99 protein-coding genes, 3 tRNA genes and 1 other RNA gene (2 of these 103 cut by a window edge) are annotated in these 114,932 nt (G+C 70.9%); 30 read left to right on the forward strand and 73 right to left on the reverse strand.

Going from position 1 to position 114,932, the window contains the following annotated elements:
- On the forward strand, nucleotides 1-533 hold the 3' portion of the coding sequence (locus ASF23_RS02020) for a DUF4191 domain-containing protein (RefSeq protein WP_055948145.1). Its footprint begins 181 nt before the window's first position; only the last 533 of its 714 coding nucleotides appear in the window; the start codon falls outside the window, past its left edge; its stop codon occupies nucleotides 531-533.
- Nucleotides 534-729: 196 nt separating this feature from the next.
- Here ASF23_RS02020 and ASF23_RS02025 read toward each other — a convergent pair whose 3' ends face one another.
- Nucleotides 730-1,161: an RDD family protein gene (locus tag ASF23_RS02025; protein ID WP_055948148.1), complete on the reverse strand. Its 432-nt coding sequence runs from the start codon at nucleotides 1,159-1,161 to the stop codon at nucleotides 730-732.
- 137 nt (nucleotides 1,162-1,298) lie between these two features.
- On the opposite strand from ASF23_RS02025, the gene glnA reads away from it, so the two are divergent.
- Nucleotides 1,299-2,723: a type I glutamate--ammonia ligase gene (gene glnA / locus ASF23_RS02030; protein WP_055948151.1), complete on the forward strand. Its 1,425-nt coding sequence runs from the start codon at nucleotides 1,299-1,301 to the stop codon at nucleotides 2,721-2,723.
- A 238-nt stretch (nucleotides 2,724-2,961) separates the two neighbouring features.
- Here glnA and ASF23_RS02035 read toward each other — a convergent pair whose 3' ends face one another.
- The 5 genes from ASF23_RS02035 to ASF23_RS02055 all read right to left on the reverse strand — a co-directional run bounded on the left by ASF23_RS02035 (nucleotide 2,962) and on the right by ASF23_RS02055 (nucleotide 12,467).
- Complete coding sequence (locus ASF23_RS02035; protein ID WP_055948155.1) at nucleotides 2,962-4,380, reverse strand: UDP-glucose dehydrogenase family protein; 1,419 nt, start codon at nucleotides 4,378-4,380, stop codon at nucleotides 2,962-2,964.
- Entirely contained in the window at nucleotides 4,377-5,921 is a 1,545-nt protein-coding gene (locus ASF23_RS02040; RefSeq protein WP_055948158.1) for a glycoside hydrolase family 26 protein, read from the reverse strand. Before ASF23_RS02040 ends, ASF23_RS02035 begins: the two co-directional genes overlap by 4 nt.
- Nucleotides 5,914-7,512 carry a glycosyltransferase family 2 protein gene (locus ASF23_RS02045; protein ID WP_055948161.1) on the reverse strand — a complete coding sequence of 533 codons (1,599 nt, stop codon included), beginning with the start codon at nucleotides 7,510-7,512 and terminating at the stop codon, nucleotides 5,914-5,916. The genes ASF23_RS02040 and ASF23_RS02045 overlap by 8 nt, the downstream gene beginning before the upstream one ends.
- A 503-nt stretch (nucleotides 7,513-8,015) precedes the next feature.
- Nucleotides 8,016-11,045: a bifunctional [glutamine synthetase] adenylyltransferase/[glutamine synthetase]-adenylyl-L-tyrosine phosphorylase gene (locus ASF23_RS02050; RefSeq protein WP_055948164.1), complete on the reverse strand. Its 3,030-nt coding sequence runs from the start codon at nucleotides 11,043-11,045 to the stop codon at nucleotides 8,016-8,018.
- 84 nt (nucleotides 11,046-11,129) lie between these two features.
- Complete coding sequence (locus ASF23_RS02055) at nucleotides 11,130-12,467, reverse strand: glutamine synthetase family protein (protein ID WP_055948167.1); 1,338 nt, start codon at nucleotides 12,465-12,467, stop codon at nucleotides 11,130-11,132.
- A gap of 113 nt (nucleotides 12,468-12,580) precedes the next feature.
- On the opposite strand from ASF23_RS02055, the gene ASF23_RS02060 reads away from it, so the two are divergent.
- Nucleotides 12,581-14,335, forward strand: coding sequence for an NAD+ synthase (locus tag ASF23_RS02060; protein ID WP_055949100.1), 1,755 nt, complete (start codon nucleotides 12,581-12,583; stop codon nucleotides 14,333-14,335).
- Nucleotides 14,336-14,449: 114 nt separating this feature from the next.
- On the opposite strand, the gene ASF23_RS18085 is transcribed toward ASF23_RS02060, so the two are convergent.
- Nucleotides 14,450-14,626 (reverse strand): SPOR domain-containing protein, encoded by a 177-nt coding sequence (locus ASF23_RS18085; protein ID WP_156364043.1) that lies wholly within the window; start codon nucleotides 14,624-14,626, stop codon nucleotides 14,450-14,452.
- Between the two features lie 53 nt (nucleotides 14,627-14,679).
- Between ASF23_RS18085 and map the strand changes: the two genes are divergently transcribed.
- Nucleotides 14,680-15,543: a type I methionyl aminopeptidase gene (gene map, locus ASF23_RS02065; protein ID WP_055948170.1), complete on the forward strand. Its 864-nt coding sequence runs from the start codon at nucleotides 14,680-14,682 to the stop codon at nucleotides 15,541-15,543.
- A gap of 40 nt (nucleotides 15,544-15,583) precedes the next feature.
- Nucleotides 15,584-16,336, forward strand: a complete 753-nt coding sequence (gene ppgK / locus ASF23_RS02070; RefSeq protein WP_055948173.1) for a polyphosphate--glucose phosphotransferase — start codon at nucleotides 15,584-15,586, stop codon at nucleotides 16,334-16,336.
- Nucleotides 16,337-16,416: 80 nt separating this feature from the next.
- Here ppgK and rnpB read toward each other — a convergent pair.
- The 7 genes from rnpB to ASF23_RS02100 form a co-directional block, all read right to left on the reverse strand.
- Nucleotides 16,417-16,781, reverse strand: an RNA gene (gene rnpB / locus ASF23_RS03770) — RNase P RNA component class A.
- Nucleotides 16,782-16,949: 168 nt separating this feature from the next.
- Nucleotides 16,950-17,684 carry a zinc ribbon domain-containing protein gene (locus tag ASF23_RS02075; RefSeq protein ID WP_055948177.1) on the reverse strand — a complete coding sequence of 245 codons (735 nt, stop codon included), beginning with the start codon at nucleotides 17,682-17,684 and terminating at the stop codon, nucleotides 16,950-16,952.
- Nucleotides 17,681-18,562 (reverse strand): Nif3-like dinuclear metal center hexameric protein, encoded by an 882-nt coding sequence (locus ASF23_RS02080; RefSeq protein WP_235510739.1) that lies wholly within the window; start codon nucleotides 18,560-18,562, stop codon nucleotides 17,681-17,683. Before ASF23_RS02080 ends, ASF23_RS02075 begins: the two co-directional genes overlap by 4 nt.
- Before the next feature lie 37 nt (nucleotides 18,563-18,599).
- On the reverse strand, nucleotides 18,600-19,649 hold the full coding sequence (locus ASF23_RS02085) for a hypothetical protein (RefSeq protein WP_055948180.1): 1,050 nt from the start codon (nucleotides 19,647-19,649) through the stop codon (nucleotides 18,600-18,602).
- Nucleotides 19,650-19,720: 71 nt separating this feature from the next.
- Nucleotides 19,721-20,398 carry an RBBP9/YdeN family alpha/beta hydrolase gene (locus ASF23_RS02090; RefSeq protein ID WP_055948183.1) on the reverse strand — a complete coding sequence of 226 codons (678 nt, stop codon included), beginning with the start codon at nucleotides 20,396-20,398 and terminating at the stop codon, nucleotides 19,721-19,723.
- The gene (locus ASF23_RS02095) at nucleotides 20,395-21,348 is read right to left on the reverse strand and encodes a helix-turn-helix transcriptional regulator (protein WP_162236677.1); all 954 of its coding nucleotides are present in this window, start codon (nucleotides 21,346-21,348) and stop codon (nucleotides 20,395-20,397) included. Before ASF23_RS02095 ends, ASF23_RS02090 begins: the two co-directional genes overlap by 4 nt.
- A gap of 130 nt (nucleotides 21,349-21,478) precedes the next feature.
- On the reverse strand, nucleotides 21,479-22,852 hold the full coding sequence (locus ASF23_RS02100; protein WP_082473710.1) for a glycoside hydrolase family 125 protein: 1,374 nt from the start codon (nucleotides 22,850-22,852) through the stop codon (nucleotides 21,479-21,481).
- A gap of 67 nt (nucleotides 22,853-22,919) precedes the next feature.
- Between ASF23_RS02100 and ASF23_RS02105 the strand changes: the two genes are divergently transcribed.
- Entirely contained in the window at nucleotides 22,920-23,906 is a 987-nt protein-coding gene (locus tag ASF23_RS02105; protein WP_055948188.1) for an acetylxylan esterase, read from the forward strand.
- A 109-nt stretch (nucleotides 23,907-24,015) separates the two neighbouring features.
- Here ASF23_RS02105 and ASF23_RS02110 read toward each other — a convergent pair whose 3' ends face one another.
- Nucleotides 24,016-26,712: a phosphoenolpyruvate carboxylase gene (locus tag ASF23_RS02110; RefSeq protein WP_055948193.1), complete on the reverse strand. Its 2,697-nt coding sequence runs from the start codon at nucleotides 26,710-26,712 to the stop codon at nucleotides 24,016-24,018.
- Nucleotides 26,713-27,098: 386 nt separating this feature from the next.
- Here ASF23_RS02110 and ASF23_RS02115 point away from each other — a divergent pair, with 386 nt between their 5' ends.
- Both ASF23_RS02115 and ASF23_RS02120 read left to right on the forward strand, forming a co-directional pair.
- Nucleotides 27,099-28,175 carry a fatty acid desaturase family protein gene (locus tag ASF23_RS02115; RefSeq protein WP_055949105.1) on the forward strand — a complete coding sequence of 359 codons (1,077 nt, stop codon included), beginning with the start codon at nucleotides 27,099-27,101 and terminating at the stop codon, nucleotides 28,173-28,175.
- 178 nt (nucleotides 28,176-28,353) lie between these two features.
- Nucleotides 28,354-30,030: a BCCT family transporter gene (locus tag ASF23_RS02120; RefSeq protein WP_082473713.1), complete on the forward strand. Its 1,677-nt coding sequence runs from the start codon at nucleotides 28,354-28,356 to the stop codon at nucleotides 30,028-30,030.
- A gap of 183 nt (nucleotides 30,031-30,213) precedes the next feature.
- On the opposite strand, the gene ASF23_RS02125 is transcribed toward ASF23_RS02120, so the two are convergent.
- The 4 genes from ASF23_RS02125 to ASF23_RS02140 form a co-directional block, all read right to left on the reverse strand.
- The gene (locus ASF23_RS02125) at nucleotides 30,214-30,666 is read right to left on the reverse strand and encodes an SRPBCC family protein (RefSeq protein ID WP_055948195.1); all 453 of its coding nucleotides are present in this window, start codon (nucleotides 30,664-30,666) and stop codon (nucleotides 30,214-30,216) included.
- A 350-nt stretch (nucleotides 30,667-31,016) separates the two neighbouring features.
- Nucleotides 31,017-33,092: an iron ABC transporter permease gene (locus ASF23_RS02130; RefSeq protein ID WP_055948198.1), complete on the reverse strand. Its 2,076-nt coding sequence runs from the start codon at nucleotides 33,090-33,092 to the stop codon at nucleotides 31,017-31,019.
- 4 nt (nucleotides 33,093-33,096) lie between these two features.
- Nucleotides 33,097-34,077, reverse strand: a complete 981-nt coding sequence (locus ASF23_RS02135) for an ABC transporter substrate-binding protein (RefSeq protein WP_055948201.1) — start codon at nucleotides 34,075-34,077, stop codon at nucleotides 33,097-33,099.
- Nucleotides 34,078-34,125: 48 nt separating this feature from the next.
- Nucleotides 34,126-34,998 carry an ABC transporter ATP-binding protein gene (locus ASF23_RS02140; RefSeq protein WP_055948204.1) on the reverse strand — a complete coding sequence of 291 codons (873 nt, stop codon included), beginning with the start codon at nucleotides 34,996-34,998 and terminating at the stop codon, nucleotides 34,126-34,128.
- A gap of 147 nt (nucleotides 34,999-35,145) precedes the next feature.
- Here ASF23_RS02140 and ASF23_RS02145 point away from each other — a divergent pair, with 147 nt between their 5' ends.
- Nucleotides 35,146-35,721, forward strand: a complete 576-nt coding sequence (locus ASF23_RS02145) for a GIY-YIG nuclease family protein (RefSeq protein WP_055949108.1) — start codon at nucleotides 35,146-35,148, stop codon at nucleotides 35,719-35,721.
- 15 nt (nucleotides 35,722-35,736) lie between these two features.
- Here ASF23_RS02145 and ASF23_RS02150 read toward each other — a convergent pair whose 3' ends face one another.
- A complete protein-coding gene (locus tag ASF23_RS02150) occupies nucleotides 35,737-36,750 on the reverse strand; it encodes a zinc-ribbon domain-containing protein (protein ID WP_055948207.1) in 1,014 nt (337 codons plus the stop codon).
- 56 nt (nucleotides 36,751-36,806) lie between these two features.
- On the opposite strand from ASF23_RS02150, the gene ASF23_RS02155 reads away from it, so the two are divergent.
- Nucleotides 36,807-37,433: a DNA alkylation repair protein gene (locus ASF23_RS02155; RefSeq protein ID WP_162236678.1), complete on the forward strand. Its 627-nt coding sequence runs from the start codon at nucleotides 36,807-36,809 to the stop codon at nucleotides 37,431-37,433.
- A 21-nt stretch (nucleotides 37,434-37,454) separates the two neighbouring features.
- On the opposite strand, the gene ASF23_RS02160 is transcribed toward ASF23_RS02155, so the two are convergent.
- Both ASF23_RS02160 and ASF23_RS02165 read right to left on the reverse strand, forming a co-directional pair.
- Nucleotides 37,455-38,375, reverse strand: coding sequence for a hypothetical protein (locus tag ASF23_RS02160; RefSeq protein WP_055948214.1), 921 nt, complete (start codon nucleotides 38,373-38,375; stop codon nucleotides 37,455-37,457).
- Nucleotides 38,376-38,397: 22 nt separating this feature from the next.
- Nucleotides 38,398-39,117 carry a TetR/AcrR family transcriptional regulator gene (locus ASF23_RS02165; RefSeq protein ID WP_055948218.1) on the reverse strand — a complete coding sequence of 240 codons (720 nt, stop codon included), beginning with the start codon at nucleotides 39,115-39,117 and terminating at the stop codon, nucleotides 38,398-38,400.
- Nucleotides 39,118-39,240: 123 nt separating this feature from the next.
- On the opposite strand from ASF23_RS02165, the gene ASF23_RS02170 reads away from it, so the two are divergent.
- Nucleotides 39,241-40,740 (forward strand): MFS transporter, encoded by a 1,500-nt coding sequence (locus ASF23_RS02170; RefSeq protein ID WP_055948221.1) that lies wholly within the window; start codon nucleotides 39,241-39,243, stop codon nucleotides 40,738-40,740.
- A gap of 214 nt (nucleotides 40,741-40,954) precedes the next feature.
- Here ASF23_RS02170 and ASF23_RS02175 read toward each other — a convergent pair whose 3' ends face one another.
- From ASF23_RS02175 to ASF23_RS02225, 11 genes are all read right to left on the reverse strand, one after another.
- Nucleotides 40,955-41,269, reverse strand: coding sequence for a hypothetical protein (locus ASF23_RS02175; RefSeq protein ID WP_235510740.1), 315 nt, complete (start codon nucleotides 41,267-41,269; stop codon nucleotides 40,955-40,957).
- 153 nt (nucleotides 41,270-41,422) lie between these two features.
- Nucleotides 41,423-42,613: a hydroxymethylglutaryl-CoA synthase gene (locus ASF23_RS02180; RefSeq protein WP_055948224.1), complete on the reverse strand. Its 1,191-nt coding sequence runs from the start codon at nucleotides 42,611-42,613 to the stop codon at nucleotides 41,423-41,425.
- Nucleotides 42,610-43,740, reverse strand: coding sequence for a hydroxymethylglutaryl-CoA reductase (locus tag ASF23_RS02185; RefSeq protein ID WP_082473715.1), 1,131 nt, complete (start codon nucleotides 43,738-43,740; stop codon nucleotides 42,610-42,612). Before ASF23_RS02185 ends, ASF23_RS02180 begins: the two co-directional genes overlap by 4 nt.
- Nucleotides 43,737-44,966, reverse strand: coding sequence for a phosphomevalonate kinase (locus ASF23_RS02190; RefSeq protein WP_055948227.1), 1,230 nt, complete (start codon nucleotides 44,964-44,966; stop codon nucleotides 43,737-43,739). Before ASF23_RS02190 ends, ASF23_RS02185 begins: the two co-directional genes overlap by 4 nt.
- Nucleotides 44,963-45,955 carry a diphosphomevalonate decarboxylase gene (gene mvaD, locus ASF23_RS02195; protein ID WP_055948231.1) on the reverse strand — a complete coding sequence of 331 codons (993 nt, stop codon included), beginning with the start codon at nucleotides 45,953-45,955 and terminating at the stop codon, nucleotides 44,963-44,965. The genes ASF23_RS02190 and mvaD overlap by 4 nt, the downstream gene beginning before the upstream one ends.
- The gene (mvk, locus tag ASF23_RS02200) at nucleotides 45,952-46,917 is read right to left on the reverse strand and encodes a mevalonate kinase (protein WP_055948234.1); all 966 of its coding nucleotides are present in this window, start codon (nucleotides 46,915-46,917) and stop codon (nucleotides 45,952-45,954) included. Before mvk ends, mvaD begins: the two co-directional genes overlap by 4 nt.
- Nucleotides 46,918-46,959: 42 nt before the next feature.
- Nucleotides 46,960-47,496 (reverse strand): peptide-methionine (S)-S-oxide reductase MsrA, encoded by a 537-nt coding sequence (msrA, locus tag ASF23_RS02205; protein WP_055949119.1) that lies wholly within the window; start codon nucleotides 47,494-47,496, stop codon nucleotides 46,960-46,962.
- A 14-nt stretch (nucleotides 47,497-47,510) separates the two neighbouring features.
- On the reverse strand, nucleotides 47,511-48,197 hold the full coding sequence (locus ASF23_RS02210) for a class I SAM-dependent methyltransferase (RefSeq protein WP_055948236.1): 687 nt from the start codon (nucleotides 48,195-48,197) through the stop codon (nucleotides 47,511-47,513).
- A gap of 130 nt (nucleotides 48,198-48,327) precedes the next feature.
- Nucleotides 48,328-48,771 (reverse strand): SRPBCC family protein, encoded by a 444-nt coding sequence (locus tag ASF23_RS02215; RefSeq protein WP_055948239.1) that lies wholly within the window; start codon nucleotides 48,769-48,771, stop codon nucleotides 48,328-48,330.
- Nucleotides 48,772-48,780: 9 nt separating this feature from the next.
- Nucleotides 48,781-50,310: a phytoene desaturase family protein gene (locus ASF23_RS02220; protein ID WP_055948242.1), complete on the reverse strand. Its 1,530-nt coding sequence runs from the start codon at nucleotides 50,308-50,310 to the stop codon at nucleotides 48,781-48,783.
- Entirely contained in the window at nucleotides 50,307-51,308 is a 1,002-nt protein-coding gene (locus ASF23_RS02225) for an SDR family oxidoreductase (protein WP_055948245.1), read from the reverse strand. Before ASF23_RS02225 ends, ASF23_RS02220 begins: the two co-directional genes overlap by 4 nt.
- Before the next feature lie 114 nt (nucleotides 51,309-51,422).
- Between ASF23_RS02225 and ASF23_RS02230 the strand changes: the two genes are divergently transcribed.
- On the forward strand, nucleotides 51,423-53,132 hold the full coding sequence (locus tag ASF23_RS02230) for an ABC-F family ATP-binding cassette domain-containing protein (RefSeq protein ID WP_055948248.1): 1,710 nt from the start codon (nucleotides 51,423-51,425) through the stop codon (nucleotides 53,130-53,132).
- Between the two features lie 198 nt (nucleotides 53,133-53,330).
- Here ASF23_RS02230 and ASF23_RS02235 read toward each other — a convergent pair whose 3' ends face one another.
- The 10 genes from ASF23_RS02235 to ASF23_RS02280 all read right to left on the reverse strand — a co-directional run bounded on the left by ASF23_RS02235 (nucleotide 53,331) and on the right by ASF23_RS02280 (nucleotide 61,980).
- Entirely contained in the window at nucleotides 53,331-53,870 is a 540-nt protein-coding gene (locus ASF23_RS02235) for a hypothetical protein (RefSeq protein ID WP_055948251.1), read from the reverse strand.
- Nucleotides 53,871-53,877: 7 nt separating this feature from the next.
- Complete coding sequence (locus ASF23_RS02240; RefSeq protein ID WP_156364045.1) at nucleotides 53,878-54,693, reverse strand: hypothetical protein; 816 nt, start codon at nucleotides 54,691-54,693, stop codon at nucleotides 53,878-53,880.
- Complete coding sequence (locus ASF23_RS02245) at nucleotides 54,690-55,148, reverse strand: hypothetical protein (RefSeq protein WP_156364048.1); 459 nt, start codon at nucleotides 55,146-55,148, stop codon at nucleotides 54,690-54,692. The genes ASF23_RS02240 and ASF23_RS02245 overlap by 4 nt, the downstream gene beginning before the upstream one ends.
- Before the next feature lie 40 nt (nucleotides 55,149-55,188).
- Complete coding sequence (locus ASF23_RS02250) at nucleotides 55,189-56,397, reverse strand: hypothetical protein (RefSeq protein ID WP_156364050.1); 1,209 nt, start codon at nucleotides 56,395-56,397, stop codon at nucleotides 55,189-55,191.
- The gene (locus ASF23_RS02255; protein ID WP_055948263.1) at nucleotides 56,376-56,681 is read right to left on the reverse strand and encodes a DUF6507 family protein; all 306 of its coding nucleotides are present in this window, start codon (nucleotides 56,679-56,681) and stop codon (nucleotides 56,376-56,378) included. The genes ASF23_RS02250 and ASF23_RS02255 overlap by 22 nt, the downstream gene beginning before the upstream one ends.
- Nucleotides 56,682-56,865: 184 nt before the next feature.
- Complete coding sequence (locus tag ASF23_RS02260; RefSeq protein WP_156364052.1) at nucleotides 56,866-57,651, reverse strand: phosphotransferase; 786 nt, start codon at nucleotides 57,649-57,651, stop codon at nucleotides 56,866-56,868.
- Between the two features lie 57 nt (nucleotides 57,652-57,708).
- Nucleotides 57,709-58,563 (reverse strand): alpha/beta hydrolase, encoded by an 855-nt coding sequence (locus ASF23_RS02265; protein WP_082473716.1) that lies wholly within the window; start codon nucleotides 58,561-58,563, stop codon nucleotides 57,709-57,711.
- Between the two features lie 113 nt (nucleotides 58,564-58,676).
- Nucleotides 58,677-60,416, reverse strand: a complete 1,740-nt coding sequence (gene argS, locus ASF23_RS02270) for an arginine--tRNA ligase (protein WP_055948269.1) — start codon at nucleotides 60,414-60,416, stop codon at nucleotides 58,677-58,679.
- A 138-nt stretch (nucleotides 60,417-60,554) separates the two neighbouring features.
- Nucleotides 60,555-61,742, reverse strand: a complete 1,188-nt coding sequence (locus ASF23_RS02275; RefSeq protein ID WP_055948272.1) for a MalY/PatB family protein — start codon at nucleotides 61,740-61,742, stop codon at nucleotides 60,555-60,557.
- A 165-nt stretch (nucleotides 61,743-61,907) separates the two neighbouring features.
- Nucleotides 61,908-61,980: transfer RNA gene (locus tag ASF23_RS02280), tRNA-Val, on the reverse strand.
- A 207-nt stretch (nucleotides 61,981-62,187) separates the two neighbouring features.
- Here ASF23_RS02280 and ASF23_RS02285 point away from each other — a divergent pair.
- The 3 genes from ASF23_RS02285 (at nucleotide 62,188) to ASF23_RS02295 (ending at nucleotide 64,794) form a co-directional block, all read left to right on the forward strand.
- The gene (locus ASF23_RS02285; protein ID WP_055948275.1) at nucleotides 62,188-62,937 is read left to right on the forward strand and encodes a ThuA domain-containing protein; all 750 of its coding nucleotides are present in this window, start codon (nucleotides 62,188-62,190) and stop codon (nucleotides 62,935-62,937) included.
- Nucleotides 62,934-64,049, forward strand: a complete 1,116-nt coding sequence (locus ASF23_RS02290; RefSeq protein WP_055948279.1) for a Gfo/Idh/MocA family protein — start codon at nucleotides 62,934-62,936, stop codon at nucleotides 64,047-64,049. The genes ASF23_RS02285 and ASF23_RS02290 overlap by 4 nt, the downstream gene beginning before the upstream one ends.
- Before the next feature lie 73 nt (nucleotides 64,050-64,122).
- Nucleotides 64,123-64,794 carry a hypothetical protein gene (locus ASF23_RS02295; protein WP_055948282.1) on the forward strand — a complete coding sequence of 224 codons (672 nt, stop codon included), beginning with the start codon at nucleotides 64,123-64,125 and terminating at the stop codon, nucleotides 64,792-64,794.
- 661 nt (nucleotides 64,795-65,455) lie between these two features.
- On the opposite strand, the gene ASF23_RS02300 is transcribed toward ASF23_RS02295, so the two are convergent.
- The 5 genes from ASF23_RS02300 to ASF23_RS02320 all read right to left on the reverse strand — a co-directional run bounded on the left by ASF23_RS02300 (nucleotide 65,456) and on the right by ASF23_RS02320 (nucleotide 70,819).
- Nucleotides 65,456-66,583: a bifunctional 2-methylcitrate synthase/citrate synthase gene (locus tag ASF23_RS02300; protein WP_055948285.1), complete on the reverse strand. Its 1,128-nt coding sequence runs from the start codon at nucleotides 66,581-66,583 to the stop codon at nucleotides 65,456-65,458.
- Between the two features lie 116 nt (nucleotides 66,584-66,699).
- A complete protein-coding gene (gene prpB, locus ASF23_RS02305) occupies nucleotides 66,700-67,623 on the reverse strand; it encodes a methylisocitrate lyase (RefSeq protein ID WP_055948287.1) in 924 nt (307 codons plus the stop codon).
- A complete protein-coding gene (locus tag ASF23_RS02310) occupies nucleotides 67,623-69,155 on the reverse strand; it encodes an MmgE/PrpD family protein (RefSeq protein WP_055949124.1) in 1,533 nt (510 codons plus the stop codon). The genes prpB and ASF23_RS02310 overlap by 1 nt, the downstream gene beginning before the upstream one ends.
- 201 nt (nucleotides 69,156-69,356) lie before the next feature.
- Nucleotides 69,357-70,289: an alpha/beta fold hydrolase gene (locus ASF23_RS02315; protein ID WP_055948290.1), complete on the reverse strand. Its 933-nt coding sequence runs from the start codon at nucleotides 70,287-70,289 to the stop codon at nucleotides 69,357-69,359.
- 56 nt (nucleotides 70,290-70,345) lie between these two features.
- Nucleotides 70,346-70,819 carry a peroxiredoxin gene (locus ASF23_RS02320; protein WP_055948293.1) on the reverse strand — a complete coding sequence of 158 codons (474 nt, stop codon included), beginning with the start codon at nucleotides 70,817-70,819 and terminating at the stop codon, nucleotides 70,346-70,348.
- Nucleotides 70,820-71,211: 392 nt separating this feature from the next.
- Here ASF23_RS02320 and aceE point away from each other — a divergent pair, with 392 nt between their 5' ends.
- From aceE to ASF23_RS02350, 6 genes are all read left to right on the forward strand, one after another.
- The gene (gene aceE, locus ASF23_RS02325) at nucleotides 71,212-73,956 is read left to right on the forward strand and encodes a pyruvate dehydrogenase (acetyl-transferring), homodimeric type (protein ID WP_055948296.1); all 2,745 of its coding nucleotides are present in this window, start codon (nucleotides 71,212-71,214) and stop codon (nucleotides 73,954-73,956) included.
- Nucleotides 73,957-73,966: 10 nt separating this feature from the next.
- Complete coding sequence (locus ASF23_RS02330; RefSeq protein ID WP_055949127.1) at nucleotides 73,967-75,187, forward strand: PucR family transcriptional regulator; 1,221 nt, start codon at nucleotides 73,967-73,969, stop codon at nucleotides 75,185-75,187.
- 179 nt (nucleotides 75,188-75,366) lie between these two features.
- Complete coding sequence (locus tag ASF23_RS02335) at nucleotides 75,367-76,311, forward strand: ACP S-malonyltransferase (protein WP_055948299.1); 945 nt, start codon at nucleotides 75,367-75,369, stop codon at nucleotides 76,309-76,311.
- Nucleotides 76,308-77,369, forward strand: a complete 1,062-nt coding sequence (locus tag ASF23_RS02340) for a beta-ketoacyl-ACP synthase III (RefSeq protein ID WP_082473719.1) — start codon at nucleotides 76,308-76,310, stop codon at nucleotides 77,367-77,369. Before ASF23_RS02335 ends, ASF23_RS02340 begins: the two co-directional genes overlap by 4 nt.
- A gap of 90 nt (nucleotides 77,370-77,459) precedes the next feature.
- On the forward strand, nucleotides 77,460-77,708 hold the full coding sequence (locus ASF23_RS02345) for an acyl carrier protein (protein ID WP_055949133.1): 249 nt from the start codon (nucleotides 77,460-77,462) through the stop codon (nucleotides 77,706-77,708).
- A gap of 105 nt (nucleotides 77,709-77,813) precedes the next feature.
- On the forward strand, nucleotides 77,814-79,061 hold the full coding sequence (locus tag ASF23_RS02350) for a beta-ketoacyl-[acyl-carrier-protein] synthase family protein (RefSeq protein WP_055948302.1): 1,248 nt from the start codon (nucleotides 77,814-77,816) through the stop codon (nucleotides 79,059-79,061).
- 152 nt (nucleotides 79,062-79,213) lie between these two features.
- Here the strand turns inward: ASF23_RS02350 and ASF23_RS02355 are convergent, their stop codons facing one another.
- The 6 genes from ASF23_RS02355 to ASF23_RS02380 all read right to left on the reverse strand — a co-directional run bounded on the left by ASF23_RS02355 (nucleotide 79,214) and on the right by ASF23_RS02380 (nucleotide 84,268).
- Nucleotides 79,214-79,684: a DUF3145 domain-containing protein gene (locus ASF23_RS02355; protein WP_235510741.1), complete on the reverse strand. Its 471-nt coding sequence runs from the start codon at nucleotides 79,682-79,684 to the stop codon at nucleotides 79,214-79,216.
- 234 nt (nucleotides 79,685-79,918) lie between these two features.
- Nucleotides 79,919-80,731, reverse strand: coding sequence for a DUF1684 domain-containing protein (locus tag ASF23_RS02360; protein WP_055948307.1), 813 nt, complete (start codon nucleotides 80,729-80,731; stop codon nucleotides 79,919-79,921).
- Entirely contained in the window at nucleotides 80,728-81,852 is a 1,125-nt protein-coding gene (locus tag ASF23_RS02365) for an AI-2E family transporter (RefSeq protein ID WP_055948309.1), read from the reverse strand. The genes ASF23_RS02360 and ASF23_RS02365 overlap by 4 nt, the downstream gene beginning before the upstream one ends.
- A gap of 172 nt (nucleotides 81,853-82,024) precedes the next feature.
- Nucleotides 82,025-82,099, reverse strand: a tRNA-Ile gene (locus tag ASF23_RS02370).
- Nucleotides 82,090-83,289, reverse strand: a complete 1,200-nt coding sequence (locus tag ASF23_RS02375) for a glycosyltransferase (RefSeq protein ID WP_055949136.1) — start codon at nucleotides 83,287-83,289, stop codon at nucleotides 82,090-82,092. Before ASF23_RS02375 ends, ASF23_RS02370 begins: the two co-directional genes overlap by 10 nt.
- A 58-nt stretch (nucleotides 83,290-83,347) precedes the next feature.
- On the reverse strand, nucleotides 83,348-84,268 hold the full coding sequence (locus ASF23_RS02380) for a multidrug DMT transporter permease (RefSeq protein WP_200919282.1): 921 nt from the start codon (nucleotides 84,266-84,268) through the stop codon (nucleotides 83,348-83,350).
- 40 nt (nucleotides 84,269-84,308) lie between these two features.
- Here ASF23_RS02380 and def point away from each other — a divergent pair, with 40 nt between their 5' ends.
- Nucleotides 84,309-84,884 (forward strand): peptide deformylase, encoded by a 576-nt coding sequence (gene def / locus ASF23_RS02385; protein WP_055948311.1) that lies wholly within the window; start codon nucleotides 84,309-84,311, stop codon nucleotides 84,882-84,884.
- 80 nt (nucleotides 84,885-84,964) lie between these two features.
- Here def and ASF23_RS02390 read toward each other — a convergent pair.
- From ASF23_RS02390 to ASF23_RS02420, 7 genes are all read right to left on the reverse strand, one after another.
- A tRNA-Asn gene (locus tag ASF23_RS02390) sits at nucleotides 84,965-85,037 on the reverse strand.
- Between the two features lie 113 nt (nucleotides 85,038-85,150).
- Entirely contained in the window at nucleotides 85,151-86,176 is a 1,026-nt protein-coding gene (locus tag ASF23_RS02395) for a D-isomer specific 2-hydroxyacid dehydrogenase family protein (protein WP_235510742.1), read from the reverse strand.
- Nucleotides 86,173-87,105: an ATP-binding cassette domain-containing protein gene (locus ASF23_RS02400; protein WP_055948314.1), complete on the reverse strand. Its 933-nt coding sequence runs from the start codon at nucleotides 87,103-87,105 to the stop codon at nucleotides 86,173-86,175. Before ASF23_RS02400 ends, ASF23_RS02395 begins: the two co-directional genes overlap by 4 nt.
- Before the next feature lie 72 nt (nucleotides 87,106-87,177).
- Nucleotides 87,178-88,863, reverse strand: a complete 1,686-nt coding sequence (locus ASF23_RS02405; RefSeq protein WP_055949145.1) for an ABC transporter ATP-binding protein — start codon at nucleotides 88,861-88,863, stop codon at nucleotides 87,178-87,180.
- Nucleotides 88,864-88,898: 35 nt separating this feature from the next.
- Nucleotides 88,899-89,882: an ABC transporter permease gene (locus ASF23_RS02410; protein WP_055948317.1), complete on the reverse strand. Its 984-nt coding sequence runs from the start codon at nucleotides 89,880-89,882 to the stop codon at nucleotides 88,899-88,901.
- A gap of 1 nt (nucleotide 89,883) precedes the next feature.
- A complete protein-coding gene (locus tag ASF23_RS02415; RefSeq protein ID WP_442855006.1) occupies nucleotides 89,884-90,969 on the reverse strand; it encodes an ABC transporter permease in 1,086 nt (361 codons plus the stop codon).
- Between the two features lie 75 nt (nucleotides 90,970-91,044).
- Nucleotides 91,045-92,661 carry an ABC transporter substrate-binding protein gene (locus tag ASF23_RS02420; RefSeq protein ID WP_055948319.1) on the reverse strand — a complete coding sequence of 539 codons (1,617 nt, stop codon included), beginning with the start codon at nucleotides 92,659-92,661 and terminating at the stop codon, nucleotides 91,045-91,047.
- Between the two features lie 229 nt (nucleotides 92,662-92,890).
- Between ASF23_RS02420 and ASF23_RS02425 the strand changes: the two genes are divergently transcribed.
- Together ASF23_RS02425 and ASF23_RS02430 are read left to right on the forward strand one after the other, a co-directional pair.
- Nucleotides 92,891-93,376: a VOC family protein gene (locus ASF23_RS02425; RefSeq protein ID WP_156364054.1), complete on the forward strand. Its 486-nt coding sequence runs from the start codon at nucleotides 92,891-92,893 to the stop codon at nucleotides 93,374-93,376.
- A gap of 5 nt (nucleotides 93,377-93,381) precedes the next feature.
- A complete protein-coding gene (locus ASF23_RS02430; protein WP_055948321.1) occupies nucleotides 93,382-94,023 on the forward strand; it encodes a winged helix-turn-helix transcriptional regulator in 642 nt (213 codons plus the stop codon).
- Between the two features lie 190 nt (nucleotides 94,024-94,213).
- Here the strand turns inward: ASF23_RS02430 and dnaG are convergent, their stop codons facing one another.
- From dnaG to dusB, 3 genes are read right to left on the reverse strand one after another with little or no spacing between them, the layout of a single operon-like run.
- The gene (gene dnaG, locus ASF23_RS02435) at nucleotides 94,214-96,193 is read right to left on the reverse strand and encodes a DNA primase (protein WP_055948324.1); all 1,980 of its coding nucleotides are present in this window, start codon (nucleotides 96,191-96,193) and stop codon (nucleotides 94,214-94,216) included.
- 42 nt (nucleotides 96,194-96,235) lie between these two features.
- Nucleotides 96,236-97,537, reverse strand: coding sequence for a deoxyguanosinetriphosphate triphosphohydrolase (locus tag ASF23_RS02440; protein WP_055949151.1), 1,302 nt, complete (start codon nucleotides 97,535-97,537; stop codon nucleotides 96,236-96,238).
- Between the two features lie 11 nt (nucleotides 97,538-97,548).
- Nucleotides 97,549-98,703 carry a tRNA dihydrouridine synthase DusB gene (gene dusB / locus ASF23_RS02445; protein WP_055948326.1) on the reverse strand — a complete coding sequence of 385 codons (1,155 nt, stop codon included), beginning with the start codon at nucleotides 98,701-98,703 and terminating at the stop codon, nucleotides 97,549-97,551.
- A 42-nt stretch (nucleotides 98,704-98,745) separates the two neighbouring features.
- On the opposite strand from dusB, the gene ASF23_RS02450 reads away from it, so the two are divergent.
- Complete coding sequence (locus ASF23_RS02450) at nucleotides 98,746-99,255, forward strand: aminoacyl-tRNA deacylase (RefSeq protein WP_055948328.1); 510 nt, start codon at nucleotides 98,746-98,748, stop codon at nucleotides 99,253-99,255.
- Between the two features lie 110 nt (nucleotides 99,256-99,365).
- Here ASF23_RS02450 and ASF23_RS02455 read toward each other — a convergent pair whose 3' ends face one another.
- From ASF23_RS02455 to ASF23_RS02465, 3 genes are all read right to left on the reverse strand, one after another.
- Nucleotides 99,366-99,647, reverse strand: coding sequence for a hypothetical protein (locus ASF23_RS02455; protein WP_055948331.1), 282 nt, complete (start codon nucleotides 99,645-99,647; stop codon nucleotides 99,366-99,368).
- Nucleotides 99,644-100,375 (reverse strand): DsbA family oxidoreductase, encoded by a 732-nt coding sequence (locus ASF23_RS02460; protein ID WP_055948333.1) that lies wholly within the window; start codon nucleotides 100,373-100,375, stop codon nucleotides 99,644-99,646. Before ASF23_RS02460 ends, ASF23_RS02455 begins: the two co-directional genes overlap by 4 nt.
- Nucleotides 100,376-100,521: 146 nt before the next feature.
- A complete protein-coding gene (locus ASF23_RS02465) occupies nucleotides 100,522-101,907 on the reverse strand; it encodes a glycine--tRNA ligase (protein ID WP_055948336.1) in 1,386 nt (461 codons plus the stop codon).
- A gap of 216 nt (nucleotides 101,908-102,123) precedes the next feature.
- On the opposite strand from ASF23_RS02465, the gene ASF23_RS02470 reads away from it, so the two are divergent.
- From ASF23_RS02470 to ASF23_RS02480, 3 genes are all read left to right on the forward strand, one after another.
- Entirely contained in the window at nucleotides 102,124-102,501 is a 378-nt protein-coding gene (locus ASF23_RS02470; protein ID WP_055948338.1) for a lactococcin 972 family bacteriocin, read from the forward strand.
- Between the two features lie 62 nt (nucleotides 102,502-102,563).
- Nucleotides 102,564-104,624: a hypothetical protein gene (locus tag ASF23_RS02475; RefSeq protein ID WP_055948339.1), complete on the forward strand. Its 2,061-nt coding sequence runs from the start codon at nucleotides 102,564-102,566 to the stop codon at nucleotides 104,622-104,624.
- Nucleotides 104,625-104,647: 23 nt separating this feature from the next.
- Nucleotides 104,648-105,346 (forward strand): ATP-binding cassette domain-containing protein, encoded by a 699-nt coding sequence (locus ASF23_RS02480; RefSeq protein ID WP_055948341.1) that lies wholly within the window; start codon nucleotides 104,648-104,650, stop codon nucleotides 105,344-105,346.
- Between the two features lie 2 nt (nucleotides 105,347-105,348).
- Here ASF23_RS02480 and ASF23_RS02485 read toward each other — a convergent pair whose 3' ends face one another.
- Nucleotides 105,349-106,467, reverse strand: a complete 1,119-nt coding sequence (locus tag ASF23_RS02485) for an aminotransferase class V-fold PLP-dependent enzyme (protein ID WP_082473724.1) — start codon at nucleotides 106,465-106,467, stop codon at nucleotides 105,349-105,351.
- Nucleotides 106,468-106,537: 70 nt separating this feature from the next.
- Between ASF23_RS02485 and ASF23_RS02490 the strand changes: the two genes are divergently transcribed.
- Nucleotides 106,538-107,539 (forward strand): LysR family transcriptional regulator, encoded by a 1,002-nt coding sequence (locus tag ASF23_RS02490; protein WP_235510743.1) that lies wholly within the window; start codon nucleotides 106,538-106,540, stop codon nucleotides 107,537-107,539.
- Between the two features lie 72 nt (nucleotides 107,540-107,611).
- On the opposite strand, the gene ASF23_RS02495 is transcribed toward ASF23_RS02490, so the two are convergent.
- From ASF23_RS02495 to ASF23_RS02515, 5 genes are all read right to left on the reverse strand, one after another.
- Nucleotides 107,612-108,409, reverse strand: coding sequence for an isoprenyl transferase (locus tag ASF23_RS02495; RefSeq protein WP_055948347.1), 798 nt, complete (start codon nucleotides 108,407-108,409; stop codon nucleotides 107,612-107,614).
- A 10-nt stretch (nucleotides 108,410-108,419) separates the two neighbouring features.
- Nucleotides 108,420-109,271, reverse strand: a complete 852-nt coding sequence (recO, locus tag ASF23_RS02500; RefSeq protein ID WP_082473725.1) for a DNA repair protein RecO — start codon at nucleotides 109,269-109,271, stop codon at nucleotides 108,420-108,422.
- Nucleotides 109,272-109,390: 119 nt separating this feature from the next.
- Nucleotides 109,391-111,166 carry a 2-isopropylmalate synthase gene (gene leuA, locus ASF23_RS02505; RefSeq protein ID WP_055948349.1) on the reverse strand — a complete coding sequence of 592 codons (1,776 nt, stop codon included), beginning with the start codon at nucleotides 111,164-111,166 and terminating at the stop codon, nucleotides 109,391-109,393.
- 380 nt (nucleotides 111,167-111,546) lie between these two features.
- The gene (locus ASF23_RS02510; protein ID WP_055948350.1) at nucleotides 111,547-112,935 is read right to left on the reverse strand and encodes an ABC transporter permease; all 1,389 of its coding nucleotides are present in this window, start codon (nucleotides 112,933-112,935) and stop codon (nucleotides 111,547-111,549) included.
- On the reverse strand, nucleotides 112,932-113,669 hold the full coding sequence (locus ASF23_RS02515; RefSeq protein WP_055948353.1) for an ABC transporter ATP-binding protein: 738 nt from the start codon (nucleotides 113,667-113,669) through the stop codon (nucleotides 112,932-112,934). Before ASF23_RS02515 ends, ASF23_RS02510 begins: the two co-directional genes overlap by 4 nt.
- A gap of 128 nt (nucleotides 113,670-113,797) precedes the next feature.
- Between ASF23_RS02515 and ASF23_RS02520 the strand changes: the two genes are divergently transcribed.
- On the forward strand, nucleotides 113,798-114,932 hold the 5' portion of the coding sequence (locus ASF23_RS02520) for an epoxide hydrolase family protein (protein ID WP_055948356.1). 29 nt of this gene lie beyond the right edge of the window; 1,135 of the gene's 1,164 nt are visible here — the first part of the coding sequence; its start codon is at nucleotides 113,798-113,800; its stop codon lies off the right edge, out of view.

Consider the following 114,932-nt stretch of genomic DNA (forward strand, 5'->3'; position numbering starts at 1 on the left):
TCTTCGGTGTGGTGCTGTGGATCGTGGCGGGCGTCATGCTCGGTGTGCTCCTGTTCCTCATCGTGCTCGGCCGTCTCGCCGAGCGCGCCGCGTACTCGCAGATCGCGGGACAACCGGGAGCCGTCGGCGCTGTGCTGAAGAACTCCCTGCGTCGTACCTGGCGCTCGAGCGAGATGCCCGTCGCGGTCCACGGCAAGTCGCAGTCGGCGATCTACCGTGCGGTCGGGACGCCCGGTGTCGTGCTCATCACCGAGGGGCACGCGAGCAACCTCACGCGACTCCTCGAGGAGGAGAAGCGCAAGGTGCACCGGATCGTGCCGAACGTCGCGATCAACACCGTCGCCGTCGGTGACGAGAAGGCGCAGCTCACGCTCCACAAGCTCCCCCGCGCCATGAACAAGTTCAAGAAGACGCTCAACCGCAACGAGGTACTGGCCGTCTCCAACCGGCTCGACTCGCTGACCCAGAACCCGGCCGCGGCGATCCCGAAGGGCATGGACCCGATGCGTGCTCGTGCCGGACGTCCGCGCTGATCCACGTTCGTCAATGACGAATGCCCCCTGCCGATCGGCAGGGGGCATTCGTGTGTCGGGGTCGGTGTCGGGCCGGGATCGGGTCGGGATCGGTCCCATGAGACGTGCCGAACTGTCGGGTGGGAGACTCGACCCGACACTTCGGCACGTCTCAACCGCCCCGCGCGCCGCTCCGCGCCGCATCCCGCGCCGCGCGTCAGCGTCGGACGAGCACCGTCCCGGCCGCGCGATCGTGCAGCCCGCGCTGGTCCTGGTCGTAGATAACGGCCGGGATGACGACGCACAGCAGCACCGTCCGGACGATCGGCCGCACGACCCCGATGTACCCGCCGCGCACCGGCACGACGCGGAGCCCGACGCACACGTGCCCGAACGACCCGCTCAGCAGTGCCAGGAACACGATCTGCAGCACGGCGAAGACCGCAAGCGTCACGAACCCGCCGTTCCGCGTGCCGTACTGCCCGATGAGCACGCAGAGCACGGTGGCGATCGCCCAGTCGATGGCGATGGCACCGACCCGCCGGCCGACCCGACCGACGCTCCGAGGTCCGTTCGCGGGGAGCCCGAGGTCTTTGCCCGGCCACTCCGCAGAGGACGGTCCTGGCGGGGTTGCGGGGCGCGACGGCATGGTGCAAGGGTAGTTGACACGTGCCGTGTAACACGCCGGAAACACAGCAGTCACGTCCGGGAAACCGCGTGTCAATAGCCTCGTCAGAGGTAGCCTCCTGGTTCCCTCCCACCACGCACCAATAGGAGAACGACCACATGTTCAGTGATTCCAGCGAGGTGCTCGCGTTCATCAAGGACACCGATGTCAAGTTCCTCGACATCCGGTTCACGGACCTCCCCGGGGTCCAGCAGCACTTCAACATCCCGGCATCGACCGTCGACGAGGAGTTCTTCTCCGTCGGCCAGCTGTTCGACGGCTCCTCGATCCGCGGGTTCGCCTCCATCCACGAGTCCGACATGCAGCTCATCCCGGACGTGACCACGGCGTACGTCGACCCGTTCCGCGCCGAGCGCACGCTGATCATGATCTTCGACATCTACAACCCGCGGAACGGTGAGATCTACACGCGCGACCCGCGCCAGGTCGCGAAGAAGGCCGAGAAGTACCTCGCTTCCACCGGCATCGCGGACACCGCGTTCTTCGCGCCCGAGGCCGAGTTCTACATCTTCGACGACGTGCGCTACGAGGTGAAGCAGAACTCGAGCTTCTACGAGGTCGACTCCGAAGAGGGCGCATGGAACACCGGTCGCCACGAGGAGGGCGGGAACCTCGCCAACAAGACCGCGTACAAGGGTGGCTACTTCCCCGTCTCGCCGGTCGACAAGACCGCCGACCTCCGCGACGACATCTCGCTGAAGCTGATCGACTCCGGCCTCGAGCTGGAGCGCGCGCACCACGAGGTCGGCACCGGTGGTCAGCAGGAGATCAACTACCGCTTCGACACGATGGTCCACGCGGCGGACGACATCCTCAAGTTCAAGTACATCGTCAAGAACACCGCGGAGCAGTGGGGCAAGGTCGCGACCTTCATGCCGAAGCCGCTCTTCGGTGACAACGGCTCCGGCATGCACACCCACCAGTCGCTCTGGAACGGCAGCGAGCCGCTCTTCTACGACGAGAACGGCTACGGCGGACTGTCCGACCTCGCCCGCTGGTACATCGGTGGGCTGCTCAAGCACGCCCCGGCGATCCTCGCGTTCACGAACCCGTCGATCAACTCCTACCACCGGCTCATCCCGGGGTTTGAGGCGCCCGTGAACCTCGTGTACTCGGCCGGCAACCGCTCCGCTGCGATCCGCATCCCGATCACCGGCACGAACCCCAAGGCCAAGCGCATCGAGTTCCGTGTGCCGGACGCCGCCTCGAACCCGTACCTGGCCTTCGCCGCGCAGATGATGGCGGGCCTCGACGGGATCCAGAACCGCATCGAGCCGCACGAGCCCGTCGACAAGGACCTCTACGAGCTCCCCCCGGAGGAGGCGAAGAACATCCCGCAGGTCCCCGCGTCGCTGCAGGACGCCCTCGCCGCACTCGAGGCAGACCACGAGTTCCTGCTCAAGGGCAACGTCTTCACCGAGGACCTCGTCCGCACCTGGATCGACTACAAGTGGGAGAAGGAGATCCTGCCGTTCGCGCAGCGTCCCCACCCGTTCGAGTTCGAGCTGTACTTCGGCGTCTGAGTCACAGCACCACGACGAGGGCCCCGCATCCATCGGATGCGGGGCCCTCGCCCGTTGTGGGCGACCGTCGGTCGTGTGTCGGGCCGTACCGGACTGGAGGGACGGTGCCAGGCTGCACCGTCCCTCCAGTCCGGTGGGTGGGGACCCCGGAACGCTCGGTTGGCCGCTTCTCGCAGGGAGATGTGTCTGCGAGAAGCGGCCAACCTGGTGTTTTGCGGAGGGGGCGGAGGAGGGGGGGCTAGCGGCTCGTGACCATCAGGTCGTTCGTGCCGGCGGCGACGCTCAGTGGCGCACCCGTGACCGGCGTCACCCGGCCGAGCGAACGCACCGTCCACCCTGCCGCGACCCAGCGGTCGACCGGGATGCAGTTGCGCGCGTCGATGACGACCGGGCGGCCGACGATCGAGCCGAGCGCGACCGGATCCGCGGCGATGATCTCGTCCCACTCGGTGAGCACGAGGACCATGTCCGCGCCGTCGATCGCACCCTCCATGCTGTCCGCGTACGTCAGCGTCGGGAAGCTGCGCTTGGCGGTCTCCATCGCCTCCGGGTCCCACAGCGACACCTGGGCACCGCGGAGGTGCAGCGCTGCCGCCACGTTGAGCGCCGGCGAGTCGCGGACATCGTCGGTGAGCGGCTTGAAGGCGGCGCCGATGACCGCGATCCGGCGGTTCAGGACGGATCCCTGCGCGGCTTCGATCGCCATGTCGATGACCCGCTGCCGCTGGCCCATGTTGATCTCGTCCACCTGCTGCATGAGCCCGACGACGCGCTGCGCGCCGAGCTCGGTCGAGCGGTGCATGAGCGCGCGGATGTCCTTCGGCAGGCAGCCACCCCCGAACCCGAGGCCGGCGTTCAGGAACTTCCGACCGATGCGGGCGTCGTGGCCGAGTGCATCCGCCAGCGTGCTGACGTCGGCGCCGGCGATGTCGCACAGCTCGGAGATCGCGTTGATGAACGAGATCTTCGTCGCGAGGAACGCGTTCGCGCTCACCTTGACGAGCTCCGCCGTGGCGAGGTCCGTCGAGATCACCGGGGTGCCGGTCGACAGCGGTTCGGCGTAGACCTCGCGGATGATCGCATCCGCCGCGGGCGACGCACCGCCCCAGACCAGGCGGTCCGGGCGGAGCGTGTCCTCGACGGCCTTGCCCTCGCGGAGGAACTCCGGGTTCCAGATCAGCTCGACGTCGATGCCCTGCGGTGCGAATTCGGCGACGAGCGTCCGGAGACGGTTCGCCGTGCCGACCGGCACCGTCGACTTGCCGACGATGAGGCCCGGGTGCGTCAGGTTCTCGGCGACGTTCCGTGTGGCGGTCTCGACGTAGGTGAGGTTCGCCGCGTGCGACCCGGCTCGCTGCGGGGTGCCGACGCAGATGAAGTGCACGTCGCTCGCGGCCACGGCCTCGGCGATGTCGGAGGTGAACCGGAGCCGGCCGGTCTCGACGTGCTTCGTGATGAGCTCCGGGAGCCCCGGCTCGAAGAACGGGACCTTGCCGGCGGCCAGGGCGGCGAGCTTCGCGGGGTCGACGTCCACCCCGATCGTGTCGAATCCCATCTCGGCCATGGCGGCCGCGTGGGTGGCGCCGAGGTATCCGGTGCCGATGACGCTGATGCGGGGTGCCGGGCGTGTGTCCGCGGACTGCGTGTCGTTCGTCATTGCGTGACCTCCTGCAGGTCGAAGTCGGTGTCGGTGCGCTTGATGCCGGTGGAGAACGCCGCGAGGGAGTCCGGCCGGGAGTTGAGACGCCAGTCGTTCGTGCTCCGGACGCCGTCGACGTAGGTCGTCGCCGTCTCGCTGAAGTACGCGAACCCGATGACGTCGCGGTTCTCCGGCGCTGCGAGCGAGTCGAAGAGCGAGGTCATCCACTTCGCCTTCTGCCCCGTCCCGCCGGTCTCGGTCGCACCGATCTCGGCGAGGAAGATCGGCTTCGTCCCGGTGGTGTGCGGGAGCGCCCGGAGCTGGGCGAGCGTTGCGGCGAAGGTCGTCGCGAACGTCGGCGGCGTGGTGGACTTCCGGTAGTAGCCGCTCATGCCGACCCAGTCGACGTAGGCGTCACCCGGGTAGTTGTTGTCCATGTGCGCCTGCGTGAGCTTCGGCGAGCTGGCCTTCGGGGAGAGGTCGTCGATGCGCGTCGGCGACCAGTCCCAGATCACGTAGTCGTTCGCGCCCTCGTCCTGGAAGATCGTGTGCACGTACTTCCACATCGCGGCGTAGCTGCCCTTGGCGTTCGGGTAGCTCCCGTCCGGGGCCTGCGCGTCCTCGGACCAGTTGTACCAGGAGCCGTTCATCTCGTGGTCGAACCGGAGCACCATGGGCTGGCCGTTGGCGGCGATCGCGTCCGCGTAGCTCTTGATGTAGGCGCCGAACTTCGCGGGGTCCATGATGTCGGCGTTCGTGTAGCCCTCGATGTACGGCGCATCGTTCCCGGAGAGCGCCGGCGTGGTCTCCCACGTCATCACCGGGAGCCGACCGTTCGCCCAGGAGCGCTGCACGGCGCTCGCGTTGAACGCCTGGTCAAAGCCCTGGAAGTACCCGGTCATGTTGGTCGCGGTGCCGACCTGCTGGGAGACCTGGTCGTACTCGGCCCAGTTGAACGGTGACTGCGCCGTGTAGAGGCCGTACCAGCGCGACTGCTGCGCGAGGACCTCGGCCTTGGTCGGTGCCGCCGGGGTGACCGTGGTCGGCTCCTTCGACGGTCCCGAGGTCCCGGATGCGGCGGGCTTGGTGCTCACCGCATGTGCACCGCCCTGACCCGAGCCTCCGGAACCCGAGCCCCCGGAGCCCGCGGCTGATGCCTTGGCGCCGGTCGCCGACGCCGCTGCCGCCGTCGCCTGTCCGAGCGATGCCTGTGCGGACTGGAGCTGCTGCTGCAGCTTCGCGATCTGGTCGGCCCGCGAGGAGCCCGAGGCGTTGGCCGACTGCAGCTGCCCCTCGAGCTTCCAGATCTGCTTCTGCGCGGCGTCGAGCCGGTTCTGCAGGGCGTCGGCCGAGGCGGCCTTCCGCGCCGTCTTCTCGGCGGCGGTGTCCACCCCGAGCGCGTGGTGGACAGCGGTGCTGACCGGGTTGGACGGTGACGCCCACACCGTCCAGGTGATGAGGGAGAGGGCGATGACGATCGCGGCGGTGCCGAGAGCGGTGCGCTTGGCGTGCGTGCTCGACGGGGCCCACCACGAGCCGCTGTGGGTGGAATCAGACAATGGTGAGTGCCTCCAGGGCGAAGATCGCGATGCCGATGACGTACGGGATCATCGCGTAGGGGTTGAGACGCCTGGCCGGTGCGGCGGCCGCCTTGCGCGAGATGCGGGTCTCCCGGGTGGCCTCACGACGCGTCGCGAGGACGGTCGTGGTCGCGCTGCGCTCCAGCGCACCAGACGCAGGTGCTGCTGGCCCAGGCGCGGCGGAGCGGGGTTCGGCGAACGCGAACATGCGCTCGAACTCCTCGTCCACGGACTCGGCGCGCACCTCGTCGATGCGGTCGATCGGGCTGACGGGCACGCCGTCCATGCCGAGCGCCGGCGATGCCGGCTCCGTCTCCATCGGTCCGCCGGCGTACGCACCCGCACGGGTGCCCCAGCCGCTGGCGTGGGCGAGCCGGAAGAAGCCGAGGAGGCGGATCGGCATGAGGAAGAACGTCGAGACGATGATGAACATCGGCAGTCGGAAGAAGTCCGACGGCTTCTCGGAGAGGTGTCGCATCTGCCGGACCGCCATGCTGAGCACGCTCGAGACCACCATCAGGGCGGCGACGTACACGAACCCCGTCGAGAAGCCGTACTGGTGCAGGATCCCCTCGTAGAGGTTCTGACCCTGGCCGGTGAACGCCCGGTAGACCCAGCCCGCGATCACGCCGAAGAGCATGAACGGCAGGATGATGTCGGTGATGAAGAACGCGGCGAGGACCGGCGCGTGGCCGAGCATCCAGGGCAGCATCCGCAGCGTGTTGTACTGCGATCCACGGGCCCAGCGGAGCTGCTGCTTGAACAGCTTCTTCACTTCGAGCGGCGCGTCGGTGTACACCAGGGACGTGTACTGGTAGACGGTCCGGTAGCCCTCCTTGAGCGTCAGGTTCGTCAGCGTCCGGTCATCGGACACCTCGAGGAACACGCCCATGAACTTCTCCGTCATGAACTTGTGCATGACGCGCATGAGGATGCTGCGTCGGAACGCGATCGTCCGCCCGGGCAGGCAGCCGATCTGGCCGAGCACGCTCTGCGCGGGCATCGAGTAGAGGGCCCGGGAGTTCTCGAGCCAGTCCGCCCAGCGGGTCATCCAGCTGCGCTCCGGCTCGAGGATCCGCTGCCGGGTGGTCACACCGCCCACCGACTCGTCGGCGAACGGCTTGACGAGCTCCTCGAGGGCACCGGGCGTCCACACCGTGTCCGAGTCGACGAGGATCGTGATGTCACCGGTGGAGAGCTCGGTGCCGATCTTGACGGCGTTGCGCTTGCCGGGGATCGGCGTGTGGGTCCACGTCACGAGCGGCGCGAACTCCTCGCACACCTCGACGAGACCCGCGTTGGGCTTGCCGTTGATGACGACGATGATCTCGCCGGGGCCCTGCTCGACCATGCGGCCGATCACGTCGCGGAAGAGGTCGAGCGGTTCGTCGACGACCGGGACCACGACGCTCGTCGTGCCCGTGTAGGTGCCCGTGAAGGGGCGGTAGCGCGAGGAGATGACGACCTTGACGATCCAGAGCACCCAGATGATCGCCGAGTACACGGTGAACAGGTAGAACTCCGGATGACCGTCGACCATCGTGCGGATTTGGAGAATGAAAGTGAACATCGATCCCTGCTTCAACGTTCGAGGGGGAGATTCCACGCCATCGGGAAATCGGGGGTCGGTTCGGGTGGGTCCATTTCACCCAGACCCTGCGGATTCCCGCAACGGGACCCCCGTCCACGGGTGTTTCCGGCACATGACGGGGGACAACCGTGTCCGCAGTTCACCCCACCCCGCGTGTCCACCCCAGTGCTGACGGCAGTTGTGGGGACACGTCACCGATGCACGCCGCATCCGCACCTGGAGGCACGGTGCCGGACCGACTCGCACCATCGGTCATGAAATACCTGATCAGGGCAGCTTCAGAGGGAGGATGATCCGGGGCGACAACGGTCGATCCTCGGCGACGAACGGCGACCGCAGCACCGAGGACAGGCACGGGACGACGCAAATGCATCGGGGTACAGTCAAGCCCCTCGCGGGGGACAATTCTGGACACGTCGATTTAACCTACGAGGTGATGTCACCTTCATGCCCTGCAGCACATCCCGGGCGTGTCGCAGCGGTCATGACGTCGTCGTGGGCCCGTCCGGACGGCCGTAGAACTCCCGCTCGAACACCGCACGGGACCGGCGGGTCGTGCCGAGGTAGTCCTCCTCGAGCTCGGACGCGGAGCCCGGCGGGTACTCCAGGAGGCGTGCGACGCCCTCGAGCTGCGCACGATCGGCCGGCAGCACGTCGGTCGTCCGGCCCGACCAGAGCACGAGCGCGCTGCGGGCCCGCGACGCGAGCAGCCAGGCCGCCTCGAGCCGTTCGGCGTCCTCGGCACCGACCAGGCCGGCTGCCGAGGCCGCGCGGAGTGCCGCGAGGGTGGCGGTGGTCCGGAGGCCCGGGGTGTCGAGGGCGTGCTGCAGCTGGAGGAGCTGCACGAACCACTCCACGTCACTCAGTGATCCTCGGCCGAGCTTGAGGTGCCGGGCCGGGTCGGCGCCTCGGGGCAGCCGCTCCGACTCGACCCTGGCCTTGATCCGCTTGACCTCGCGGACCTCCTGCTCCGCGATCGACTCCGGGTAGCGCGTCAGGTCGGCGAGGTGCTCGAAGTTCCGGAGCAACTGCTCGTCCCCGACGGCACCCCGGGCGCGGAGCAGTGCCTGCGCCTCCCAGGTGAGGGACCAGCGTGCGTAGTAGGCCGCGTAGGACTCGAGCGTCCGGACGACCGCCCCGTTCTTGCCCTCCGGACGGAGGTCGATGTCGAGGTCGAACGGGAAGAGGGCGTCCTCGGTGAAGTGGTTGATGCGTGCGACGATGCGCGTGGCCGTCTGCGCCGCGACCTGGCGGTCCCAGCCGTCTGCGCGGTACACGTAGAGGATGTCCGCGTCCGAGCCGAAGCCGAGCTCACGCCCGCCGAAGCGTCCCATCGCCACGATCCCGAACTCGAGCGGAGCCGGCACCATCCCGTCGGCAGCTCCGACCGGAACGGTCCCCCGCCGCGCCAGCGCCAGGGCACCCGTGAGCATCGCCTCGGAGACGTCGGTCAGGGCGGTGCCGAGGTCCTCGACGCGGATCCGACCGATCACCGCCGTCATCCCGAGTCGGAGCGTCTCACGCCGGCGGGCGGCACGGAGGATCGCCGCGGCCTCGTCGTCGTTGGTGTGGCGGGCGACGGTCGCGTGCACCTCGTCGAGCAGTGTCGCCAACGGTCGCGGGCGGAGCAGCGAGTCCGGTTCGTCGAGCCACCGCGCGGCCTCGGGGAAGCGTTCGAGCAGCCCGGCGAGGAACGCCGACTCGGACAGCACGGTCGTGAGGCTGTGCGCTGCCCCCGAGGAGTCGCGGAGCATCCGGAGGAACCAGTTCGACTCCCCCAGCGCGTCGCTGAGGCGTCGGAAGGCGAGCAGCGCGCGGTCGGGTGCCGGGCCCTCGGCCATCCACCGGAGCAGCACCGGGAGGAGCGTCCGCTGGATCGTCGCCCGCCGCGACACGCCCTGGGTGAGGGACCGGATGTGCTCCAGCGCGCCGTCCGGGTCGAGGAACCCGACACCGGCGAGTCGGTCGCGCACCTGGTTGCTCGTCAGGACGATGCCGTCCTCGGTGCTCGACGCCACCGCGGAGAGCAGCGGCCGGTAGAAGATCCGCTCGTGCAGACCCCTGACCTCGAGCTTCACGGCGCGCCAGCGCTCCACGAGGGCGGATGCACCCGGTGCGAGGCCGCTCGACCGCGCGAGCACCCGGAGCTCGTCCTCGTCGGACGGCATGAGGTGGGTCCGCTGCAGCCGCCGGAGCTGGATGCGGTGTTCGAGGACCCGCAGGAGCGCGTAGTCGGGGCCGAACCGCGCGGCCTCCTGTCGCCCGACGTAGCCCGCGTCGGTGAGTGACGCCATGGCGTCGAGGGTCGAGCGCTGGTGGACGGTGTCGTCGGTCCGTCCGTGCACCAGCTGCAGGAGCTGCACCGTGAACTCGACGTCCCGCAGGCCACCCGGCCCGAGCTTCAGCTGGCGGTCGACCTCGCCGTCCGGGATGTTCTGGGTCACGCGCTCGCGCATGCGCTGGACCGCCTCGACGAATCCGGGGAGTCCGGCCGATCGCCACACGAACGGCTCGACGGCGGCGACGTACCGTTCCCCGAGGTCCATCGACCCGGCGATCGCCCGCGCCTTGAGGAGCGCCTGGAACTCCCACTGCTTGGCCCAGCGCGCGTAGTAGGCGACGTGCGAGTCGAGCGTCCGGACCAGTGCGCCGTCCTTGCCCTCGGGTCGGAGGTTCGCGTCGACCTCCCAGAGCGCGGGCTCCACGGCGAGGTCGGTGATGACGTGCGTCGCGGCGATCGCGAGCCGCGTCGCGATGAGCACCGCGCGATCGGTGCCGAGCGCGGGCGAGTCCGCCCCCTCGGCCACCACGGGCTCCGTGACGAAGATGACGTCGACGTCGCTGACGTAGTTGAGCTCACGCGCCCCGGCCTTGCCCATCGCGATGATCGCGAGCGGGGTCGCGGCGACCTCGGCCGCGGGGAACGGGACCTCGCGTCGGGCGATGTCCACCGCGACGTCGAGCGCCGCACCCGCGAGGTCGGCGAGCCCCGCGGCGACTGCCGGGAACGCCTCGGTCGCCGAGGCACTCAGCACGTCGAACAGAGCGATCTGGGCCAGATGGCGGCGGTACCGGACCCGGAGCCGCAGCCGTGCCTCCTCACCGACCGCGTCGTCGACGGCGGACGTGAGCGACGCGCGGTACCCGTCCTGGTCCCACGGTGCGGTGACCGGTTCGAGCAGGAGCGCCAGCTCCCCCGGACGGCGGTGCAGGAACTCGGCGAGCCCGATCGACGCGCCCACGAGCCGGACCAGACGCTCGGTGGCGGCGTCGTCCGCGAGGATCTCGCGCATCCGGGCGGGCGCGACCTCGAACAGCCGGTCGACCGCGCGGAGCGCTCCGTCCGGGTCCGCCGTCTGCCCCCACAGTTCGGGCCACTCGACCACCCGGAACGGGGAGCCGAGGTCGTCGCGGCCCTGCAGCGCGACGATGCGGTCGCGACTCTCCGACAGGTCCGCGAAGCCGAGTCGCGCGAGCACGCTCCGCGACGCCGTCGTCGTGGTGTCACTCATGGCAGTCCCATCCGGTCCCGATCAGGCCAGCGGACCGTCGACCGGTCGGCGGTCCGACGACGGGTCAGCGATCCGACGACGTCCTCAGAGCATCCCGAGGTTGGTCTCGAGTTCGAACGGCGTGACCTGGTCGCGGTAGGCCTTCCACTCCTGGCGCTTGTTGAGCAGCACGAAGTTGTAGACCTGCTCCCCGAGCGTCTCGGCGACCAGCTCGGAGTCCTCCATGAGGCTGAGCGCGTGGTCGAGGCTGGCGGGCAGCTGGCTGTACCCGAGGGCACGGCGTTCCGCGTCGGTGAGGCTCCAGACGTTGTCCTCGGCCTCGGCGGGGAGCTCGTACCCCTCTTCGATGCCCTTGAGTCCGGCGGCGAGCAGCAGCGAGAACGCCAGGTACGGGTTCGCCGCGGAGTCGATCGCCCGGTACTCGACGCGGCTCGACTGGCCCTTGTTCGGCTTGTAGAGCGGCACACGGATGAGCGCGGAGCGGTTGTTGTGCCCCCACGTGACGAACGACGGCGCCTCGTCCCCACCCCAGAGCCGCTTGTACGAGTTCACGAACTGGTTCGTGACGGCGGTGATCTCGGGGGCGTGCTTCAGGAGGCCCGCGATGAACTGCCGACCCATGGTGGAGAGCTGGTACTCGGCACCCGGCTCGTAGAACGCGTTCTGGTCACCCTCGAAGAGCGAGAGGTGCGTGTGCATGCCGGAGCCCGGCTGCCCCGAGATCGGCTTCGGCATGAAGGTCGCGTAGACGCCCTGCTCGATCGCGACCTCCTTCACCACGGTGCGGAACGTCATGATGTTGTCGGCCGTGGTGAGTGCGTCGGCGTACCGGAGGTCGATCTCGTTCTGACCGGGCCCGGCCTCGTGGTGGCTGAACTCGACCGAGATGCCGAGGTCCTCGAGCATCCGGACCGAACGGCGCCGGAAGTCGTGCGCACTGCCGCCAGGGACGTTGTCGAAGTACCCGGCGCTGTCCACAGGCTCGGGCTTGCCGCCGTTCAGCTTCGGGCTCTTGAGCAGGTAGAACTCGACCTCGGGGTGCGTGTAGAAGGTGAACCCGCGCTCCCCCGCGCGTGCGAGCGTCCGCTTCAGGACGTTGCGGGGGTCCGCGACGGCGGGCTGGCCGTCCGGCGTCGTGATGTCGCAGAACATCCGGGCGGTCGGGTCGATCTCGCCGCGCCACGGGAGGATCTGGAACGTGGAGGGGTCCGGGTGCGCCAGGACGTCGGCCTCGTAGGAGCGGGTCAGGCCCTCGATCGCGGATCCGTCGAACCCGATGCCCTCGGCGAACGCGCCCTCGACCTCGGCCGGCGCGATCGCGACGGACTTGAGCGTCCCGATGACGTCCGTGAACCAGAGTCGGATGAACTTGATGCCGCGCTCCTCGATGGTGCGGAGCACGAAGTCCGTCTGCTTGTCCATTGACGCCCTTTCCGACAGTGCGGAGTCCGCGGCCCCGCCAGGTGGGGGGCCCGCGACGGGTCCGCGCAGTGCGCGCGGAACGTGCCCGCGCAGTGCTCACTAGGCTAGTGCTCATGCCTCGACTCCGCTTGGCGCTCGCCCAGACCAACCCCGTCGTCGGGGCCTTCGCACGCAACGCGGAAGGCATCCTCGCCGCGACCCGGGAGGCCGCCGCTCAGGGCGCCGACCTCGTCGCCGCCGGTGAGATGGCCGTCTCCGGGTACCCGATCGAGGACCTCGCGTCCCGACCGTCGTTCCTCCGCGCCGCACGGGAGGCCGTCGAGACCCTCGCACGCCGCCTCGACGAGGAGGGGCTCGGCCACGTCCCCGTGGTCGTCGGCCACCCGGACGGGCCGTTCGAGCCGCGGGCCGTCGACGTCTCCACCGCACCGACCGCGATCGCGAAGAACTGCGCGAGCATCCTGCAGCACGGTCGCGTCGTGGCGACCACCGCCAAGTACCACCTGCCGAACTACTCCGTGTTCGACGAGTACCGGGTCTTCATCCCCGGCGACGACCTCCTCGTGGCACGCATCGCCGACGTCGACGTCGCGATCATCATCTGCGAGGACCTCTGGCGCGACGGCGGCCCCGTCGCCCGCGTGCTCGACGCCGACGCCGGGCTGCTGCTCGTCATCAACGCGTCCCCGTGGGTCGCCGACAAGGACGAGGTGCGCCTGCCCCTCGTCACCCGACGGGCCACCGAGTCCGACACCGTCGTCGCCTACGTCAACATCGTCGGCGGGCAGGACGACCTGGTGTTCGACGGGGACAGCGTCGTGGTCGACGAACAGGGCACGATCCTCGCCCGTGCACCGCAGTTCGAGGAGCACCTGCTCGTCGTCGACGTCGAGCCGGCGGCCGCCACCGATCCCGTGGTGACCGAGGACGTCCAGCGCGTCACGATCGACACCCCGGACCGCGACGACGGAGCGCCCGGCACGCGCACGTCGCGGCCCGCCGACATCGCCGCCGAGACCGACGACCTCAGACAGATCTGGAACGCGCTCGTCCTCGGCACCGGCGACTACGTCCGGAAGAACGGTTTCCGCTCGGTGATCCTCGGGCTCTCCGGCGGCATCGACTCCGCCGTCTGCGCCGCGATCGCCGTCGACGCGATCGGTGCCGCGAACGTGTACGGCGTCTCGATGCCGTCGCAGTGGTCGTCGGAGCACTCCCGCTCGGACGCCGACGACGTCGCCGAGCGTCTCGGCGTGCAGTACCGGACGGAGGCGATCGTCGACCTCGTGAAGCCGTACGAGGACCAGCTCCACCTCACCGGTCTCGCCGCCGAGAACATCCAGGCCCGTGCCCGTGCGCTGATCCTGATGGGGCTGTCGAACCTCGACGGGCACCTCGTGCTGACGACCGGCAACAAGACCGAGCTCGCGGTCGGGTACTCGACGATCTACGGCGACTCGGTGGGCGGGTTCGCACCCATCAAGGACGTCCCGAAGACGATGGTGTGGGACCTCGCGCGCTGGCGGAACGAGCACGCTGCGAGCCTCGGCGAGACCGAGCCGATCCCGGAGAACTCGATCTCGAAGCCGCCGTCGGCGGAGCTCCGCCCAGACCAGAAGGACGAGGACTCGCTGCCCCCGTACCCGGTGCTCGACGCGATCCTCGACCGCTACGTCACGAGGGCGCAGGGCGCGGCGGACATCGTCGCCGAGGGCTTCGACGCCGACACCGTCGCGGAGATCACGAAGCTCGTGGACCGCTCGGAGTGGAAGCGCCGCCAGGGCGCGATCGGCCCGAAGATCTCCGGCATGGCCTTCGGCCGCGATCGCCGCCTCCCGATCACCTATCGGCCGGAGGCCTACAAGTAGGCACAGCCGGGCCGGAGGCCTACCGGTAGGTCGCGAACGCGACCGGTGACGAACGGGAGGGACGGTGCAGGCCCGCACCGTCCCTCCAGTCCGTCACCCGGTCGCGTCAGCGACTCAGGACTCCTCGTCCCACTTCTCGTTGTTCTGCGCGATGCGGTCGAGCGCGTGCTCGGCCTCCTCGCGCGTGGCGAACGGGCCGATCCGGTCCCGCGACGGGGACTGCGGGCCCTGCTCGACCTGCCGGGTCTTGTCGTTGAACCACCACTGGGACTCGATGCGATCGTCAGTCATGCCCCAGAGAGTACGCGCGCGGCGGGACTCCGTGCCCTGGCTAGACTCGTCACATGCCCCGGGACGAACACGGACACCTGACCTCCGGCCGCCTCTCCCCGATGCGCCAGGTCCCCGCGGGCATCGAGCGACCCGAGTACGTCGGCCGGGTCGAGCCGCACGAACACGGTCTCGGCGACACCTACACGCCGGACGAGGTCGAGCGGATCCGGACGGCCGGTCGCATCGCCTCGCAGGCCATCGACGCCGTCGGCGCAGCGATCGTGCCGGGTGTCACCACCGACGAACTCGACCGGATCGGCCACGAGTTCATCATCGGTCACGGGGCCTACCCGTCGACACTCGGCTACCGCGGGTACCCGAAGTCGCTCTGCTCGAGCGTCAACGAGGTCATCTGCCACGGCATCCCGGACGACACGGTGCTCCAGGACGGTGACATCGTCAACATCGACGTCACGGCGTACCGGGACGGCATGCACGGCGACACGAACCGGACGTTCGTCGTCGGCTCGGCACCGCAGGACGTGCAGGACCTCGTGACCCGGACCGAGGAGGCGATGAACCGGGGCATCCGCGCCGTCGCCCCCGGACGGCAGGTGAACGTCATCGGCCGGGCGATCGAGTCGTACGCCAAGCGGTTCGGGTACGGCGTCGTCCGCGACTACACCGGACACGGCGTCGGGCGGGCCTTCCACTCCGGCCTGATCATCCCGCACTACGACGCGCCCCAGTACGACACCGTCATCGAGGCGGGCATGGTGTTCACGATCGAGCCGATGCTCACCCTCGGTGGCATCGCGGCGGACATCTGGGACGACGACTGGACCGTCTCCACGCGCGACAAGTCGCTGACCGCGCAGTTCGAGCAGACCATGCTCGTCACCGAACGCGGCGTCGAACTCCTCACCGTCTCCTGACCCTCCCTCCACCACGGACCACCCCGGAAGGCACATCACCATGGCAACTCTCGCTGTCGGCGTCGACATCGGCGGTACGGGCATCAAGGGGGCGATCGTCGACACCGCGTCCGGCGAGTTGACCACCGATCGGATCAAGAAGGCGACGCCCGAGGGCGGCAAGCCGCACGACATCGTCGCGGTCGTCGTCGAGATCATGGACGAGCTCGGGGTCGGCGCGGACGTGCCGGTCGGCGTCTGCTTCCCGGCGATCGTCCGCGACGGACGCACCATGTCCGCGGCGAACGTGTCGAAGAAGTGGATCGGCTTCGAGGCCGAGGCGCTCTTCGAGAAGGAGCTCGGCCGGCAGATCCACTTCGTCAACGACGCCGACGCCGCCGGGTTCGCCGAGCAGCAGTTCGGTGCGGCGAAGGGCGTCGACGGGCTCGTCATCATGACGACGCTCGGGACCGGCATCGGCACGGCGCTCATCAACGACGGCGTGCTCATCGTCAACGCGGAGCTCGGGCACATCGAGATCGACGGCGTCGACTACGAGACGAAGGCGTCGTACGCGGCCAAGGAACGCGACGACCTGTCGTGGAAGCACTGGGCGAAGCGTCTCCAGAAGTACTACTCGCACCTCGAGGCGTACCTGTCCCCCGAGCTGTTCGTCGTCGGCGGCGGCATCTCGAAGCACCACGAGGAGTTCCTGCCGCTCCTCGACCTGCAGGCGAAGATCATCCCGGCGACGCTCCGCAACAACGCGGGCATCATCGGGGCGGCGGCGCTCGCGACGGGTTCGCAGAAGTAGGGCACGACGGACGGGAGGGACGGTGTCAGCTGGTACCGTCCCTCCCGTCCGCCTGATGGCCGGGTACGGCGCCTGGTGGGCGAATGGGCCGGCCGTACGCCGGGTTCTGTCCCGCCCCTTGCGCGGCGGTGACGGCCATCTATCTCGGACCGACGTTGCCGTCGGCCTCCAGCGGTCTACCCGAGGACTCGGCGAGCAGCCTCGACGTCCTCTGTCTGACCTTGCTCCGGGCGAGGTTTACCGAGCGGATCCGGTCACCCGGATCCCTGGTGGTCTCTTACACCACCGTTTCACCCTTACCGCCGGGTCACCCCGACGGCGGTCTGTTCTCTGTGGCACTGTCTCGCGGATTGCTCCGGGTGGGTGTTGCCCACCGCCCTGCTCTGTGGAGCCCGGACGTTCCTCGGCACCTCCGGGGAGGTGACGCGACCGTCTCACCGACCCATTCGCTGCCGCAAGCCTACCGGGTCGTCCGTGGCCGTTCGGCGCAGGAAGGGCCGAGCGCGGGTGTTCTGAACACGCCCGTCCGCGGCGAACACCCGCATCCGGGTGTCCCCGGTGGATGGAGGTGTTCACAACCACAGGACGGCGGGCCCATTCGCCCTGGTCGGACCTACAGGCCGGACTCGTTCGTCCGCACCAGGATGGCCTCGCTGTCCGGGCAGAGCACGACGTCGTCCGGTGCCGACGCCCGGACGGACGCCAGGTCCGAGGCACCGAGCGCGACGCCGGACGCCAGCGACACCCCGCCCTGCAGCAGGCTCGCCCCGAAGCCGTACCGGGCCCGCTGCCGCTCGTACAGCGCCAGCAGGTCCTCGGGAACGCGGCCGGCGATGGCCGCGCGGTTCGCCTCGACGTTCTCGCGGTCCGTGGCGAGCGACGCGGTGCCGGAGTCACGCGCCTCGGCGAGGGTCGCGCGCTCCGCATCGAGCGTCGTGAGCCGCCCGCCGAGGTCACCGACGCGTGCCCGGAGCAGATCGAGCCGCTCCATGAGCTCGAGCTCGGTCGTCTCGAGGTCACCGAGGCGACGCTGGAGGCTCACCATCTCGCTCTCGAGGCCCGCGACGTCCTTCGTGGTCGTGGCGTGCTGCAGCAGGGTCGTGTCGCGTTCGAGACGCGCCTGGACGGTTGCGGAGTCGGACTCCAGCCGGGCCAGCTCGCGTTCGGCATCCTCGACCTCGCCCGTCGCGGCTCCGAGTTCGCTGCGCACCGCCGATGCGCGCTGACCGACCTCCGCGAGTTCCGCACCCTTCTGCAGCGAGGTGATCCGGTGCGCGATGCGGGTGATGTCGTTGTCGAGACGCTGGAGATCGAGCAGGAGGATCTGGTCCTCCGGGGCGGCCTTCATGAGGAGGCTCCTTCGGGGTGGGTCGGTTCGTGGTCGGTCGCAGCCGGGGCGTTCGGGTCGGACTGCGACGGCAGGACCGCGAAGTCCCACGGGTCGGTCCGGAGGTCGCTGACGGTCACGGTCACACCGGTGCGGCGGTGGAGCTCGGCCGCGGCGACGTCGAGCCAGAGCCACTCGGTGGCCCAGTGCGATGTGTCGATCAGCGCCGGGCCGCCGACGAGCACGGCCTGCTCGCGGAACTCCGACGCCGGGTGGTGGCGGAGGTCGCTCGTGATGTAGACGTCCGCGCCGAGGACCTCGGGGTTGCCGAGCAGCGAGTCTCCGGCGCCGGCGCAGAGCGCCACCGTGCGGACGGGCTGGTCGTACGTGCCGGAGACCCGGACGCCGGATGCGGTCGCCGGGAGGACGTCGACGAGCCGGCGAGCGAGCACGCCGAGCGGGACCGCCTCGGGGAGGGTGCCGATCCGGCCGATCCCGGTGTCCGGCCGCGAGCCGGGATCGAGCGCACGCAGGTCGGTGAGTCCGAGCGCATCGGCGAGCACCGCGGACGTGCCCGAGGCGACCACGTCGGCGTTCGTGTGCGCGGCGACCAGGGCGCACCCGCCGCGGACGAGGGTCGCGAGCACCGAGCCCTTGTAGGTGGACTCGGCGATCGTCGTCACCCCGCGGAGCAGCAGCGGGTGGTGTGCGAGGAGCAGGTCGGCCCCGAGCGCCACCGCCTCGCGCGCAGTGTCCGGGACGGCGTCGACGGCCAGGTGGACGTGGCCGACGGAGGCCGCCGGGTCACCGGAGACCAGCCCGATCGAATCCCACGACTCACGGCCGTCGGACGGCCAGAGCGTTTCGACGGCATCGAGGACGTCACGGAGCGTTGGCACGGGACCGAGTCTACCGGCGGACGACCGGCCGGACGCCTCAGCGACGGCCGAGTGCGCGCAGGATCCGCGTGACGAGACGGGACCACCACGACGGACCCGCCGCATCGTCGACGTCGGCCTCGGGAGCGCTGTCGGCGACGTCGGCGACGGCGACGTCGGTCGTCGCGGTGATCGGTGCGAGGGGGAACACCACCGGCACCTCGGCGGTGTGTCCGGAGTGTGTGCGGACCGCCTCCTCGAAGGCAGCGCGGTGGATGGCGCTCGGACCGGTCGCCGGGAGCACGAGCGGCGTCGGCTTCGGTGCGGGCAGGACGAGGACCGGGTCCGCGGTCCGCGCCACGGCCGCGGCGGTCGCCTCGGACTCGCCGTCGGCGACGCGGATGACGGACCCCGCGTCGGCGCTGCGGGTTGCGTCCGGTGCGAGCACCGTGTCGGACGGGAGGATCGTGGTCACGCGACGCGCGTCGGCGCGACGCCGCGCATCGGCACGACGGTCGAGTTCGGTCGCCTCGGCGAGGGCATCGGCGAGGATGTCCGCGAACGCGTCCGCCGCGAAGGCCCTGGCTGCAGCGACCTCGGGGTCGGAGTCGTCGTCGACGCGGGCCTCCCACGCGGCGAGTCGTGCGAGGTCCTCGTCGCGGCGGCGGAGCTCGGACTCGAAGAGCTCGATGCGCTCGACGGTCGACCGGCCGCTCGTCGCCTGGACCTGGACAGCGAGGTCGCCGAACCGCAGGGACAGACGCTCGGGCGGCTCCGGGAAGGACGGTGCGCAGACGGAGGCGTGACGACCGCGGTCACGACGGAACGACGAGTCGTCGGACGCGACGACGACGGTCGTGGCAGCCGGCTCGACGACGTCGGCGTCCGGGGCGACCGGCACCGAGTCCACGGTGTCCGGGGTGTCCACGGTGTCCGGGGTACCCGCGGCATCGGCGGTCTCCGGACGACGGATCGGTCCGGTGACCGGCGGCAGGACGAGGTCGGAGACGTACGGTGCACGCGTCGTCGGAACGTCGCGCAACCACTCCTCGAGCTCCCGGCCGAACGGGTCGACGAGGTTCGTGCGGGTGCCCGGCTGCGTTTCCATAGGCGCATGCTAGATATCGCGGACGTCGATCGCTGGGATGTCCGCGGAGTGTCGCGCGAGTCGCCGTCACATCAGTCGGGGTCGCCGCCCGGACGACCCCTCGTCAGCGACTCCACGAAGCGGCCGAGGAGCTTCCGTCCGTCGGGCCAGTCGCCGACACCGCTGGCCACGTTGACGTGGCCGAGCGTCCCGACGTCGACGAGTTCGGCACCGAGGGTCGCTGCGATGTGTGCCGCGCGCTCGGGGCTGCAGTACTGGTCGTCCTGGCTCGAGACCACCAGGGTCGGCGTGTCGACCGGTCCGTCGGGCATCGAGAAGCCCGTCGCCGCAGCGGGGAAGCCACGAGCGTCCGGGTCGGGACTCGCGACGAGGAACGCGCCGGCGACGACACCGTCGTGCGCCGCCGACCACGCGGTCGCCGCGAGGCAGCCGAGACTGTGCGCCACGAGCACCACACGTCGGTCGTCGCCGCGGCCCACCGTGCCGTCGAGTCCGCCCTGCGCCCGCACCGCGTCGTCGATCGCCCGGACCCAGTCAGCGCGGTCTGGCTGGTCCCACGACGCCGGCTCGATCCGGACGGCGGAGCCGGCGACAGCGGCGTTCCACGAGCGTTCCCAGCTCGACTGCCAGTGCGCGTCGCCCGAGTTCCAGATCCCGGGGACCACGACGTACCGCAGCCCCGTCGCCCCGGGTGCTCGCCCACCGCCGAGCAGCTCGTCGACGCCGGCAGAGGTCGGCTCGGGGGTCATCGCGCCAGGGTGTCGCGGGGGTACTCCCCGAAGCGCGCGAGGTAGGCCCCCGAGAACCGTCCGAGATGCGCGAAGCCCCACAGGCGTGCCGTCGCGGCGACCGTCGTGGTCGACGGATCGGCCCGAGCGAGGTCGTCACGGGCCCGGTCGAGTCGGATCCCGCGGAGGATCGTGTTCGGTGCCTCGCCGAGCTGCCGCTGGAATGCCTGCTGGAGTCCGCGGACGCTGAGGCCGACCGAGCGGGCGACGTCCGTCGTGGTGATGCCGAGCGCCGCGTTCGCGTGCATGAACTCGATCGCGGTGCCGACGCGCCCGCTGCCGCCCGGCCCGCGGTCGGCCGGCGCGAGGACGCGGTGGGGGAAGGTGTCGAGCAGGGTCCGCGCGGTGAACTGGGCGATCTCGCTGAGCAGCACCGGACTCGGCGGCTCCGGGACCATGACCGCCCGTGCGGCGAGGGCGACCGCCTCGCGCCACTTCCGGAGCGACTCCCCCGTCGGCGAGTGCGTGTGGTCGAAGTGCAGCGGCCCGACCTCGGTCCCCGCGCGTGCAGCAGCCTCCCGCTCGAGGAAACGGCGCTCGAAGTGCACGAGGTTCTGGTCGACGCCGTCGAGGACGAACGCGTACGGCCGGCCGGTCGGGAACATCGTCGGCGCGCCGCGCAGCAGGTGCACCTCGTCATGTCCGACGTCGATGACGCCGCCACCTCGCGTCACCCACTGCACGACGTAGTCGTCGGTCGGCTCCACCTCGCCGGAGATGTGCGCCGTGAACCGCGAACCGCGGAGCTGCATGCCCGCGCCACCGACCATGGTGTGGCGGTAGGCGAAGGCGCCCGTCTGCCTCGTCAGGAAGTCACTGCCGGCGTAGGCCTCGGCGAACATCGCGCTCGCGACGCCCAGGTCAGTGCCGGACGTCTCGAAACGCTCGCGGGGATCGTGCTCGGGGACCATCGCGAGGATCATGGCACGGGCTGGCCGACCGGACGTCCCACCAACTGGACCCGGTGCGGAAACCGGACACCGAGACTCCAGTCCGCATCAGCCTCCAGTCCGGATCAGCGCGACGGCGGGGCGGCGACCGTCACCGGCGGTCCCAGAGGAAGCGTGTGCCGAGCCCGACCACGTCGAGCGCGAGCTCGGCGTACATCGAGTTCGCCCACGAGAACCACGGGCGGGTGTACTCCGTCGGGTCGTCCTTGTGGAACGACTCGTGCATCGCACCCGTCCCGGCGTCGGTGTCGACGAGGGTCCGGAGCCGGGCGAGCCGTTCGTCCGGGTCGTCGCTGGTGAGTCCCTCGACCGCGATCGCGATCGGCCAGATGTGGTCGACCGGGGTGTGCGGCGAGCCGATGCCGTCCGCCGCGGAGCCGGAGTACCACGTCGGGTTCGCCGCGGACAGCACGAACGCCCGGGTCGCCAGGTACCGCGGGTCGTCGGCGGGGATGTCGGCCGTGATCGGGAGCGACAGCAGGCTCGGCATGTTCGCGTCGTCGGTCGCGAGGACCCCGCCGAGCCCGTCGACCTCGTAGGCGAGCACCCGCGCGATGCCCGCACCGCGTGGACCGTCCGGATCGCGCTCGACGTCCACGAGCCCGTGCGCCTCGACCCCGGCGCGCAGCTCGGCCGCGAGCGACTCGGCGTCGACTGCGAGGGCCGGGTCACCCAGGACCTCGCGCGCGATCGTCGCGACGCCGTCGAGCACCGATGCCGCAGTCAGGTTCGCCGGGACGTTGTAGCCGTACACGCAGGCGTCGTCACTCGGGCGGAACCCGCTCCACGTCATGCCGGTGATCCCGACTGCCGTACCGGCACCGTCCTCGGCCAGCGTGTCGGTCGGCGGGACGTCCTTCCGCACGAACCGGTACTCCGACCGGCCGGCGTGGTCCTGCTCGAGGCGCCAGTGCGCGATCACCGTCCGGCACGTCTCCGCGTACGCGTCGCCGAGGTGGTCGGTGCGGCCGGTCGCGCGCCAGAACCGCTGCGCGAGCTGCAGCGGGAACGCGAGCGAGTCGACCTCGTACTTCTCCTCCCACACCCAGGGGTCGGTGCAGAGGTCCGCCTGGTCGTGAGCCGCCCCGGATGCCGTCGCGTTGAAGGCGTTCGCGTACGGGTCGCTCCGGATCTGGTCGTACTGTCGGCGGAGCACCGCCACGACGAGCTCCTGGAGGTCGACGTCGTCCGCGAGGAGTGCGAGGTACGGGGCGAGCTGCACCGTGGAGTCCCTGAGCCACATCGCGGGGATGTCCCCGGTGAGCACGAACGCCGAGCCGTCGGGGAGCCGCTTGATCGTCGTGCGGAGCGTGTCGTCGAGGCAGCGGACGAGGGTCGCGCCGAGGCGAGGATCCCCGAGGGCGTCGAGGCGACGGACCGCCTCCACCACCACGGGGTTGTCGGCGACCGACACCGGGAACCCGGTGGCAGTGGGGGCGTCGGTGGTGGGAGCGTCGCTGCTCATGAATAACTCCATCGTTTGGATCAGACCAACGATAGCGTGGACGACACCGACCGAGGAAGGCACGCCGTTGTTCACCGATCTCCCCGAACCCCAGCTCCGGCAGCACCGCAGCACCGTCGTCGAACCGGACGACTTCGACGACTTCTGGCGCACGACACTCGACGAGGCACGAGCGCACCCCATCGGCGTCGTGTCGACCCCGGTCGAGACCGGGCTCACGACCGTCGACGTGTTCGACGTCGAGTTCGCCGGGTACGCCGGACAGCCGGTCCGCGCCTGGCTCACCGTCCCGGCCGGGCAGCGCGCTCCCCTGCCCGCCGTGGTGGAGTACCTCGGCTACGGCGGTGGCCGCGGGCTCGCGACGGAGCACACCCTCTGGGCGTCGGCCGGGTACGCGCACCTGCTCATGGACACCCGCGGTCAGGGCAGCGGCTGGAGCGTCGGCGACACGGCCGACCCCGACGGGTCCGGCCCGGCAGGGTCCGGGGTCATGACGCGGGGCATCGGGTCACCCGAGACCTACTACCACCGCCGACTCATGACCGACGCCGTCCGCGCGGTCGAGGCCGCCCGGGCACTCGACGTCGTCGACGCCGAGCGGATCGCGGTGCTCGGCGTCAGCCAGGGCGGCGGGCTCGCCCTCGCGGTCGCCGGGCTCGTCGACGGACTGGCCGGCGTGTTCCCACGGGTGCCGTTCCTCTGCGACTTCCCGCGGGCGATCGTCATGACGGACAGCGACCCGTACCGGGAGATCGGTCGGTACCTCGCGGTGCACCGGTCGAGCACCGAGCAGGTCCTCGGCACGCTCGCGTACTTCGACGGTGTGCTGCACGCCCGGCGCGCCACGGCTCCGGCCTGGTTCTCGACCGCGCTGATGGACGCGACGTGTCCGCCGTCGACCGTCTTCGCGGCGTTCAACGACTACGGATCGCTCGCGCGCGGTGACGCCCCGGCCAAGGAGATCACCGTGTACCCGTTCAACGGGCACGAGGGCGGCGGCCCGCACGAGGACGCCGCTACGCTGCCGCGCCTGCGGGCGCTGCTCCGACCGTAGCCGGACCGGCGCCGCCGTCGCGACGGACGGCGGGCCGGGAAGGTGACGGACTGGAGGCGCGACCCGCGTTGCGAACGCGGGTCGCGCCTCCAGTCCGCTCACCCGGGCGTCAGCCCGTGTTCTGCAGGCCGGCCGCGATCCCGTTCACGGTGAGGAGCAGCAGCCGGTGGTCGGCGTCGTCCGGGTCCCGCCGGGCCTCGGGGTCGCCCCCGCGGATCGCCCGGAGCGCGCGGAGCTGCAGGTGTGACAGCGCATCGACGTACGGGCTCCGCAGGCGCACCGCCCGGCTGAGGACCGGCCGGTCCTCGAGCACGTCGCTCGACCCGCTCGTCGCGAGCACCCACTGCCGGGTCAGCGCCATCTCGTCGAGCACCTTCGCCGCCAGGTCGTCGCGGTCGGCGAGGGCGAGGTACTCCCGTGCGATCGCCTCGTCGGTGCGCGCGAGCGACATCTCGACGTTCTTGATCATCGAGCGGAACAGCGGCCAGTTCGCATGCGCGTCCCGGAGCAGTTCGAGGTCACCGACCGCCGCGAGCGCCGACCCGAGGCCGTACCACCCCGCGAGGTTGATGCGCGCCTGCGTCCACGAGAACACCCACGGGATCGCCCGCAGGTCCTCGAGCGACTCGACCGACAGCCCACGGCGCGCGGGCCGTGAGCCGAGCGGCAGCAGCCCGATCTCCTCCATCGGGGTCACGGTGGCGAACCACGGCGCGAACCCCTCGGCCCGCACCAGGTCGAAGAACGCCGCCCGCGAGACGTCGTCCATCCGGGTGGCGAGGTCGGCGAACCGTCGTGCCGCCTCGGCGGTGCGCTGCTCGTTCGACGGGCTCGACGCGAAGAGCGCCGCGGCCGCCATCTGCTCGATGTGCCTGGCCGCGATGGTCTTGTCGCCGTACTGCGCGAAGATCACCTCGCCCTGCTCGGTGATCTTGTACCGGCCGTCGACGGATCCGGGCGGCTGTGCCAGCACGGCCTCGTTCGCGGGACCCCCGCCACGGCCGAGCGACCCACCACGACCGTGGAACAGCGTCAGGACGATGTCGTTGTCGTCGGCCCAGGCCGCGATCCGCGCCTGCGCGTCGAACAATGCGAACGTCGCCGACACCGGGCCGACGTCCTTCGACGAGTCCGAGTACCCGAGCATGACCTCGAGCTTCCGGCCGGTCTCGGCGAGGCGGGACAGGACGGCCTCGGTGCCGATCGCCTCGGCGAGGATCCCCGGTGCCGCGTGCAGGTCGGCGAAGGTCTCGAAGAGCGGGATGACGTCGAGCACCGGTGCCGGGCGGCCGTCACGGGCGGCGGCGTGCTCCGCGAGCTCGTACACGTTCGCCAGGTCCTCGGCGGACTGCGTGAACGAGATGATGTACCGCCGGGCAGCGTTCACCCCGTACCGCGCCTGCAGGTCCGTGATCGTCCGGAAGACGTCGAGCACCTCGATCGTCATCGGGCTCGGCTCGGCCCCTGCCCGCAGTTCCTCGAGCGCGGCGCGATGCACCTGCGAGTGCTGGCGGACCTCGAGCTCGGCGAGGTGGAACCCGAAGGTCTCGACCTGCCACACGAGCCCCTGCAGTTCACCGTTCGCGCTGCGGTGCGCGCCGGCGGCCCGGAGCGAGTCCTGGATGGTGCGGAGGTCGGCGAGCAGTTCGGACGGCTCGCCGTACGCGAGCGGCGCGTCGGCACGCCGGGTGGCGTCGATGCGCGCGGCCACGAAGAGCAACACCCGGCGGTGGATCTCCTGCGGCGACCGGATGCCGATCCGGTCCGCGACGTCGGCGTCGAGCGCGTGCTGCGCGTCCGCGAGGGCGGTGACCCCGGCGTCCGCGGGCGTGTCGCCCTCGCCGAGGGTCAGCATCGCGCCGATCCGGGTCGCGGCGCGGTGGAGCCCGAGCAGCACGTGCTCGGCCGCGATGTCCGCTGCCTGCCGGGTGATGTCCGCCGTGACGTGCGGGTTGCCGTCGCGGTCGCCGCCGATCCACGTGCCGAGGCGCAGGAACGCCGGTGCGTGCACGGGTCGACGTCCGGCGTCCGCGCCCTGCAACCGGTCGTCGAGCAGGCGGTACACGGCCGGCACGATCTCGAAGATGGTCTGGTCGAACACGCTCATCGCGGTGCGCACCTCGTCGAGCGGTGTCGGACGGGTGGTGCGGAGGGGCGACGTCCGCCAGAGGGTCTCGATCTCCTCGAGGAGCTGTCGCTCGACCTCGACGGCGGACACGTCGTTGCCCGGCGCGTCCCGGACGTCCATCAGGTCGGTGATCCGGCGGATGGTGGTCGCGACGGCTCGGCGTCTGGCCTCCGTCGGGTGGGCCGTGAGCACCGGGTGGAACCGCAGCTCCGCGAGCCGCTTCGCCGCCTCCTCGGATCCGACCTCGTCCACGAGCTGCGCGAGCGTGGCCGAGAAGGAGTCCGCCGGCGCGCCCGTCCGGTCGTTCCGTCGCCGGAGCACCCGCACGCGGTGGTGCTCCTCGGCGAGGTTCGAGAGGTGGAAGTAACAGGTGAACGCACGCGCGACGTCCTCGGCGCGGACCTGGTCGAGCCCGGCGACGAACGTCTGGGCACGGTCCACCGCGCTGTCGTCCCGCCCCTCGTAGGCGTCGATCACCGCGGCGCGGAGGGTCTCGACGTCGTCGAAGAGCGCGTCGCCACCCGACTCGCGGAGCACCCGACCGAGCAGGCTGCCGAGGAACCGGACGTCACTGCGGAGGTCGGCGTCGACCGCTCCGCTGACGTCGTTCCGGGCACTCGGGAACCGGGTGCTGTCGCGGGGCGTGCCGTCACGGGTGGCACCGTCGATCGCGGTCATGTCGTCCTCTCGGGCGGGGTCGGCGTTCCGGACGAGCTTACGGAATCCCGGGCACGTGTGACGCGCACCCGGCGCACCCGGCACGGACCGACCTCGTGCAGCGTCCACCCCCGTCGCGTGGCACCTGCGTGTTGTGCCGGTCGCCCGCGGGTCGCGGGCGGGTTCCCAGCCTGCGCACCTACCTTTGCCCAACCGCACCCGCGGGAAACCCGAGGCCCGACCGGTTGGTCGTTCCCCCGATGGAAGCAGACCGCATGACGACGAACCCGATCACCCCACGAGCGCTCCCCGGAGTCCGAGCCGTCCGGGCCGCCGTGACGAACGGGACCGCCGCCAGCACGGCAACCGCACCGGCCACCACCCGCGGCCCCGCGTCGAAGGGGGTCATGCGCACCCGTCCGCGGACCGATGCGCCGACCGGCACCTCGACGTACTCGGCGATCCTCGCCCAGGTCAAGGACGGCGGTCTGCTCAAGCGCCGGACCGGCTTCTACTGGAGCGTGTTCGCCGTGCTCGTCGCGACCCTCGCCGCGGCGTTCGTCGTCTTCGCCCTGCTCGGCGACACGTGGTACCAGCTCATCATCGCCGGTGTCCTCGGCATCGTGTTCACCCAGTTCGCGTTCCTCTCGCACGAGGCCGCGCACCGCCAGATCTTCGCGTCACGCAAGTGGAACGACCACACCGGTCGCTACCTCGGCACGTTCGTCGCGGGGCTCAGCTACTCGTGGTGGATGAACAAGCACACGCGGCACCACGGCAACCCGAACACCATCGGCAAGGACCCGGACATCGAGCGCGACACGGTGTCCTTCATCGAGGAGGACGCCGCGAAGCAGACCGGCTTCGCCAAGTGGCTGACCGCCCGGCAGGGCTACGCGTTCTTCCCGCTGCTCATGGGTGAGGGCGTGAACCTGCACGTCATCGCGATCAAGTCGCTCATCACCGGACAGAACACCAAGGGCGACCGCAAGGCCCGGATCATCGAGTCCGTGCTGCTGGTCGTGCGCTTCGGGATCTACTTCGGCGCGATCTTCTACTTCCTGCCGTTCGGCATGGCGTGGGCGTTCCTCGGGGTGCAGCTCGCGGTGTTCGGCGTGTACATGGGTGCGTCCTTCGCCCCGAACCACAAGGGCATGCCGATCATCGCCCACGACGCCAAGGTCGACTTCTTCTCCCGCCAGGTCCGCACGTCGCGGAACATCCGTGGCGGTGCGTGGGTCGAGCACCTGATGGGCGGGCTCAACTACCAGGTCGAGCACCACCTGTTCCCGAGCATGGCGCGCCCGAACCTCCGGCACGCACGCAAGCTCGTCCGGGCGCACTGCGACACGCTCGACGTGCCGTACACCGAGACCACGCTCGTGCGCTCCTACGGCATCGTCATCCGGTACCTCAACCGCGTCGGCCTCGCCGCCCGCGACCCGTTCGACTGCCCGCTCGTGTCGGAGCTCCGCATCCACTAGTCGACGGGCTCGGTCACGAGGCGACGGGCTCGGTCCGCAGCACCGCGCCGCGGCCTCCAGTCCGTCGGCCTGCCCGCTCCGGTGGCGGCCGCCCCCGGGTCCCGACCCTGTCGGCGGGCCGCCGCCGAATACACTCGGATCGCGCGGGACACGGCCCGTGCCGATTGGCAGGGGTGACATGACCGGGACCGACACGCAGACCGCGACCACCGGAGAACGACCCCCGGCGGTCGCACGCTGGGTGTTCTGGCCGGCGGCGGTCGTCGTGCTCGGCTTCGTCGCGCTGGCGCTCATCGACCCGGTCGCGACGGAACGGGTGTTCGCGGTCGTCCAGTCCGGCATCGTCCGGAACTTCAGCTGGTACTACGTGCTCGTCGCCGCAGCGTTCGTCGGCTTCGCGGTCTGGGTCGGGTTCAGCCGGTTCGGCGACATCATGCTCGGCAAGGACACCGACGAGCCCGAATTCTCGATGGTCTCCTGGCTGTCGCTGCTCTTCGCCGCGGGCATGGGCATCGGGCTGGTGTTCTACGGCGTCTCCGAGCCACTCAGTCACTTCGGGAGCCCCCGCCCGGGCGTGACCGGGACCCCGTCCACCCTCGCGCAGGCCGCGATGACCCAGACCTTCCTGCACTGGGGTCTGCACGCGTGGGGCATCTACGTCGTCGTCGGACTCGCGCTCGCCTACGCCATCCACCGGCGCGGTCGACCCGTGTCGATCCGCTGGGCACTCGAACCGCTGCTCGGGGACCGCGTCAAGGGCGGCTGGGGCAACACCATCGACGTCGTCGCACTCGTCGGGACCCTGTTCGGCGTCGCGACCTCGCTCGGACTCGGCGTGCTGCAGATCAACGCCGGCCTCGAGTCGATGGGCCTGGTGGAGCAGTCCCGGGTCGTGCAGATCGTGCTCATCGTCGTCGTTACCGGCGCGGCCATCGTCTCGCTCGTCACGGGTGTGGCGAAGGGCATGAAGATCCTGTCGAACGTGAACCTGCTCCTCGCGGCGCTGCTCCTGGTGTTCCTGCTCATCGTCGGTCCGACGCAGTTCCTGCTCCGCGAGTTCGTGCAGACGATCGGCGACTACCTGCAGCACTTCGTCGGGCTCTCGCTCGACGACAGCGCGTTCAGCGGCCGCGCGGGCGAGGTCTGGCAGGGCGCGTGGACCACGTTCTACTGGGGCTGGTGGATGTCCTGGGCGCCGTTCGTCGGCATCTTCATCGCCCGGATCTCGCGTGGCCGCACCGTCCGGCAGTTCGTGTTCGGTGTGCTGCTGGTGCCGACCGCCCTGACGTTCCTCTGGTTCAGCGTGCTGGGCGGGACGGCGATCTCCCAGCAGCTGCACGGCGCGGACCTCGTCGGGACGAACGGCTCCGTCGACGTCGAGGGTGCGCTCTTCCAGGTGCTCGGCGCGCTCCCCGCCGGCACGGTGCTGATCGTCGGCGCGATCGTGCTCATCGCGGTGTTCTTCGTCACCTCGGCCGACTCCGGCGCACTCGTGATGGCGATGCTCGCGACCGGCGGCGTCCTCGAGCCGAAGAACTGGATCCGGATCTTCTTCGCGGTGGTCACCGCACTCGTCGCCATCGCGCTGCTGCTCTCCGGCGGGCTCACGGCACTCAAGACGGCCGCGATCACGACCGCCCTGCCGTTCAGCATCGTGATGATCCTGATGTGCTGGGCGACGATCATCGCGTTCACCCGGGAGCGGCGGGCGTACCAGCAGGCTGAGCGGGCGGTGCTGATGGACGAGCTGGCCGAGCACTACGAGCGCGAGGTGTTCGGGCCGGAGAACCGGCCGCCGCGCACCGGGACGATCGACCGGATCCGGCGTCGGCTGTACCGACGGCCGCCGCGCTGACACGGACCGCGGCGCTGACGCAGGCTGGCGCGCTGACGCAGGCTGACGCTCCGACGCACGCCGACGCTCGCCGCGCCGACGCACGCGCCTGACGGACTGGAGGCGCGGTGCCAGCTGGCACCGCGCCTCCAGTCCGTCAGTTTGTGGGCCGGTCAGGCCGATCCGTCAGGTGAGCCGTCGGGGTCAGGCCTCGACGTCACCGCGCCATCCGGCACCGCCCGTGGCGTGCTCGACGCGCTCCTTGAAGTTCTTGAGGTCCTTCTGCACGGCGTGTCCGCCGACGCCGATCGCGGCGCCGACCTTCTCGAGGAAGCCGGTGGCCTCCCAGTCGAGCTGGACCGTCACGCGGGTCTTCGCGTCGTCGAGCTTGTGGAACGTGACGACCCCGGCGTGGTCCATGTCGCCGTCCTTGCTCGTCCAGGCGACGCGCTCGTCGGGGTGCTGCTCGGTGATGATCGCGCGGAACGCCCGCGTGACCGGTCCCACGCTGATCGTCCAGTCCGTCGTGGTGTCGTCGACCTGTGTGATCGACTGGACCTCGTCGAGGAAGGTCGGGAACTCCTCGAAGCGGGTCCACTGGTCGTAGGCCTGGCGCACGGGGACGTCGACGTCGACCGTCTCGATGATCTGCGGCATGGGTGATGCTCCTCGCTGTCGTGCCGCTCCGAGTCCCGGGCGACGCTTCTGAACGGTAGGCCGTCCGTGCCGCGGGCTGCCCAGGTTGGTGTCCCCCGGCGGCGGGCTGGTCGGGGCCGTCGGGCGGTCGGGCGGCGGTCGGGCGGGCGGCGGATGCGTGGGCACACAGCGACACCATGCAGCGGGTGCGACGTCGTTCTCCCGGCAGGAAGTCGCTCGATGCGCCCGCATACGATGCGTGGGCACACAGCGACAAGATGCAGCGGGTGCGACGTCGTTCTCCGGGCAGGATGTCGCTCGATGTGTTCGCACAGGACGACGAGTGCGGGCGGGGGGGGCCCGGCCGGGCGTCAGCGCGCCGTGGCTCTCGAGCGCCAGAGCAACCAGCTGAAGTACGGCGTGCCGATGACCGCCGTCAGGAGCCCCGCCCCGAGCTGCGCGGGCGCGATGACCGTGCGTCCGAGGACGTCGGCCGCGCACACGAGCACCGCACCGAGGAGCACCGCCGTCGGGACCACCATCGCGTGCCGCAGCCCGACGAGTGCGCGGGCTGCGTGCGGCGCGACGAGTCCGACGAACCCGATCGTCCCGACGGCCGCGACCGCCGCGGCCGTGAGGAGCACCGCGACCACGAGGAACAGCAGACGCGTCGGTGCGAGCGGGACACCGAGGAGCCTCGGGGTGTCGTCGTCGAGTGCGACGAGGTCGAGCTCGCGGTGTCGGACGACCGCGACACCGACGCCGAGCACGAGCACGATCCCGAGGGGTACGAGGTCCGCCCCGGTCCTGCCGTAGGTCGAGCCGGACAGCCAGGTGAGCGCCTTCGCGGCGTTGTACGGATCGGTCGTGACGATGACCAGGCTGATCAGTGCCGTCGTCGCGGCGGACACCCCGACACCGATGAGCACGAGTCGGGTCTGCTGGAACCCGCCGCGCATCGCGAGGCCGAACACGACCGCGGCGGCGAGCAGCGCTCCGACGACGGCCGCGCCCGCGATCCCCCAGGACCCGGCGACCGGGACCGCCGTCACGAGCAGCACCGCGCCGAGGCCAGCGCCGCCGGACACCCCGAGGATGCCGGGCTCCGCGAGCGGGTTCTTCGTCACGGCCTGCACGAACGTCCCGGCGAGGGCGAGTCCGGCGCCGGCGAGGAGTGCTGCGCCGACACGGGGCATCCGCGTGTCGAGGACGAAGGACACGGCCGTGCCGGCACGACCCAGGAGCCAGTTCCCGACGTCGCCGAGCAGGAGCTTGGCGTCGCCGAGGAGGACCCCGGCGATGGTCGTCCCGACGACCACCGCGACGAGGACCAGGAGCGTGACGACGAACTCCGGGCGGGTGGCGACCCGGCGGCCGTCGGTCGGGACCACCGTCCGGGCGTCACGCGAGCGGAACGCCAGGACGACGAGGAACACCGCACCGACGAACGAGGTCACCACGCCCGTCGGGACGGCCACCGCGGTCTCCGCGCCGACCGTCGTCCGGAGCAGCACGTCCGAGCCGAGCACGATGACGGCTCCGACGAGCCCGGCGACGGGCAGGAAGACCCGACTGGCCGCGATCCCCGGCACCCGGTTCGCGAGCAGCCGGACGAGCACCGGGGCGGAGAGCCCCACGAACCCGATGGGTCCGGCGAGCGTCACGGCGGCGGCGGACAGGAGCACGGCCAGCACCACGGCCACCACACGGGTCGACCGGACGTTCACCCCGACACCCCGCGCAGCGTCGTCGCCGAGCGCGAGTGCATCGATGCGACGCCCCACGAGGAGAAGGAGGACCACACCGACGACGACGATCGGCGCCGCCTGCACGACACCGGACACGCCGTTCTGGGCGATGCTCCCCTGCGCCCACTGGTAGAGCCCCTTCGTCTCCTCGGGGAACAGCAGGACGAGCGCGCTCGACACGGACCCGAGGCCGAGCGCGAGCGCACTGCCGGCGAGCACGAGCCGGACCGTCCCTGAACCGAGCCCGGAGAGCGCGAGCACTGCAGCCGCAGCGACCAGCCCGCCGACGAACGCGACGCCCGACGATGCCAGGAAGGGGAACGAGGTACCCGTCACGCCGAGGACGGCGAGGGCGGTGTACGCGCCGGCGTTCACCGCCAGGGTGTCCGGCGACGCGAGCACGTTCCGGCTCACGGTCTGGAGCGCGCCCCCTGCGACTCCGAGGGCGATCCCGACGAGGATCCCGGCGAGCATCCGCGGCAGCCGGGATGCGATCACGACCGAGGCGTCACCACCGGTCGACCGACCGATGACCGCCCGCCAGACCTCGGCGGGTCCGACGGCGGCCGTGCCCTGGGTCACGTCGACCAGCGCGATCACGACGACCACCACGACGGCGCCGATGAGCACCGCCACGCCCGACAGCCGTTCGACGGGGTCGCCGGATCGACGTCGGGGCAGGGCGGCGGCGGAACTCATGGGTCTACTTCGTCAGTGCGGCGACGACGGCCTCGACGTAGGCCTCCATCGACTCCGGCCCGCCGAACATCCAGATGCCGTCGGGCAGCCGGTGCACGTTCCCGGCCTCGACGAGCGGGAGTGACTTCCACACGGCGTTGTCCGCGAGCGCGTCGGCGAACGGGTCCTCGCCGTCGGCCTTGTTCCCGATGTACAGGAACTGCACGTCGTCGCCGAGCTCCGTCAGCCCCTCGACGTCGGTGGAGGCGAGCCCGTACGCCGCGTCACCCTCGAGCTGCCACGCGTTCCGCAGGCCGAGCTCGGTCGTGACGTCGGCGACGAGCGAGCCCTCGACGTACGGGCGGATCGACACCTGGTTCGCGTCGACGTACCCGTCCGCGAACGCGAAGCGGGTGCCGTCGAGGCCCGCCTCCTCGATGGCGGCCCGGCCGTCGGCGATGGTCGACCGGAAGCCCTTCGTGACCGCTGCCGCCTCCGCCCGGGTGCCGGTCGCCTCGGCGATCATGTCGAGGTTCGTGAGCATCTGGTCGATCTGTCCCGAGGCGTCGGCCGAACGGACCTCGAGCACCGGGGCGATCCGACGGAGCTGCTTGACCGCCGACGCCGAGAGGTCCGTCGTCGCGACGATGAGGTCCGGCGACAGCGCGGCGATCGTGTCCATGCTCGGTTCGCCACGGGTGCCGATGTCCTCCGGTTCGTTGGTGAGCGGGACGGCGGCGTCCCAGGCCCGGTACCCGGCGACATCGGCGACACCGACGGGGTCGACCCCGAGCGAGACGAGGTTCTCGACCACGTTCCACTCGGTGCCGACGACTTTCCGCGCCGGACCGTCGAGCGTGACGGTCGCGCCGGTCGCGTCCTTCATGGAGATCGTGGTGCCGGAGGACGACGCGTCGTCGTTCGCGGCTTCGGTCGTCCCGCAGCCGGTCAGGACGAGTGCTGCGGAGGCGGCGACGGCCGCGGTGAGGAGGATACGACGGTGCATGATGCTGCGGGGTTCCTTCGGTTTCGGTGAGGGGTTCGGGACGCGCGGTCAGGCGGGGACGTGCCCGGCGCGGCTGTGGTGGCGGCCGATCGCGCGTGTGCGGAGTCCGCCGGTGGACGGGTCCATGTCGACGTCGATCCGGATGCCGTAGACCTCGGTGAGTCGCGCCGCCGTCAGCACCTCGGTCGGCGTCCCCGAGGCGACGATCCGACCGTCACTGAGGAGCGCGACCCGATCGGCGACGGCGGCGGCTTGGTCGAGGTCGTGGAGCACGACGCCGACCGCGATCCGACGCGAGTCCGCGAGGTCGCGCACGAGGTCGAGGAGCTCCACCTGGTAGCGCAGGTCGAGGTACGTCGTCGGCTCGTCGAGGAGCAGCACGCCGGTCTCCTGCGCGAGGCAGCTCGCGAGCCAGACGCGCTGCAGCTGTCCGCCGGAGAGCTGGTCGACCCCGCGGTCGGCGAGGTCCGCGACACCGGTCACCGCGATCGCACGGTCCACCGCACGGCCGCCGTCCGGGTCGGGCCGACCCCAGCGTCCACGGTGCGGGTAGCGCCCGAACGCCACAACGTCGCGGACCCGGAGCCCGCCGGGTGTCGGCCGTCCCTGGGTCAGCAGGGCGACGTGCCGCGCGAACTCCCGGATCGAGAGCGCGAAGCCGTCGACGGACTCGTCGCTGTCCGGGGTCGCGAGTCGGAGCGTGCCGACCCTGGCGGTCTGGAGTCGTGCGATCGTCCGGAGGAGCGTCGACTTCCCGCTGCCGTTCGGACCCACGAGCGCGGTCACCTGCCCGGGGCGGAGTGCGAGGTCGGCAGCGTGGACGACGTCGACGCCGTCGTACGCGACCGTGACGTGGTCGGCGAGCAACGCGTGCGGCAGGTCCGCCGAGGTGCGATCGGCACCGCTCCCGAAGTTGGTCATGGTTGATTAGGGTAGCCTAACCTTACCGACCACGCGACCGCATGACGATGCGACCGCATGACGACGCGACCGCCGCACGACGCGACCTCGCCACCACGCCGCCTCGCGATCGTCCGGCGCGTCGGCGGCCCGCGGTACCGTGCCGCCATGACATCGCGCTCGCGCCTCGAGACCTGCCGCGGCTCGCGCTCGGACGCTCCGTGCCCCGGGCCCGTCCCGGCGGGCAGCCCCGTGCCGCTCTGCGAGCAGCACCTCGAGATCGCCAGGGACTTCTCGGACCGCGAGCACGGCATGCAGGACACGCTCCCCGCACCCTGCGGCGCGTGCGGTTCGCGCGTCGGCGTCCGGTACCCGAGCGCGTGGGTCTGCGCCGTCTGCGAGTGGCGCTTCGGCACGGTGCCGGACGACGAGCTCCCGCCGCCGCGCGTCGACGTCGTGTACTACATCCGGTTCGACGACCGCATCAAGATCGGCACCACCGCGAACCCCCGCCAGCGGCTCGCGCGGCTCTGGCACCAGGATCTCCTCGCCTTCGAGCGCGGCGATCGGACCCTGGAACACGCCCGACACGTCCGGTTCGCGGCGTACCGGTTCCCCGGGACCGAGTGGTTCGCGGCGAACCCGGAACTCGACGAACACATCCGCATCCTGGCGGCAGGGCACCCCGACCCGTGGGCGCTGCACGCACGCTGGCGGAGCGAGGCGCTCGCTCTCCGCGGCTGATTCGGCGAACCGCCCTCAGCGCAGGTACGCGTCGACGAGGAACGGGCCACGGATGTCCCGGAGTGCGTCGAGCAGCCGGGGGACGGTCTGCCGGGTGAGTCCCGACATCGTCAGGTCGTACGGTCCGAGCGGCTCGAGTCGCCCGGTACGGATCCGCACGACCTCCCAGCCCGCCGCGCGCACCACGCGGTCCTTCCGCCGGTCCGCCTCCTCGCGGCGTCCGACGTGCTCGAGCCCGTGCCGTCCGGTCGAGTCCCACTCCACCGCGACCCGCAGCTCTGGCAACAGGATGTCCGGCCAGGCCTCGACATGGTCGAAGAACGGCCGACCGATGCGCACCGCGGTGTGTCCCTCGGTCGACTCGAGGCGCGCGGCGAGGTCCGCGCGGAGCTGCGCCTCCACCGCCGACGCCGGTGCCGGCGCGCAGGCACTCGCGAACGACTCCCCCACCGGGAGCGCCGGCGTGCGGTCGCAGACCGGACGGGAGGCCCGGGGTTCGGTCCCACGGGACCGCGCGCGTCCGGTGATCGGTCGCGCGGGCACGCCGTCCGGGATCGGGACGGACGAGAGGTCCGGACGCGCGGCCGTCGGGACGGAGGTCGAGGCGGGGGCGTGCGGCGTGACGGAGGTGGGTCGTGCCTCCCGTCCGTCGTCGCGGGACGGCACGCGCGCGCCGAGCGCGGCCCATGCCTCCGCCGCCGCGCGCACCACGGTCGTCGACCCCGGCCTGGCCGTCGCCACGCAGTCCGGACACCACGACGACCGACGTCGCTCCCGCCCGGGGCGCGCACGCTGCTCCCCCGGTGTCGCGACGAACCGGTGACCGGCGTCGCACTCCCACGTCAGGTACACGTCGGCCGCGGGCGGGACCTGCGTGAGCACGATCCAGTGGTTGAGGTCCGGGTGGTACTGGCGCACCAGGATCGGGTACGCGGCCCAGGCGTCCCGGAACTCGCCGACGGCGTAGGGCTCGGCGAGGGCGCGCGACCACTGGCGTCGCGCCCACCACATCTCGATCGGCTCGGGCACGGCGGCAGCGTACGACGGACCACCGTCACCGGGCGGACCGGGGGCATACTGCTGTGGTGGCTCCCCGCAGCGTCCTCGACCGTCTGACCGCCGCAGTGCCGGAGGACCTCGCCGCCGCGCGTCGGGTGGCCCGCTCGGTCGGCACCATCGACGACGCCACCGTCGACGACCTGCTGTGGAGCGAGGCGCACGGACTCCGGCTCGTCGCCGTCCTGGCGCTCGTCCAGCGGTTCCGCGCGGGCGACGACGCGACCCGGGCGGCGGTGCTCGAGCGCTGGCTCGACGCGGCGCGCGCCGAACGCCTCGACAGCCGTGAGCTCGTGGACCTCGGAGCCGAGCAGATCGTCGGCGAGTGGTACGTGGACCGGCCGCGGAACGCGATGTTCGCGCTCGCGAAGAGCGACGTCGTGTGGGTGCGACGAGCCGCCGTGATGGCGACGCTGTCGTTCGTCAAACGCGGTGATGCCTCGACGAGCCTCGACATCGCGGGCCGGCTGGTCCGCGAGCGAGGCGACGACGTGCAGACCGCCGTCGGACTCGTGCTCCGGGAGGTCGGGAAGCGGGCCGATCACGACGCACTGCTGGCGTTCCTCGACCGGTACGCCACGATGATGCGACCGGCGACCCGGACGGCCGCGATCGAGCACCTGGGACCGGTCGAACGGGAGCGCTACGCCATCTGACCGACTCGCACCGTCCGCCCGTCAGAGACTGTCCGGGTCGAGGTTCAGCGTCGTGCCCTCGAGCAGGTACTGCTGCTGCCCGAAGACCTCGACGTCCGCGTTCAGCCACACGAGGTCCTGGACCGAGATCCCGAAGCGCTTCGCGACGACGACCGCGCGGTCGCCGTGCGCCACGAGGTATGACTTCGGGGCTCCGGAGGCCGTCGTGGCGGTCACGACACCGTACGCGTACGGACCGGCAGCACCCTCGACCGGATGGACGTTCGACTGCCGCACCGGGATCGACCACCGGACGGTGTCCACCGCGAGCACCTTGTCCGGACCGATCTCGACCGGGATGCTCGGGTCCGACGACGCCGACGAGTAGGTCACGAGTGTGCCGAGGGACGACGGGTCGTGTCCGACACCCTCGAGCGCCGCGGACGACGGCGCCGCGGCCGTCGTGGTGGGACCGCCGAGCTGGTGGTCGCCGACGCCGTGCGAGGTGAGACCGTCCCCGACCTTCGGGGCGAGGTCGAGGAGCGTGGCGGACACGGGTACCGGCAGCGTCGAGGTGAAGCCGGAGAACTGCGTCGAGAAGGTCGCGTCGCCGTTCGCCACGACCCGGTAGTGGAAGTGCACGCTGCCCTTGGGCGACGCGACGTCCCCCTCGGCGACCACGGTGCCGGCGCTGATCTGCGTCAGTGTCGGGCTCGGCATCGGTGTGCTCTCGGGCTCGGGCACGAGGGGTGTCGGGGTCGCGGATCCGTCGAGCGACCCGGACCCGGGCGCTGAGGCCGACGGCGTCCGTGTCGAGCTCGCGGACGGCGTGCCGGTCGATGCGGACAGCGGCCCGGTGTGCGGCGCGAACAGCGAACAGCCGCCCAGCATCGTGACCAACGCCCCGGCCGCGACGAGTGTCGACCATCGTCGGGCTCGCCGGCCCGCATCTCCCCAGAACATGAAATACCCCCTTGCCGAGATCCTAGTCGTCCGACGGCGCCGCGCCGAGCCCGTCGAGGAGGAGCCCGACCGTGAACACGAACCGCTCGTGGCCGACACCCGCGCCGAGGTCGTCCGCATGGGCGACGGTGTTCGGGAAGCGGTCCGCGGGGAGCTCGCGCAGCCGATCGACGACCGTCCGCTGATCGGGCGCGTCCGTCCGGGTGCGGAACGACAGCTCCGAGCTGTAGGCGCCGACGTAGAGGATCGCGGCGTCGCTCGCCCATGCCGCCGCCCGCGGGGGCACTCCGCCTGCGAGCATGATCGCGAGGAGTCCCTCCCCGAGGCGGAGCACGTCGACTCCGGTGGGCGCGGCCGACAGCGTCGCTCGCGAGATCCCCGGGTACCGGAGGTACTCGTCGCGAACGGCCGCACAGACCTCGAGGACCTGTGCCCGCCACCGGGTCGGGTCGGGTTCCGGCAGTGCGACGCGGGCGCAGAGCGTCCCGATCAGCAGGTCGTCGAGGTCGGCCTTGTTCCGCACGTGCGCGTACAGCGACGCGGGGCCGGTCCCGAGTGCGGACGCCACACGACGCATCGTCAGCGCGTCGTAGCCCTCGGTCGCGATCACGTCGAGCGCCGTGTCGACGATCCGTCGAGCCGTTATCGGTGCGCGCGGTCGCCGGGGCTCCGGCGCGGTCGTCTCGCCGGTCGAGATGCGCTCGGCCCATCGTCCGACGTCCGGACGCTCCTGCTCGGTCATCCGAGAACCGTACCACTTGACGCGAACACCGTTCGTGAGTAGAACAGTGTTCGTTAACGAACAGCGTTCGACACTGCGACGAACTCACCGCCGCGGACGACGACCGACCCGGAACGGACCCCCATGACCACGCCCATCGGCACCACGACCCCGGACCAGACCTCCGCCGCTGACCCTCGCCTCCGCGACTCCTGGATCGCGCTCGCCGGACTCTCCGCGGTGTTCCTCTTCGAGATGCTCGACAACTCGATCCTCACCGTCGCCCTCCCCACCATCGGCCGGGACCTGCACGCCGGGACCCTCGGCCTCCAGTGGGTGACGAACGCCTACGCGGTGGTGTTCGGCGGGCTGATGCTCGTGTTCGGAGCCGTCGCCGACCGGATCGGCCGCCGCCGTGTCATGCTCGCGGGTCTCGTCCTGCTCGGACTCGCCAGCCTCGCGACCGCGTTCGTGACCGACGTCGGACAGCTCGTCGCGGTCCGCGCGGTGATGGGTGTCGCCGCCGCGATGACCACGCCCGGGTCGATCTCCCTGGCGTTCCGCCTGTTCCGGACCGAGGGCCTCCGCGTCCGGGCGATGACGCTCATCTCGACCGTGGGGCTCGTCGGCCTCGCCGTCGGGCCCACGGTCGGCGGCTTCGTGCTGGCCGTCGCACCGTGGCAGGTGCTGCTCCTGGTGAACGTGCCGATCGCGGTCCTCGCGTTCGTCGGCATCCGCACGGGCATCGCCGCCGACGACAGCGCGGACATGCACCGCGATCCCGCGGACATCGGTGGCGGTGTCCTCGGCACGGTCACGATCGTGCTCGCCCTCGTCGCACCGACGCTGTTCGTCGAACGCGGCGTCGGTTCCTGGGTCCCGTGGGTCGTCGCCGTGCTCGCCGCCGCGGCAGGAGCGTTCTTCGTCCGTCGGGAGCGCTCGGCCGCGCACCCGCTGCTCGACCTCACACTCCTCGCGCGGCCACTCGTGGCGAGCGGCCTGGGGTTCAGGGCCGCGTCCGGGCTCGCGACCGCGGGTCTCGGCTACATGGTCACGCTCCAGCTGCAGCTCGACTGGGGCTGGACCCCGGCGCTCGCGGCGATCGGCCTCCTGCCGCAGGTGGTGGTGCTGCTCGGGAGCGGACCGTTCGTCAGCCGCTTCGTCGCGCGGGTCGGCATCGACCGCGCAGCCGCCGTCGCCGCGATGAGCGTCGTGGCCGGGCTCGCGGTCGACGCCGGCCTCGGCCGCTTCGGCTACGGGTGGGTGGTGGTCGCCCTCGTGCTCGTGGCGGCCGGCATGCGCGTCGTCGGCGTCGTCTCGGGCGTGCGGGTGATGACGGGCCTGCCGTCCGACCGTACGTCGATCGGGGCGGCGCTCGTCGACACCGCGTCCGAGGTCACCTCGGCCGTCGGCATCGCGATCGTCGGGACGGTGCTCGCCGTCCTGTTCACCGGTGACATCACCTCCGGGGACTGGACGACCGCCCAGACCGGGGCGTTCCGCGAGGGGATCACCATCGCCGGCTTCGGCCTCACGGCACTCGCCGGAGCGCTCGTCCTCTGGGCGACGACCCGGGCTCGCGCTGCCCGTGTCGAGCACGGCGTCGCCCCGGCCGAGCCGGAGCCGACGACCGTCGACGCATGAGCCGAGCGGGTCGCGAACGTCGCGCCATGCCCGCGGGTGGTGACCGCGCTGCGGACGGGAGGCACGGCTCGGCTGGTGCGCACCGCCTCCAGTCCGGCAGTGGTGACCACGCTGCGGACGGGAGGCGCGGCTCGGCTCGTGCGCACCACCTCCAGTCCGGCAGTGGTGACCGCCTCGTCAGGCCGAGCGGACCGCGCACGCCAGGTCTCCTGGGTCAGTCCGACTGCCCCGTCATCCGCCCCGGGCCGATCGGCAGCAGGCCCGCGCGGTACTCGATGATCTCGGGTCGTGAACCGGCCACACCGATCCGGATGCTCGCCGTGCCGAACCGCCACGCGCGGTTGTACAGGTACACCCCGAGCTCGGTGCCACCGTCGTCGGGCACCGCCCACGTGCCGGTCCCCCACTGCGCCGGCTGTCCGACACCGTCGATCACGACCGTCGGACGGGCGAACCAGGTGACGAGCGGCCGTCGCAGTCTGAGCTCGATGCGTCGCTTGGTCGTCCCCGAGGGCAGCACTGGTTCCACGGGAGCAGCCTAGGCGCTCCCGGCCACGGTTCGAGACGTGCCGAAGTGTCGGGTCGGGGGTTCAGACTCGACACTCCGGCACGTCTCAACGGCCGTCGGGGGCCGGCGGGCAGCAGGCGGTGCGCCGGGGCCGGCGTGCAGGGCGCCGGGTGCTCACCCCTCGGTGGTGCGCTCGTACCGCCGTGCGCCGCCCCGGACCCCGGCGAACCGGAACGGGGCCGTCGTCACGCGCGGGCGCTCGGTGTCGACACTCCCGGTCACCGTCGTCGCGTGCAGCTCGCGGTAGGACCGGACGTCGATGGGCACGCGGTCGTCGAGCATCGCGGCCGTCCGCTCCCGCTCGGCCCGACGGACCTCGCGGTAGCCGGGTGCCACGACACCCGTCATGAGCTCCCCGACGCTGCCCGAACCGTAGCTGAACATCGCCACCCGACGCCCCGCGAGGTCGTCGTCGAGGTCGAGGAGCGCCGCCAGCGCGAAGAACAGCGACGCCGTGTAGGTGTTCCCGGTCCGTCGGTTGTAGGTCATGCCGAGGGCGAGGTCGGCGTCCTCGAAGGCCAGTCCGGTGTGCTTGGCGAACCGTCGCTGGGCCTTGAGCGCCATCTTCGTGAACGGCTGGTGGTGCACGTAGCGGTCGATCTCCGCGATGCCGGGACCCCCGCGCGACACGAGGTCGTCCCAGGCGCCGAGGTAGGCGTCGACGTACGCGGAGACCGAGAGTCGGCCCTCCACGAGGGCGGTCGAGCGGTCGTTCGGACGCCAGAAGTCGTCGACGTCGGCCGAGTACAGCCCGGACACCGACTCGAGCTCCACGAGGTCGGGATCCGCCGCGACGAGCATCGCCACGGCCCCGGCACCCTGCGTCGGCTCCGCGGCCGACTCGAGGTCGTACCGTGCGACGTCGCTCGCGATGACGAGCACCCGCTCACGGGGGTCCCGGGCGACGATGCCGATCGCTGCCTGGAGCGCAGCGGTCCCGCCGTAACAAGCCTGCTTGAACTCCACGACGCGACACGACGAGGGCAGTCCGAGGAGTCCGTGCACGAACATGCCGGCGGACTTCGACTGGTCGACGCCGGTCTCCGTCGCGAAGAACACCGTGCGGATGCCGTCGGTGCCGGTGCGCGCGAGGAGCTCGGCGGCGGCGGTCGCGGCGATGGTCACGACGTCCTCGTCCGCGGCCGGCACACTGAAGGTGTCCTGGCCGATCCCGACGTGGTACTTCGCCGGGTCGACCCCGGAGGCGGCGGCGAGGTCGTCGAGGTCGAGCACGTGATGCCCGGTCGCGATCGCCAGGTCCTGGATGCCGATCCGCGTGGGACCCACGGCGTTCGACCCGCTCATGCGCGACTCCCGTCCGACGCGGCCGGAGCCGTCCCACCCGACCGTTCGAGGCGGACGTGCGCCGCCATCAGCTCGCCGGGGTTGGTCTGCGCGGCGAGGAGCGACAGCTCGCCGCAGAGCACCGCCGCGGCGCCGATCGCGGCGAGTCGCCGTGCGTTCGCGCCCGGTTCCCGGTCCTCGCGGCAGCCCAGTCGCAGCAGGGCGTCCTCGACCACCGGCAGGTCCTTGCCGTTGCCGACCGTGCCGACGATGAGGTGCGGGATGGTGCACGAGAAGTACAGGTCGCCGTCGCGGTCTTCGGCGGTGGTGATGCCCTGCGACCCCTCGACGATGTTCGCCGCGTCCTGACCCGTCGCCAGGTAGAAGCCGAGCAGCATGTTCGCGTAGTGCGCGTTCGCGGAGCGGAGGGCCCCGGCGATGGTGGACCCGATGAGGTTCTTGGCGACGTTCAGCTCGACGATCCGCGCGGTCGTGGTGTGCAACCGCCGCTCGACGAGTTCGCCCGGCACGACGATCTCGGCGACGACGCTCCGCCCGCGCCCGAGGATGCCGTTGACCGCGGTGGCCTTCTTGTCGGAGCAGAAGTTGCCGGACACCGACAGGTACCGGAGCTCGGGCCGCCACTCGAGGATGGTCGCGAGCAGGACGTCCGCCGCCTGCGTCACCATGTTGTGGCCCGACGCGTCACCCGTCGTGAACGCGAACCGGAGGAACAGCAGGTCGCCGACGATCTCGGGGTGGACCTCGATGAGCTCGGCGAACCGGCTCTGCCCGCGGACGACGGCGGCCAGGTCGTCGAACCGCTCGGTGACCGCGCGGGACGCCACGAGGGCCGCCGCCGCACCGGAGGCACGGAGGAGCACCGAGCGGGTCATCCGCTCGTCGACGACCGTCGCGACGATGCCGCCCGGCACCTGCCGCGAGATGAGTGCGCCGCGGCCGACGGACGGCCAGAGCGGTGACTCGTAGGTGGCGAGCGGAACATCGAGCTCGCCCTCGACGGCGTTGCCGCTCAGGCGGATCGGGCCGACCCACCTGGTCGGGATCGGCGTGGTGCCGCGCTTCGGGTTCGCCGGAGCAGCGGCGGTGTCCGCAGTCTCCGCGGGGACGGTGTCGTCAGGGGTCATCGACGGGGACTTTCTGGCAGGGGCACGGCGTCGGTCGACGGGTGCACGGAGACGGTGAGGTGCCGGATGTCGTGGACTTCCCACGCGCGGAGGATCTGCGCGGGGTCGACCTCGTCCGGCACGAGGACGATGCCGCAGTCGCCACCACCGGCACCGGACGGCTTGGCGGCCGCGCCGGCAGCCTCGGCGATGTCGCAGAGGGTGGCCAGGGGCTCGGTCTCGATGGACGAACCGACGTCGGCGCCGAGACGCTGCAGGAGCCCGCGTGCGCGCCGGATCGCGTCGAGCGCGAGCGGGGCGTCGGACTGGAGGCCCGTGACCAGGTCGTCGACGGCGCTCCGGCTGGCCGACAGGAACGCCGGGTAGTCGAGGCCGGTGGCAGCGTCGGCACCGGTCGCAGCGTCGGCACCGGTCGCAGCGTCGGCGTCGGCGTCGGCTCCGGTCCGGAGCTCGGCGTCGGCGCGGTGGCGCTGGACGATGTCGACGAGCCGGGTCGTCGAGGCCGGCGAGCCCGTCCACCCCACGAGCAGCCGCAGGTGCCCCGGAGGGTCCAGGCGCGTGATCGACAGCCCGTCCCAGGCGTCCGCGTGGTCCAGCAGATCGGACACGGTGTGGTCGCGGAGCAGGGTGCGGAGCCGGACGCGGTCGGGAGCGCTATACCGGATCCACCCGCCGTACGTGCTCGCCGCGAGGTCGCCGCCGGACGCGGTCGGGTTGACCTGCACGGTGGCGAGGAGCGCGAGCTGGTAGCGCTCGCGGAGCGTCAGGCCGAGGCCGTGGAACACGTCGAGGGCGGCGACCGTGGCGACGGTGACGGCGGCGGACGAGCCGAGCCCGAACTTCCGACCGCTCGCGTCGTCGAGCTCACTCGCGATCCGGAGGTCGGAGAACCTCGGGGTGATGCCACGCTCGTCACGGAGCCGTTCGGCCACCTCGATGACGGCCATCACGTAGTCGTAGGAGTGCCGCTCGCGGTCGATGCTCAGCCCGTCGGCGTCGCGGGTCCAGACGAGCGGCTGCTGGCCCTGGTCACCGGTGTCGGAGCTGCCCTCGGACAGGACGCTCCCCGCGCCGTGCGCCTCGGTCAACCGCACCGTGATCGAGCGGTCGAGCGCGACGAGGACCGATGGCTGGCCGGGCTCCACGACGGCGTACTCCCCCGCGATGAAGAGCTTGCCGGGCGCACTCACGATGATCGGCGTGGAGTCCGTCGCCCCCGCCGTCATGCGGTGGCCGCCACGGCGTCGGGGAGCAGGTGCGAACCGGGACCGGTGCCCGAGGCGATGACGGTTCCGAGGTCGGCGAGGGCGCCCGTGACGCGGTCCCGGTCCTCCGGACGGGTGAGCACGACCACGTTCGGGCCGGCGTCCGCGGTCGCGTAGGCCTCGACCCCGGACGCACGGAGCGCCGCCACGGCGTCGAACACCGCGACGCTCCGGGCGGTCAGGTACCGGATCGGCGGCTCGGCGCCCTGGATCGTCGCGTGCATGCGGAGTGCGTTGCTCTCGGTGATCTCGCCGACCCGGGTGAAGTCCCCCGCGGCGCACGCTGCGGTCATCGCGTCGAGGGTCGCTGCGGTCGAGGTGACCCACGCCGGGTAGAACGGCGAGGTCGCGATGGTGCGGCGCATCGCCTCGCGGCTCGACACCGCCTTCTCTGCGGCGTCGATGGTCACGACGACCATGGCCATCGGCGGGGCCTCGACCGACTCCGCGAACGAGGTGACGTCGTCGTGACCCGCGTGCCAGACCGCGACACCGCCGGGGATCGACCTGGTGGCGGACCCGGATCCGCGCCGGGCGAGGCGGCTGAGGGCCGCGACGTCGAGGTCGAGTCCGTAGGCGGCGGCCGCAGCGGTCGCGAGGGCGGCGAAGCCCGACGCCGAGGATGCCAGTCCGGCCCCGGTCGGCACGGTGTTCTGCGAGACGACGCTCGCACGGGCGTCCGTGCCGGCGAGCTCGCGGACGAGGTCGAGGAAGCGGGTGACCCGCTCCAGCTGTGCACCGTCGTCGACGCGACCGTCGAGGACGAACCGGTCACGGGCCTCCCGGCCGGCACCGGCTCCGTCGTCGACCGTCACCGTCGTCGTCGTCGGGAACACGTCGAGGGTCATCGAGAGGCTGCCCGTCGCGGGGAGCGCGAGGCGTTCGTCGGCCTTGCCCCAGTACTTCACGAGCGCGATGTTCGGGTGCGCACGAGCAGTGGCGGTCGTCATGCGGGAGCTCCGATCAGCGTGGTCCAGGTGTCGGCGGCACCGGCCCCGAGGAGAGTACCCGCGATCCGCTCGGCGTGGTCGGTGTCCGACGCGAGCACGAGCACGCACCCGCCGCGGCCTCCGCCGGTCAGCTTCGCACCGAGGGCCCCGGCACCCCGCGCGGCGATGACGAGGTTGTCGAGTTCGGGGCTCGAGACGCCGAGCGCACCGAGCATCTCGTGCGCGCTGTCCATCGCGGTGCCGAGCCGTGCGGCGTCACCCGCGGCGAGCAGGTCACGGGCTCCGAGGGCGAGCATGCCGATGCGTCCGACGAGGTCCTCGACGGTCCGCGGATCCCGGTCGTGTCGTTCGCGCACGCGCGCGACGGCTTCGCGGGTGTGGCCTGGCACACCGGTGTCCGCGACGACGAACACGAACGGGCCCGCGACCGGGAGGGGCGTGGTGATGCCGCCCTCGATCCACACCGGACCGTCGGCGACGACCGCTCGGGCGTCGAGACCGCTCGCCGTGCCGTGTGCGATCCGCTCGCACTCCTGCACGAGGGCGAACCGCTCCTCGGTGCTGAGCGAGAGCCCGAGTGCGTCGGCGACCGCGGCGGAGACGGCCCCGGCGACGGCGGCGCTCGACCCGAGACCGCGAGCGGTCGGCACGGTGCTGTCGACCGACACGTGGATGCGTTCGTCGGTGGCGCCGAGGTGCCGGAGCGTCGCGAGCACGGCCGTCACGGTCGGCAGGACCGCAGCGGGAGCGGTGTCGAATGGCCCCGTGTGCACCGTCGAGGTCAGGTGGTGCTCGTCGTGCGCCGCAGTCGCCTCCGCTCGCACCACGAGGTCGGTGACCGGGAGGGCGATCGCGGGTGCTCCGTAGAGCACAGCGTGTTCGCCGAGGAGGATCGCCTTGCCGTGCGTCGAGGACCGACCGGTCCGTGCGGGGCTGCTGTGGAGTGTGTGGTGGTTCGTCATCAGATGTGGAGCGAGCCTAACAACACCCTCCGACGCCGGGGATCAGCCGGCCGAGACCTCCGCGCGCTTCGGCAGGCGCCAGTTCGGACGGACGAAGTGGCAGGTGTAGCCGTGCGGGTGCTTGATCAGGTAGTCCTGGTGCTCCGGCTCGGCCTCCCAGAAGTCCCCGGCCGGCTCGACCTCGGTGACGACCTTGCCCGGCCAGAGTCCGGAGGCGTCCACGTCGGCGATGGTGTCGAGCGCCGTCTGGTGCTGCTCCTCGGACCGGTAGAAGATCGCCGAGCGGTAGGCACGACCGACGTCGTTCCCCTGACGGTCGCGCGTCGACGGGTCGTGGATCTGGAACAGGAACTCGAGGATCTCGCGGTAGGTGATGACGCTCGGGTCGAAGACCACCTCGACGGCTTCGGCGTGGTCGCCGTGGTTCCGGTAGGTCGCGTTCGGGGTGTCGCCGCCGCTGTACCCGACGCGGGTGGAGATGATGCCCGGCCGGCGTCGCAGGAGTTCCTGCGCGCCCCAGAAGCAGCCGCCGGCGAGGATCGCGGTCTCGGACTGGGTGGTGTGGGTGGTGTCGCTCATGCTCTGCTCCTTCGTCACGCGGACTCCCCATCCTCGTCCTCGGACCTGGATGCCGTCCGGGTCGCGAGCACGACGACGTCCTCGGTGCGCACGGTCGTCCCGTCGGGCAGTGTTGCGTCGCGAGGACGTCGCTCGGCGAGGTCCACGCTCCAGGCAGCGGGGTCGAGCTCGAGCTGCACGACGACGTCCTCCGGTCCGGGGAACACTCGACCGGCGTGCACCGGCGCACCACCGGGGACCTCGCCGTGCTTGACGACGAGCAGGTGGCCGCCCGGCGCGACCGCCGTCGTCGCGGTCCGCAGGATCGCCTCCTCGTCGAGCGCGACCGGCGAGTGCAGGAAGTGCGACGTGACGAGGTCGAACGTCTCGTCCGGGACCCACGTGGTCAGGTCGGCCTGCTCCCAGCGGACCATCCCGTCGAGCCCGCGCTCACGCGCTGTGGCGGCACCCCGGTCGAGCGCCACCCGCGAGATGTCGACCGCGCGGACGGTCCAGCCGCGGTCGGCGAGCCAGAGCGCATCCCCGCCCTCGCCGGCACCGAGGTCCAGAGCGCTGCCCGGTGTGAACCGGACTGCCTCCGTGGCGAGCACGGCGTTCGGGCGGAACCGCCACATCGCGTCCTGCTCGCCGTAGCGGGCGTCCCAGTAGGTGGTCGGGTCGTCGGAGTCGGGTCGCGTGTCGTGGTGTCCGTGGTGGGCCATGGGCACAGCCTGCACACCCCCGGTCAGGATCGGCACGCCCCGTTGCCAGACCGGCAAACACCGGACGGGAGGCACGGTGCCGGCCCGCACCGTCCCTCCAGTCCGGTGCGGCGACAGCGCGTGCGGCGCGTCAGTCGGCGGCGCCGCCCTCGGCGAGCCATCCGAGCCGACGGAGCGCCTCCCCGTTCCGGACCTGGACCAGCGCGGACATCACCACGTCCGGCAGGAGGGTCCCCGGACCCTTGACGGCACGCTCCTCCATCCGGACGAGGCAGCCACGCCGGTGCGGCTCGACGTCGATCACGACACGGGCCTCGCCGAGCGGCCACCCCCGCGGTGTGAACACGGCGCGCCGGGGCGGGTCCCACTCGGTCACCGACGTGGTGTCGTCGACGACGAACGGCCAGACGCCGAACGAGTGGTGGATCCGCGAGTCGACGGCGGGCCAGTCCCCCTCGACCCCGCGCATGCGCGACGCTCCCACGACCCAGCTCGGGAACAGCCACCCCTCGGCGAGCACCGCGAACACGGTCTCCGGCGGGGTCTTCACGACACGGCGACGGACGAACTGCATGGTGGCTCCTCAGCGCTGGGCGGTGGTGTGACGGTGCGGGGACGGATCGGGATGCCCGTCGATCGACAGGTCGGGCAGGTCGAGGCCGAACTCGTGGCGGAGCGCACTCCGCGCGGCGTACGCACCCCCGAGGCCGTGCACACTCGGCCCAGGGGGCGTCGACGCGGACCCCAGGTAGACCCCGGGGACGGGTGTCCGCCACGGGTCCGTCGACACGATCGGTCGGGCGGCGAGCTGCACGACGCTCGGCGCCCCGGTGGCGATGTCGCCGCCGACGTAGTTCGGGTTGTGGAACTCGAGGTCCGTCGCGGTCCGCGACGTCGAGGCGAGGATCGTGTCCCGGAACCCCGGCGCGTACCGCTCGATCGCGGCCGTGATCACCTCGGTCTGGTCGATCGTGCTGCCCGCGGGCACGTGGGTGTAGGCCCAGAGCGCGGCCTTGCCGGCCGGGGCGCGCGAGGGATCGACCGCGCCCTGCTGCACGACGAGCACGAACGGGTCACGTGCGTGGCGACCGGCGGCGACGTCGTTCTCGGCGCGGGCGACCTCGGCGCGGGTGCCGCCGAGGTGCACCGTCGGCGAGCGCCGCACGGCCTCGTTCGTCCAGGGCACCGGCTGGGACAGTGCGAAGTCGACCTTCGAGGCGGCGTTGCCGTAGCGGAAGCGTCGGAGCCTCATGGCGTAGCCGCTGGGCAGCCGCTCGCCACCGATGTCCGCCATGGCGCGGGCACTGACGTCGAACACCGAGACCCTGGCTCCCGCGACCTCGTCGAGCGAGGACACCTCGATGCCGGTCTCGATGGTGCCGCCGTGGGCGACGATGTCCGCGGCCATGGCGTCGACGATGCTCTGACTGCCGCCCTCGGGCACCGGCCACCCCCTGGCGTGGGCGTGCACGGCGAGCGCGAGGCCGGCCGCGGACGCCGACGGACTCGGCATCGGGCGGATCGCGTGCGCCATGACGCCGGCGAGCATCGCCGGCGCCTCCTCACCCCGCCACCGGGCGTTCCACCACGGCAGGCCCTGGTCGAGCATCGCCAGACCGAAGCGCACCATCGTGGCCGGGTGCCGCGGGATCTGGAGCAGCGACGAGAGCGAGAACTCGGCGAGCGCGTCGTCGTTCCGCACGAGTCCGCCGACGAGCCGGGCGAACGCCGGCCCGTCGGGGCCGAGCCCGGCGGCGGTCTCGGCGAGCGACCGGTGCGCGATCCCCGCTCGGCCGCCGTCGAGCGGATGCGCGTAGCTGATGTCCGGGGTGATCATCCGGATGCGCCGGTCGAGCTGGAACCGCCGGAAGAAGCCGGACACCGCGCCCATCGGGTGCACGGCCGAGCAGATGTCGTGCCGGAACCCCGGCAGGGTCAGCTCCTCGGTCCGGGCGCCGCCGCCGATGCGGTCATCGCGCTCGAGCACGGTGACGCGGAGCCCGGCACGCGCGAGCACCACCGCCGCCGCGAGACCGTTCGGGCCGGCACCCACGACGATGGCGTCGTCGCCGTCTCCACCCGCACCCGTCCGGGCTGCGTGCGCTGGGCTCATGCGCGCTTCCGGAGGCCCACGAGCAGTGCGCCGACCCCTGCCGCTGCGGCACCGACCGCCGCGGCGTAGGAGACCCGGCGGTGCTGGGTGTACCAGATCTGCGGGCTCGTCTCCTTGGCCTTGTCGCTGAAGATGCCGCGGGACCCGTGGTCACCGGCGACCGGCTCGTAGAGGTTCGTCGGCAGCATCGGCTCGTGCTTGTCCGGGGCCTGCTGGCCCGAGTACCCGGTCTTCGCCAGGTAGTGGTCGAGGATCCCGGCGACGAACCGGTTGCCGATCACGGTCAGCACGGTCGGCTCGCCGATCCAGCTCCGGGCACGGGGGTGTTCGGCCACGTCGGCCACGGCGCGTGCGCAGGTCTCCGGCTCGAAGATCGTCGGCACCGGCTGCGGGTGGTCGGGGAGCTGCGACTTCACCCAGTTGAACTGGATGGTGTTCATGGCGGGCATGTCGACCTGCGAGATCCGGACCGGGCTCTTGTCGTGGATCAGCTCGGTGCGGACCGACTCGGTGAACCCGGTGATGGCGTGCTTCGACGCGCAGTAGGCGGCCTGCAGCGGGATCCCCCGGTGTGCCAGTGCCGACCCGATCTGGATGACGTGGCCACTCCGCCGGGGCACCATGCGCTTCAGGGCTGCACGGGTGCCGTTCACGAAGCCGAGGTAGTTGACGGTCGTGGCACGCTCGAAGTCCTCGGGCTCGGTCGTCAGGAACTCGCCGAAGACCCCGACCATGGCGTCGTTCACCCACAGGTCGATCGGTCCGAGCTCCGCCTCGACACGCGTGGCAGCGGCTTCGACCTCGGCGTTCACGGCGACGTCCGTCGGGACCGCGAGCCCTCGCTGGCCCCGCTCCTCGATGTCGGCGACGGTCCCGGCGAGTCCGTCGGCACCCCGGGCGAGCACGGCGACGTCCCATCCCCGGTCCGCGAGTTCACGCACGATGGCGCGTCCGAGTCCTGCGGTGCCTCCGGTGACGACGGCGATCTTCGACGGCAATGTGTTCCCTTCCCACCCGGGACGTCCGCCACCGGGAGCGTCCGACGGTAGTCCCCCGGATCGGTCCGAGGCTCAGCGACGGCGACGCACTGTCCGGGATGGGACGATGGTGGCATGACCGCCACCCTCGTCGCCAAGGGCCTCGCCGGCGGGTACGCCGCCCGGACGCTGTTCGACTCCCTCGACCTGACCGTCGCCTCCGGGGACGTGGTCGGGGTCGTCGGAGTGAACGGCGCCGGCAAGTCCACGCTCCTCCGTCTCCTCGCCGGCGTCGACGAACCCCTCGCCGGATCCGTGTCGCTCTCTCCGCGCGATGCCTTCGTCGGGTGGCTGCCGCAGGAGCATGAGCGCGTCGAGGGCGAGACGATCGGCTCCTACGTCGCGCGGCGGACCGGATGCGCGTCCGCGACGGCCGACATGGACGCCGCGGCCGAGGCGCTCGGCGACCCGACCGGTGGTGACGCGGCGGCCGATCGGTACTCGGTTGCGTTGGAGCGGTGGCTCGCCTCGGGTGCTGCGGACCTCGATGACCGCGTCCCCGTCGTGCTCGCCGACCTCGGCCTGACGCTCGGTGGCGGCGGCACGGACGGCGGCGGCAGTGACGGCGGCAGCGGCGGTGTCGGCGGCGCTGCCCTCACCGCTGACTCCCTGATGACCTCGCTCTCCGGCGGTCAGGCCGCCAGGGTCGGGCTCGCCGCACTCCTGCTCTCCCGCTTCGACATCGTGCTGCTCGACGAGCCGACGAACGACCTCGACCTGGACGGCCTCCAGCGACTCGAGGACTTCGTGCGCGGACTCCGGGGTGGCGCCGTGCTCGTCAGCCACGACCGCGAGTTCCTCGCCAGGTCCGTCACGAGCGTCCTCGAGCTCGACCTCGCGCAGTCCTCGAACCGGCTGTTCGGCGGTGGGTACGACTCCTACCTCGAGGAGCGCGAGATCGCCCGACAGCACAAGCGCGATGCGTACGAGGACTTCGCGAGCACCAAGGCGGACCTCGTCTCGCGAGCGCGCACGCAGCGGGAGTGGTCGAGCCAGGGCGTCCGCAACGCGATGAAGAAGAGCCCCGACAACGACAAGATCCGCCGCCGGGCGGCCACCGAGTCGAGCGAGAAGCAGGCGCAGAAGGTCCGGCAGATGGAGTCGCGGATCGCCCGGCTCGACGAGGTCGAGGAGCCCCGGAAGGAGTGGCAGCTCGAGTTCACCATCGGGCAGGCGCCACGGTCATCGGCCGTCGTCTCGACGCTCTCCGACGCGACGTTCACACAGGGTGACTTCACCCTCGGGCCCGTGTCGCTGCAGGTCGACGGCGGTGACCGGATCGGGATCACCGGACCGAACGGCGCCGGGAAGTCGACGCTCCTCCGCGCGCTCCTCGGACGTCAGGCACCGACCACGGGCACGGCCGCCCTCGGCTCGAGTGTCGCGGTCGGCGAGGTCGACCAGGCCCGGAGTGTCTTCACCGGGCAGGAGTCGCTCGCGAGCCGGTTCGAGGACCTCGTCCCCGACCTGACGACCGCCGAGGTCCGGACGCTCCTCGCGAAGTTCGGCCTCCGCGCGGACCACGTCGCCCGGGCAGCCGGGGAGCTCTCCCCCGGCGAGCGCACCCGCGCGGGCCTCGCGCTCCTGCAGGCCCGTGGAGTGAACGTCCTGGTCCTCGACGAGCCGACGAACCACCTGGACCTCGCCGCGATCGAGCAGCTCGAACAGGCCCTCGAGTCCTACGACGGCACACTCCTGCTCGTCACACACGACCGCCGGATGCTCGAGACGGTGCGGCTACACCGCCAGTGGGTCGTCGAGGCGGGCCGGGTCACCGAGCGCTGACGCGCCCGCCCGCCGGACGGGAGGGACGGTGCGGCCCCGACCCGCGCCTCCAGTCCGTTGGGTGGTCGCCGAGGCGAGACATCCCCAAAGCGACAGATCGCCGCGATCTGTGCGCGGAGTTCGTCGCTTTCCCCGCAAGTCACTCCCGTGCACACACCGCGTCGAGCAGTGACGCGAGACCGGCCACGACAGGAGCGGTCAGACGCGGCCGCTCGGGCCGTCAGCCAGATGAACGACGTGCACCACGCCCGCCCCCACCAGTGGCACGACGGCGAACCAGGTGATCCAGTGCGGCCACACGTCGGAGCCGGCGTACAACAGCCCGCCCGTCGTCCCGAGGAACGCCGCCGTGACGAGGTGCATCGTGACCATCGACGCCCACATCGCGACGCGCAGGGGGCGTCCGACGCAGAACGTCCACACCGTCATGACGGCACTCGCGAGCGCGATGCTCGCCGGCAGCTGCCACGGCAGCCCGAAGTCCGGCCATCCGGGATGCGCTTGCAGGTCACCGAACGTCCGGTCCGCGTCGGTGGGCAGGTGGTAGCCGATCACCGCCGCGTGGATGTCGGCGAAGATCACGACGCCGAAGAGCAGCAGGACCGAGGCGAGCGCAACCGTCCCCGCGGCCATGCGCAGATGCCAGAACCACCGCAGCTCGCGTGCGTCGAGGGTCGCCTCAGCCCGGGCGTTGTACGCGCGTGCCCGCCGGACACCGGCGCCCCTGGTGGAGCCCACGACCGCCTCAGCGCCGCACGAGCTGGTCGATGGACTGCCGGAAGACCGCAAGGACCTCCCGCATGACGTCGTTCGTCGCGAACATCTCGAGCTGCACCCTCCCGCCCGGCCGATCGACCGGCCGGAACCAGTCGAGATCACCGGCGCGGACGAACTGCTGGCCCATGCGTGTCCGAGGCACCGCGAGCTCGAATCGGGTCCACCGGCCCTCCGGCCACGCGCGTTCGACGGCCCACCCTGCATGATCCGGGATCGGCGGCACGTCGCCCACGGCCGCGACGCGTGCATCGACCTCTGCGCGGTCGTAGTCAGCTGGACCGCCCTCGTCGGTGGCAGCCCATGTGGGTCCGATGCCCATCCACGACAGGAGGAGCCCAAGCGCGAACGTCTCCTGCACCAGCACGAGTGTCAGCCGGTCGTCGGTCGGGAGTTCGTTCGTGGTGAGCTGCGGTCCGGCGACGACGACGACACCGTCCGGACCGAACCAGCCCGACCATGTGCTCCTCCGGCCCCCGCTCCTGCCCTCGGCTCCCATCGAGATCGTGGCACGCTCGCGCACGTCGAGGTACCCGTGGGCCAGGTCGGTCGGCACACCCTTCTCGGTGATGAGATCGAGTCCATGCAGTTCCGCGTAGGTCGGGGCACCCTCGCGGATCCGGAGGAAACGGCCACCACCTCGCGCCTTCCAGAGCGCAGTCCAGGCCTCGTACGACACGCGGATGCCACCGGATAGGTAGCGCTGTTCGGCGGCGACACGGGACAGATCTTCGAGAGGCACACCGCGTCGAGCGCACGCGCCTTCATCGAGTCGAACATCGGTCATGCCTGCTCCTTGAGGGTCATGCCGCCGGCGATCATGTCGAACAGCCGCTCCAAGCGGAATCGGTCTCGAAGCGACGCGCTCATCGTCAGGTCGATGGTGTGCCGACCTGTCGAGACGATGTACCGGGTGACGTTGACGCAGATACCGAGGTCCTCGTACAAGGACTCGACGACGCGCCCACGCAAATCGTCGCTGAACCGCCACGACTGGTCGGCGATCACGTGGGACCATCCCGGGTACGCGAGCGCCTCGGCGATCGCGCGCGCACCGAGGACATGGATCGGCTCGGACGTGGGGCGGACCACGAGCACGCCGTTCGCACGGAACTCCACCTCTTCGGACTCCGGCTCCGCGACCGCGAGGACGGTCGCATGGGAGTCGACCTCCAGCCATGCCTCGGGGACGAGGACGTCCACCAGGGGTGTCGCGATCGAACGCCATCCTGGAACGGTCATCGTGTCTCCTTCCGGCTGCCGGGCAGCACTCTGCGCGTCCTCACCAGTGGAACAGCTCGTCCATGAGGTGCTCCGCACTCTCGCCCATCTTCTCGCCGATCCCGGAGCCGATGATGCCCCCGACGAGACCACCGAGGATCCCACCGACGACTGTGCCCACTCCCGGGAAGATCGATCCGATGGAGGCACCCATCTCGGCGCCCACGATGCCACCCGCGATGCCGCCAGCGGCGGAGACACCGCCGGTGACCGCGGCGTGCTCGGTCGCCTTGCGGTTCTTGTGCGCTTCGGTCCACTCCGGGTGCTCGATGGTGTTCGTGTTGTAGGAGTCGAGGTAGGCGCCCCCGATGGTGGCCACGACTCCGACCGCACCGAGCGCCTTGCCGCCGTACCGCATGGTCTTGGACACGACACCCAGCTCGTCGACGCCGGCGGCGTGTCTCGGGAGTCCCTCGTTGCCTGGTACCACTCCGGGCGTTGACGCACCACGTTCGGTGAAGTTGGTGTCGTCGAGCGTCGACTGCACCGCGACATGCCGCCCCTTGGACTCCAGGAACCCCCAGACCTGCAGCTCGCCGATCAGCGCGTCCTTGAGGTCGTCGTAGTTCTTCATGAGCGAGCCGGCGACACCGATCACTCCCCCTGCCCGCGGTTTGTCGTTGAGAGCATCTGCCACCTCGCCGAGTTCTCGCCGGGTGTGCCGGGCGAGCCTCCGGAGGGTCGCCGCGCAGTCTGCGTCTGCCGCCTCGACCGTCGCGTTGAAGGCCCGGATTCGTCCGTTCAGGCCCTCGGCGGCGGTGGTGTTCCTGCTGAGGTCGGCCTCGGGGTCCTCGGCCGCGGTCGCTGCCGCAGTGTTCGCCGAGCCGATGTCGTCGACGAGTGCAGTGCGCACCACCGCGAGGTCTGCGATGGTCTGCGCATACGTCAGCAGTGCCGACCGGGTGCTCGTGGCGTCCTGACCGATCGCGTCGGCGGCCTGGCGTGGACCGCGCATCGCATCGTGCACGTGCGCCGACTCCGGCGTCTCGTACACCCGTGGCGCGATCAGCCAGCCCCAGGTGGCCTCGAGCGTGTCCATCGCTGCGTCGAGCGTGGTCCGGACCGCGCTGAATCCCTGCGCCGCTGCATCGATCGCCGCGGCGTCCGGCAGCGTCGCGATCCCAGCGGTCGACACACGGGGGACCACCGGCGACGGAGAAGGAGCGGGAGACGGCGTGGGCGTCGAGGTCACCGGGGTGTCGTCGACCATGTCACGACCATGTGCTCGTCGCCCTCGACGTACGCGTCGACAGCATGCGACACGGCTGAGATGTTCGTCCGGAGCCGTGCACGCGTCGCCGCGATCTCGGCTTCGAACAGCTCTGATCCGAGCGACAGCAATGCTGCCCGCGTCCTCGGTCCGGTCACACCGTGCGCCTGCTCGATGCTCTGCGCGGCCGCCTGCATCGTCGCGCGCATGCCCTCGTCCGCGTCGGTCCGAGCCTGCGTCAGGACTGCCCGAGCTGCCCCCGGATCGATCAGCCAACCATCCACGAGTCCTCCCCCTTGTCCCAACCCACCAGTATCGTGTGACATACCATGGTTCAGATGGGGAATGAACGCAACTCGATCGTCCCTCACGAGCGCCCGTAGCGCCTGGAGCGCCTGATCGGTCGCACCCGGCCGACCATCGCCGGGCCGGAGCGACGGTACGGGCTGGCACCGTCCCTCCAGTCCGTCAGTCGGCGGCGTGGGCGTCCGCGAGCTCGAGGATCTGACGCTGGTTGCGCACGATCCACGCCGCGCTCCGCGAGCGCCAGGCGAGGCGCCACTCAACGGAATCGTCCGCGGGCACGGTGTCCGGCGCGACCTCGAGGCGCGTCGCCTCGTAGGCGGCGTCCCGGATGGCGTAGTCGACCATGCCCCTGACAACCGCCGCCCAACCATCGCGGGGCACCCCGTACGCCCTGAGGAAGACCGCGAGCAGTCCGGCCTTGGCCGCCAGGTCCGTCGCGCCCGACGCCACGTCGACCTCGGGGTCGTGGAACCGCAGGTCGAGCCAGCACGTCGCGGCGATCTCGTCGACCCGCACGATCGGCCCGGCGAACTCCCAGTCGATGAGCGAAACGGTCGCCGCCGACGTGGCGATGACGTTCCACGGCCCGGTGTCCCCGTGCCCGATCACGAGGTCGCCGAGGAACGGTGCACCGTCGACCGGCCTCGGCTCCTCGGCGCGGAACTCGAAGGGCTGCCAGACCTCGGACCCGGTCCTGACGACGTCGACGCCGGCGTCGTGCACGGCCCGCAGGAGCCGCGCGAGCGATGCGACCTGATCGGCGTCGAACACGGCGGCGACCAAGGACTCCCCCGGGACGAACGTCGTATCCTCGGTGTCGGGCGAGGTCGGCGGCAGCGGCGCCGGGAGGCCCTCGATGCCCGCTGCCCCGAGATGCGCCAGCAGTCGGTGCGTCGTGTCGGACCACGGTCGACGCGGCCGCGAGACCCGTTCCGCAGTGACGGTCACCGGTTCATCCGCCATCAGTCCCCCGATCCCCACCGCCCCTGCCAGCTCCCGACACCATCAGATCGCCGACGCCGACCGCCACGACCACCGGAGCGCATCCGGCAGGAGCACACCGCCGTGGTTCGGGCTGTGTCCGCCGTCCCCGACCACCAGCCGGAAGTCCCATCCGGCACGCGCGAACGCCGCCGCTGTCTCCAGGCTCTCGGCGAACCAGTTCGCCTGGGGCTCGTTCCAGTGCAGGTCGCGGTGGGCGGCGTGCAGGAACACGCGGGTCGGTCGCCGCGGTCCGGTCGCGATCAGGCCCGGGTAGGGGTTCCCACCCGACATCTGGGCGAAGCTCGCGTTGAACGCGATGACCCGTCCGATGCCGTCGGGACGGAACCACGCCGCGGTCAGCGCTGCGTTGCCCCCGCTGCTCCCGCCGCAGATCCCCCGCATCATCGGGTCGGATGACACCCGGTACCGGTCCTCGACGAGCGGGAGCACCTCGTCGACGAGAAAGCTCCCGTACGTGTCGTCGAACGCGTCGTACTCGGCGTTGCGGTGCTTCGTCGGCACGCCGTCGACGTCGATGATGCCGGGGTCGACGAACACACCGATCATCGGCGGGAGCTCGCCGGTCGACGCCAGGTTGTCGAGGACCGTTCCCGCTCGGACGTCGCCGTCCGGATCGAGGTACCACCAGCCGTCGTTGCAGAACAGGACGGCAGTCTCCTCGGCGGCGTCATGACCGGCGGGGCGGTGGATCCACACCCGACGAGACGTCCCTGGGAAGCGGGTACTGGCGTCCATGCGCAGCTCCTCGATCGTCCCTGGCCGCACGTCCGCTCGGGTCGCCGAATCGGGTCCGAGGACGTACACGACGTCGTCCTGCGACGTCGGGATCGGGGCGAACGGCACGGTCGTGGGCACGTCGCGACTGTACCGAACCGTGCGCCGCGCGACCAGCGACGGACTGGAGGGACGGTGCGGGCCGGAACCGCGCCTCCCGTCCGGTGGTCGGTACCGTCTGCGATGGTCCGCGCTCACATGCGGTCGGGCACCGTGATCCCGAGCAGCCCCATCCCCGAGGTCAGGACGTCGAGCGTGACCACCGCGATCCGCAGACGCGACCGCCGGAGCTCTGGGTCGGCTTGCAGGATGGGCGAGGTCTCGTAGAAGCGGGAGAAGTCCTGTGCGAGCGCGAACAGGTGTGCGCAGAGGACGTGCGGTTCGTACGACCGCCCCACCGCGGCGACGACCGACCCGTAGCCCAGGAGGTCGAGGACGAGCGCGCGCTCCGACTCGTTCGTGACGAGGACCGGCGACCCCTCGAGCAGCGCATCCTCGTCGGACGGTGCGTTCGCGACGAGCGACCGGATCCGCGTCGCGGCGTACTGCAGGTACGGCCCGGTGTTCCCCGTGGTGGCGACCATCCGGTCCGCGTCGAAGACGTAGTCGGTGTCGTGCGCGACCGAGAGGTCGGCGTACTTGACGGCGGCGATGCCGACCGACTCGGCGATCGCATCGCGAGCCCCGTCGGACAGGTCCGGGCGTTCCGAGAGTGCGTCGCGAACCCGGTCGACGGCGTCGTCCAGGAGCGACAGGAGCCGCACGGAGTCACCGGACCTCGTTCGGAGGATCTTGTGGTCGGCACCGAGGACGCTCCCGATCCGCACGTGCACCGTCGGCACCGAGTCCGGGAGCCAGCCGGCCAGCCGCGCCGTCTCCCACACCATCTCGAGGTGCTGGCTCTGTGTCGTCCCGATGACGTAGACCAGTCGGTCGGCGCCGAGGTCGCGGACGCGGTGCCGGACCGTCGCGAGGTCGGTGGTCGCGTACCCGTAGCCGCCGTCGGACTTGCGGATGATCAGCGGCGAGGGCTGGCCGTCTCGCCCGGTCCGGCCGGGGAGGAACACGCACAGCGCGCCGTTGCTCACGGTCGCGATGCCGGCCGCCTCGAGCTCATCGCAGATCGCCGCGAGGTCGTCGTTGTAGGTCGACTCCCCCGCGAGGTCGTCGTCGGTGAGCGTCACGTCGAGCCGGCGGTACACCCGGTTGAAGTAGTCCTTCGACCGACCGACGAGTTCCTGCCAGATGCGGAGCGTCTCGGTGTCGAGCGCCTGGAGCAGGACCACACGGTTCCGCGCACGCTCGGCGAACGCCGGATCGCCGTCGAACGCCCGACGAGCGGCCTGGTAGAAGGCGTTCGGGTCCGATCGGAGCAGTGCTGCCTCGTCGGAGTCGGCGCCGACGTCGAGCAGGTGTTCGATGAGCATCCCGAACGGCGTCCCCCAGTCGCCGATGTGGTTCTGCCGGACCACCCGGTGGCCGAGTGCGTCGAGCGTGCGCGCGATGCTGTCGCCGACGATCGTCGTCCGCAGGTGTCCGACGTGCATCTCCTTGGCGACGTTCGGCGCGGAGTAGTCGATCGGGATCGTCTCGGGTTCGACCGACGGGACACCGAGCCGTGCGTCACCGGCCAGCTCCACCAGTCGGGCACTCAGCCAGGCGTCCGTGAAGGTGAAGTTCAGGTAGCCGGGTCCGCTGGTCTCGACGCTCGCCACGCCCTCGAGCCCGACGGCCCGGAGCGCCTCGGCGAGGTCCCCGGCGATGTCCCTCGGCAATCGTCGCAGGTCCCGGGCGAGCGCGAGTGCGCAGTTCGACTGGGCGTCCGCGAACTGGCTCGGTCGGAGTGCCGGGTCGACTCCCGCGCGGTCGGCGCCGAACGCGTGCACGACCGCAGCGTTGACGAGATGCTCGAGGACTTCCAGGGGCGATGCCATCCGGCAACGCTACCGGGCGCGACCGCGCTCCCGGACGGGAGGGACGGTGCGGGCCGGCACCGTCCCTCCCGTCCGTCGGACGGTCGCGTCGGTCACGCGACCCGGTCGGCGTCCGGTCAGCGCGCGGTCAGCGTCCGGTCAGCGTGCGTAGCGGAGCGGCTCGCCCTGCGTGGTCGACGGGTACGCCGCAGCGATCCGCTGCACCGCCTCCCGCAGCGTGTCGGGCGAGCAGGCGAGGTTGAGCCGCGCGAACCCGCGCCCCTCACGGCCGAACCCGAGTCCGGAGTTGAGTGCGACGTACGCGTGTTCCCGGAGCTGCACGGCCGGATCGTCCCCGAGACCCATGCCGCGGAAGTCGAGCCACGCCAGGTACCCCGCCCGCGGGCGGTGGTAGACGACGCCCGGCAGGTGTTCGCCGAGCAGGGCGGCGAGCAGCCGGTCGTTCGCGACCACGCGGGCGACGGCGTCGTCGAGCCACGCGGTCTCGGCGAAAGCGGCGACGTTCGCGTGCAGTCCCAGGATGCTCGTGCGGCAGGCGACCTCGTCGTTCAGGGTGTCGAGGAGTGCCGCCGAGCGGTCGTCGCCCGCCACGACCACCGAGCACTTGACCCCCGCGAGGTTCCACCCCTTGCTCGCGGACGTCACCGTGACCGATCGGGCCCCGTGCGCCTCGGCGATCGGCGCGAAGGGTGAGAACGTCACACCCGGGTGCGTCAGTGGCCCGTGGATCTCGTCGCTGACCACGAGGACGTCGTGCTCCGCAGCCAGGTCGGCGAGCGCCTCGAGGGTCGCACGCGGGTGCACGAGACCGACCGGGTTGTGCGGGTTGCACAGCAGGAACACCCGGACACCGTCGCGGAACGCCGCCTCGAGCCCGGGGAGGTCGAGCGTCCAGTCGCCCCATCGATCCCGGAGCGGTACCTCGTGGACCGTACATCGGGCCTCCTCGACGAGCTCGAAGAACGGCGGGTAGACCGGCGGGGTGATCGCGACCGGGCCGCCGTCCGGCAGGGCGATGCGGAGCGTCTCGACGATGCCGACGCTGACGTCGGTGGCGATGTGCACGCGTGCGGGGTCGAGGTCCCAGCCCCAGCGGTCCGCGACGAAGCGGGCGAACGCCGGGGCGAGGGGGCCGGGGCCGTCGAGGTAGCCGAGGTCCGACGAGCGGACCCGCTCCACGAGGGCGTCCGCGATGCCGGGTGCGATGCCGAAGTCCATCTCGGCGACGAACAGCGGGAGCACGTCCGGCTGGTACCGCGTCCACTTGATGCTCGTCCGGACGCCGCGGATGTGCTCGACGGGGTCCTGCTCATCGATGCGGCTCATGCGGCCATGGTGCTCCGATGTGGGTCGCGGGGCGAACCGGGGCGTCATGGATCGTCGTGATGGGCGCGGAGCGGGCCGCCGCCTGCCTCGCCGGGCGGCCGCCGATTCCGGACTGGAGGCACGGTGCGGGTCCGGCACCGCGCCTCCAGTCCGGCGGTCAGCCGGTGGGCCCGGCCGGGCTCGAACCGACGACATCCACGGTGTAAACGTGGCGCTCTACCAACTGAGCTACAGGCCCCTGCTCCCGCACGGCGGGCGATCCAGAGTCTAGCGGCGCGGCGGAGGTCGACCTCGTCCAGGGCGGAGGTCGACCTCGTCCAGGGTGCCCTCGCTGTGCACAGGGACCGAGTTGTCCACATCCGACGGCGAGCCCGCCCGCACCGCAGTGAGTCCTTGTAGCGTCGGTGGCAACGCGCGACGACGAAGACGACGAACGGTGGCAGGCATGACGACGGCACAGGACAGCACACGGAGCGAGCAGGAACAGCAGGACGGGCGGGGCGGTCGCAGGGCACTCGTCGTCCGCGGCGGGTGGGACGGTCACGCGCCGGTCGAGGGCACGGACCGGTTCCTCGACTTCCTCCGGGGCAGCGGGTTCGACGTCCGGGTCGAGGACTCCCCCGCGGTCTACGCCGACGCTTCGGTGATGGCCGACGTCGACCTCGTCCTGCAGAGCGTGACGATGTCCAGCGCGACCGACGAGCAGGTCGCTGGACTCCGGGCCGCAGTCGAACGCGGCACGGGGCTGGTCGGCTGGCACGGCGGCATCGCCGACTCCTTCCGCGCGAGCGCCGAGTACCTGCAGCTCATCGGCGGGCAGTTCGTCGCGCATCCGGACGCTCCGGTGCAGCACTCGATCGACATGACCGACCTCGGGCATGAGCACCCGATCACGGCGGGACTCGACGACTTCACGCTCGACACCGAGCAGTACTGGGTGCTCAGCGACGACCTGAACGACGTCCTCGCGACGACGACCCACACCGCCCGCGGGCAGTGGGCACGCGCCGTGACGGTCCCGGCCGTCTGGACCCGCGCCTGGGGTGCGGGTCGCATCGTCGTGGTCACCCCGGGCCACGACGTGCAGATCCTCGACCACCCGAGTGTCCGGTCGATGATCGAACGCGGCGTCCTCTGGGCCACCGAGGACCGTCCGGCAACGGCGACGGACGACACCGCGGCGGTCGCCCGATGAGCGAGCAGCACGGCATCGGCATCGTGGGCCTCGGCGTCATCGCCCAGGCCTACCTCGACACGCTCCGCGACCACCCCCGGGTCCGCATCGCCGCCGTGGCCGACCTCGACACCGCTCGGGCCGAGGCCGTCGCAGCGACGCTCCCCGGCACGGACGCCGTGTCCGTGGACGAGCTCTACCAGCACCCCGGGGTCCAGACGGTCCTCAACCTGACGATCCCCGCAGCCCACACCGAGGTTGCCCTCGCAGCGATCGCCGCCGGCAGGTCGGTGTACGGCGAGAAGCCCCTCGCCGTCACCATGGCCGATGCTGACCGGATCATCGACGCCGCCACCGCGGACGGCACCGCCCGCGTCGGTTCCGCACCCGACACGATCCTCGGCACCGGGACGCAGACCGCCCGAGCCGCGATCGACGACGGACTGATCGGCCGCCCGATGGCGGCTGTCGCGACGATGGTCACCCCGGGGCACGAGGCCTGGCACCCGAACCCGGACTTCTACTACCGCGACGGAGGCGGCCCGCTCCTCGACATGGGCCCGTACTACGTCACCGCGCTCGTGCACCTCCTCGGGCCGGTCCGTTCCGTGATCGGTGCGGCGAGCGCGCTGCGGAGCGTGCGGACGATCGGCAGCGGTCCCCGGACGGGCGAGGAGATCCCGGTCGAGACGATGACCCACGTCACGGGCATCCTCGAGCACACGAACGGGGCACTGTCGACGATCGTCACGAGCTTCGATGCCGTCGCGACCACGGCACCGCCGATCGAGGTGCACGGCGAGCTCGCGACGCTCCAGGTCCCGGACCCGAACGGCTTCTCGGGCGACGTCCGGCTCCGCGAGCTCGGTTCCGAGGACTGGCGCACGCTCGACCCGTCGGCGGGCTACGTCGACGGCGCACGTGGTGTCGGACTCCTCGACTTCCTCGACGCGGGAACGGCTGGCGGGGCGAACGCCGCGGGCCGAGCGAACGGCCCACTCGCGCGCCACGTCCTCGAGGTCATGACGGGCGTCCTCCGCTCCGCCGACACGGGCGCCCGGGTCGAGATGGTCACCACGACCGACCGCCCTGCGCCGGTCCCGCTCACTCCGGCCGCGGAGTGGCGCGCGTGACACCCCGACGCGTGAGTCTGCGGGTCAGCATGGCACCCCCGACCCCTCCGATGAACCGGACTGGAGGCCCGACATGCGTCCGACCCGCCGCCGCACGCTGACCGCACTGGTCGCCGTCGCCCTCGCTGTCCTCACCCTGACGGGGTGCGCGGCCCCGGGCAGCGCCGCGCACACGGCGTTCGGGTCGTCCGGCGTCGGCTCGTCCGGCGTCGGCTCGTCCGGCGTCGGCTCATCCGGCGTCGGCTCGTCCGACACCGTGCCGGTCTGGCCAGCGCCGACCGGTCTGTCCGAGTTGCAGCGTCATGCCGATGCGGCAGACCTCCACGACGTCTGGGGTCGGAAGCTCGCCGAGCACATCCACGCACACCTCTCCATCACCGACGACGGCGTCCCGATCACCGTGCCGGGGAACATCGGCCACAGCGACCGCTCGAAGTTCGCCGCCGAGATCCACACCCACGACACCTCGGGCATCGTGCACGTCGAGACCCCGACGAAGCAGGACTTCACGCTCGGGCAGTTCTTCACCGAGTGGGGTGTCGACCTCGGGCGTGGCCGGATCGGCGAACTCGTCGGCCTCGGCCACGGCGGGTCGCTCACCGTGTGGGTGGACGGGCACCGGTACTACGGGGACCCGGCGGACATCGAGCTCGGGGACCTCCAGCAGATCGATCTCGCGATCACCCACGTCGGTCACGTCGCCCGGCAGGCCCCGTCCTTCGACTGGCCGCCGCAGTACCACTGACCCGCCCGACGCTGCCTCCGCACCCGCTCACCCCGAGCCTCAGTCCCCGCCAGCCGTCGAAACGTGCACAACTGTCGGGTGACCACCCCCGACCCGACACTTCGGCACTTCTCAACACTCGCAGCGCGCCACCCGACCCGCCACGTGCCACCCGATCCGAGCCTCCGGTCCCGCCAGCCGCCGAAACGTGCACAACTGTCGGGTCACCACCCCCGACCCGACACTTGGCCACCTCTCAACGGCCGCCACGTGCCACCCGCCCCAAGCCTCCGTCCCCACAAGTGGTCGAGACGTGCGTAAGTGTCGGGTCACCACCCTCGACCCGACACTTCGGCACTTCTCAGTCGATGCCCGAGCTGACCCGAATCTGGCCGACCCGACCCGACCCGAGCCTCCGGTCCCGCCAGCCGTCGAAACGTGCACAACTGTCGGGTCACCACCCCCGACCCGACACTTAGCCACCTCTCAACGCCCGCCGCGTGCCACCCGCCCCAAGCCTCCGTCCCCACCAGCCGCCGAAACGTGCACAACTGTCGGATCACCACCCCCGACCCGACACTTAGCCACTTCTCAACGCCCGCCGCGCCCGCCCCGACCCGCCGGCCGCCGCGTCCGCCCCGACCCGCCGCCCGCCGCGTCCGCCCCGACCCGGGCGCCGGCCTCACCCCAGGTGCCGCTCCCCGGGGCCGTCGTACTCGGACAGCGGCCGGATGAGCGAGTTCGACGCCCGCTGCTCCATCACGTGCGCCGTCCACCCGACCACCCGCGCCGCCACGAAGATCGGCGTGAACAGGTCGGTGTCGAACCCCATCAGGTCGTACGCCGGCCCGGACGGGTAGTCGAGGTTCGGCTCGATCCCCTTCGCCAGCGACATCGCGTCCGCCAATGCGTCGTAGAGCACCAGCACGTCGGGCCGGCCCACGGACGTCGCGACGCGCACGAGCGCCTCGTGCATCGTCGGCACGCGTGAGTCGCCGCGCTTGTAGACCCGGTGCCCGAAGCCCATGATCTTCCGCTTCGATGCGAGGGCGTCCTCGAGCCAGGCGTTCGCCCGCGCTCCGACCTCATCTGCGGAGCCGTCGGTCCCGATCTCCGCGAACACCCCGAGCACTGCCTCGTTCGCGCCGCCGTGCAGGGGACCCTTGAGCGCGCCGATCGCCGCGGTGACCGCCGAGTGCATGTCCGACAGCGTGGACGTGACGACCCGGGCCGTGAACGTCGAGGCATTGAAGGAGTGCTCCGCGTACAGCACGAGCGAGACCCGGAACGCGTCGATCATCACCTCCAAGGGCAGCGACCCGAACGTCATCCAGAGGAAGTTCTCCGCGTACCCGAGGTCGTCGCGCGGCGGCACGATCGACTCACCGCGACGACGACGTTGCGCGTACGCGACGACCGCCGGGAGCACGGAGAACAGCGACTCCGCCTTCGCCTGCTCGGCTGCGGGCGACGAGTCCTCGGCCGCCGGGTCCGCCGCTCCCAGCGCGGAGACCGCCGTCCGGACCACGTCCATCGGGTGTGCGGACATCGGCAGTGCGTCGATGACGTCGACGACGAGCGGGGGCAGCGACCTGAGCCCGACGGACCGCGCGAGGAACCCCGCGAGCTCGTCGTCGGTCGGCATCGACCCGTGCCAGAGCAACCACGCGACCTGCTCGAACGAACAGGCCGCGGCGAGCTCCTGCACCGGGTACCCGCGGTACAGCAACGAGTTCGTGTCGGGGTTGACCTTCGAGACGGCCGTCGTGTCGACGACGACCCCGGCGAGCCCCTTGTGGATCTCCGTCATGATCGCTCCTTCGCGAGTGCGGGTGGTGCAGCGAGAACAGGTGGTGCGGATGATGCGGTCGGTGACCGGTGACGGACTGGAGGGACGGTGCGGCCTGGCACCGTCCCTCCAGTCCGTCACGTCGTCGGGTCCGCGGTGCGGTTGGTCTCCAGGGTGAAGTCGTACACCCCGCCGTCGAAGGCTGCGTAGCCGGCGTAGTCGACGAGCTCGTAGAGGTCGGCGCGGGTCTGCATGCCCGGCACCTCGGCGACGAGCGAACCGTCGGCCAGCAGGGTGTCGAGCGCCCGGTCGATCGCACCCATCGCGACCCGGAGGAGCGACACCGGGTGGATCACCACAGCGACCCCGACGTCCTCCAGCTGCTGCCGGGTGAAGAGGTCGCTCTTGCCGAACTCGGTCATGTTGGCGAGCACCGGGACGTCGAGCGCCGAGCACACGGCCTGGAACTCCGCCAGGGACGCCATCGCCTCCGGGAACACCGCGTCGGCCCCGGCGTCGACGAGCCGCTTCGCCCGGTCGATCGCCGCGGGCAGGCCGTCGATCCCGCGGACGTCGGTCCTCGCCATCACCACGAGCGACGGGTCGCGCCGAGCCGCGACGGCGGCGCGGATGCGGCCGACGGCGGTGCCCTGGTCGACGACCTGCTTGCCGTCGAGGTGCCCGCACCGCTTCGGGTTCACCTGGTCCTCGATGTGCAGGCCCGCGACCCCGGCGTCCTCGAGGGTCTGGACGGTCCTGGCGACGTTCATCGGCTCGCCGAACCCCGTGTCAGCATCGACGAGCACCGGCAGGTCGGTGTTCCGGCCGACCTGGGCTGCCCGCGTCGCGACCTCGGTGAGCGTCGTCAGACCGATGTCGGGCAGGCCGAGCTCGTTCGCCATCACCGCGCCGGACAGGTACACGCCGTCGAAGCCCTTGCGCTCGACGAGCCGGGCGGTGAGCGGGGTGAACGCGCCGGGGAACACCGCGATGCCGGGCGCCGCCAGCAGCGACCGGAAGGCAGCACGCTTCTCCGACGGTGTGACGCTCGACGACAGCATCAGAACAGTCCCCTCGTGGCGGCGGCCTGGTCGACGTCGTCCAGGTACCCGTCCGGAGCGACGACCTGGAGCTGCCGGACCCCCTCGGCGTCGAGTGTCGGCAGGGAGTCCGCGAGGGTCAGGAACCGGTCGATCTCGGTGTCGGGCAGGATCCCGGACGCGAGGGTCCGGAGCTTCTGCGCGTACTCCGCGCGACCGAACGGTGCGGCGCCGAGCGGGTGGGCATCCGCGACCGCGATCGAGTCCTCGATGATGGTCCCGTCGGTGAGGGTGATGACGATGCGGCCGCCGAACGCCTGCTCGGCGGGGTCGAGTGAGTGGTACCGCGCGGTCCACCCCGGGTCCTCGACGGTGGTGATCCGGTTCCAGAGCGCGACGGTGTCCGGCCGGCTCGCGCGCTCCGGCGTGTAGGAGGCCTCGTGGTGCCAGGTCCCGTCCTGCAGGGCGACCGCGACGATGTACGGCACCGAGTGGTCGAGCGTCTCGCGGCTCGCGGTCGGGTCGTACTTCTGCGGGTCGTTCGCTCCGGAGCCGATCACCATGTGCGTGTGGTGGCTCGTGTGGATCACGATCGACACGACGCGGTCCGGGTCCCCGGTCTCGGGACGCGTCCGGTGGAGTCGCCGTGCGAGGTCGATGAGCGCCTGCGCCTGGTACTCCGCGGAGTGCTCCTTCGTGTAGGTGTCGAGGATCGCGCGTTTCGGCGTCCCCGGAGTCGGAAGCGCGACGTCGTACGACCCCGACGGACCGTCGAGGAGCCAGGCGATGACGCCGTCCTCGCCCTCGTAGATCGGGTTCGGGCTCGTCTCGCCGCGCATCGCCCGGTCGACCGCCTCGATCGCGACCTTGCCGGCGAACGCCGGGGCGTACGCCTTCCAGCTCGAGATGAGTCCCTTCCGGGACTGCCTGGTGGCCGTGGTGGTGTGCAGCGCCTGGCCGACCGCGTGGTAGACGGTCGTCGTGTCGAGGCCGAGCATCGTCCCGATCCCGGCGGCGACGCTCGGCCCGAGGTGGGCCACGTGGTCGATCTTGTGCGCGTGCAGACTGATCGACCGGGCGAGGTCGACCTGCACCTCGTAGCCCGTGAGGATGCCCCGGAGGAGTGCGGCCCCGTCGAGCCCTCGGTGCTGGGCGACGGCGAGGAGCGGCGGGATGTTGTCGCCGGGGTGCGAGTACTCGGCGGCGAGGAACGTGTCGTGGAAGTCGAGCTCCCGCACCGCGACGCCGTTCGCCCACGCGGCCCACTCCGGGGAGACCGTCAGGTCCGTCGGCAGCCCGGTCACGGCGGCTCCGGCGCCGCCGATGGACGCGGGGTGCGCGAGTGCCTGTGCCCGCGCGGTCACGACGGGCCCACGGCGGAGCGAGGCCGTGCTCACGGCGGCGTTGTCGACGATCCGGTTCGAGACCATGAGCGCCGCGTCGATGTCGACCGGGGCACCGTCGGTCGCGATCTCGGCGAGGCGCCAGGCGAGCTCCTGCTCCCGGGGGAACCCCTCGTCGCTCGGGTGCGTACGGACTGCATCGGTCGTCATCGACATCCCCCTTGTCTACACGACGCGACCGAGCCTCCGGTGCAGGTGCCTGCGCGGAGCAACCGCACGGAGCAACTGCGCGCCCTGACGACGAACGCACCGTCGGACGACCGCGCAGTCATCGTCCGCAGTTCGGCCCCCGGGTCACCCGGGCCGCGCCGGGCCGGGCAACGCCGCGCCGCGCCGCGCCGGGCCGCCCCGTCATCCGCGCAGGTCCGGCCCGTCGAGCGCCGCGATCGTCTGGAACGGCCGCTCCACGTGCGCGAAGTGCCCGCAGTCGCGCAGGAGGATGGTGCGGGCCCCGGGGACCATCGCCGCGAGACGCCCGAGGTCCGCCACGTCGGCGAAGATGTCGTCGGCACCCGCCACGGCGACGACCGGGCACCGGATGCCCGCCCACCGCCGGGTGTCGTACGCCGCCCCGGCGCGCGCCGCGGACACGAACCCCACGGGGCGGATCTCGGCCAGGAACGTCCTGGTCACGGAGGGGTCGAGACGCAGCACGTGGCTGAACACCGGCGCCGAGAGCAGCGGGAGCAACCCGATCCGGGCGAGACCGTGCAGGATGCGCGTCGCCCGGTGCGGCAGCACCGTGAACCCGGCGCGGAGCAGCACGAACGCGGGCAACCGGACGAGTCCGTGCAGTGGGCGGCGGGCGGCGTCGATCGCGGCGAAGGTCGTGCCGGAGACGATCGCGACGCGTGTCACCCGCGACGGCAGCGTCACCCCGAGGTGCAGCGCGATGAACGCACCCATCGAGTGCCCGACGACACCGAAGCGGTCGATCCCGAGCGCAGCCGTCACCGCGACGACGACGGACACCGCGTCGTCGAGGCCGAGCGGTCCGGTGGCCGGCAGGGGGGAACTGCCCCAGCCGGGGAGGTCGATGAGCACGACGGCTCCGCGAGGGCGTCCGAGGACGTCGGCGGCCGAGAGCATCGGCGTCCACGTCGTCCACGAGCCGGCCACGCCGTGCAGCATCACGTCGACGTCGACGTCGCGCTCGTCCGTGCCACGGTGATGCACGACGACGTCGCCCAGCACGGTGCGGACGACGAGCCGCGTCAGCCCCAGAGCTCGAGCGTCATCGGTGATGGGGAGCGGCGCGTACCGGACACACGTCGGCGGATGCACGTCGATCAGACGGGCCGATCGCTCGGACGGACAGCTCGCTCAGCCGGACAGTCGGCTCAGACGTGCGCGGGGGCGATGCGGTCGAGCGCCTCGCGGTACTCGGTGACGTCGCGCGCGAGACCCGGCTCGGTGATGACGGAGGCCCGGATGCGGCCGTCGACGTCGATCACGAACGTCGCACGGTTCGCGAAGCCCTTCTTCTCGAGGAACACGCCGTACTCCTTGGACACCGCTCCGTGCGGCCAGAAGTCCGCGAGCAGCGTGAAGTCGTACCCGTTCACCTCGGCGAAGGACCGCAGCGTGGCCTTCGAGTCGACGGAGATCCCGATCAGCTCGACGCGGTGGTCGGCGAACATCTCGATGTTGTCGCGCAGCGTGCAGAGCTCCGACGTGCAGGTGGACGAGAACGCCAGCGGGAAGAACACCAGCGCGACGGGACGGACGCCCCGGAAGTCGCTGAGGACGACGTGCTCCCCGAACTGGTTCGGGAGGTCGAAGTCCGGAGCGAGCGAGCCGATCTCCAGTGCCATGGTCTGTGTCTCTTCCCCGGGTGTCGGTCCTGATCGGACCCGACCCGTGCAGCGCGTCGCGCACGCCGATGGGCGCACACACGAGACGCGATCCTACGCCCGTGACACGCGATTGCAAGGACGTGTCCGCCTGCCGTTCAGGAGCGGGTGCAGCAGGCGGGACCGCGGGGACGGACTGGAGGCTCGGTGCGGGTGACCGACGCGCGTCACCCGCACCGTGCCTCCAGGGTGACTGCACGCGCGCCGCACGCGCGGACGCGCCGCGACGCACGTCCCCCGACGTCCAGTTGCGCGTCGGTGGCGGGAACTAGAGTGGGTGCCGCCCGTTCTCCGGTCGTGACCCGACCGCCTGACGGGCCGACATGTCCACCACGAAACGAACGAGGTCAAGGGTGACGGTGAACGACCAGGACCCATATTCGGCAGACCACAGGGACCAGGACCCGGAGGAGACCGCCGAATGGCGTGAGTCCCTCGACGGCCTGGTCGCGGCGAACGGTCACGAGCGTGGGCGGGACGTCATGCTCAGCCTGCTCAAGCGGTCCAAGGAACTCCACCTCAACGTGCCGATGGTCCCGACCACCGACTACGTCAACACGATCGCTCCGGAGAACGAGCCGGAGTTCCCGGGCGACGAAGAGCTCGAGCGCAACTACCGTCGTTGGATCCGCTGGAACGCCGCGATCACGGTGCACCGCGCGCAGCGACCGGGCATCGCCGTCGGTGGACACATCTCGACCTACGCGTCGAGTGCCGCGCTCTACGAGGTCGGCTACAACCACTTCTTCCGCGCACAGGACCACGCGTCCGGCGGCGACCAGGTGTTCTTCCAGGGCCACGCCTCACCCGGCATGTACGCCCGCGCGTACCTCGAGGGTCGTCTCGGCGAGGACCAGCTCGACGGCTTCCGCCAGGAGCAGTCGCACGCCGGCGGCGGTCTGTCGTCGTACCCGCACCCTCGCCTCATGCCGCACTTCTGGCAGTTCCCGACCGTGTCGATGGGCATCGGCCCGATCAACGCGATCTACCAGGCGCAGCAGGCCAAGTACCTCACCAACCGCGGCATCAAGGACGCCTCCGACCAGCAGGTCTGGGCGTTCCTCGGGGACGGCGAGATGGACGAGGTCGAGTCCCGCGGACAGCTGCAGGTCGCCGCGAACGACGGCCTCGACAACCTGAACTTCGTGATCAACTGCAACCTGCAGCGGCTCGACGGACCGGTCCGCGGCAACGGCAAGATCATCCAGGAGCTCGAGGCGTTCTTCCGCGGTGCCGGCTGGAACGTCATCAAGGTCGTGTGGGGCCGCGAGTGGGACGACCTGCTCGCCAAGGACTCCGAGGGCGCGCTCCTCAACCTCATGAACCGGACGCCCGACGGCGACTACCAGACGTACAAGGCCGAGAACGGCGCCTACGTCCGCGAGAACTTCTTCGGGCGCGACCCCAAGACGCTCGCGATGGTCGAGGACTACAGCGACGACCAGATCTGGAACCTCAAGCGCGGTGGGCACGACTACCGCAAGGTCTACGCGGCGTTCAAGGCGGCGGCCGAGCACAAGGGCCAGCCGACCGTCATCCTCGCCAAGACCGTCAAGGGCTACGGCCTCGGCCCGAGCTTCGAGGGACGCAACGCGACCCACCAGATGAAGAAGCTCACCCTCGACAACCTCAAGCAGTTCCGCGACGAGATGCGCATCCCGGTCTCCGACGCGCAACTCGAGGAGAACCCGTACACCCCGCCGTACTACCACCCGGGGAACGACGACGAGGCGATCCAGTACATGCACGAGCGTCGTCGCGAGCTCGGCGGCTACGTGCCGGAGCGGCGGACGAAGTACGCGCAGGTCTCCCTGCCGGACGACTCCCGCTACGCCATCGCCAAGAAGGGCTCCGGCAAGCAGCAGATCGCCACCACGATGGCCTTCGCGCGCCTGCTGAAGGACCTTCTCCGCGCGCCGGACTTCGGCAACCGCGTGGTGCCGATCATCCCGGACGAGGCACGCACGTTCGGCATGGACGCGTACTTCCCGACCGCCAAGATCTACAACCCCAACGGCCAGCACTACACGTCGGTCGACCGCGAACTCCTCCTGGCCTACAAGGAGAGCCCGCAGGGTCAGATCATCCACGTCGGCATCAATGAGGCCGGCGCGATGGCGGCCTACACCGCCGTCGGCACCTCGTACTCGACGCAGGGCGAGCCGCTCATCCCGGTCTACGTGTTCTACTCGATGTTCGGGTTCCAGCGCACCGGTGACGCCCTCTGGGCCGCCGGCGACCAGATGGCCCGCGGGTTCGTCATCGGCGCGACTGCCGGTCGCACCACGCTGACCGGCGAGGGCCTCCAGCACGCCGACGGCCACTCGCTGCTCCTCGCGGCGACGAACCCCGCCGTGGTCTCCTACGACCCCGCCTACGGCTACGAGATCGGCCGCATCGTGCAGTCCGGCCTCGACCGGATGTACGGCGTCGACGACAACGGCGACCCGAAGCACAGCGACCCGAACGTCTCGTACTACCTCACGGTGTACAACGAGCCGATCGTGCAGCCGGTCGAGCCGGAGGACGTCGACGTCGACGGGATCGTCAAGGGCATGTACCTGCTCAAGCCGAGCGAGCACGACGGACCGAAGGCCCAGCTGCTCGCCTCAGGTGTCGCCGTGCCGTGGATCCTCGAGGCGCAGCAGCTCCTCGCCGAGGACTGGGGCGTGTCGGCCGACGTCTGGAGCGTCACGAGCTGGGGCGAGCTCCGCCGCGACGGCCTCGCCGCGGACGAGCACGCGTTCCTCAACCCGAACGAGCAGCCCCGGACGCCGTACGTCACCGAGAAGCTGCAGTCCACCGACGGCCCGGTGGTCGCCGTGACGGACTTCATGCACGCCGTGCCCGACCAGATCCGTCAGTTCGTGCCGCGCGACTTCGCGACGCTCGGTGCCGACGGCTTCGGGTTCTCGGACACCCGTGCCGCCGCGCGTCGCTTCTTCAAGATCGACGGTCCGTCGGTCGTGGTGCGGACGCTCCAGCAGCTCGCACGGCAGCAGAAGGTCGACCCGTCGGTCGTGCAGGCCGCGATCGACAAGTACCGGCTGCACGACGTCACCGCCGGCACGACCGGCAGCGCGGACAGCGAGAGCTGATCCGCAGGTGGTGACGCTGCGCGCAGACGCCGCGGGCCGGGAGCGTGACCGGGAACGGACACTCGCCTGGCTCCGCGGTGTCTCCGGCGAACTCGCCAGCGCGACGATCAAGCGGCTCGAGGAGACCCTGCCCTGGTACGGCGAGATGCCCCCAGGGCGCCGTTCCGCCGTCGGCATGGTCGCGCAGGCAGGCATCTCGTCCTTCATCTCCTGGTTCGAGGACCCCCGGGCAACGCCGTGGGTCGCAGCGGACGTCTTCGGCGCAGCGCCCCGCGAGCTCCTCCGCTCGGTGAGCCTGCAGCAGACCCTGCAGCTCATCCGCGTCGTGGTCGAGGTCGTCGAGGACCGGGCGAAGGACGGCGACGACGTCCTGCAGGAGGCGATCCTGATGTACTCGCGCGAGGTCGCGTTCGCCTCGGCCGACGTCTACGCCCGCGCGGCCGAGGCCCGTGGGCTCTGGGATGCCCGTCTCGAGGCGCTCGTGGTGGACTCGATCCTCTCCGGCGAGTACGACGACGAGCTCCCCTCGCGCATCGCCGCCCTCGGCTGGCACGGACACGGCGAGGTCGCGGTCCTCGTCGGCACGGCCCCCCGGCAACTCGAGGTCGACACGCTCCGGCGCACCGCCAGGCACATGGACGCCGACGTGCTGATCGGCGTCCAGGGCTCGCGGCTCGTCGTCGTGATCGGGCGGGCGACGCCGCGGGACGACACCCCGGACGGCGAGGAACCCGTGTCCTTCATGACCATCGCGACGGCGCTCGAGCCGTCGTTCGGCGAGGGACACCTGGTGCTCGGCAACGAGGTCCCCGGGGTCGTCGACGCCTCCACCAGCGCGAAGGCCGCCCTCGCGGGGTTCGCCGTCGCCCGGGCCTGGCGCGGAGCACCCCGACCGGCACTCGCGGACGACCTGCTGCCGGAGCGGGCCTTCGCCGGGGACCCACTGGCCCGGACGGCCCTCGTGCAGCGGATCTACACGCCGCTCAAGGACTCGTCGACGGAGCTGCTCCAGACGCTCTGGTGCTACCTGGACACCGGCCGGTCGCTCGAGGCGACGGCCCGCGAGCTCTTCGTCCACCCCAACACCGTCCGGTACCGGCTCCGGCGCGTGGCGGACATCATCGGCTGGGACGCCACCCACGCCCGTGATGCCCTCATCGTGCAGTCCGCGCTCATCATCGGCGCGATGTCGGAGTCCGCGGCGACCCGTCGTCGCCCCACCCGCCGATGACCGCCCTCGCCCTTCCGCAAGACACCAACTCCGCCGCATCGCGCACGGACATGTCTCTGCGTGACGCGGCCAAGGTGGCGTTTTGCGGTCCGCGCTTGTCGAGTCCTGCCAATGTCTGAGGAGATTCTTGTGCTGATGCGCACACATGTCGGCCGTACCGCAGCGGGGAGGATTGAGCAGTGATCGTCATCGTCGCGCCCGGACAGGGCTCCCAGACTCCCGGGTTCCTCGCCCCATGGCTCGAGGACTCCACCGTGCGTGAGCGCGTCGGGTCCTGGTCCGAGGCGATCGGCGTCGACCTCGCAGCCCACGGCACCACGTCCGACGCGGACACCATCCGCGACACCGCGCTCGCGCAGCCCCTCATCGTCGCGGCGGGACTGGTCACCGCCGACGCGCTCCTCGCCGACGGCCGCCGATCGCTCGTCGGGGGTGTCGCCGGACACTCGGTCGGCGAGTTCACCGCCGCCGCGGTCGCCGGGATCCTCCAGCCGACCGACGCCGTCGCACTCGTCGCAGAGCGCGGGCGCGCCATGGCCGACGCCGCAGCCCTCGAGCCGACCGGCATGAGCGCCGTCCTCGGCGGCGACCAGGACGCGCTCCCCGCGGCACTCGAAGCCGCGGGTCTCGTGCCCGCCAACCACAACGGCGGCGGCCAGACGGTCGCAGCCGGCAGCCTGGAGGCACTGGCCGCGTTGTCCGAGAACCCGCCGGCCAAGACGCGGGTCGTCCCGCTCAGCGTCGCCGGAGCGTTCCACACCCGGTACATGGCGCCGGCGGTCGAGCGCATGGCCCCGGTCGCGGCCGCCGCGACGGTCACCGACCCGACCCTGCCGATCTGGACCAACGCTGACGGTTCCCGGGTCGAGGGCGGCCGCCACTTCGTCGACCTCATGGTGCAGCAGATCGCGAACCCCGTGCACTGGGACGCGGTGATGGCCTCCTTCGCTGCGGCGGGGGTCACGGGCATCATCGAGCTCGCACCGTCCGGTGCCCTCACCGGACTGGCCAAGCGAGGACTGCGCGGAACGCCCGCCGTCGGTGTCGCCACCCCGGACGACCTCGCGGCTGCGATCACCATGCTCCGGGACTCCGCCGACGCCGATGCGGCGGTGACCGCATGACCACCGGGACCGACCTGCCGGACGCAGCTCCGGGCCTCCCGACCGAACCCGGCACGGGTGGCGCACCGGTCCTGCTGCAGCAGCGCGGCCACGAGTACAGCCGCATCCTCGCCCTCGGTGCGGCCCGCGGCGAGATCGTCGTGCCGAACGAGGAGCTCGTCGGGCCGATCGACTCGTCCGACGAGTGGATCCGCCAGCGCACCGGCATCGTCACGCGGAAGCGTGCCGGAGCGGACGTCGGCGCGATCGACCTCGCCGAGACCGCGGCGCGCGAAGCGATCCAGAAGGCCGGGATCACTGCCGACCAGATCGGTGTCGTGCTCGTCTCCACCGTGACGAACACCGTCGCGACACCGTCGATGGCGTCACTCCTCGCCGAACGCCTCGGCGCGGCACCCGCGGCCGCGTACGACATCAGCGCCGCATGTGCCGGGTACGCGTACGGCATCGCCCAGGCCGACTCGTTCGTCAAGAGCGGTGTCGCGGACCACGTGCTCGTCGTCGGCGCCGAGAAGCTCAGCGACATCGTCGACCCGACCGACCGCTCGATCTCGTTCCTCCTCGGGGACGGCGCGGGTGCCGCGGTGGTGGGTCCGAGCGACACGCCCGGCATCGCACCGACGATCTGGGGTTCCGACGGCTCCAAGTGGGACGCGATCCGGATGACCTCGACCTACGCGGAGTGGCGTGCCGGGGGCGAGCAGCCGACCATCCGCCAAGAGGGTCAGACGGTCTTCCGATGGGCGGTGTGGGAGATGGTCAAGGTCGCCAAGCAGGCCCTCGAGGTCGCCGGTGTCACGGCCGACCAGCTCGCGGCGTTCGTGCCGCACCAGGCCAACATGCGCATCATCGACGAGTTCGCCAAGCAGCTCGGCCTGCCGTCGTCGGTCGTCATCGGCCGCGACATCACCGACACCGGCAACACGTCCGCGGCGAGCATCCCGCTCGCGACCCACCGTCTGCTCGAGGAGAACCCGTCGCTGCACGGCGGACTCGCCCTGCAGATCGGTTTCGGCGCCGGCCTGGTGTTCGGCGCACAGGTCGTCGTCCTCCCCTAGCTCTGTTTCCGTCCCCATCCACCGAACCCGTCGCCCGTGCGTGCCCTAGGCTTGTCCACGGTCAACGACACCCCCATCAAGGAGAAGAACATGGCAGCGTCCTCTGACGAAGTCCTCGCCGGCCTGGCCGAGCTCATCAACGACGAGACCGGTATCGCCACCGACACGGTCGAGCGCGACAAGTCGTTCACCGACGACCTCGACATCGACTCGATCTCGATGATGACCATCGTGGTCAACGCCGAGGAGAAGTTCGACGTCAAGATCCCCGACGAAGAGGTCAAGAACCTCAAGACCGTCGGCGACGCCGTGGACTTCATCACGAAGGCACAGGGCTGATCCCAGGCTCCACGGGCGCCGTGGCACGTTCGACCCCCGGTCCGACGAGCCACGGCGCTCTCCTGTACCCGCACCACCAACGCTGACCCCAGAAGGATCGTCGTCATGACCACCACCCACACCGTCGTCGTCACCGGCGTCGGCTCCATCTCCCCGCTCGGCGCCACCGCCACGGAGTCGTGGGAGGCGCTCCTCGCGGGCAAGTCCGGGATCAGCACCATCGAGGAGGACTGGGTCGAGCGCTACGACCTCCCCGTGCACTTCGCGGGGCAGGCACGGAAGTTCCTCGGCGACCAGCTCACCCGCCAAGAGGTCAAGCGCCTCGACCCGGGGTCGCAGCTCTCCCTCGTCGCCGCCCGTGAGGCCTGGGCGGACGCCGGCATCGACGACGCCGCGATCGACCCGGAGCGGCTCATCGTGGACTGGGCGACCGGCATCGGCGGCCTCAACTCACTGCTCGACGGCTGGGACACCCTGCGTGAGCGCGGTCCGCGCCGCATGCTCCCGATGACCGTGCCGATGCTCATGGCGAACGGCCCCGCGGCCGCCATCGAGATGGCGTTCGGTGCCCGCGGTGGAGCCCGGACCTACATCTCGGCCTGTGCGTCGAGCACCGAGTCCCTCGCCGAGGCCTACCGGCACGTCTCGACCGGAGTCGCCGACGTGGTGATCGCCGGCGGGTGCGAGGCAGCGCTGCACCCGATGCCCCTGGCGGCGTTCTCCGCCATGCAGGCGCTCTCCCGTCGGAACGACGACCCGGAGGGCGCCTCGCGCCCCTACGACGTCACCCGCGACGGCTTCGTGCTCGGCGACGGTGCCGCGGCACTCATCCTCGAGACGAAGGAGCACGCGCTCGCCCGTGGTGCCCGCATCTACGCGGAGATCGCCGGTGGCGGGATCACGTCCGACGCGTTCCACATCACCGCGCCGGACCCGGAGGGCAGTGCTGCCGCCCGTGCGGTGTTGCAGGCACTCGGGCAGGCCGATGCCTCGCCCTCCGACGTCGTGCACGTCAACGCGCACGCGACATCCACCTCGGTCGGGGACATCGCCGAGTACCACGCGATGCGCCGGGTCTTCGGTGACGGCCTCGACGACGTCGTCGTGTCCGCGACCAAGGCGTCGACCGGACACCTGCTCGGGGGCGCCGGTGCCATCGAGGCGATGTTCACCGTCCTGGCCCTGCACCACCGGGTGGCACCGCCGACGATCAACCTCACGGACCAGGAGCCGGAGATCGTGATGGACGTCGCGCGCGAGCCCCGGAAGCTCGCCGACGGGGACCTGCTGGCGATCAGCAACTCGTTCGGCTTCGGCGGCCACAACGCCGTCGTCGCGATCCGGACGGCGTAGCCCCACCCCTCCCCGGCCCGGCCCCGGCCCGGCCCGGCCCCGCCCGGGCCCGCGCTGTCGTGCGAAACACCGCCCTGAAGCCGAGGCACCGCCTTCGAAGGCGGTGTGTCGGCCACAGGGCGGTGTTGTGCGCCTGATGACGGAGGGTCGGGTCAGCCGACCCGGTGCAGCCAGACGACGGGGTTGCCCTCGCCGGCCTGCCGGAACGGCTCGAGCTCCTCGTCCCACGACTGCCCGAGCGCGAGCCGGAGCTCGCGGTGCAGCTCGAGGGCGTTGCTGCCCGCGACCTCCATCGCGTAGCGCACCCGGTCCTCGGGCACGACCATGTTCCCGGCGACGTCGGTCTGCGCGTAGAACACGCCGAGGTCGGGCGTGTGCATCCATCGACCGCCGTCCGAACGATCCGTCGGGTCCTCGGTGACCTCGTAGCGCAGGTGCTCCCAACCGCGCAGCGCCGAGGCGATCGACGCACCGGTCCCGACCGGGCCGGTCCAGGTGAACTCGGTCCGCCGGGCGCCGTCCTGCGCCGGCTGGTCCATCCACGAGAAGTTCACGGCACGACTCATCGCGCGACCTGCTGCCCATTCGACATGGGGGCAGAGCGCGCGAGGGGAGGAGTGCACGTAGAGAACTCCTCGCGCCACTCCTGGCCCGGCCAGGCCGGACCCCACCCCGTGCTGCGTTCCTTGTTCGGTCACGATTCCTCCGCTCATCAGGTGCGACTTCCCCATCGACCTGGCAGAGGCTCGTCCTCGCGTGGAACTGCGCGTGGCGGCATTCGATATGTGATTGTGATGTCCGTGGACAGGCCCATTATGCAGGGTCCCGGCTGGGAAGGGCAACCATCGCCCCTGGACTCAGTGGATCGCCTGGCCGTCGACGTCGTACCCGCGGGTCTCCCCGGCCGTCACCGCGACGGCCAGCCGGTTCTCCGCGGGCGGGATCGGGCACGCGTACTGGTACGAGAACGCGCACGGGGGCAGCACCGCACGGTTGAAGTCGAGGTCGATCGGCCCGGCGGTACCCGGATCGTCGAGGAACAGGAACCGGCCCATCGAGTAGGTCGTCTCCCCCGACGTCGCGTCCTGGAAGATCAGCTGCAACCGCGGGTGTCCATGGAAGGTCGCAGCCCGCACGACGATCAGGTCCGCCGCGGCCGACTCCCCCGGGATCACGACGCGGATGCGCCCGGTGACCGTCAGCGGGACGCCGGCTGCGTCGGTGACGTCGCCCCGTGCCTCCAGTCCGTCCGTCGGTGCGTACGTGCCGGACAGGACCCATGCGTCGGACGCAGGGAACGTCCCGATGCGCGCGAACCGCGAGATCGGCTCTGCAGTCGGGTCCCAGACGCGGAGGGACCAGCCGTCCCCGACCCGGCCCACCGAACCGGCCATGCCCGTCGGGAACGCGACCGTCGACGGCACGACCGCGTCGTCCCCGGCGACGAGCACGGTGCCGTCGACGACGTCGTCATCGACCACGACGCCGTCGTCCGCCGACGCGGTCACGGTGAGTCCGCCGGGCGTCGCCGCCCACGTGCCCGGCACCGGCCAGACCGTCTGCGGTCCGGTCACCTGCTGGGCGTTGACGAGTGCGAGCGGGCCCCGCGCGGCACGGATCGACCGTTCGCGCGCGGCGTGGAACGCCTCGAGATCGCCGTCGTCGCTCACAGCTGGTCCTGCCGGGGGTAGATGACCTGCTGGACGATGATGATCACCGACGCCGCGACGGGCACGGCGACGACCGCACCGAGGACGCCGCCGATCGTGCCACCGGCCACCGCGGCGATGACGACGAGGGCACCGGGGACCTGGACTGCCCGGGACATGATGCGCGGGGCGATGACGTAGGCCTCCACCTGCATGTAGATGAGGTAGTAGATCGCCGCGACGAGCGCCGTCAGCGGCGACGCGAAGAGGCACACGAGGCAGATCACGGCGGCGGCGGCGACCGTTCCGACGAGCGGGACGAGCGCACCGAGGAACGCGAAGGTCGCGAGCAGGACCGGGAGCGGCGCACCGATGCTCCAGAGGAAGACCAGACTCAGCACGCCATTCAGGACCGCCTCGGCGATCTGCCCGACGACGTACCGTCCGACCGACCCGGTGATCTGCTCGGTCACCTCGGCGAAGTTCTCACGGCGTGACGCCGGCACGAACCGGTACGTCATCCGCTTGATCCCGCGGAGCGACGCCAGGAAGTACAGCATCAGGATCAGGACGATGAGTGCCCCGGACAGCCCCGACGCGATCCCCGCGCCGACCGCGAGGACGCCGCCACCGATGTTCAACAGGTTCGCCGGGTCCTCGAGGAAGCTCTGCGCCGACTGCAGCGCGTGGTCGAGGTCGAACGTGTTGCCGAGCTGTTTCGAGAGGTCCTGCACCCACTCCTGGTTCGACAGGTTCCGCACGAAGTCGGGGATGTTCTGGACGAGGTTCGAGCCCTGCGACACGAGCACCGGCACGATCGCGAACAGGATGCCGACGAACGCGCCGATCACCCCGAGGACGACGACCAGGATCGCGACCCAGCGTGGGATGAACCGCTCGAGCCAGGTGACGACGGGGTCGAGGCCGAGCGCGATGAAGACCGCGACGCCGATGTAGACGAGGACCGTCGACAGCTCGCGGACGAGCAGCCCGGCGAGGAGTGCGACGAGGACCCCGATGCCGCCCATGAACCCGAGGCGGAACGCGTTGACGCGGACGCCGGTCGAGCCCTTCTGGTGATCGACGGTCACGTTGGGCACGGGCGCTGGTGCGCGATGCGCGTCCGCGCCCCGTTTCTTCATGGATCGACTGTATCCGGCGGCCGGAGGCCGCGGTGCCACGACTGGCCGTCGGACGGGAGGCACGGTGCGCGTCCGGCGGACTAGTGGCGTCGCGTAGGGCGGGCGGGACTTGAACCCGCGAATCGTTCGGTGCTGTGTGTGACGGCACCGGGCCTCATGGGCTCTGCACCAGTAGGGCGGGCGGGACTTGAACCCGCGAATCGTTCGGTTATGAGCCGACTGCCTTGACCAGCTTGGCTACCGCCCCGCTTCGGGGCCAGCGGCCACCGGCTCCCCACGATACAGCGCCTCGAACGTGCTGAGGGTGCGGTCGATGTCGTGCGGCGCGATCATCTCGAGGCTGCGGTGCTTCATCCGCAGGTACTCGTCGTCGTCGGCGGTGAGCACGGCGGTGAGCTTCTCGGCGAGGTCGCGCTCGTCGCCGGGCTCGAACAGGTACCCGTTCCCGTCGACGAGGTGCGGGAGCGCCATGGAGTTCGCGGCGACGATCGGCAGGCCGGATGCCATCGCCTCGAGCGAGGCGATGCTCTGCAGCTCGGCCGTCGAGGGCATCGCGAAGACCGTGCCGTTCGTCAGTGCGGCGCGGAGCACCTCGTCCGAGCTGAACCCGGTGAGCGTGACGCGGTCCCCGAGGCCGAGCTCCGAGACGAGCTTCTCGATCACCGGCATGTGGTCGCCCCCGCCGACGACCGTCAGGGTCGTCCGGAGCGCCGGGTCGAGCAGGGTCATCGCGCGGAGCAGGACCTCGATCTGCTTCTCGGCGGCGATCCGCCCGACGAAGACGATGTGGTTGTCCGCGGGCCGGAGGTCCCGCGAGGTGTACAGACCCGCCTGGATGCCGCACGACACCGCCAGCACGTCGTGCACGTCGACGGCTGCCTCGAGGTACTCGGCGGCCCTCCTGGTGGGTGCCGTGATCCGGTCGACCAACCGGTAGGTCTTCGCGGCGTCGCGCCAGGCGATCCGGATCGCGAGCGGGATGATCCACTGCGGGAGCGGTGCCTGGTCGAGCACGTTCTCCGGCATGAAGTGGTTCGTGGCGATGACCGGGATCCCGCGCTCGATCGCCGTGCGGGCCAGTCCGCGGCCGATGACGATGTGCGACTGCAGGTGCACGACGTCCGGGTGGAAGGCGTCCAGGATCTTCGCGGTGTTCCGGCGCGCGGTCCACGGCCAGGCGAAGCGCAGCCAGTGACCCGGCCACCGGAGGGAGAACAGCCGGTGCACCGTGAGCGTGACGGTCCCGTGCTGTTCGACGAAGGTGCCGTTCTTCCGGAGACCCGTCGCCGGTGCCACGATGTGCACGTCGTGCCCACGTTCGACGAGGCCGACCGCGAGTCGCTCGCAGAAGTTCGCAGCGCCGTTGACGTCCGGAGGGAAGGTGTCGGCGGCGAGCAGGATGCGAAGGCGTTCGTTCTTCCGAGCAGATCCGTCCACGCTGGAACGGTAGCGCACAGCCCCGGTGCGTCTCCTCCGCCTCGCGGAGGACATCGGGTCAGCGTCGGGACTGCGGGTGGTGCTTCGCGAGCTGGAACACCCCGGTGATCGCGATGACGGCGGCCACGAGGAACCCGACGACCGCGATGCCCGGTGCGCCGGACGCCTCACCGAGCACGATGATGCCGATGCCGACCGCCACGATCGGGTCGATCACCGTGAGTCCCGCGATCACGAGGTCCGCCGGCCCCGATGCGTAGGCGTTCTGGACGAAGTAGCCCCCGAGCGCGGACGCCACCACGACGCCGACCACTGCGAACACCGTCACCCAGTCGAACGTGTGGTTGACGAACCGGTTCAGCGACACCTTGGCGAGCGTCGCCACGAACCCGTAGAGCACGCCGGCGCCGATGATGTAGTACAGCGCGCTCTTGTGCCGCTGGACGACCTTGAACGACAGCAGCACGAGCGCCAGGACGATCGCCAGGACGACGAGCACGGTGACGAGCTGCGGCCGCGTGATCGCCGACTCGTGACCGACGAGCGCCGCGATGCCGACGAAGATCGCGACGCCGATGATGCAGGTCCACACCGCTCGGCGCGACCGTTGCCCGAGTGGGACGCCGGACGCCCTGGTCGAGAACCACGTCGTGATGACGAGGGCCACGGCACCGAGTGGTTGCACCACGATGAGCGGCGCGAACGTGATGCTGATCAGCTGCAGGACGACCGCGAGGCCGAGCATGAGCGTGCCGAGCACCCAGTTGCCGCTCCCGATGAGCGCGAGCATGTGCCGGACGCTCAGCCCGCTCGTCTGCTTGCCGAGTCTCGCCTCGACGCGCTTGACACCGCGGCTCTGGAACTGGGCTCCGAGGGAGAGGAACACGGCGCCGACGAGGGCCACCGGGATCATGAGCGCCTGGAAGGGGGTCAGGTTGATGTTGACCGCGTCCGTGAGGTCGGTGAGGTCAGAGGTCACGCGACGAGGTTATCCTCCGCGGGGCCGATAACCTGGACGAATGGCCGTACTTCCGATCCGCATCACCGGCGAGCCCGTGCTCCACACCCCGGCAGAGGAGGTCACCGAGTTCGACGACGCGCTCCGCACCCTCGTCGCGGACATGCTCGAGACGACCGACGCGGCTCCCGGCGTCGGTCTCGCAGGCCCGCAGGTCGGCGTCGGCAAGCGTCTGTTCGTGTACTCGTGGACCGGCGACGACGATGTGCTCTGGCGCGGCGCGGCCATCAACCCCGTGCTCTGGATCACACCGGCGGTCCCGGAGTCGGTCGACGAGCTCGACGAGGACGACGAGTCCGAGGGCTGCCTGTCCCTGCCGGGCGAGCGGTTCCCCCTCCGCCGCGCCGAGGGTGCGCTCCTCCGCGCGTTCGACGAGCACGGCGAGCCCTTCGAGATCGAGGCGCACGGGTGGCTCGCGCGGATCTTCCAGCACGAGTACGACCACCTCGACGGACTGCTCTACGCGGACCGGCTGTCGCACCCGTTCGGCAAGCAGGCCGTCAAGGCGGTCAAGAAGCAGAGCTGGGGCGTCCCTGGCAAGAGCTGGCTCCCGGGTCACGACCACCCGGAGGGCTGACGTCGGCGGACGCCCCACGCCGACCACGAACAAGGCCCCCGTCGCAGTGACGGGGGCCTCCTTCTTGCGGGAGCTGCTTGCTCCCCGAGTTGGACTCGAACCAACAACCTGCCGGTTAACAGCCGGCTGCTCTGCCAATTGAGCTATCGAGGATCACTGTCTGGGCTTCAACAGCGGTGTCAACCATAGCAGGACGCCCGGCCGCTGATCACCATCCGCCACGCCACCCGGGCGAGTCGCGTGACCGTCGTCGCCGGGGACGCCGCTCAGTAGCCGGCGACCGGGTCCACCACGCCGATGAAGCCCTCGCCCGACCCGTCGAGGAACGCCGCGGTGTTGACGCGGATCCGCTCGGCGAGCAGCGGCGCCACCATCTCCGGGGTGTCGGCCTGGTGCGGCGTGATGACGGCCCCGGGTTCGTCCCACAGCGGATGCTCGTCGGGGAGCGGCTCCGGGTCGGTCACGTCGAGACCCGCCGCGGCGATCTCGCCGGTGCGGAGCGCCTCGACGAGGGCGTCGGTGTCGACGAGCCCGCCACGGGCGATGTTGACGAGCCGCGCCGACGGCTTCATCAGACGGAACTGGGCGGCGCCGAGGAGCTTCGCGGTGCCGGAGGTCATCGCGGCGGCGACCATGACGACGTCCGCGGACGGCAGGACCTCGTCGAGGTGGTCGACGGTGACCGTCCGGTCGGCACCGTCCACCGGATCACTCGACCGTCGGACGACCGTGACGTGCACGTCGAACGGCGCGAGCAGGCGGAGGTACTCGATCGCGATGCCGCCGGCGCCGATCACGACGACGTCCCGCCCGTAGAGCGAGACACCCTCCGGTTCGGTCGCCCACGAGCGTGCCCGAGCCCGCTTCTGCAGGACTCGGAGCGTGCCGAGCGTCAGGGCCAGGGCATGCTCCGCGACCGGCTCGGCGTAGGCGCCCTTGGCGCTCGTGAAGAGCACCCGCTCACCGTGGTCGGCGATGATGTGGGCGAACGCGTCCACCCCGGCGAACGGGAGCTGGACCCAGGTGGCCGCGGGAGATGCCTCCAGTGCGGCCGCCAGGCCATCCGGATCGCGCGCGTCGAGCCAGACGATCCCGCGCGTGTCCGGCGAGGCCGGTGCCACGGTGCCGCCCGCCGACTCGACGGCGGCGACGTGGAGATCGCGTTCGGACGGGAGGATCGCCACCGGTCCCGCGGTCGGCACCGGTCCGGCGAGTGGCCGGCCCACGTCGGTCACCACCGCGCGGTGCCCGCGCGCTCGACGGTCGGACACGGGGGTGGATGCGTCGTTCACTGGACTCCTTCGGTCGGCGCCGCGCCGGCGCTGGGCGATTCCGCAGGCGCCACCCCGGCGCGTGGTGCTGACGAGCGACGAGCCGTCGGGGCGGCGCGCTTGGTCGCGCGTGCCGAGGTGGCGGCGAGGATCTTGACGTAGGGGTCGAGCGGCGCGTCGAAGACCTCGTCGAACGTGCCGATGCCGACCAGTCGCCCCTCGTTCAGGATCGCGACGCGATCGGCGAGGGCACGCGCCTCTCGCACGTCGCTCGACACGACCACGGCGGAGAACCCGATCGTGCGCTGCAGTTTCACGAGCGCCTCGAGCACGGACTGCCGCACCAGGACGTCGACGCCCCGGGCGGGTTCGTCCGCGACCAGGAGCTCCGGCTCGAGGACGAGGGACCGGGCGAGTGCGACACGCTGCCGCTGTCCGCTGGAGAGCTCCCACGTCGGCGCGCGCATGATGCCGAGCGGCAGGTGCACCGCGTCGACGAGCCGCGCGACCATCAGGCCGGCCTCCTTGCGGTCGAATCGTCGGTCCCTGGCGTAGATCGGTTCGGCGATGGCCTCGCCCACGGTCAGGTCGGGGCTCAGGCGGTCGGCGGCGTCCTGGGCGAGGTACCCGATCGTGCCGAGCAGCCGGGTGCGCCGTCGCGAGTGCGCCCTGAGGTGCCTGACCCGCTGCCCGAGGACCGTCAGCTCCCCGCCGACGATCCGCCGTCTGCTCGACGCCTCGCCGTCCTGGCCGTTGCCGAGCTGCCCCGCGACCGCCGCAGCGAACGTCGACTTGCCCGAACCGGACTGGCCGAGCAGCGCGATGATCTCCCCCTGCCGGACCTCCAGGCTCACGCCGTCGACCGCTCGGATCGGACGACTCGACGCCGTCCCCCGGTACTCGATCGAGACGTCGTCCGCCACGACGGCCGGGCCGTTCACCGCGATCATGCGCCCTCTTCCGTGCTCGTCGTCACGCGGCCTGATCGCTCGCGCGCCCCACCCGGTCCCCCGGCGCCGCCGTCATGCCGTCGCCGCGCTGTCGAGCTGTGCCAGCGTACGCCGTCGCTCGGCCTGTTCGGCGGGGTCGGGGACCGGGAGCGACGCCAGGAGACGCTGCGTGTACGGGTGCTGCGGGGCGCCGAGCACCTCGGCCGCGGTGCCCTCCTCGACGAGGTCGCCGCGGTAGAGCACGGCGATCCGGTCCGAGAGCGCACCGACGACGGCGAGGTCGTGGCTGATGAACAGGGACGCGAACCCGAGGTCCTGCTGCAGCTCGAGGAAGAGCTCCAGGACCTTCGCCTGCACCGACACGTCGAGGGCGCTGGTCGGCTCGTCCGCGATGAGCAGCGTGGGCTCGAGCGCCAGCGACCGTGCGAGCGACGCGCGCTGCCGCTGACCACCGGAGAGCTCGTGCGGGTACCGGTCGCCGTAGGCCTTCGGGAGCTGCACCGCCTCGAGGAGCTCGTCGACACGGGTCCTTGCCTGCCGCGGGGACTTCGCCACCCCGTGGACCACGAGGGGCTCGGCGACCGCGTCCGCGATCGTCAGCAGGGGGTTGAAGCTCGACGCCGGGTCCTGGAAGACGAAGCCGATGTCCTTCCGGAGGCGCTTGAAGTCGCGCTCCCGGTACCCGAGCATCTCCGTGCCGAGGACCTCGAGCGAGCCGCCGGTGACCCTCGTCAGGCCGGCGATCGCCCGGCCGATGGTGGTCTTGCCCGATCCGGACTCCCCCACGAGGCCGAGGACCTCGCCGGGGCGGATCGTCAGGTCGACGCCCTTGACCGCGCGGAACGCCGGGCTGCCGAGGCGTCCGGGGTACTCGATCTCGAGACCCCGTGCCCGCACGACGGGCGCGACCGACTCGTCGACGAGCGCCCGCCTGTCGGAGGTGGTCGCCGCCTCCAGTCTGGGCACCGCGGCCAGGAGGCGCTTGGTGTACTCCGCCTCGGGGCTCGCGAACAGCGTGCGGACGTCCGCCTGCTCGACGACCTCGCCCTGGTACATGACGGCGACGCGGTCCGCCAGGTCCGCGACGACGCCCATGTTGTGGGTGATCAGGACGATCGCGGCACCGAACTCGTCGCGGCAGCGGCGGAGCAGGTCGAGGATCTCGGCCTGCACCGTGACGTCGAGCGCCGTCGTCGGTTCGTCGGCGATGATGACGCTCGGTTCGAGCACCAGTGCCATCGCGATGACGACGCGCTGCTTCTGGCCGCCGGAGAACTGGTGCGGGTAGTGGTCGACCCGGGTCTCCGGGTCGGGGATGCCGACCCGACGGAGGTACTCGATCGCCCGCTCCCGAGCCTCCTTCTTGGAGACGCCACCGTGCGCGCGGATGCCCTCCGCGATCTGCCACCCCACCGTGTAGACGGGGTTGAGGGCGGTCGACGGCTCCTGGAACACCATCGCGCCGGCGGTCCCCCGGAGCTCGCGGAGGCGCTGCCGGGAGACCCGGACGACGTCGTCCCCGCCGATCACGACCGCACCGGACACCGTCGCGGTCTCCGGGAGCAGCCGCAGCATGCTCCTGGCGGTCACGGACTTGCCCGAGCCGGACTCGCCGACGAGGGCCAGGACCTCACCCGGGCGGACGTCGACCGAGACGTGGTCAACCGCGTACACGGCCCCGTTGTCGGTCGCGAACGTGACGGAGAGGTCGTCGACCGTCACGACGGCGTCGCGGTCCTCCACGGCCCGGTTCGCCATGTCGCGGTCCGCGGCCTGTCGGCGTTCGATGTCGCTCATGCGCCTGCTCCTCCCGGCGCGTCGACGACGCGCTGCTTCGCCCGACGACGTGCGCGGAGGCGCGGGTCGGAGATGTCGTTGAGGCTCTCGCCGATGAACGTGACGCCGAGCACCAGGAGGACGATCGCGACCCCCGGGTAGACGCCCGTCCACCAGATCCCGCTCGCGGTGTCGGACAGCGCGCGGTTGAGGTCGTAGCCCCACTCCGAGCCCGCGGTCGGACCGATGCCGAAGCCCAGGAAGCCGAGGCTCGCGAGCGTCAGGATCGCGTCGGACGCGTTGAGGGTGAGGATGAGCGGCAGCGACCTCGTGGAGTTGCGGAGCACGTGGCGGGTCATGATCCGCCACGGGTTCGTCCCGACGACGCGCGCGGACTCCACGAACGCCTCGCCCTTCAGCCGCACGGCCTCGGCGCGGACGACCCGGAAGTACTGCGGCACGTACACGACGGTGATCGAGATGCCGGCGGAGATGATGCCGCCCGCGTAGCTCGACTGACCGCCGGAGATCACGATCGACACGACGATCGCGAGCAGCAGGGACGGGAACGCGTAGACGGCGTCGGCGATGACCACGAGGATCCGGTCGAGCCAACCGCCGAGGTAGCCGGAGACGAGACCGAGCAGGACACCGACGATGATCGAGACGACCACCGCGACGATGACGACGAGGACCGCGGTCCGTGCACCGAAGACGACGCGGCTGAACACGTCGTACCCGCCGACGGTCGTGCCCCAGATGTGCTCGGCACTCGGGGCCCCGGTCCGGGGGAACGACTGACCCGATCCGTCCTGCAGCTGGGCGAACCCGTACGGGGCGATGAGCGGTGCGAACACCGCGATGAGGATGAAGGCGGCGCAGATCACGACGCCGGTGGTGAGCATGGCGCGCTGCCATCCCACGCTGCGGCGGAGCTGCACCACGACGGGCAGCCGCTTCCACCAGGACTCGTGACGGTCGACGAGGCTCGTGTCGGCCATGTCAGTACCTCACTCTCGGGTCGATGAGCGCCGCGACGACGTCGACGATGAAGTTCGTGACCGCGACGATGACGGCGAGGACGGCGACGATGCCCTGCACGGCGACGAAGTCGCGCGCGGACAGGTACTGCTGGAGCTGGAACCCGAGCCCGCGCCATCCGAAGGTGGTCTCGGTGAGGACGGAGCCGCCGAGGAGCATGGCGATCTGCAGCCCCATCACGGTGATGATCGGCACGAGTGCCGGGCGGAACGCGTGGCTCCGGACCAGACGACCCTCGCGGACGCCGCGTGACCGTGCCGCGTCGACGTACTCGGACCCGAGCGTGCCGATCATGTTCGCCCGCACCAGCCGCAGGAAGATGCCCGCGGTGAGGAGTCCCAGCGTGAACGCCGGCAGGATCGCGTGCAGCAGGACGTCGCCGATGATCTGGCCATTGCCGGTGCGGAGCGCGTCGATGATGTAGATCCCGGTCGCGCCGGGCACCTGGTTCAGCGCGAGCTCGATGCGCGTGGACGCCCGGTCGCCGAGCGGCAGCACGTTCAGCCAGATCGAGAACACGAGCTTCAGGAGGAGCCCGCCGAAGAACACCGGGGTCGCGTAGGTCAGGATCGCGAGCGCCCGGAGCAGCACGTCCGGCCAGCGGTCGCGGCAGTAGGCGGCGACCATGCCGAGGGGGATGCCGAGCACGAGCGCGATGACGAGCGCGTAGAACACGAGCTCGACCGTCGCGCCGCCGTACTGCAGGATGATCCCGCTGATCGGCCGGTTGTCGGTGACGGTCGTGCCGAAGTTGCCGCGGACGATCTGCCCGAGGTACTCGAGGTACTGCACGATCACCGGACGGTCGTACCCCGCGGCGTGCAGACGCTCCTGCAGCTGGTCCGGGGTGAGCCGTCCGCCCACCGAGGCGACGATCGGGTTCCCGATGACGCGCATCAGGAAGAACACGAGCGTCACGAGGATGAAGACGGTCGGGAAGATGAGGAGGAACCGGATGAGGACGTACCGTCCGAGCCCGCCGCCGCCCGACCGCTTCGCTGCGGTGGGTTTGGTCGGATCCGACTCGACGATGTCCGCGTTGGTCACGGTCACGAGAGGGGGTGCCTTTCTGTCACACGAGAGGGGGTGCCTCGTGGCGAGGCACCCCCTGACGGTGTGGGACTACTTGGAGAGCGTGCCGTAGCGGAACTTGAACGAGGCGTCGAGCACGAGCCCCTTGACGTCCTTGTTCGCGACCGCGACCGACTTGCCCTGCAGGAGCGGGAGGGTCGAAATCTGCTCGGCCTCACGCTGCTGCGCCTCGCCGATGAGATCGGCGCGCTTGGACTTGTCGGACTCGGCCTGCTCGTCGGCGATCAGCTTCTGGATGGTCGCGTCGTCGTAGTGGTTCTGCACGAAGTTCTCCTTCGTGAAGAACGGCGACAGGTAGTTGTCCGCGTCCGAGAAGTCCGGGAACCAGCCGAGCTGGTACTCGGGGTACTGGTCGTCGGTGCGCTCCTTGGCGTACGTCGTGTAGAGCGTCGACTGGATGTTGACCGTGAAGAGCCCGGTGTTCTCGAGCTGCGTCTTGAGGAGCGCGTACTCGTCATCGCTCGACGACCCGTAGTGGTCCGGCGCGTACTGGATGTTCAGCTCGACCTTGCCGTTGATGCCGGCATCGGACAGCGTCTTCTTCGCCTTGTCGACGTCCGCGCCACCGCTGCCGTCGCCGTACAGCGACTTGAACGGCGTCGTCGCGCCCGTCAGCCCGTCCGGCACCATCGAGTACAGGGGCTGGTAGGTGTTGTCGTAGACCTCCTTCGCGATCGCCGCGCGGTCGACCGAGTCGGCGACGGCCTGGCGGACCGCGAGGGCCTTGTCGGTGCTCGCCTCGGAGGTCGTCGCACCGAAGGGCTGCGTGTTGAAGTTGAAGACGAGGTAGCGGATCTCACCACCGGGACCGTCGGTGACCGTGAGGTTCGACTTCTTCGACAGGCTCGCGAGGTCGGTCGGCGTCAGCGAGCGGTACGCCACGTCGACGTCGCCCTTCTGCACGGCGAGCTTGAGGTCGGTCTCCTTGGTGAAGTACTGGGCCGTGACCTCGTCGGTCTTCGCCTTGTTCAGGACACCGTCGTACTTGTCGTTGACCTTGTACTGGATCAGGTCGTTCTCCTTGTACGAGGAGATCATGTACTGACCGGCGAACGCCTTGCCCGACACGATCGCCGCGGAGCTCGTGAGCTTCGTCGGCGAGAAGACCTGCTCGTCCACGATCGGACCAGCCGGGCTCGAGAGCACCTGCGGCCAGGTCTGGTCGGCGTGGTCGAGGTGGAAGACCACGGTCGTCGCGTTCGGCGTCGTGATGTTCTTCATGTTCGCGAGCAGCGACTGCGGCCCGTTCGGGTTGTTGATCTTGATCTCGCGGTCGAACGAGAACTTGACGTCGCTCGAGGTGAGCTTGTGCCCGTTCGCGAACTCGAGACCCTTCTTGAGGGTCACGGTGTACGTCGTCGGGTCGGTGAAGACGCCCTTCGTCGCGATGTCCGGCTTGACGTCCGGGCTCCCCGACGGGGTGTTCATCAGGAACGGGAAGACCTGGTTCTGGACGGCGAACGAGCCGTTGTCGTACGAGCCGGCCGGGTCGAGCGACGTGATCTTGTCGGTGGTGCCGACGATCAGACCGTTCAGGTCGGTGGTCGAGCTCCCGCCGCCGGCACAGCCGGTGAGCGCGAGCGTCACTGCCGCGGTCCCTCCGGCGAGCACGAGCGCGCGCTTGCTCCACTTGGTCACGGATGCCATGGCCGATGTGCCTCTCTGTCATGAATGCGCAGGATGTGTCCCGTGCAGGGTCCCGGGCAGCCGGAATCGATCTGCTGTGACCGCCCGAGGACAACTATTGCTAACACCAGGGGTCCCCACGCAACGAATCGCCGCGGGTTTGTTTACATCGTCGAAACGCAGTTGACCCGACGCTTGTCTTTTGCAAGTATGAGCGCGTCCGATCCCGGACCGTTCGAGGGAGAACACGATGACCATGATGTTCGTCAGCCTGCCGGTGACCGACCTGGAGCGCGCGAAGTCGTTCTACACGGCGATCGGCTTCACGATCAACCCGCTGTTCACCGACCACAATGCTGCCTGCGTCGTGGTCGAGGAGGACCACAGCGCGTTCATGATCCTCGTCCGCGAGTACTTCCAGACCTTCACTGCGCTCCCGATCGGCGACCCGGCTGTCGCGCCGTCCGTCACGAGGGCGATCTTCCTCGACAGCAGGGAGGCAGTCGACACTGCCGTGACAGCCGGGCTCGCCGCCGGTGGGTCGGAGGCGCAGGCCGCGTCCGACTACGGCTTCATGTACCAGCGACAGCTCACCGACCCCGACGGCAACATCCTCGAGTTCGGCTGGATGGACCCGACCGCCGCGGCGCAGGGTCCGGACGCCGCCGCGGCACACGGCTCGGACGCGACGGCGGCACACGGCTCGGACGCGGCCGCTGCACCCGAGCAGGACTGAGGCCGATGGCGGCACGGAGCTACGGCCAGTACTCAGGGGTCACGCGCGCGGTCGAGCTGATCGGCGAACGGTGGGCGCTGCTCATCGTCCGCGACCTCCTCGTCGGACCGCGTCGCTACGGCGAGCTCGCGGAGGGACTCCCCCGCATCCCGAGCAACATCCTCGCGACCCGGCTCAAGGAGCTGCAGGCAGCGGGGGTCATCCGTCGAGCCCCGCGGTCCCGGGTCGTCGTGTACGAGCTCACCCCGTACGGCCGGGAGCTCGAACCGGTGGTGCTGGCACTCGGCGCCTGGGGCTTCAAGGCGCTCGGTCCACCGGAGGACGAGCAGACCGTCAGTGGCGAGTCGATGATCTTCGACCTGCGGACAGCCTTCCGCCCCGAGGCCGCCGCGGCGCTCCCGACCACGGCGTACGCGACGACGGTCGGTTCCGCCGATCTGCTCATCCGCGTCGACGGTGACGTCCTCGACGTGCGACGCGGCGGTGGGCCGGTCGACCTCGCGTTCGACGCCGGGCGGAACGTCCACCGTCTCCTGGCCGGGGACCTCGACCCGGAGCGCGCGATCGCGCAGGGCGACGTCACGGTGCTCCATGGTCGCGGCGAGCTCCTCGGGCGGTTCGTCCGGACGTTCCACCTCGCCGCCTGAGCCGCCTCGGACCGGTTCTGTCCCAGGGGGCGTCAACTACGCCAGGGACCCCCTCGGCCAGTTGACGCTCCCTGGGGCAGAACCCGTCGGCAGCGACCGGCCTGGGGCAGAACCCGTCGGCAGCGACCGGCCTGGGGCAGAACCCGTCGGCAGCGACCGGCCTGGGGCAGAACCCGTCGGGACGGCGCGGTCAGGACTGCTCGGCGTCCGCGCGGAGCCGCATCCGCTGCGCGTCGATGTCGACGAGCTGCCGCTGGAGCTCGGCCCGCCGGTCCGCCTGCTCGTGCGGGTCCGCGCGCTGCAGCTGGCCGATGAGCGATGCCTTCCGCGCAAGGAGGTCCCGCTCGACGAGCGCGACGACGATGCCCCGCGCGAAGATCGTCAGGTCCTCGTCCGTCCGGGTGGGCAGCGGGGAGACGGCGAGCTCCTGCACGACGTTCCGGACGGGGTCGGGCACGTCGGCGAGCACGCGGTCGAGCCAGTCCGCGCTGCTGGCCTGGTCGACGTTCGCCACGACGGCGTCACGGACCACCGCGAGCATCGGCGCGCTGAACGTCGCGACCGCCGTCAGGGTGATGAGCGGCATCCCGACGCGCATCGGCTGCTGCACCATCGCCATCACGGCGTCCCGCTCCATCCGGGTGATCGGGTCGTTCGGGAGCGACCGGATCGTCGCGAGGGGTTCGGCCATCGACTCGCCGGCTCCGCTCGACCCGCCGCCGGGGTACGTGGAGCCGGTGCCACCGCGACCTCCCTGCGGACCGCCGCCGGCGGACCGGGCTGCACCCGTGCCTCCAGTCCGGCCGCCGCGGTCGTGACCGCCGTCGCTCCCCAGCGCCCGTCGCGCGTTCTCGACCGCGCGGCCGACGTCGCCGATCTCCATGCCGAGCCAGCCGGCGAGGTTCCGGACGTACCCCTGGTTCAGCGAACGGTCGCGGATGCCGGCGACGACCGGCGCGGCGGCACGGAGTGCGCTGACGCGACCCTCGACGGTCTCGAGGTCGTGTCCGTCGAGTTCGCGGCGGACCATGAACTCGAACATCGGCCGGCGGGTCGACACGAGGCGGCGGATGGCGTCGTCGCCCCGCGCCAGTCGGAGGTCGCACGGGTCGAGCCCCCCGGGTGCGATCGCGACGAAGGTGCTCGAGGCGAACCGCTGCTCCTCGGCGAAGGCCCGCGACGCCGCGCGCTGCCCGGCCTCGTCCGGGTCGAACGTGAACACGATGTCGCCGAGCTGGGAGAGGTCGCGGTCCGCGGAGTCGCCGAGCATCGGGCGGAGCACCTTGATGTGGTCGACGCCGAAGGACGTGCCGCACGTGGCGACCGCGGTCGTGACCCCGGCGAGGTGGCAGGCCATGACATCGGTGTAGCCCTCGACGATGACGACCTGCTTGCCCTTCGAGATGTCCCTGCGGGCGAGGTCGAGCCCGTAGAGCACCTGGCTCTTGTGGTACACCGGCGTCTCGGGGGTGTTGAGGTACTTCGGGCCCTTGTCGTCGTCGAGCAACCGCCGGGCGCCGAAGCCGATCGTGGCTCCGGTGACGTCGCGGATGGGCCACATCAGTCGCCCGCGGAACCGGTCGTACGGCGAGCGGTCCCCCTGGCTGACGAGCCCCGCGTTGACGATCTCGTCCATCGAGAACCCGGCGCCGCGCAGGTGGTCGCGGAGGGCGTCGAAGGACTTCGGCGCGTACCCGATGCCGAAGTGTGCCGCTGCCGCGGGGTCGAAGCCGCGCTCCCCGAGGAACCGCCGTGCCGGATCGGCCCCCGGGGTCACGAGCTGCGACACGAAGAAGTCCGCCGCTGCGGAGTTCGCCGCGAGGAGGCGCGCACGGGTGTTGTGATCGGTGCGGGGCCCGTCGCCGTCCTCGTAGTGCAGGGTGAGGCCGATCTTGGCGGCCATGCGCTCGACGGCCTCCTGGAAGGTGGTGTGGTCCATCTTCATGAGGAAGCTGAAGACGTCCCCGTCCTCACCGCAGCCGAAGCAGTGGTAGCGCCCGACCTGGGGGCGCACGTGGAAGGACGGACTGCGCTCGTCGTGGAACGGGCACAGCCCCTTAAGGCTCCCCACACCGGCCGACTTCAGGGTGACGAAGTCGCCGACGACGTCGGCGATGTTCACGCGAGCGCGCACCTCGTCGATGTCGTTCCGCACGATCAGTCCCGCCACGACACCGATCCTAGTTCGCCGACCGGACGTTCCCGGACCCGCTCAGACCGCGATGTGGACGGTCTCTGCGACACCACTCACCAGCCGTCGGTGCCACGCGAGCGCGCCCTGGTCGGTGAGCGTCGCGACCTGGTCGATCACGGCGCGCTTCCGGCCCTGGTCGTCCGTCGCAGCCCGCCAGTCGGCCGCGAATCCGGGCTCCAGGTCGCTCGCCCCACCGGCGTCGAGCGCGTCGAGGAGCTCGGTCAGCACCGTCCGCTGGTCCTGGTACACGGGCTGTCGATCGCCGTGGGTCATCACGAACGCCGCGACGATGCCCTTGAGCACGGCGATCTCGCCGATGATCTCCGGCGGGACGACGACGCTCGCTGCGAACCGGACGAGGCTGCCGGAGGCGTAGGACTCCCGGGTCGCGCTCGTCGCCGTCCTCGCGAATCGACCGATGAGCTGGCTCGTCAGGTTCTTCAGGCGCGCCTGGTCCCGCCGGGTCCCGTCGTAGCTGCTCATCCACAACGAGAGTCCGCGGAGTCGTTCGAAGGCCTCGATGAGCTCGTCGCGGCTGAGGTCGTCGCCGACCCACGCGTGCATGGCCGACACGATGTCGTTCTCGCCGACGCGGTCGTCGAGCGCCGCCATGTCGATGAAGCCCGCGACGATGGCGTCCTCGAAGTCGTGCACCGAGTACGCGATGTCGTCGGACAGGTCCATCACCTGCGCCTCGATGCAGCGCTGCCGGCGAGGGGCGCCCTTCCGGAGCCACGCGAACGCCGGGGTGTCGTCATCGTAGAACCCGAACTTCCGGCGCCCCGACGGGTCCGCGACCCCCTGTGCGGCCGGCCACGGGTACTTGCAGCTCGCGTCGAGACTCGCCCGGGTCAGGTTGAGGCCGTACACCTGTCCGTCGTCGCCGAACATCTTCGGTTCGATGCGGGTCAGCAGCCGGAGCGTCTGGGCGTTGCCCTCGAACCCGCCGACGTCCGCGGCCCAGGCGTTCAGCGCGGTCTCGCCGTTGTGTCCGAAGGGCGGGTGGCCGATGTCGTGCGCGAGGCAGGCGGTGTCGACGACGTCCGGGTCGAGACCCAGGCTGTCGGCGAGCTCGCGACCGACCTGCGCCACCTCGAGCGAGTGGGTCAGTCGGTTCCGGGCGAAGTCGAGGCCTGTCGTCGGACTGAGCACCTGGGTCTTCGCGGCCAGTCGGCGGAGTGCGCTCGAGTGCAGCAGGCGCGCACGGTCCCGCGCGAAGTCGCTGCGCCGACTCGAGTGCTCCTCGGGCAGCCACCGCTCGGTGTCGGCCGGACCGTAGCTGCCGAACGCGGCACCGCCGAGGCTGTCGGGACCGCTCATCCAGCCGTCGTTCATCCGCCGGAGTGGTGCAGCTCGGCCGCCGCGAGCACCTTGCGGAAGGCGTCGTCGAGGTCGCGGCTCTCGAGCCACTTGTCCGGGAGCGACGGCCTCTTGGGGTGGCCGGCTCGTCCGCGGGGCCCCTCGGCGTCGGCGCCCGGGTACGGCTCGGATCCGTCGAGTGTGCCGAGCAGGTCGTCGATCTCCTGCAGAGTGCTCGACAGCGCGAGCCCGGACCGGACGTCGCTGCCGACCGGGTACCCCTTGAAGTACCAGGCCACGTGCTTGCGGATGTCGCGGCAGCCGCGGCCCTCGTCGTCGTGGAACTCCACCAGGAGGGCCGCGTGCCGTCGGAACGCAGCCGCGACGTCACCGAGGCTCGGCATCGCCTTGACGTCCTCGCCGCGGAAGGCCGCCGCGAGGTCGCCGAAGAGCCATGGACGCCCGAGGCAGCCCCGACCGACGACGACGCCGTCGCAGCCGGTCTCGTCGACCATCCGCAGGGCGTCGGCCGCACTCCAGATGTCGCCGTTGCCGAGCACCGGGACGCTCGTGACGGTCTCCTTGAGGGTGGCGATCGCCGACCAGTCCGCCTGCCCCGAGTAGAACTCGCTCGCGGTCCTGGCGTGCAGGGCGATGCTCGCCACCCCGGCGCCCTCAGCGGCACGACCGGCCTCGAGGTACGTCAGGTGGTCGCGGTCGATGCCCTTCCGCATCTTGATCGTCAGAGGGACGTCACCGGCGGCCTTGACCGCGCGCTCGACGATCTCGCGGAACAGCCCGAGCTTCCAGGGGAGGGCCGCTCCCCCACCCTTCCGTGTGACCTTGGGCACCGGGCACCCGAAGTTCAGGTCGATGTGGTCGGCGCGGTCCTCGGCCACCAGCATCGTGACGGCCTCGGCCACGGTGTTCGGCTCGACGCCGTAGAGCTGGATCGACCGCGGGGTCTCCGACTCGTGGTGCTGGATGAGCCGCATCGACTCCGGGGTCCGCTCGACGAGGGCACGACTCGTGATCATCTCGGAGACGTAGAGTCCGGCGCCGTACTCGCGGCAGAGGCGGCGGTACGCGGTGTTCGTGATCCCCGCCATCGGCGCGAGCACGACGGGGACGTCGACCTCGATGGGGCCGATCCGCAGCGGAGCTGCTGGTGTGGTGGTGAGTGTCATCGTTCCTCATTCTCCCATCGATCGCGCTGGTACGGTCACGGCATGACGACCCCTGTGGACAACTCCGCTCCCGACTCCGACGGACCCGATCGCTTCGCAGCCGATGCGGCCGCTCGCGGGCTCGCCGTCGAGGTCGTCGAACGCCCGGCGGCGAACTCCCTGCACGAGGCCGCGGACCTGCTCGGGATCGAGCCGGGCGACATCGTCAAGACCCTCGTCGTCAAGCGCCACGACGGCTTCCTGCTCGCCCTGATCCCGGGCGGCCGGAGCATCGCGTGGAAGAAGCTCCGGTCGGTCGTCGGCGTCAACAAGCTCTCGATGCCCGATGCGTCGGTCGCGCTCGCGGCCACCGGCTACGAGCGGGGCACGATCACCCCGATCGGCACCCTCACCCCGCTGCCGGTCTTCGCCGACGAACGGATCCTGGGGCGCCGGATCGCGCTCGGAGCCGGTCGACACGGGGCGAGCGCGTTCGTCGATGCCGATGCCCTCGTGGCCGCCTACGGCGCGGTCGTGGCGGACATCACCGACGAGGAGCAGCCCCGCGGGTAGTCCGCCGCCGGGCCGGCGTTGCGTGTTCCGAACACGCTCGTCCACCCGGAACCCTCGTATCCGCGTGTTCGAGCTGGACGCACGTGTTCAGAACACCTTCGCCGCAGGGCTCAGTCGGGGACTTCAAAGAAGCACGTGTCGCCCTCGCAGACCGGCGCACCGCCGGACGGGACGAGCGCGACGAGCGCGGGTCGTGCCTCCCGTCCGTCCACGACGCTCGACGCGACGCTCGCCTCGGACGCGACCCGCGTCTCGGACGCGACCGACGTCTCGGACGCGACCGACGTCTCGGACGTGACCGACGTCTCGGACGTGACCGACGCCTCGGACGTGACCGACGCCTCGGACTGGAGGCTCGGCTCCCCCTCCACGGACACGGTCACGTTCGTCATCGGGTCGCCTCCTCGGCCACCGCGTCGTCGGCAACCGCGTCGTCGGCGGCGCGTGCCACCCCCTCGGGGTCGGCCTCCCGGAGCGCGACGACCTGCTCGAGCACCTGCGTGAACGTCGCGGGGTCCTGGGCGCCGGAGACGCCGTACTTGCCGTCGATGACGAAGAAGGGCACGCCGTTGATCCCGAACGCCTGCGCCTCGGCCTGGTCCTCGCGGACCGCGGCGAGCTGGCCGTCCGTGGCGAGTGTCGTCCGCACTTCGTCCGGGTCGAGCCCGATCTCCGCACCGAGCGCCGCGAGGTCGTCCTCGTCGCCGACGTGCCGTCCCTCGACGAAGTACGCCGCGAACAAGCGCTCGACCATCGCGAGCTGGAGCCCCTTCGTCTTGGCGAGGTGGATGACCTGGTGCGCCTTGACGGTGTTCGTGTGGTGCAGGTCGTCCCACGCGTAGTCGAGGCCGACGCTCTCCGCGATCGAACCGACCTGGTCGAGCATCTGCTGCGCCTGGTCGACCGGCATGCCCTTGTGGCGCGAGAGGAACTCGGCCTCGGTGCCCTCGAAGTCGACCGGGGTGTCGGGGCTCAGCTCGAAGGAGTGGTACTCGACCTCGACGGTGCCGCCCGCAGCGCCGAACGCGGCCGCTCCCGCCTCGAACTTGCGTTTGCCGATGTAGCACCAGGGGCAGGCGATGTCGCTCCAGATGTCGACCTTGACGGGATCGTTGCTCATGGTGTGCGGCAACGGGCGCCGCGGGCGCGGCATTCCCGGCGGGCGGGTCGCGTGTTCTGAACACGCCCGTCCGACGCGAACACCCGGATCCACGTGTTCGACGTGGACCCGGGTGTTCAGAACACGCGCGGAGCGAGCCGCAACGGCTACGCCCCGAGCAGCCTCGTCGCGAGGTACCCCTGCAGCTGGTCGAGCGCGACCCGCTCCTGGCTCATGGTGTCGCGCTCGCGCACCGTGACCGCCTGGTCCTCGAGCGTGTCGAAGTCCACCGTGATGCAGAACGGCGTCCCGATCTCGTCGTTGCGGCGGTAGCGGCGGCCGATCGCGCCGGCGTCGTCGAACTCGACGTTCCAGAACTGCCGGAGGTCGTCGGCGAGCTTCCGGGCGACGGGCGAGAGCTGCTCGTTGCGGGAGAGCGGGAGCACGGCGGCCTTGACGGGGGCGAGTCGCGGGTCGAGCCGCAGCACGGTCCGCTTGTCGATGCCGCCCTTGGCGTTCGGGGCCTCGTCCTCGTGGTAACTGTCGAGGAGGAACGCCATGAGCGCCCGGGTCAGGCCGAACGACGGCTCAATGACGTACGGCACGTAGCGGTCGCCGGACGCCTGCTCGAAGTACCGGAGGTCCTGGCCGGACTCCCGGATGTGGTTGTTCAGGTCGAAGTCGGTGCGGTTCGCGACACCCATGAGCTCGCCCCACTCGCTCGACACGAACCCGAACTTGTACTCGATGTCCGCCGTGGCGTCCGAGTAGTGCGCCCGCTCGCCGTCCGGCACGTCGAAGCGGCGGAGGTTCTCCGGGTCGATGCCGAGGTCGGTGAACCACGACACCGCGTCCTCGATCCACCGCTCGTACCACTCGCCGGCCTCGGCCGGGGGCACGAAGAACTCGATCTCCATCTGCTCGAACTCGCGCGTCCGGAAGATGAAGTTGCCGGGGGTGATCTCGTTGCGGAACGCCTTGCCGACCTGGCCGATGCCGAACGGGGGCTTCATGCGGGACGTCGTGACGACCTGGGCGAAGTCGACGAAGATGCCCTGCGCGGTCTCGGGGCGGAGGAAGTTCAGCCCCTCCTCGTTGTCCACCGGGCCGAGGTAGGTCTTCAGCATCCCGGAGAAGTTCTGCGGCTCGGTCCACTCGCCACGCGTGCCGCAGTTCGAGCAGGCGATCTCCGCCATGCCCCCCTCGGGCTCCCGGTTCTTCTTGGCCACGAACGCCTCGATGAGGTGGTCCTGGCGGAACCGGTGGTGGCAGTGCAGGCACTCCACGAGGGGGTCGGTGAAGGTGGCGATGTGCCCGGACGCCTCCCACACCTTCCGGGGCAGGATCACGGCGGAGTCGAGCCCCACCATGTCACCGCGGCTGCGCACGAACCGCTGCCACCACTGCCGCTTGATGTTCTCCTTGAGCTCGACACCGAGGGGGCCGTAGTCCCAGGCGGAGCGGGAACCCCCGTAGATCTCGCCGGACTGGAACACGAAGCCGCGACGCTTCGCGAGGGCGATGACGGCGTCGAGACGGGTGGGCTGGGCCAAGGAGAGCTCCTCCAGGTCGCCGAGCTGGATGCCCGGTGCGGAAACGTACCGGGCAATCGTAGCGGGCGGGCTGGGTCGAGCCGGCCGGTGCGGTCCGGCGGACCTCGTGCACCGGCCTGGAGGCACGACACGCCTCGGACTTGACAGTGACGTTTCAGACACAGAATCTTTAACGCCACTGCTCCGGTGGGAAGCAGCTAGGGAAAGGAATCCTCGATGAAGAAGATCACCACGCTCACGACCGGCTTGCTGCTCGCCGCGGGGCTGGCCATCACTCCGGCAATCACCGCGTCCGCGTCACAGACGGACCGGCTCGGGTTCGGGCCGGAGTCCGGCGGGGCTGTCGCGACGACGGAGACGCAGTCGCGCACGACCCCGTCGGACACCAGCGCCCGGAGCGGGGGTGGGACATGGATCTGGGGCATCAACTCGGTTGTCTTCTCGAATTATCTCCATGGTTCGCGCTGCCACGGCTCAAGTGTGCAGGGCAAGACCTTCGTCCGGAGCAAGAACGTTGGGTCTGGGAAGTGGTCGTACGCGAACGCCGTGCCTCGGTTCAACGCAGTCGACGAGGCCTACTACCGCCTCTGCTGACCAACCCGGGTGAGCGCCCGCCGTGATGCACGGCGGGCGCTCACCTCATGAAAGGCGGTTGCATGCTCCCCCGAACGCTTCGCTGGGCCTACGTCGTCCCGATCCTGGTCGCGCAGCTCTTCGCGTTCTTCACGATGTTCGAGACCGACCAGGACCGATTCATCGGGCCGACGTCGATCATCAAGGTCTCCGAGACTGCCGACAGCGCCCCCGCCGCAGACGTCACCGCCATGGTCCGCCGCGTCAGCCGTGAGACGGGGGCGGGGATCGCCCGAGAGGTGACCGATGCGAGCGACCCGAACCGGCACCGCACCCTCGTGGTCACGGCGAGCGACACGACGTCGCTCCCCGGCCGTTGGACGGTCGACGGGTATCGCGACTTCGACCCATCGATGCGCACCTCCGTGGTGGCCATGGACGAGTCGAACTCGGCGGACCCGCGCGGCTACTACTACACGTTCGCGGGCCACGGCTCCGAGGGCGTGTTCGTGGACGGCTTCCGGAGCCTCGGCTACGAGGTGCGCGCCGCGCCGTACGAAACCATCCTCGACATGTCGCTGTGGACAGTCGGCGGGTCCGGACTCGCAGCCGCAGGATCCCTTGTGCTATTGGTGGTCGTGCTCGCGGCCGGTGGTTGCCTCGGAGCACCACGGCGTGGCGCGCTCCGCCGGATGTCCGGCGCGAGTGCTGTCGCTGTCTGCCTCCGCGAGGCGTGGGACGTCACCCGACGGGCGGCACCGTGGTTCGCCACGCTGATCGTCGGCGCAGCGCTGCTCGGCGTGTACAACGGTCTCGCGCAGCACACGACCTACCTGCTCGTGTTCGGCGTGCTCTGGGTGGTCTTCACCGTTCCCGTCGTCCTGACGCATGTCATCTGCACCCTGGTGCTGCGCCGCCAGCAGATCGCGAGCGCCATCCGCGGCAACCGGCCCGCTCGTTCGTCGATCGCGCTCGCTGGCGCATCGAGAGTGGTCGCGACCCTGATCCTCGTCCCCTCGGTGTTCGCGTCCGTGCAGAGCACTGCTGCGACGGCGTCCATCCAGGCAGCGCGTGCCGACCGAGCAGCTGCCGGAACTGCGGCGCAGCTCTGGGGCAGCGGCAGCCTCGGTGCACCATCGCGACGAGACGCATTCTGGGATCGGCTCGGACGGTTCGCCCGTGACGCGCAATCGCGGCGGGAAGCATTCCTGGTCCACGGGGATGAGCTGTCGGTTGCGGATCGTCCAGACCTCGGGGCACTTCCGGTGCTCGTGGTCGACAGGGGATACCTCGAACGTCAGACCGTGCGAGGAGCTGACGGCGCACGCGTCGAAGTGCCTCCCGGGGGGCAAATCGGCGGGGTCCCTGAGGTCATGATCCCCGAGCGCCTTCGGGCAGAGGCGTCTGCGGTCACGGACGCCGTCCGCGACCAGGTGCTGCGAGATCCTCGGGGCGGACCAGCACCCGACGTGAGGACGGGATTGATCAAGGACGCCCAACGGCTCTACACCTACTCGACGGACCAGATACGGATGCCCTCGTGGGTCGTCGATCCGGTCGTCGTCGTCGAGCCTCCTGGCAGCGCCACCTTCAGCGACGACACCTACGGGAGCTGGATCACGAGTGGCGAGGTGCTGTTCACCGACACTGATGTCGCTGCCACCGCGATCGCCCGCCATCACCTCGATCGGGTGTTCCTCGCGGTGTTCCCGGTCGCACGGGAGGCGGCGGACGAAGAGCACCGGCTCACTGCGGCGCGCCGGGTCGCCCTCCTCTCCGGGATCGGTGCGATCGCCGTCGCCGTGTTCGCCGCGGCAGGAACCGTGGGTCTGGTGCGGCGTCGACAGGCAACGGAGAACTTCGCGCGGTTCGCCAGCGGCTGGTCGTACGCACGAGCGAATCGCGCGCTACTGGCTCTCGAGTGTGCGGTCTTCCTTCTCGGAACCCTTGCCTGCGCGAACGCGTTCTGGTCGGCCCGTACCAGCGTTCGCGGACCGCTCCAGGCACTCGATCCATCGGCGGCGAGCGCACCAGCAGCTCTGTCCGGGTCGATGGCAGCCGTCTGCTTCGTGAGCGCAGTGTCGATCGGGGTCGGACTGGTCAGCAGCGCACGGTCGATCAGGTCCAGGTCGTCCGAGTCATGAACACACCACGAAGGGAAGATCCGATGATCGAGGTACGAGGTGCCACGAAGCGCCGGGGCAAACGGACCATCTGGGCCGACGTCGACCTGACCGTCGCCCGCGGTGAACTGCTCGCGCTGACGGGAGCGAGCGGCTCGGGGAAGTCGACCCTGCTCGACTGCATCGGACTCATCGACGCGCTCGACGGCGGCACGGTGGTGCTCGACGGGCGGGACACGGGGCCGATGCACGCTCGGGGACGACGACTCGCGCGGCGCGACCTCCTCGGCTACCTGTTCCAGAACTACGCACTGGTGGAGGACGCCACCGTCGAGGCGAACCTCGACGTCGTCCGAGCCGGAGCAACCCGGCGCAGGACCCGCCGCGAGGAGAACGAGGAGGCGCTCGACCGGGTCGGTCTCGTCGGCCGCTCGAAGGACGTCGTCCACGAGCTGAGCGGTGGGGAACAACAACGGGTCGCACTCGCACGGCTCCTGGTGAAGCGTCCCCGCATCGTCCTCGCCGACGAACCGACGGGTGCCCTCGACTCCGTCAACGCCGACATGGTGATGACGGTCCTCCGCGAGTTCGCCGACGCGGGTGCAGCTGTCCTCGTCGCGACGCACACCGATTCCGTCCGCGAGGCGTGCGACCGGGAGTTCTCGCTCGACGACCTCGCAGCCCCGACGACGGCACCGGTCCCGATCCGAACGGGAGCAGAAGCAGCGGGACGCTCCGCCTGACCTCAGCGCCCGAGCGCCGCCACCACGCTGTCCACGTCGGACTCGTCGTTCCAGAGGTGGAAGGCCACGCGCACCCGACCGGCGCGCCCGGACACCGTGAGACCGGCGTCCTGCAGGCGGGCGAGATCGGCACCGGACGGGTCGGACCACGTCACGATCGCCTGACCCTGCGGTGCCAGCCCGAGCCGGCCGGACAGCCGATCGGCGAGACCGGTGGCGTGCCTCCAGACCGATGCCATGTCGAGCGACGCGAAGAACCGCAGCGCCGGGACCGCGCCGGCCCATGCCTGCCACGCCGGCGACACGTCGAACCGGCGGGCGTCGTCGGCGAGCGTGATCGCCGGGCCGTAGCAGGACGACCACACGTCGGCACCCGCGTACCAGCCGGCCTGCACCGGGCGGAGCTCCGCGAGCGCGCGGTCGGACACCGTCATGAACGCGACCCCGCGCGGGCAGCACAACCACTTGTAGGCGTGGGTCACGGTCACGTCGTACCGGGTCGCATCGACGGGGAGCACCCCGGCGGCCTGGGTCAGGTCGCAGACGGTGAGTGCCCCGACAGCAGCGGCAGCGGCGCGGATCACGGCGTCGTCGGCCAGCGCACCGGTCGCGGACTGCACGGCCGACCACGCGACGACGGCGGTGTCCGGTGTGACGGCGGCGGCGAGCGTGTCCAGCGGGACCGAGCGGACGCGGACGCCGCGGTGCGCCTGCGCGAGGAACGGGAACACCACGGAGCTGAAGTCGCCGTCGACGACGAGGACCTCGGCGCCGTCGGGGACCGAGCACGCCACGACACTCACGAACACCGACGTCTGCGATCCGATCGCGACCCGGTCGACCGGCGCTCCGACGATCGCCGCGAACGCCGCACGTCCCGCATCGGCGACGGCGCCGGACGCCACCGGGTCGACGATGCCCCGCTCCCACCGCTCCGTGTCGGCGCGCATCGCGTCCGCGGCCGCTCGCGTCGGGAGCCCGCCGGTGCACGCTGCGAGGTACCCCCGGCCCGCGGAGAACGCCCGGGCGGCGTCGGCGATGGTCGTCGCGGACGCAGACGCAGACGCAGACGCAGACGCAGACGCAGTCGCAGACGCGGACACGGTCGTGGAGTGGGACATGTCCCCATGCTCGCGGGCACTGATCCATCACAGAAGAGGGAATCCACGAGGGCTGCCATAACATCGCATGATGGACGATCTCGAGCCGCAGACCCTCCGTGTCCTCCGCGCCCTCGCCGACGTCGGCTCGATCACGGGAGCTGCGACCGCGCTCGGGATCAGTCAGCCCGCCGTCAGTCAGCACCTGCAGCGCGCCGAGGCCCGGCTCGGCCAGCCGCTCGCTCTCCGCGGTCCGCGAGGCATCACCCTGACGGACGCAGGGCGCATCCTCGCGGGGCACGCCGTCCACGTGGACGCCGCCCTCGCCGCCGCGCGTCAGGACCTGGACGCACTCGGCGGTCTCATCCGCGGTCGGGTCCGGCTCGCCGGCTTCCCGTCGGCGTCGTCCACCCTCGTGCCGGACGTCCTCGCGCGGCTCGCGCGATCCGCCCCGGGACTCGACGTCAGCTACGTCGAGGTCGAGCCGCCCGAGGCCGTCGCGATGCTCCGCGAGGGCGAGGTCGACCTCGCGCTGACCTTCACCTACGTCGGCGAGGAGCAGCGGCCCGAGCCGTCGCTCCGCTCCCGGCCGATCGGTACCGACCCGCTCGTCCTGGTCACGCCGGCCGACGGCGCGCAGACGGTCGACGAGAACCGGACGGGAGGCAGGGTGCCGGACCCGACGGACCGCACCCCTGCCACGGGGCGCGCGGGGACGGCTGGTACCGGAGGTCCGGTCGACCTCGCGGACCATCGGGACTCCCGCTGGATCGGTGGGTGTCCGCGGTGCCGGGGCCACCTGCTTGCCTCGTGCCGGGCGTCGGGGTTCACCCCCGACATCGTCCTCGAGACGGACAACGCCGCCGCCGTGCTCGGTCTCGTCGGCGCCGGCCTCGGGGTCGCACTGCTGCCACGGCTGGCACTCGCGAGCTCGATCGTCCCGCCGACCGTCCGGATCGACCCCGTGGACGACCTGTTGGCCCGGCGCATCGAGGTCGCCGTCATCCGGGGCACCGCCCGCGTGCCGAGCATCCGCGCCGCGCTCGACGCCGTGGTGGCCCTGGACACGGTCGCCGTCGGGCTCGCTGTCTGACCGGCCGGGCGCGCCGACCGGCAGCGGCGCGGTCGGGTCGTCAGAGCATCGGGGCGTCAGAGCGTCGGGGCGTCAGAGCGTCGGGGCGTCCACGGCTCCGCCGAACCGCCGGTCGCGCGACGCGTACAGCTGGATCGCATCCCAGAGGTCCTGCCGCCGGAAGTCCGGCCAGAGCCGGTCGAGGAACACCATTTCGGCGTAGGCGGACTGCCAGAGCAGGAAGTTGCTCGTCCGCTGCTCGCCGGAGCTCCGGACGAACAGGTCGACGTCGGGCATCTCCGGCGTGTACAGCCGCCGGGCGATCGTCTTCTCGCTGACCTGTGACGGCTTCATCCTGCCGGCAGCGACGTCGTCGGCGATCCCCCGGACGGCATCGGCGATCTCGGTCCGGCCGCCGTAGTTCACGCACATGGTCAGGGTCAGGACGTCGTTGTGCGCCGTCATCCGCTCGGCGACCTGCAGTTCGTCGATGACGCTCCGCCAGAGCCTCGGCCGACGCCCCGCCCAGCGGACCCGAACGCCCCAGTCGTTCAGCTGATCACGCCGCCGGTGGATGACGTCGCGGTTGAACCCCATGAGGAACCGGACCTCTTCCGGGGAGCGCTTCCAGTTCTCCGTCGAGAAGGCGTAGGCCGAGATGTGCTTGACGCCGACCTGGATGCCCCCGGCGACGACGTCGAGCAGCGAGGCCTCCCCTGCGCGGTGACCCTCGATCCGCGTGAGCCCCTTGCCGTTCGCCCAGCGGCCGTTGCCGTCCATCACGATGGCGACGTGCTCGGGGACGGCGCCGGCCGGGAACCGCGGCGGTGTCTCCCCGGTCCAGTCGATCGGCCGGAACGGCTCGGGTTCGCTCTGTCGGCGGGGGCTCATGCGGCGTGCCTCATGCGGTGGGGGTTCCTTCCGGAGATGTGGCGGACGGAGATGTGGCGGACGGGGCAGTGGCGGACGGGATGTTGTCTGCCGGGAGCGGGTCGTGCCTCCCGTCCGTGGGCAGACGTGTCGGGCGCTCCGTGCGGTCGACGTGCGGGAGCGACCGCAACGATCGTTCCAGATGCCACTGGGCGTACGCGGCGACGACCCCCGAGGCACGCGATCGGGTGCGCTCGTCCGTGGCCTCGGCCGCGGTCCAGTCGCCCGCGAGCAGGGCGCCGAGGAGCGCGAGCGTCCCCGGATCGAGCCGCGGCGTCCCCGGGGGTGCCGCACGGTCGGCGACGACCCCGCCGAGCTGGACGACGAACGCGGTGTGCGGCCCCGGGTCCCCGGTGACCGCGCACGTGCTGAAGCTCGGCGCCCACCCGGCGATGCTCATGGCCCGGAGCAGGTACGAATCCAGGGTGAGTGTCGACGCGTGCTCCTGCTTGGACAGGGACCGGAGCGCACCGACGAGGAGCAGGTACTGCTGCAGGCCGACATCGGCGTCACTCAGCCGGTCGGCGGTCTCGACCATGGCGCTCGCGGCGGTGTAGCTGCCGTAGTCGGCGGCGATCTGCGCGCCGTAGGACCCGAGTGACTCGGCCTGGGTCACGATGTCGAGCGAGCGACCCTCGTAGAACTGCGCGTCGACGACCATGAACGGTTCGAGCCGCGACCCAAACTTGCTCGCGGTGCGCCGGACACCCTTCGCCACGGCACGGATCTTGCCGTGCTGTCGGCTCAGCATGGTGACGATCCGGTCGGCCTCCCCCAGCTTGTGGGTGCGGAGGACGACGCACTCGTCGCGGTACAGGGGCACGGGTCCAGTATCCCCCGTGCCCCCGACGCAGCCCGCCCTTCGCAAGACACGAAGATGGCCGCATCGCGCAGAGTCATTTCCCTGCGCGACGCGGCCAACCTGGTGTCCTGCGGGAAGACCTACGCCCCGACGAGCTCCGGCGCCCCGGCGGCCGAGCCGGCCCCGGCACGGACGGCACGGTTGACGGCCGACACGATCGCCTTGAGCGACGCCGTCGAGATGTCCGCGTCGATGCCGACACCCCAGAGTCGGACGCCGTCCACGTCGAGCTCGACGTAGGCCGCAGCCTTCGCGTCGCCCGAGGCACTCATCGTGTGCTCGTTGTAGTCGTACAGCGTGACGGTCACCCCGTGGTCGCGGAGCACCGAGAGGAACGCGTCGATCGGCCCCGTACCCTCGGCCGAGGCGTCGACCGATCCGTCGTCGACCCGCATCGAGACCGACAGGTGCGTCGTCCCACCGAAGTCGCTCGACGTCGCCGTCTTGGTGAGCTCGTACCGACCCCACTTGTCGTCGGACTCCCGCGCGGGCAGGTACTCGTCGCTGAACAGGTCCCAGATCGCCTCCGAGGTGAACTCGCCACCCTCGGCGTCGGTCCGGCGCTGCACCACCCCGGAGAACTCGATCTGCAGCTTGCGAGGCAGGTCGATCGCGTGGTCCTGCTTGAGCAGGTACGCCACGCCGCCCTTGCCGGACTGCGAGTTCACCCGGATGACCGCCTCGTACGAACGGCCGATGTCCTTCGGGTCCACCGGCAGGTACGGCACCGCCCAGACCATGTCGTCGACGGTCTTACCCGCCGCCTCCGCACTCGCGGCGAGCGCCTCGAGCCCCTTCTTGATCGCGTCCTGGTGCGACCCGGAGAACGCCGTGTAGACGAGGTCCCCGGCCCACGGCTGGCGCTCGGGCACCGGCAGCTGGTTGCAGTACTCGACGGTGCGCTTGACCTGGTCGATGTCGGAGAAGTCGATCATCGGGTCGATCCCCTGCGTGAACAGGTTCATGCCGAGCGCGACGAGGTCGACGTTGCCGGTCCGCTCGCCGTTGCCGAACAGGCACCCCTCGATGCGGTCGGCGCCGGCCATGTAGCCGAGCTCCGCTGCGGCGACCGCGGTGCCCCGGTCGTTGTGCGGGTGCAGGGAGATGATGACGTTCTCCCGGTGGTTCAGGTTCCGGGACATCCACTCGATCGAGTCGGCGTAGACGTTCGGCGTCGCCATCTCCACCGTCGCGGGCAGGTTCAGGATCACCTTCCGCTCCGGGGTCGGCTCGAGGACCTCGAGGACCTCGTTGCAGATGCGCAGCGCGACCTCGAGCTCGGTCCCGGTGTAGGACTCCGGCGAGTACTCGTAGTACACCGTCGTCCCGTGCTGCAGGTTCGCCTCTGCTGCACGGCACAGGCGGGCACCCTCGAGCGCGATGTCGACGACGCCCTGCACGTCGGTCCGGAAGACGACGTCGCGCTGCACGATGCTCGTGGAGTTGTACAGGTGCACGATGGCCTGCTTCGCGCCGTCGATCGACTCGTACGTCCGGTTGATGAGGTGCTCGCGCGCCTGCGTCAGGACCTGGATCGTGACGTCGTCCGGGATCGCGTCGGTCTCGATGAGCGACCGGACGAAGTCGAAGTCCGTCTGCGACGCGCTCGGGAACCCGACCTCGATCTCCTTGTAGCCCATCCGGACGAGCAGGTCGAACATGGCGCGCTTGCGCTCGGCGTCCATCGGGTCGATGAGTGCCTGGTTGCCGTCGCGCAGGTCGACGGCGCACCACCGGGGGGCTTCGGTGATCCGCGTGGTCGGCCAGGTGCGGTCCGGCAGGTCGACGGTGATCTGCTGGTCGTACGGGACGTACTTGTGGATCGGCATCCCCGAGGGGGTCTGTGTGTTCTGCATCGCGCTGTCCTTCGTGTGTGGGGTGGACGGCCCACGGCGCATGGTCAGCGCTGACTCCGCGACGAGGAGGGCCGGTGTCAGGCCTCGTCGCGGCGGCGAAGGAGGAGCAGCGTGGAGAACATCGAGACAAACGTAGCACCGTGCGATCGCACGTGACACACGGACTGGAGGGACGGTGCCAGCTGGCACCGTCCCTCCAGTCCGGCCGTGGTCGCGACCGCCTCCTCGACGGCCAGCGCTTCCCTTCTGGATCCGTAGCGACCCGCACGACCTCCTCGACGGCCAGCGCTTCCCTTCTGGATCCGTAGCGACCCGCACGACCCGCACGACCTCCTCGACGGCCAGCGCTTCCCTTCTGGATCCGTAGCGACCCGCACGACCTACTCGACGGCCAGCGCTTCTGTCGGAGCGACCCGCATCACGTTCCGCACCGGCGCGACCGACGCGGCGACCGCGAGGACGACCGCGCCGAGGACGACGACCACCACGGTGGTGATCGGCAGCACCGGGGCGATGCCGCCGCTGACCTGCGACCCGAACAGCGCCACGGCCCCGGCCCACCCGTACAGGGTGCCGAGCACGAGACCCATCACGAGCGCCGTGACGACCATCTGCAGCGCCTCGACGACGATCATCGCGCGGACCTGGGCCCCGGTGAACCCGAGGGCGCGGAGCAGCCCGATCTCGCGGCGGCGCTGCAGGACGCCGAGCGCCAGGGCGTTGACGACGCCGACGGCCGCGATGACACCGGAGAACCCGGTCAGGACGCTCACGACGGTGTTCAGCGTCGCGAACGTCGCCGAGAGAGCCTGGCGTGTCTGCGCGTCCCCGCCGAGCTGCTGCTCGATCTGGTGCTGGAACGTGCCGAGCGCGACGGCGAACGTGACGAGCAGGGTGACCCCGATCACCAGGCCGATCGTGGCCCTCGACGCCCGACCGGGAGCGCGGAGTGCGTTCCGACCGGACAGCAGGACCGCCGGGTTCCGCGCGCCGATCCGACCGACGAGTGCGAGCACCGGCGGGACGAAGAGCGTCGCGCCGACGGCGATCCCGGTGAACGACACGAACCCGCCGAGCGCCGCGATGAGCACGCCGTAGGGCGACGACCCGCCGAGGAGCAGCCCGAGCACGAGGAGCGCGGCACCGACGAGCACGAGGAGCACGGCGACCACGATGCGCCCGGTCGACGAGCGGAGGTCCTCTCGGCGCGGCTCGATGCTCGAGGACAGCGCCTCGAGCGGTCGTACTGCAAGCACCCGGCGCGAGCCGGTCGCGAACGCACCCCAGGTCGTGAGCACGACGGCGACGAGCGGCACCAGGAGCGTCGGGAGGACGAACCTGTAGCTCGTGTCCGGCAGGGTGCCGGTCGCGACGAGGATGCGGACCGCGACGATCGCGAGCACCACGGCGAGCACCGTGCCGACGACCGCGCCGACGATGCCCACGAGGACGCCCTTCCGCGCGATCTGGCCGCGGAGCGTCGCACCCGACGCACCGATGAGTCGCTGGAGCGCGATGACCCTGGTCTGCCCGGCGATGACCGTCGAGCAGGTGTTCGCCGTGACGACCGCGGAGACGTACAGCGCGATCGCGAGGAACAGGTACCCGACGACGTCGAGCAGCGTCGTGACGATCTGCACGTCCCCGAGGCCCTGCACCGAGGCGATGACGGACCCGATCGTGCTCGACGCGATGAGCATGACGGCACCGAAGAGCGCACCGAGTGCCGCGACGACGACGGTGGACGAGAACTCCCGGACCGTCCTCATGCGACGGACTCCATGCCGAGCATGATCTCGGAGATCTCGGATGCGGTCAGGCCCGTCCGGTCGTCGCGGATGCGGCCGTCGCTGAGGAACACGATGCGGTCGGCGGCGGCCGCGGCCATCGGGTCGTGGGTGACCATGACGACGCTCTGCCCCTCGCTCCGGGTCGCGTCGCGGAGGATCCCGAGGACGTCGCGACTCGTCCGGGTGTCGAGCGCCCCGGTGGGCTCGTCGGCGAAGACCACCGACGGCCTCGTGGCGAGTGCGCGGGCGATCGCGACCCGCTGCTGCTGGCCACCGGAGAGTTCGTTCGGCCGGTGCCGGAGGCGGTCCCCGAGGCCGAGCCGCGCGATGAGGGCATCGATGCGCTGCTGCTCCTCGACACTCGGTCGCCGGCCGTCGAGGATGATCGGCAGCCGGACGTTCTCGGCGACGTCGAGTGTCGGGACGAGGTTGAACGACTGGAACACGAACCCGATCCGGCGTCGACGGAGCTCGGTGAGCTCCCGGTCCTGCAGGTGGGTGATGTCGGTCCCGTCGACGACGATCCGGCCGTCGGTCACCGAGTCGAGCCCGGCGGCGACGTGCATCAGCGTCGACTTGCCGGAACCGCTCGGGCCCATGATGGCGGTGAACTCACCGGCTCCGATGTCGAGGCTGACGCCGTCGAGCGCGGTCACGGCGCGGCCGTACCGTTTGGTGACGGACTCCAGGTGGATGATCGGTTCAGCGTTCATGTCCCCACTGTCGCGGACGGGAGGCACGGGTCGCGTCGGCCGCTCGGCTCGCGTCCGTCACTCGCTGGGATGACACGTGTCCAGGGGCGGATGCCTCCCTGTCGGAGCCGGTCGGTAGCGTTCCACCCATGAGCGAACCCGCACGCACCCCGGTGTCCTTCCCGCTGTCGATCGACCCCGCGGCCGTCGCGGACCTGCGGGCACGCCTCCGTGCGACGCGCTGGCCCGACGAACCGGAGGACGCCGGCTGGTCGATGGGAGCCGATGTCGCGTCCCTGCGATCGCTCGTCGCGTACTGGGCGGACGAGTTCGACTTCGAGGCTCGGCTCGGTGAGCTCTGGGACGCGCCGCACTTCCGCACCTCGCTCGACGGGCTCGGCATCCACTTCGTCCATGCCCGGGCTGCCGACCGTTCGGTCCGGTCGATGCCGATCCTGCTCGCGCACGGCTGGCCGGACTCGGCATGGCGGTACTCCGAGGTCATCGGGCTCCTCACCGACCCCGGCGCGCACGGCGCGGACCCGGCCGATGCCTTCGACGTCGTCGTGCCGGACATGCCCGGCTACGGCTGGTCGGACGCACCGGCGGGAGCACCGCTCGACACGGTCGCCGTCGCGGGGCTCTGGGCGAGGCTCATGACCGACCTCGGGTACGACCGCTTCGGCGCCGCCGGCGGTGACATCGGCAGCGGGGTCGTCCGGTTCCTCGCGCTCGACCACGCGGACCGGATCGCAGCAGTGCACCGGATGGACGCCGGTGTGCCGAACAGCGCGTCCGCACCGCAGACGCTGACCCGCGAGGAGCGCGCGTTCGTCGACCGCGCCGCCCGGTGGAACGCCGATGAGGGCGGGTACATGCACATGCACCGGACGAAGCCGCAGACCGCGGCGTTCGGACTGACCGACTCCCCCGTCGGGCTCCTCGCGTGGATCGTCGAGAAGCTCCGCGCGTGGAGCGACTGCGACGGGGACGTCGAGCAGGCGTTCACCCGCGACCAGATCCTGACGAACGTCTCGATCTACTGGCTCACCGGGACGATCGCGTCCGCGATGCGGATGTACCGCGCGAACGCCGCGATCGCTCCGGAGCAGCTCGCGCGGCGTGTCGAGGTGCCGTCCGGGTTCGCGCTGTACCCGGCGGATCTCGTCCGCCCGCCCCGGGCGTGGCTCGAGCGGACGACGAACCTCGTGCGGGTGACCGAGCCCGCGCGCGGCGGGCACTTCGCACCGATCGAGGACCCGGCCGGGTACGCCGCGGAGCTCC

It is taken from the genome of Curtobacterium sp. Leaf261 (assembly GCF_001422205.1).
GTDB lineage: Bacteria > Actinomycetota > Actinomycetes > Actinomycetales > Microbacteriaceae > Curtobacterium.

Coding starts and splice junctions, on each gene's coding strand:
- ASF23_RS02025 (WP_055948148.1), bottom strand. CDS start 1,161: ATGCCGTCGCGCCCCGCAACCCCGCCAGGACCGTCCTCTGCGGAGTGG.
- glnA (WP_055948151.1), top strand. CDS start 1,299: ATGTTCAGTGATTCCAGCGAGGTGCTCGCGTTCATCAAGGACACCGAT.
- ASF23_RS02035 (WP_055948155.1), bottom strand. CDS start 4,380: ATGACGAACGACACGCAGTCCGCGGACACACGCCCGGCACCCCGCATC.
- ASF23_RS02045 (WP_055948161.1), bottom strand. CDS start 7,512: ATGTTCACTTTCATTCTCCAAATCCGCACGATGGTCGACGGTCATCCG.
- ASF23_RS02050 (WP_055948164.1), bottom strand. CDS start 11,045: ATGAGTGACACCACGACGACGGCGTCGCGGAGCGTGCTCGCGCGACTC.
- ASF23_RS02055 (WP_055948167.1), bottom strand. CDS start 12,467: ATGGACAAGCAGACGGACTTCGTGCTCCGCACCATCGAGGAGCGCGGC.
- ASF23_RS02060 (WP_055949100.1), top strand. CDS start 12,581: ATGCCTCGACTCCGCTTGGCGCTCGCCCAGACCAACCCCGTCGTCGGG.
- ASF23_RS18085 (WP_156364043.1), bottom strand. CDS start 14,626: ATGACTGACGATCGCATCGAGTCCCAGTGGTGGTTCAACGACAAGACC.
- map (WP_055948170.1), top strand. CDS start 14,680: ATGCCCCGGGACGAACACGGACACCTGACCTCCGGCCGCCTCTCCCCG.
- ppgK (WP_055948173.1), top strand. CDS start 15,584: ATGGCAACTCTCGCTGTCGGCGTCGACATCGGCGGTACGGGCATCAAG.
- ASF23_RS02075 (WP_055948177.1), bottom strand. CDS start 17,684: ATGAAGGCCGCCCCGGAGGACCAGATCCTCCTGCTCGATCTCCAGCGT.
- ASF23_RS02085 (WP_055948180.1), bottom strand. CDS start 19,649: ATGGAAACGCAGCCGGGCACCCGCACGAACCTCGTCGACCCGTTCGGC.
- ASF23_RS02090 (WP_055948183.1), bottom strand. CDS start 20,398: ATGACCCCCGAGCCGACCTCTGCCGGCGTCGACGAGCTGCTCGGCGGT.
- ASF23_RS02095 (WP_162236677.1), bottom strand. CDS start 21,348: ATGGTCCCCGAGCACGATCCCCGCGAGCGTTTCGAGACGTCCGGCACT.
- ASF23_RS02100 (WP_082473710.1), bottom strand. CDS start 22,852: ATGAGCAGCGACGCTCCCACCACCGACGCCCCCACTGCCACCGGGTTC.
- ASF23_RS02110 (WP_055948193.1), bottom strand. CDS start 26,712: ATGACCGCGATCGACGGTGCCACCCGTGACGGCACGCCCCGCGACAGC.
- ASF23_RS02115 (WP_055949105.1), top strand. CDS start 27,099: ATGCGCACCCGTCCGCGGACCGATGCGCCGACCGGCACCTCGACGTAC.
- ASF23_RS02120 (WP_082473713.1), top strand. CDS start 28,354: ATGACCGGGACCGACACGCAGACCGCGACCACCGGAGAACGACCCCCG.
- ASF23_RS02125 (WP_055948195.1), bottom strand. CDS start 30,666: ATGCCGCAGATCATCGAGACGGTCGACGTCGACGTCCCCGTGCGCCAG.
- ASF23_RS02130 (WP_055948198.1), bottom strand. CDS start 33,092: ATGAGTTCCGCCGCCGCCCTGCCCCGACGTCGATCCGGCGACCCCGTC.
- ASF23_RS02135 (WP_055948201.1), bottom strand. CDS start 34,077: ATGCACCGTCGTATCCTCCTCACCGCGGCCGTCGCCGCCTCCGCAGCA.
- ASF23_RS02140 (WP_055948204.1), bottom strand. CDS start 34,998: ATGACCAACTTCGGGAGCGGTGCCGATCGCACCTCGGCGGACCTGCCG.
- ASF23_RS02145 (WP_055949108.1), top strand. CDS start 35,146: ATGACATCGCGCTCGCGCCTCGAGACCTGCCGCGGCTCGCGCTCGGAC.
- ASF23_RS02160 (WP_055948214.1), bottom strand. CDS start 38,375: ATGTTCTGGGGAGATGCGGGCCGGCGAGCCCGACGATGGTCGACACTC.
- ASF23_RS02165 (WP_055948218.1), bottom strand. CDS start 39,117: ATGACCGAGCAGGAGCGTCCGGACGTCGGACGATGGGCCGAGCGCATC.
- ASF23_RS02170 (WP_055948221.1), top strand. CDS start 39,241: ATGACCACGCCCATCGGCACCACGACCCCGGACCAGACCTCCGCCGCT.
- ASF23_RS02180 (WP_055948224.1), bottom strand. CDS start 42,613: ATGAGCGGGTCGAACGCCGTGGGTCCCACGCGGATCGGCATCCAGGAC.
- ASF23_RS02185 (WP_082473715.1), bottom strand. CDS start 43,740: ATGACCCCTGACGACACCGTCCCCGCGGAGACTGCGGACACCGCCGCT.
- ASF23_RS02190 (WP_055948227.1), bottom strand. CDS start 44,966: ATGACGGCGGGGGCGACGGACTCCACGCCGATCATCGTGAGTGCGCCC.
- mvaD (WP_055948231.1), bottom strand. CDS start 45,955: ATGACGACCGCCACTGCTCGTGCGCACCCGAACATCGCGCTCGTGAAG.
- mvk (WP_055948234.1), bottom strand. CDS start 46,917: ATGACGAACCACCACACACTCCACAGCAGCCCCGCACGGACCGGTCGG.
- msrA (WP_055949119.1), bottom strand. CDS start 47,496: ATGAGCGACACCACCCACACCACCCAGTCCGAGACCGCGATCCTCGCC.
- ASF23_RS02210 (WP_055948236.1), bottom strand. CDS start 48,197: ATGGCCCACCACGGACACCACGACACGCGACCCGACTCCGACGACCCG.
- ASF23_RS02215 (WP_055948239.1), bottom strand. CDS start 48,771: ATGCAGTTCGTCCGTCGCCGTGTCGTGAAGACCCCGCCGGAGACCGTG.
- ASF23_RS02220 (WP_055948242.1), bottom strand. CDS start 50,310: ATGAGCCCAGCGCACGCAGCCCGGACGGGTGCGGGTGGAGACGGCGAC.
- ASF23_RS02230 (WP_055948248.1), top strand. CDS start 51,423: ATGACCGCCACCCTCGTCGCCAAGGGCCTCGCCGGCGGGTACGCCGCC.
- ASF23_RS02240 (WP_156364045.1), bottom strand. CDS start 54,693: ATGACCGATGTTCGACTCGATGAAGGCGCGTGCGCTCGACGCGGTGTG.
- ASF23_RS02245 (WP_156364048.1), bottom strand. CDS start 55,148: ATGACCGTTCCAGGATGGCGTTCGATCGCGACACCCCTGGTGGACGTC.
- ASF23_RS02250 (WP_156364050.1), bottom strand. CDS start 56,397: ATGGTCGACGACACCCCGGTGACCTCGACGCCCACGCCGTCTCCCGCT.
- argS (WP_055948269.1), bottom strand. CDS start 60,416: ATGGCATCGCCCCTGGAAGTCCTCGAGCATCTCGTCAACGCTGCGGTC.
- ASF23_RS02275 (WP_055948272.1), bottom strand. CDS start 61,742: ATGAGCCGCATCGATGAGCAGGACCCCGTCGAGCACATCCGCGGCGTC.
- ASF23_RS02285 (WP_055948275.1), top strand. CDS start 62,188: ATGACGACGGCACAGGACAGCACACGGAGCGAGCAGGAACAGCAGGAC.
- ASF23_RS02290 (WP_055948279.1), top strand. CDS start 62,934: ATGAGCGAGCAGCACGGCATCGGCATCGTGGGCCTCGGCGTCATCGCC.
- ASF23_RS02295 (WP_055948282.1), top strand. CDS start 64,123: ATGCGTCCGACCCGCCGCCGCACGCTGACCGCACTGGTCGCCGTCGCC.
- ASF23_RS02300 (WP_055948285.1), bottom strand. CDS start 66,583: ATGACGGAGATCCACAAGGGGCTCGCCGGGGTCGTCGTCGACACGACG.
- prpB (WP_055948287.1), bottom strand. CDS start 67,623: ATGCTGTCGTCGAGCGTCACACCGTCGGAGAAGCGTGCTGCCTTCCGG.
- ASF23_RS02310 (WP_055949124.1), bottom strand. CDS start 69,155: ATGACGACCGATGCAGTCCGTACGCACCCGAGCGACGAGGGGTTCCCC.
- ASF23_RS02320 (WP_055948293.1), bottom strand. CDS start 70,819: ATGGCACTGGAGATCGGCTCGCTCGCTCCGGACTTCGACCTCCCGAAC.
- ASF23_RS02340 (WP_082473719.1), top strand. CDS start 76,308: ATGACCACCGGGACCGACCTGCCGGACGCAGCTCCGGGCCTCCCGACC.
- ASF23_RS02345 (WP_055949133.1), top strand. CDS start 77,460: ATGGCAGCGTCCTCTGACGAAGTCCTCGCCGGCCTGGCCGAGCTCATC.
- ASF23_RS02350 (WP_055948302.1), top strand. CDS start 77,814: ATGACCACCACCCACACCGTCGTCGTCACCGGCGTCGGCTCCATCTCC.
- ASF23_RS02365 (WP_055948309.1), bottom strand. CDS start 81,852: ATGAAGAAACGGGGCGCGGACGCGCATCGCGCACCAGCGCCCGTGCCC.
- def (WP_055948311.1), top strand. CDS start 84,309: ATGGCCGTACTTCCGATCCGCATCACCGGCGAGCCCGTGCTCCACACC.
- ASF23_RS02400 (WP_055948314.1), bottom strand. CDS start 87,105: ATGATCGCGGTGAACGGCCCGGCCGTCGTGGCGGACGACGTCTCGATC.
- ASF23_RS02405 (WP_055949145.1), bottom strand. CDS start 88,863: ATGGCGAACCGGGCCGTGGAGGACCGCGACGCCGTCGTGACGGTCGAC.
- ASF23_RS02410 (WP_055948317.1), bottom strand. CDS start 89,882: ATGGCCGACACGAGCCTCGTCGACCGTCACGAGTCCTGGTGGAAGCGG.
- ASF23_RS02420 (WP_055948319.1), bottom strand. CDS start 92,661: ATGGCATCCGTGACCAAGTGGAGCAAGCGCGCGCTCGTGCTCGCCGGA.
- ASF23_RS02425 (WP_156364054.1), top strand. CDS start 92,891: ATGACCATGATGTTCGTCAGCCTGCCGGTGACCGACCTGGAGCGCGCG.
- ASF23_RS02430 (WP_055948321.1), top strand. CDS start 93,382: ATGGCGGCACGGAGCTACGGCCAGTACTCAGGGGTCACGCGCGCGGTC.
- ASF23_RS02440 (WP_055949151.1), bottom strand. CDS start 97,537: ATGAGCGGTCCCGACAGCCTCGGCGGTGCCGCGTTCGGCAGCTACGGT.
- dusB (WP_055948326.1), bottom strand. CDS start 98,703: ATGACACTCACCACCACACCAGCAGCTCCGCTGCGGATCGGCCCCATC.
- ASF23_RS02450 (WP_055948328.1), top strand. CDS start 98,746: ATGACGACCCCTGTGGACAACTCCGCTCCCGACTCCGACGGACCCGAT.
- ASF23_RS02455 (WP_055948331.1), bottom strand. CDS start 99,647: ATGACGAACGTGACCGTGTCCGTGGAGGGGGAGCCGAGCCTCCAGTCC.
- ASF23_RS02460 (WP_055948333.1), bottom strand. CDS start 100,375: ATGAGCAACGATCCCGTCAAGGTCGACATCTGGAGCGACATCGCCTGC.
- ASF23_RS02470 (WP_055948338.1), top strand. CDS start 102,124: ATGAAGAAGATCACCACGCTCACGACCGGCTTGCTGCTCGCCGCGGGG.
- ASF23_RS02475 (WP_055948339.1), top strand. CDS start 102,564: ATGCTCCCCCGAACGCTTCGCTGGGCCTACGTCGTCCCGATCCTGGTC.
- ASF23_RS02480 (WP_055948341.1), top strand. CDS start 104,648: ATGATCGAGGTACGAGGTGCCACGAAGCGCCGGGGCAAACGGACCATC.
- ASF23_RS02485 (WP_082473724.1), bottom strand. CDS start 106,467: ATGTCCCACTCCACGACCGTGTCCGCGTCTGCGACTGCGTCTGCGTCT.
- ASF23_RS02490 (WP_235510743.1), top strand. CDS start 106,538: ATGGACGATCTCGAGCCGCAGACCCTCCGTGTCCTCCGCGCCCTCGCC.
- ASF23_RS02495 (WP_055948347.1), bottom strand. CDS start 108,409: ATGAGCCCCCGCCGACAGAGCGAACCCGAGCCGTTCCGGCCGATCGAC.
- leuA (WP_055948349.1), bottom strand. CDS start 111,166: ATGCAGAACACACAGACCCCCTCGGGGATGCCGATCCACAAGTACGTC.
- ASF23_RS02510 (WP_055948350.1), bottom strand. CDS start 112,935: ATGAGGACGGTCCGGGAGTTCTCGTCCACCGTCGTCGTCGCGGCACTC.
- ASF23_RS02515 (WP_055948353.1), bottom strand. CDS start 113,669: ATGAACGCTGAACCGATCATCCACCTGGAGTCCGTCACCAAACGGTAC.